Annotated in this window: 105 protein-coding genes and 2 tRNA genes (2 of these 107 running past the window's edge); 40 read left to right on the top strand and 67 right to left on the bottom strand. The window is 71.0% G+C overall.

What is annotated here, in order from left to right; all coding sequences use genetic code 11:
• The 4 genes from LCN96_RS42850 to LCN96_RS42865 form a co-directional block, all read left to right on the top strand.
• Positions 1-321 carry the 3' portion of a hypothetical protein gene (locus tag LCN96_RS42850; protein WP_225268131.1) on the top strand. It extends 345 nt beyond the left edge of the window, so the window shows 321 of its 666 coding nt (coding positions 346-666); its start codon lies beyond the left edge, outside the window; it ends in the stop codon at positions 319-321.
• Between the two features lie 429 nt (positions 322-750).
• A complete protein-coding gene (gene lexA, locus LCN96_RS42855; RefSeq protein WP_080046266.1) occupies positions 751-1,458 on the top strand; it encodes a transcriptional repressor LexA in 708 nt (235 codons plus the stop codon).
• Between the two features lie 447 nt (positions 1,459-1,905).
• Entirely contained in the window at positions 1,906-2,880 is a 975-nt protein-coding gene (locus LCN96_RS42860) for a GlxA family transcriptional regulator (RefSeq protein ID WP_225268132.1), read from the top strand.
• Between the two features lie 166 nt (positions 2,881-3,046).
• Positions 3,047-3,649 carry a cysteine hydrolase family protein gene (locus LCN96_RS42865; protein ID WP_225268133.1) on the top strand — a complete coding sequence of 201 codons (603 nt, stop codon included), beginning with the start codon at positions 3,047-3,049 and terminating at the stop codon, positions 3,647-3,649.
• Between the two features lie 183 nt (positions 3,650-3,832).
• On the opposite strand, the gene LCN96_RS42870 is transcribed toward LCN96_RS42865, so the two are convergent.
• The 3 genes from LCN96_RS42870 to LCN96_RS42880 form a co-directional block, all read right to left on the bottom strand.
• Positions 3,833-5,281 carry a family 43 glycosylhydrolase gene (locus LCN96_RS42870; protein ID WP_225268134.1) on the bottom strand — a complete coding sequence of 483 codons (1,449 nt, stop codon included), beginning with the start codon at positions 5,279-5,281 and terminating at the stop codon, positions 3,833-3,835.
• A gap of 11 nt (positions 5,282-5,292) precedes the next feature.
• A complete protein-coding gene (locus LCN96_RS42875) occupies positions 5,293-6,636 on the bottom strand; it encodes a glycoside hydrolase family 43 protein (protein ID WP_225268135.1) in 1,344 nt (447 codons plus the stop codon).
• 224 nt (positions 6,637-6,860) lie between these two features.
• Positions 6,861-7,703, bottom strand: a complete 843-nt coding sequence (locus tag LCN96_RS42880) for a nucleotidyltransferase domain-containing protein (RefSeq protein ID WP_225268136.1) — start codon at positions 7,701-7,703, stop codon at positions 6,861-6,863.
• 140 nt (positions 7,704-7,843) lie between these two features.
• Between LCN96_RS42880 and LCN96_RS42885 the strand changes: the two genes are divergently transcribed.
• Positions 7,844-8,872, top strand: a complete 1,029-nt coding sequence (locus LCN96_RS42885) for a MalY/PatB family protein (RefSeq protein WP_225268137.1) — start codon at positions 7,844-7,846, stop codon at positions 8,870-8,872.
• Here LCN96_RS42885 and LCN96_RS42890 read toward each other — a convergent pair.
• Positions 8,853-12,011 carry a S41 family peptidase gene (locus LCN96_RS42890; protein WP_225268138.1) on the bottom strand — a complete coding sequence of 1,053 codons (3,159 nt, stop codon included), beginning with the start codon at positions 12,009-12,011 and terminating at the stop codon, positions 8,853-8,855. The two genes, LCN96_RS42885 and LCN96_RS42890, sit on opposite strands and share 20 nt — an antisense overlap.
• A 112-nt stretch (positions 12,012-12,123) precedes the next feature.
• Between LCN96_RS42890 and LCN96_RS42895 the strand changes: the two genes are divergently transcribed.
• Positions 12,124-12,552 carry a hypothetical protein gene (locus tag LCN96_RS42895; protein WP_225268139.1) on the top strand — a complete coding sequence of 143 codons (429 nt, stop codon included), beginning with the start codon at positions 12,124-12,126 and terminating at the stop codon, positions 12,550-12,552.
• A 49-nt stretch (positions 12,553-12,601) separates the two neighbouring features.
• Entirely contained in the window at positions 12,602-13,570 is a 969-nt protein-coding gene (locus LCN96_RS42900) for a TIGR03557 family F420-dependent LLM class oxidoreductase (protein ID WP_263657394.1), read from the top strand.
• On the opposite strand, the gene leuS is transcribed toward LCN96_RS42900, so the two are convergent.
• Entirely contained in the window at positions 13,571-16,051 is a 2,481-nt protein-coding gene (leuS, locus tag LCN96_RS42905) for a leucine--tRNA ligase (protein WP_225268141.1), read from the bottom strand.
• A gap of 438 nt (positions 16,052-16,489) precedes the next feature.
• On the opposite strand from leuS, the gene LCN96_RS42910 reads away from it, so the two are divergent.
• Positions 16,490-18,367 carry a hypothetical protein gene (locus LCN96_RS42910; RefSeq protein ID WP_225268142.1) on the top strand — a complete coding sequence of 626 codons (1,878 nt, stop codon included), beginning with the start codon at positions 16,490-16,492 and terminating at the stop codon, positions 18,365-18,367.
• Between the two features lie 43 nt (positions 18,368-18,410).
• On the opposite strand, the gene LCN96_RS42915 is transcribed toward LCN96_RS42910, so the two are convergent.
• Positions 18,411-19,652 carry a cytochrome P450 gene (locus LCN96_RS42915; protein ID WP_225268143.1) on the bottom strand — a complete coding sequence of 414 codons (1,242 nt, stop codon included), beginning with the start codon at positions 19,650-19,652 and terminating at the stop codon, positions 18,411-18,413.
• 228 nt (positions 19,653-19,880) lie between these two features.
• On the opposite strand from LCN96_RS42915, the gene LCN96_RS42920 reads away from it, so the two are divergent.
• Positions 19,881-20,999, top strand: a complete 1,119-nt coding sequence (locus tag LCN96_RS42920) for an RNA methyltransferase (RefSeq protein ID WP_225268144.1) — start codon at positions 19,881-19,883, stop codon at positions 20,997-20,999.
• Here LCN96_RS42920 and LCN96_RS42925 read toward each other — a convergent pair.
• From LCN96_RS42925 to LCN96_RS42935, 3 genes are read right to left on the bottom strand one after another with little or no spacing between them, the layout of a single operon-like run.
• Entirely contained in the window at positions 20,965-21,807 is an 843-nt protein-coding gene (locus LCN96_RS42925; RefSeq protein ID WP_225268145.1) for an alpha/beta fold hydrolase, read from the bottom strand. The two genes, LCN96_RS42920 and LCN96_RS42925, sit on opposite strands and share 35 nt — an antisense overlap.
• Before the next feature lie 43 nt (positions 21,808-21,850).
• Complete coding sequence (locus LCN96_RS42930; RefSeq protein ID WP_225268146.1) at positions 21,851-23,104, bottom strand: cytochrome P450; 1,254 nt, start codon at positions 23,102-23,104, stop codon at positions 21,851-21,853.
• Positions 23,105-23,135: 31 nt separating this feature from the next.
• Positions 23,136-24,683: a GMC family oxidoreductase gene (locus tag LCN96_RS42935; RefSeq protein ID WP_225268147.1), complete on the bottom strand. Its 1,548-nt coding sequence runs from the start codon at positions 24,681-24,683 to the stop codon at positions 23,136-23,138.
• Between the two features lie 151 nt (positions 24,684-24,834).
• Here LCN96_RS42935 and LCN96_RS42940 point away from each other — a divergent pair, with 151 nt between their 5' ends.
• The 5 genes from LCN96_RS42940 (at position 24,835) to LCN96_RS42960 (ending at position 29,757) form a co-directional block, all read left to right on the top strand.
• Positions 24,835-26,370 carry a long-chain-fatty-acid--CoA ligase gene (locus LCN96_RS42940; protein WP_225268148.1) on the top strand — a complete coding sequence of 512 codons (1,536 nt, stop codon included), beginning with the start codon at positions 24,835-24,837 and terminating at the stop codon, positions 26,368-26,370.
• A 61-nt stretch (positions 26,371-26,431) separates the two neighbouring features.
• The gene (locus tag LCN96_RS42945) at positions 26,432-27,109 is read left to right on the top strand and encodes an HAD family hydrolase (RefSeq protein WP_225268149.1); all 678 of its coding nucleotides are present in this window, start codon (positions 26,432-26,434) and stop codon (positions 27,107-27,109) included.
• Positions 27,110-27,119: 10 nt separating this feature from the next.
• Entirely contained in the window at positions 27,120-28,064 is a 945-nt protein-coding gene (locus LCN96_RS42950; RefSeq protein WP_225268150.1) for a phosphotransferase, read from the top strand.
• Positions 28,065-28,213: 149 nt separating this feature from the next.
• Complete coding sequence (locus LCN96_RS42955) at positions 28,214-29,500, top strand: extracellular catalytic domain type 1 short-chain-length polyhydroxyalkanoate depolymerase (RefSeq protein WP_225268151.1); 1,287 nt, start codon at positions 28,214-28,216, stop codon at positions 29,498-29,500.
• Positions 29,501-29,604: 104 nt separating this feature from the next.
• Positions 29,605-29,757: a hypothetical protein gene (locus LCN96_RS42960; protein WP_225268152.1), complete on the top strand. Its 153-nt coding sequence runs from the start codon at positions 29,605-29,607 to the stop codon at positions 29,755-29,757.
• Positions 29,758-29,813: 56 nt separating this feature from the next.
• Here the strand turns inward: LCN96_RS42960 and LCN96_RS42965 are convergent, their stop codons facing one another.
• The 3 genes from LCN96_RS42965 to LCN96_RS42975 form a co-directional block, all read right to left on the bottom strand.
• Positions 29,814-31,073 carry a class I SAM-dependent methyltransferase gene (locus tag LCN96_RS42965; RefSeq protein ID WP_225268153.1) on the bottom strand — a complete coding sequence of 420 codons (1,260 nt, stop codon included), beginning with the start codon at positions 31,071-31,073 and terminating at the stop codon, positions 29,814-29,816.
• Between the two features lie 8 nt (positions 31,074-31,081).
• Positions 31,082-32,431: an FAD-binding oxidoreductase gene (locus tag LCN96_RS42970; protein ID WP_225276182.1), complete on the bottom strand. Its 1,350-nt coding sequence runs from the start codon at positions 32,429-32,431 to the stop codon at positions 31,082-31,084.
• A gap of 242 nt (positions 32,432-32,673) precedes the next feature.
• Positions 32,674-34,215 carry a serine/threonine-protein kinase gene (locus LCN96_RS42975; RefSeq protein ID WP_225268154.1) on the bottom strand — a complete coding sequence of 514 codons (1,542 nt, stop codon included), beginning with the start codon at positions 34,213-34,215 and terminating at the stop codon, positions 32,674-32,676.
• A gap of 139 nt (positions 34,216-34,354) precedes the next feature.
• Between LCN96_RS42975 and LCN96_RS42980 the strand changes: the two genes are divergently transcribed.
• Both LCN96_RS42980 and LCN96_RS42985 read left to right on the top strand, forming a co-directional pair.
• Positions 34,355-35,476 (top strand): CaiB/BaiF CoA transferase family protein, encoded by a 1,122-nt coding sequence (locus tag LCN96_RS42980; RefSeq protein ID WP_225268155.1) that lies wholly within the window; start codon positions 34,355-34,357, stop codon positions 35,474-35,476.
• Positions 35,473-36,624, top strand: a complete 1,152-nt coding sequence (locus tag LCN96_RS42985; RefSeq protein WP_225268156.1) for a cytochrome P450 — start codon at positions 35,473-35,475, stop codon at positions 36,622-36,624. Before LCN96_RS42980 ends, LCN96_RS42985 begins: the two co-directional genes overlap by 4 nt.
• On the opposite strand, the gene LCN96_RS42990 is transcribed toward LCN96_RS42985, so the two are convergent.
• The gene (locus LCN96_RS42990) at positions 36,581-37,801 is read right to left on the bottom strand and encodes an FAD-dependent monooxygenase (protein ID WP_225268157.1); all 1,221 of its coding nucleotides are present in this window, start codon (positions 37,799-37,801) and stop codon (positions 36,581-36,583) included. The two genes, LCN96_RS42985 and LCN96_RS42990, sit on opposite strands and share 44 nt — an antisense overlap.
• A gap of 80 nt (positions 37,802-37,881) precedes the next feature.
• Between LCN96_RS42990 and LCN96_RS42995 the strand changes: the two genes are divergently transcribed.
• On the top strand, positions 37,882-38,403 hold the full coding sequence (locus tag LCN96_RS42995; protein WP_225268158.1) for a TetR/AcrR family transcriptional regulator: 522 nt from the start codon (positions 37,882-37,884) through the stop codon (positions 38,401-38,403).
• 106 nt (positions 38,404-38,509) lie between these two features.
• Here LCN96_RS42995 and LCN96_RS43000 read toward each other — a convergent pair whose 3' ends face one another.
• A complete protein-coding gene (locus LCN96_RS43000; RefSeq protein ID WP_225268159.1) occupies positions 38,510-38,962 on the bottom strand; it encodes a GyrI-like domain-containing protein in 453 nt (150 codons plus the stop codon).
• 96 nt (positions 38,963-39,058) lie between these two features.
• Between LCN96_RS43000 and LCN96_RS43005 the strand changes: the two genes are divergently transcribed.
• On the top strand, positions 39,059-40,498 hold the full coding sequence (locus LCN96_RS43005) for a GuaB1 family IMP dehydrogenase-related protein (RefSeq protein WP_225268160.1): 1,440 nt from the start codon (positions 39,059-39,061) through the stop codon (positions 40,496-40,498).
• Between the two features lie 36 nt (positions 40,499-40,534).
• Here the strand turns inward: LCN96_RS43005 and LCN96_RS43010 are convergent, their stop codons facing one another.
• Complete coding sequence (locus LCN96_RS43010; RefSeq protein WP_225268161.1) at positions 40,535-41,290, bottom strand: SDR family NAD(P)-dependent oxidoreductase; 756 nt, start codon at positions 41,288-41,290, stop codon at positions 40,535-40,537.
• A gap of 78 nt (positions 41,291-41,368) precedes the next feature.
• Between LCN96_RS43010 and LCN96_RS43015 the strand changes: the two genes are divergently transcribed.
• Both LCN96_RS43015 and LCN96_RS43020 read left to right on the top strand, forming a co-directional pair.
• Positions 41,369-41,743, top strand: a complete 375-nt coding sequence (locus tag LCN96_RS43015) for an FKBP-type peptidyl-prolyl cis-trans isomerase (protein ID WP_225268162.1) — start codon at positions 41,369-41,371, stop codon at positions 41,741-41,743.
• Positions 41,744-41,861: 118 nt separating this feature from the next.
• A complete protein-coding gene (locus LCN96_RS43020; RefSeq protein ID WP_225268163.1) occupies positions 41,862-43,385 on the top strand; it encodes an ATP-dependent DNA ligase in 1,524 nt (507 codons plus the stop codon).
• A gap of 316 nt (positions 43,386-43,701) precedes the next feature.
• Here LCN96_RS43020 and LCN96_RS43025 read toward each other — a convergent pair whose 3' ends face one another.
• Positions 43,702-44,826 carry an IS5 family transposase gene (locus LCN96_RS43025; protein ID WP_225268164.1) on the bottom strand — a complete coding sequence of 375 codons (1,125 nt, stop codon included), beginning with the start codon at positions 44,824-44,826 and terminating at the stop codon, positions 43,702-43,704.
• Positions 44,827-45,497: 671 nt separating this feature from the next.
• On the opposite strand from LCN96_RS43025, the gene LCN96_RS43030 reads away from it, so the two are divergent.
• Positions 45,498-45,788, top strand: a complete 291-nt coding sequence (locus tag LCN96_RS43030; RefSeq protein WP_225276183.1) for a septal ring lytic transglycosylase RlpA family protein — start codon at positions 45,498-45,500, stop codon at positions 45,786-45,788.
• 48 nt (positions 45,789-45,836) lie between these two features.
• Here the strand turns inward: LCN96_RS43030 and LCN96_RS43035 are convergent, their stop codons facing one another.
• Positions 45,837-46,430, bottom strand: coding sequence for a DUF1707 and DUF4870 domain-containing protein (locus tag LCN96_RS43035; protein WP_225268165.1), 594 nt, complete (start codon positions 46,428-46,430; stop codon positions 45,837-45,839).
• 133 nt (positions 46,431-46,563) lie between these two features.
• Between LCN96_RS43035 and LCN96_RS43040 the strand changes: the two genes are divergently transcribed.
• On the top strand, positions 46,564-46,908 hold the full coding sequence (locus tag LCN96_RS43040; RefSeq protein WP_185102309.1) for a hypothetical protein: 345 nt from the start codon (positions 46,564-46,566) through the stop codon (positions 46,906-46,908).
• Here LCN96_RS43040 and LCN96_RS57545 read toward each other — a convergent pair.
• From LCN96_RS57545 to LCN96_RS43095, 11 genes are all read right to left on the bottom strand, one after another.
• A complete protein-coding gene (locus LCN96_RS57545) occupies positions 46,836-47,366 on the bottom strand; it encodes a LuxR C-terminal-related transcriptional regulator (protein ID WP_311132074.1) in 531 nt (176 codons plus the stop codon). The genes LCN96_RS43040 and LCN96_RS57545 overlap by 73 nt on opposite strands.
• Positions 47,367-47,668: 302 nt before the next feature.
• The gene (locus LCN96_RS43050; RefSeq protein WP_225268167.1) at positions 47,669-48,058 is read right to left on the bottom strand and encodes a nuclear transport factor 2 family protein; all 390 of its coding nucleotides are present in this window, start codon (positions 48,056-48,058) and stop codon (positions 47,669-47,671) included.
• 504 nt (positions 48,059-48,562) lie between these two features.
• Positions 48,563-49,798, bottom strand: coding sequence for an epoxide hydrolase family protein (locus LCN96_RS43055; RefSeq protein WP_225268168.1), 1,236 nt, complete (start codon positions 49,796-49,798; stop codon positions 48,563-48,565).
• A 54-nt stretch (positions 49,799-49,852) separates the two neighbouring features.
• Positions 49,853-50,311 (bottom strand): nuclear transport factor 2 family protein, encoded by a 459-nt coding sequence (locus LCN96_RS43060; RefSeq protein ID WP_225268169.1) that lies wholly within the window; start codon positions 50,309-50,311, stop codon positions 49,853-49,855.
• 606 nt (positions 50,312-50,917) lie between these two features.
• On the bottom strand, positions 50,918-52,321 hold the full coding sequence (locus tag LCN96_RS43065; RefSeq protein WP_225268170.1) for a DUF4192 domain-containing protein: 1,404 nt from the start codon (positions 52,319-52,321) through the stop codon (positions 50,918-50,920).
• A gap of 391 nt (positions 52,322-52,712) precedes the next feature.
• The gene (locus tag LCN96_RS43070) at positions 52,713-53,480 is read right to left on the bottom strand and encodes an SDR family oxidoreductase (RefSeq protein ID WP_225268171.1); all 768 of its coding nucleotides are present in this window, start codon (positions 53,478-53,480) and stop codon (positions 52,713-52,715) included.
• Between the two features lie 192 nt (positions 53,481-53,672).
• Entirely contained in the window at positions 53,673-54,443 is a 771-nt protein-coding gene (locus tag LCN96_RS43075) for an EI24 domain-containing protein (protein WP_225268172.1), read from the bottom strand.
• A gap of 10 nt (positions 54,444-54,453) precedes the next feature.
• Positions 54,454-55,035: a Maf family protein gene (locus LCN96_RS43080; RefSeq protein WP_225268173.1), complete on the bottom strand. Its 582-nt coding sequence runs from the start codon at positions 55,033-55,035 to the stop codon at positions 54,454-54,456.
• A 16-nt stretch (positions 55,036-55,051) separates the two neighbouring features.
• Complete coding sequence (locus LCN96_RS43085; protein WP_225268174.1) at positions 55,052-55,663, bottom strand: DUF937 domain-containing protein; 612 nt, start codon at positions 55,661-55,663, stop codon at positions 55,052-55,054.
• 70 nt (positions 55,664-55,733) lie between these two features.
• Positions 55,734-57,686 (bottom strand): ATP-dependent zinc metalloprotease FtsH, encoded by a 1,953-nt coding sequence (ftsH, locus tag LCN96_RS43090; protein ID WP_225268175.1) that lies wholly within the window; start codon positions 57,684-57,686, stop codon positions 55,734-55,736.
• Positions 57,687-57,723: 37 nt separating this feature from the next.
• The gene (locus LCN96_RS43095) at positions 57,724-58,665 is read right to left on the bottom strand and encodes a hypothetical protein (protein WP_225268176.1); all 942 of its coding nucleotides are present in this window, start codon (positions 58,663-58,665) and stop codon (positions 57,724-57,726) included.
• 65 nt (positions 58,666-58,730) lie between these two features.
• Here LCN96_RS43095 and LCN96_RS43100 point away from each other — a divergent pair, with 65 nt between their 5' ends.
• Positions 58,731-59,699 (top strand): DUF3616 domain-containing protein, encoded by a 969-nt coding sequence (locus LCN96_RS43100; RefSeq protein ID WP_225268177.1) that lies wholly within the window; start codon positions 58,731-58,733, stop codon positions 59,697-59,699.
• A gap of 94 nt (positions 59,700-59,793) precedes the next feature.
• On the opposite strand, the gene LCN96_RS43105 is transcribed toward LCN96_RS43100, so the two are convergent.
• Entirely contained in the window at positions 59,794-60,453 is a 660-nt protein-coding gene (locus tag LCN96_RS43105) for a peptidyl-tRNA hydrolase (protein ID WP_225268178.1), read from the bottom strand.
• Positions 60,450-61,715: an MFS transporter gene (locus LCN96_RS43110; RefSeq protein WP_225268179.1), complete on the bottom strand. Its 1,266-nt coding sequence runs from the start codon at positions 61,713-61,715 to the stop codon at positions 60,450-60,452. The genes LCN96_RS43105 and LCN96_RS43110 overlap by 4 nt, the downstream gene beginning before the upstream one ends.
• A 71-nt stretch (positions 61,716-61,786) precedes the next feature.
• Between LCN96_RS43110 and LCN96_RS43115 the strand changes: the two genes are divergently transcribed.
• Positions 61,787-62,743: a GlxA family transcriptional regulator gene (locus LCN96_RS43115; RefSeq protein WP_225268180.1), complete on the top strand. Its 957-nt coding sequence runs from the start codon at positions 61,787-61,789 to the stop codon at positions 62,741-62,743.
• A gap of 34 nt (positions 62,744-62,777) precedes the next feature.
• On the opposite strand, the gene LCN96_RS43120 is transcribed toward LCN96_RS43115, so the two are convergent.
• Together LCN96_RS43120 and LCN96_RS43125 are read right to left on the bottom strand one after the other, a co-directional pair.
• Complete coding sequence (locus tag LCN96_RS43120) at positions 62,778-64,226, bottom strand: FAD-dependent monooxygenase (protein WP_225268181.1); 1,449 nt, start codon at positions 64,224-64,226, stop codon at positions 62,778-62,780.
• A 10-nt stretch (positions 64,227-64,236) separates the two neighbouring features.
• Complete coding sequence (locus LCN96_RS43125; protein ID WP_225268182.1) at positions 64,237-64,848, bottom strand: TetR/AcrR family transcriptional regulator; 612 nt, start codon at positions 64,846-64,848, stop codon at positions 64,237-64,239.
• A 100-nt stretch (positions 64,849-64,948) separates the two neighbouring features.
• Here LCN96_RS43125 and LCN96_RS43130 point away from each other — a divergent pair, with 100 nt between their 5' ends.
• The 5 genes from LCN96_RS43130 (at position 64,949) to LCN96_RS43150 (ending at position 68,667) form a co-directional block, all read left to right on the top strand.
• Positions 64,949-65,515 (top strand): CGNR zinc finger domain-containing protein, encoded by a 567-nt coding sequence (locus LCN96_RS43130; protein WP_225268183.1) that lies wholly within the window; start codon positions 64,949-64,951, stop codon positions 65,513-65,515.
• An 85-nt stretch (positions 65,516-65,600) separates the two neighbouring features.
• Positions 65,601-66,044: a VOC family protein gene (locus LCN96_RS43135; protein ID WP_225268184.1), complete on the top strand. Its 444-nt coding sequence runs from the start codon at positions 65,601-65,603 to the stop codon at positions 66,042-66,044.
• The gene (locus LCN96_RS43140; RefSeq protein WP_225268185.1) at positions 66,044-66,904 is read left to right on the top strand and encodes a pyridoxamine 5'-phosphate oxidase family protein; all 861 of its coding nucleotides are present in this window, start codon (positions 66,044-66,046) and stop codon (positions 66,902-66,904) included. Before LCN96_RS43135 ends, LCN96_RS43140 begins: the two co-directional genes overlap by 1 nt.
• Before the next feature lie 55 nt (positions 66,905-66,959).
• Positions 66,960-67,454, top strand: coding sequence for a SigE family RNA polymerase sigma factor (locus LCN96_RS43145; RefSeq protein WP_225268186.1), 495 nt, complete (start codon positions 66,960-66,962; stop codon positions 67,452-67,454).
• On the top strand, positions 67,447-68,667 hold the full coding sequence (locus LCN96_RS43150; protein WP_225268187.1) for a hypothetical protein: 1,221 nt from the start codon (positions 67,447-67,449) through the stop codon (positions 68,665-68,667). Before LCN96_RS43145 ends, LCN96_RS43150 begins: the two co-directional genes overlap by 8 nt.
• A 5-nt stretch (positions 68,668-68,672) precedes the next feature.
• On the opposite strand, the gene LCN96_RS43155 is transcribed toward LCN96_RS43150, so the two are convergent.
• From LCN96_RS43155 to LCN96_RS43170, 4 genes are all read right to left on the bottom strand, one after another.
• Entirely contained in the window at positions 68,673-69,563 is an 891-nt protein-coding gene (locus LCN96_RS43155; RefSeq protein WP_225268188.1) for a MarR family winged helix-turn-helix transcriptional regulator, read from the bottom strand.
• Positions 69,564-69,587: 24 nt separating this feature from the next.
• Positions 69,588-69,851 carry a hypothetical protein gene (locus LCN96_RS43160; RefSeq protein ID WP_225268189.1) on the bottom strand — a complete coding sequence of 88 codons (264 nt, stop codon included), beginning with the start codon at positions 69,849-69,851 and terminating at the stop codon, positions 69,588-69,590.
• Positions 69,852-69,938: 87 nt separating this feature from the next.
• Positions 69,939-70,011, bottom strand: a tRNA-Ala gene (locus LCN96_RS43165).
• A gap of 69 nt (positions 70,012-70,080) precedes the next feature.
• Positions 70,081-71,577 (bottom strand): vWA domain-containing protein, encoded by a 1,497-nt coding sequence (locus tag LCN96_RS43170; protein WP_225276184.1) that lies wholly within the window; start codon positions 71,575-71,577, stop codon positions 70,081-70,083.
• 241 nt (positions 71,578-71,818) lie between these two features.
• On the opposite strand from LCN96_RS43170, the gene LCN96_RS43175 reads away from it, so the two are divergent.
• Positions 71,819-73,516, top strand: coding sequence for an asparagine synthase-related protein (locus tag LCN96_RS43175; RefSeq protein ID WP_225268190.1), 1,698 nt, complete (start codon positions 71,819-71,821; stop codon positions 73,514-73,516).
• On the opposite strand, the gene LCN96_RS43180 is transcribed toward LCN96_RS43175, so the two are convergent.
• From LCN96_RS43180 to LCN96_RS43190, 3 genes are read right to left on the bottom strand one after another with little or no spacing between them, the layout of a single operon-like run.
• Positions 73,485-74,033: a TIGR03086 family metal-binding protein gene (locus LCN96_RS43180; RefSeq protein WP_225268191.1), complete on the bottom strand. Its 549-nt coding sequence runs from the start codon at positions 74,031-74,033 to the stop codon at positions 73,485-73,487. The two genes, LCN96_RS43175 and LCN96_RS43180, sit on opposite strands and share 32 nt — an antisense overlap.
• A gap of 5 nt (positions 74,034-74,038) precedes the next feature.
• On the bottom strand, positions 74,039-74,542 hold the full coding sequence (locus LCN96_RS43185; RefSeq protein ID WP_225268192.1) for an isoprenylcysteine carboxyl methyltransferase family protein: 504 nt from the start codon (positions 74,540-74,542) through the stop codon (positions 74,039-74,041).
• A complete protein-coding gene (locus LCN96_RS43190) occupies positions 74,539-75,543 on the bottom strand; it encodes a type III polyketide synthase (RefSeq protein ID WP_263657395.1) in 1,005 nt (334 codons plus the stop codon). Before LCN96_RS43190 ends, LCN96_RS43185 begins: the two co-directional genes overlap by 4 nt.
• 57 nt (positions 75,544-75,600) lie before the next feature.
• Between LCN96_RS43190 and LCN96_RS43195 the strand changes: the two genes are divergently transcribed.
• The gene (locus LCN96_RS43195) at positions 75,601-76,572 is read left to right on the top strand and encodes a helix-turn-helix domain-containing protein (RefSeq protein WP_225268194.1); all 972 of its coding nucleotides are present in this window, start codon (positions 75,601-75,603) and stop codon (positions 76,570-76,572) included.
• A 157-nt stretch (positions 76,573-76,729) separates the two neighbouring features.
• Here the strand turns inward: LCN96_RS43195 and LCN96_RS43200 are convergent, their stop codons facing one another.
• Both LCN96_RS43200 and LCN96_RS43205 read right to left on the bottom strand, forming a co-directional pair.
• On the bottom strand, positions 76,730-77,815 hold the full coding sequence (locus LCN96_RS43200) for a methyltransferase (protein ID WP_225268195.1): 1,086 nt from the start codon (positions 77,813-77,815) through the stop codon (positions 76,730-76,732).
• Positions 77,816-77,878: 63 nt separating this feature from the next.
• Positions 77,879-78,529, bottom strand: coding sequence for a TetR/AcrR family transcriptional regulator (locus LCN96_RS43205; RefSeq protein WP_225268196.1), 651 nt, complete (start codon positions 78,527-78,529; stop codon positions 77,879-77,881).
• A gap of 22 nt (positions 78,530-78,551) precedes the next feature.
• Between LCN96_RS43205 and LCN96_RS43210 the strand changes: the two genes are divergently transcribed.
• Together LCN96_RS43210 and LCN96_RS43215 are read left to right on the top strand one after the other, a co-directional pair.
• Positions 78,552-78,956, top strand: a complete 405-nt coding sequence (locus LCN96_RS43210) for an MFS transporter (protein ID WP_225268197.1) — start codon at positions 78,552-78,554, stop codon at positions 78,954-78,956.
• Between the two features lie 15 nt (positions 78,957-78,971).
• Positions 78,972-79,187: a hypothetical protein gene (locus LCN96_RS43215; protein WP_225268198.1), complete on the top strand. Its 216-nt coding sequence runs from the start codon at positions 78,972-78,974 to the stop codon at positions 79,185-79,187.
• Here LCN96_RS43215 and LCN96_RS43220 read toward each other — a convergent pair.
• From LCN96_RS43220 to LCN96_RS43235, 4 genes are all read right to left on the bottom strand, one after another.
• Entirely contained in the window at positions 79,154-79,333 is a 180-nt protein-coding gene (locus LCN96_RS43220) for a hypothetical protein (protein WP_225268199.1), read from the bottom strand. The genes LCN96_RS43215 and LCN96_RS43220 overlap by 34 nt on opposite strands.
• A gap of 58 nt (positions 79,334-79,391) precedes the next feature.
• Positions 79,392-79,784: a DUF3224 domain-containing protein gene (locus tag LCN96_RS43225; protein WP_225268200.1), complete on the bottom strand. Its 393-nt coding sequence runs from the start codon at positions 79,782-79,784 to the stop codon at positions 79,392-79,394.
• Between the two features lie 36 nt (positions 79,785-79,820).
• The gene (locus tag LCN96_RS43230; protein WP_225268201.1) at positions 79,821-80,603 is read right to left on the bottom strand and encodes an LLM class flavin-dependent oxidoreductase; all 783 of its coding nucleotides are present in this window, start codon (positions 80,601-80,603) and stop codon (positions 79,821-79,823) included.
• 92 nt (positions 80,604-80,695) lie between these two features.
• On the bottom strand, positions 80,696-81,904 hold the full coding sequence (locus LCN96_RS43235; protein WP_225268202.1) for an FAD-binding protein: 1,209 nt from the start codon (positions 81,902-81,904) through the stop codon (positions 80,696-80,698).
• A gap of 80 nt (positions 81,905-81,984) precedes the next feature.
• On the opposite strand from LCN96_RS43235, the gene LCN96_RS43240 reads away from it, so the two are divergent.
• Positions 81,985-82,338 (top strand): PLD nuclease N-terminal domain-containing protein, encoded by a 354-nt coding sequence (locus tag LCN96_RS43240; protein ID WP_225268203.1) that lies wholly within the window; start codon positions 81,985-81,987, stop codon positions 82,336-82,338.
• Here the strand turns inward: LCN96_RS43240 and araA are convergent.
• The 12 genes from araA to LCN96_RS43300 form a co-directional block, all read right to left on the bottom strand.
• Positions 82,335-83,789 (bottom strand): L-arabinose isomerase, encoded by a 1,455-nt coding sequence (araA, locus tag LCN96_RS43245; RefSeq protein WP_225268204.1) that lies wholly within the window; start codon positions 83,787-83,789, stop codon positions 82,335-82,337. The two genes, LCN96_RS43240 and araA, sit on opposite strands and share 4 nt — an antisense overlap.
• Positions 83,786-84,433, bottom strand: coding sequence for an L-ribulose-5-phosphate 4-epimerase (locus tag LCN96_RS43250; RefSeq protein ID WP_225268205.1), 648 nt, complete (start codon positions 84,431-84,433; stop codon positions 83,786-83,788). The genes araA and LCN96_RS43250 overlap by 4 nt, the downstream gene beginning before the upstream one ends.
• Positions 84,434-84,438: 5 nt before the next feature.
• The gene (gene araB, locus LCN96_RS43255; RefSeq protein ID WP_225268206.1) at positions 84,439-86,076 is read right to left on the bottom strand and encodes a ribulokinase; all 1,638 of its coding nucleotides are present in this window, start codon (positions 86,074-86,076) and stop codon (positions 84,439-84,441) included.
• A gap of 37 nt (positions 86,077-86,113) precedes the next feature.
• Positions 86,114-87,127 (bottom strand): LacI family DNA-binding transcriptional regulator, encoded by a 1,014-nt coding sequence (locus LCN96_RS43260; RefSeq protein WP_225268207.1) that lies wholly within the window; start codon positions 87,125-87,127, stop codon positions 86,114-86,116.
• A 34-nt stretch (positions 87,128-87,161) separates the two neighbouring features.
• Positions 87,162-88,424: a multiple monosaccharide ABC transporter permease gene (mmsB, locus tag LCN96_RS43265; RefSeq protein WP_225268208.1), complete on the bottom strand. Its 1,263-nt coding sequence runs from the start codon at positions 88,422-88,424 to the stop codon at positions 87,162-87,164.
• 5 nt (positions 88,425-88,429) lie between these two features.
• The gene (gene mmsA, locus LCN96_RS43270) at positions 88,430-89,959 is read right to left on the bottom strand and encodes a multiple monosaccharide ABC transporter ATP-binding protein (protein ID WP_225268209.1); all 1,530 of its coding nucleotides are present in this window, start codon (positions 89,957-89,959) and stop codon (positions 88,430-88,432) included.
• 51 nt (positions 89,960-90,010) lie between these two features.
• Positions 90,011-91,120 carry a multiple monosaccharide ABC transporter substrate-binding protein gene (gene chvE, locus LCN96_RS43275; protein ID WP_311132076.1) on the bottom strand — a complete coding sequence of 370 codons (1,110 nt, stop codon included), beginning with the start codon at positions 91,118-91,120 and terminating at the stop codon, positions 90,011-90,013.
• Positions 91,121-91,312: 192 nt separating this feature from the next.
• The gene (gene yjfF / locus LCN96_RS43280) at positions 91,313-92,296 is read right to left on the bottom strand and encodes a galactofuranose ABC transporter, permease protein YjfF (protein ID WP_225268210.1); all 984 of its coding nucleotides are present in this window, start codon (positions 92,294-92,296) and stop codon (positions 91,313-91,315) included.
• Positions 92,293-93,306, bottom strand: a complete 1,014-nt coding sequence (locus LCN96_RS43285) for an ABC transporter permease (protein ID WP_225268211.1) — start codon at positions 93,304-93,306, stop codon at positions 92,293-92,295. The genes yjfF and LCN96_RS43285 overlap by 4 nt, the downstream gene beginning before the upstream one ends.
• Entirely contained in the window at positions 93,303-94,757 is a 1,455-nt protein-coding gene (locus LCN96_RS43290; RefSeq protein ID WP_225268212.1) for a sugar ABC transporter ATP-binding protein, read from the bottom strand. Before LCN96_RS43290 ends, LCN96_RS43285 begins: the two co-directional genes overlap by 4 nt.
• 145 nt (positions 94,758-94,902) lie before the next feature.
• Entirely contained in the window at positions 94,903-95,889 is a 987-nt protein-coding gene (locus tag LCN96_RS43295) for an ABC transporter substrate-binding protein (RefSeq protein WP_225268213.1), read from the bottom strand.
• 70 nt (positions 95,890-95,959) lie between these two features.
• Positions 95,960-96,940: a LacI family DNA-binding transcriptional regulator gene (locus LCN96_RS43300; RefSeq protein ID WP_225276186.1), complete on the bottom strand. Its 981-nt coding sequence runs from the start codon at positions 96,938-96,940 to the stop codon at positions 95,960-95,962.
• A 229-nt stretch (positions 96,941-97,169) separates the two neighbouring features.
• On the opposite strand from LCN96_RS43300, the gene LCN96_RS43305 reads away from it, so the two are divergent.
• Positions 97,170-100,550 (top strand): alpha-L-arabinofuranosidase C-terminal domain-containing protein, encoded by a 3,381-nt coding sequence (locus LCN96_RS43305; RefSeq protein ID WP_225268214.1) that lies wholly within the window; start codon positions 97,170-97,172, stop codon positions 100,548-100,550.
• 15 nt (positions 100,551-100,565) lie between these two features.
• Here LCN96_RS43305 and LCN96_RS43310 read toward each other — a convergent pair whose 3' ends face one another.
• Entirely contained in the window at positions 100,566-101,315 is a 750-nt protein-coding gene (locus LCN96_RS43310; RefSeq protein ID WP_225268215.1) for a metallophosphoesterase, read from the bottom strand.
• Positions 101,316-101,392: 77 nt separating this feature from the next.
• Between LCN96_RS43310 and pdxR the strand changes: the two genes are divergently transcribed.
• The 3 genes from pdxR to LCN96_RS43325 all read left to right on the top strand — a co-directional run bounded on the left by pdxR (position 101,393) and on the right by LCN96_RS43325 (position 104,689).
• The gene (pdxR, locus tag LCN96_RS43315; protein ID WP_225268216.1) at positions 101,393-102,889 is read left to right on the top strand and encodes a MocR-like pyridoxine biosynthesis transcription factor PdxR; all 1,497 of its coding nucleotides are present in this window, start codon (positions 101,393-101,395) and stop codon (positions 102,887-102,889) included.
• 23 nt (positions 102,890-102,912) lie between these two features.
• The gene (locus LCN96_RS43320; RefSeq protein ID WP_225268217.1) at positions 102,913-103,119 is read left to right on the top strand and encodes a DUF4236 domain-containing protein; all 207 of its coding nucleotides are present in this window, start codon (positions 102,913-102,915) and stop codon (positions 103,117-103,119) included.
• A 115-nt stretch (positions 103,120-103,234) separates the two neighbouring features.
• A complete protein-coding gene (locus tag LCN96_RS43325; protein WP_225268218.1) occupies positions 103,235-104,689 on the top strand; it encodes a pyridoxal-dependent decarboxylase in 1,455 nt (484 codons plus the stop codon).
• Positions 104,690-104,726: 37 nt separating this feature from the next.
• Here LCN96_RS43325 and LCN96_RS43330 read toward each other — a convergent pair whose 3' ends face one another.
• The 3 genes from LCN96_RS43330 to LCN96_RS43340 form a co-directional block, all read right to left on the bottom strand.
• Positions 104,727-105,671 carry a helix-turn-helix transcriptional regulator gene (locus LCN96_RS43330; protein ID WP_225268219.1) on the bottom strand — a complete coding sequence of 315 codons (945 nt, stop codon included), beginning with the start codon at positions 105,669-105,671 and terminating at the stop codon, positions 104,727-104,729.
• A 158-nt stretch (positions 105,672-105,829) separates the two neighbouring features.
• Complete coding sequence (locus LCN96_RS43335; RefSeq protein WP_225268220.1) at positions 105,830-106,270, bottom strand: GNAT family N-acetyltransferase; 441 nt, start codon at positions 106,268-106,270, stop codon at positions 105,830-105,832.
• 15 nt (positions 106,271-106,285) lie between these two features.
• Positions 106,286-106,358, bottom strand: a tRNA-Ala gene (locus tag LCN96_RS43340).
• Positions 106,359-106,433: 75 nt separating this feature from the next.
• On the opposite strand from LCN96_RS43340, the gene LCN96_RS43345 reads away from it, so the two are divergent.
• Entirely contained in the window at positions 106,434-107,324 is an 891-nt protein-coding gene (locus tag LCN96_RS43345) for an RNA polymerase sigma-70 factor (protein ID WP_225268221.1), read from the top strand.
• 54 nt (positions 107,325-107,378) lie between these two features.
• On the opposite strand, the gene LCN96_RS43350 is transcribed toward LCN96_RS43345, so the two are convergent.
• From LCN96_RS43350 to LCN96_RS43375, 6 genes are all read right to left on the bottom strand, one after another.
• Positions 107,379-108,200 (bottom strand): alanyl-tRNA editing protein, encoded by an 822-nt coding sequence (locus tag LCN96_RS43350; protein WP_225268222.1) that lies wholly within the window; start codon positions 108,198-108,200, stop codon positions 107,379-107,381.
• Positions 108,197-109,408 carry a CynX/NimT family MFS transporter gene (locus LCN96_RS43355; protein WP_225268223.1) on the bottom strand — a complete coding sequence of 404 codons (1,212 nt, stop codon included), beginning with the start codon at positions 109,406-109,408 and terminating at the stop codon, positions 108,197-108,199. Before LCN96_RS43355 ends, LCN96_RS43350 begins: the two co-directional genes overlap by 4 nt.
• A 136-nt stretch (positions 109,409-109,544) precedes the next feature.
• Positions 109,545-110,186 (bottom strand): SRPBCC family protein, encoded by a 642-nt coding sequence (locus LCN96_RS43360; protein ID WP_225268224.1) that lies wholly within the window; start codon positions 110,184-110,186, stop codon positions 109,545-109,547.
• Positions 110,187-110,217: 31 nt separating this feature from the next.
• Positions 110,218-110,595, bottom strand: a complete 378-nt coding sequence (locus tag LCN96_RS43365; protein ID WP_225268225.1) for a hypothetical protein — start codon at positions 110,593-110,595, stop codon at positions 110,218-110,220.
• On the bottom strand, positions 110,592-110,954 hold the full coding sequence (locus tag LCN96_RS43370) for a hypothetical protein (protein WP_225268226.1): 363 nt from the start codon (positions 110,952-110,954) through the stop codon (positions 110,592-110,594). Before LCN96_RS43370 ends, LCN96_RS43365 begins: the two co-directional genes overlap by 4 nt.
• A gap of 44 nt (positions 110,955-110,998) precedes the next feature.
• Positions 110,999-111,688, bottom strand: coding sequence for a TetR/AcrR family transcriptional regulator C-terminal domain-containing protein (locus LCN96_RS43375; protein ID WP_225268227.1), 690 nt, complete (start codon positions 111,686-111,688; stop codon positions 110,999-111,001).
• 44 nt (positions 111,689-111,732) lie between these two features.
• Between LCN96_RS43375 and LCN96_RS43380 the strand changes: the two genes are divergently transcribed.
• Positions 111,733-112,397, top strand: the 5' end (the start) of a protein-coding gene (locus LCN96_RS43380; RefSeq protein ID WP_225268228.1) for a DHA2 family efflux MFS transporter permease subunit. Its footprint extends 694 nt past the window's final position; only the first 665 of its 1,359 coding nucleotides appear in the window; it begins with the start codon at positions 111,733-111,735; its stop codon lies beyond the right edge, outside the window.

Consider the following 112,397-nt stretch of genomic DNA (forward strand, 5'->3'; position numbering starts at 1 on the left):
GCTGCTTCCCTCTTCCCCCCGACCGCGCCACTCCCCAGCGGAGGCAGCACGCTTCCCGGCGGAGGCTCCACCCCGCTGCCGAGCCGTCAGATCCCCCCGCTGCCCCGCAGAATCGCCGTGGCCCGGCCGGGCACCGGCTCCCCGCGCCCTCTCTCGCCCCCCTGCGCCCTTCCCCCCTCCACTTCGCGTCCCTCGTGCCTCACCCTTCTCACCGGACCTGCGACCCGCCGCGGCGTCGCCCCCCTCACCCTGCCGCCGCTGACCCCTCCCCAGGGGCGGCGAGACAGGGGGATCCGGGGTGTCCTCGCCCGTGCGCGGTGACGGGACGAGCCGCAAATGGGATCTTCCACCACCACTCGAACGGGGCCCCAGCCTCTTGCCCGAATTCCCGCGAACAGCGGACCCCGCCCGCGTATTGTCGGCGCGTCGATCCTCACTCTGCGTGGCATCGGCGATCAGGGTGAGCTGGTTGACGTCTTCGCTGGTCGTGTCCGGATTTGTGGGCGTTCGCATGGATGACCTCCTGCCGTGTGGCCTGAGGAAAAGGCCAAATAAAGATCAGCAAATCGAACACGATGTCGATCGAACTCCCGTACGATGTTGTACACCACGCTGGCGACAATTTCGAGGAAGACTCGAACAATTGTTTGAAGATGATCTTCAACAGCGATACGGTCGCTGTGTGCGACATCAGGACCACGGACCGGGAGGTGCGCCGGTGAGGCGGGCCTCCAGGCGAGGAGGAAGAGCATGACCGAGCGGGATGACGCAAACGGGGTCAGCGACCTCGCGGTGCGCCGGCGAGACTCCCTGGGCTTGACTCCCAGGCAGCGCAAGATCCTCGAAGTGATCCGCGACTCGGTGCAGCAGCGCGGATATCCACCGTCCATGCGTGAGATCGGCGAGGCGGTGCAGCTGACCAGCACGTCCAGCGTGTCACACCAGCTCACCGCGCTCCAGCGCAAGGGCTACCTGCGGCGCGACCCGCACCGGCCGCGCGCGCTCGAGGTCCGCCTCCCCGGCGAGCCCGTGCTCTGGGTCGACCCCGACGCCACCGACGAGGAGCCCACGGTCAACCGCCCGACGGCCGCCTACGTCCCCCTCGTGGGCCGCATCGCCGCCGGTGGGCCGATCCTGGCCGAGGAGAGCGTCGAGGACGTCTTCGCCCTGCCCAAGCAGCTCGTCGGTGAGGGCACGCTGTTCCTCCTGCAGGTCGCCGGTGACTCGATGATCGAGGCCGCCATCGCCGACGGCGACTGGGTGGTCGTGCGCCAGCAGCCCGTCGCGGAGAGCGGCGACATCGTGGCCGCCATGATCGAGGGCGAGGCCACCGTCAAGACCTTCAAGCGCAAGGACGGCCACGTCTGGCTCGTCCCGCACAACCCCAACTACGAGCCCATCCCCGGCGACGAGGCCAGCGTCCTGGGCAAGGTCGTAGCGGTCCTGCGCCGCCTCTGACGGAGGCGGGCCAGGGCCCGGGCGCGCGTCCGACCGCTCGCGCCGCGAACCGGCGCGCGCCGAAAAAACACGCCCTGCGGGTACGCCGTCGCACGGCTACGGCCCTGGGGCGCTGCGTGCTGAGTGGGCTTCCTGTTGACGGCGGAGCCCGGCGTGCTTTTGGACCGTTCCGATCTACGGAGTTTTTGGATCGTTCTCGGCGCGACGATGTGGTGGTGCAGGCCCTTGAGCGTACGGTGGCGGGCAGCGGGCGCGATCTCACGTACCGTCCCGGACCGCGCAGCATGAACCCACCCGTCGCGGGCGGTGCGCGGGACCTGAGAGTACGGGCGCAAGAGCGAGGTGCGACACCAGGTGTAAGCGCAGGCGGCGCGCGGCCGGGCGATGTCCGGATGTGGCAGAACCGCGTCATGGCGGTCATGAAGGCATATTGGCGACAATAGGTGCATGCCCGCTTCACACCGTGTCGTAGTCGCCGTGTTCCCCGACGTCGATCTGCTCGACGTCACCGGCCCCGCAGAGGTGTTCGCGGTCGCGAATCGGGAGATGTCCGGCCGGACGCCCTACCAGGTGCTGCTCGCCGGGCCGGACGGCGGCCAGGTACGCACGAGCGCCGGGGTGCGCCTCGCCACCGACCTGACCTTCGACCAGGTGGGTGACCGGGTCGACACGCTGGTGGTGCCCGGAGCGGTCGATCGGGACGGTGTTCCGGTGATCGATCCGCAGCTGGTGGACTGGATCGCCGACACCGCCCGCCACGCCGAGCGGGTCGCCTCCGTGTGCGTCGGCGCTCACCTGCTGGCCGCCGCGGGCCTGCTCTCGGGCCGGACGGCCACCACGCACTGGGCCACCGCCGAGCGGCTGGCCACCGACCATCCCGACGTCACCGTGGACCCCGACCCGATCTACATCCGGTCGGGCAAGGTGTGGACGGGCGCGGGCATCAGCTCCTGCATGGACCTCGCGCTCGCGCTGGTCGCCGAGGACCACGGCGAACGGCTCGCGCTGGCCGTCGCCCGGCAGCTCGTGATGTACCTCAAGCGGCAGGGCGGGCAGAGCCAGTTCAGCGTTCCGCTCTGGCAGGCGCCTACCGAGCGGCGCGACATCGACGAGCTGCGCGTGTGGATCACGGCGAACCTCACCGCGGATCTGTCGGCGGCGGCGCTCGCCGAGCGCGTCTGCCTGAGTGAGCGGCATTTCGCCAGGGTTTTCCGTAAGGAGACCGGCTCCACCCCGGCCGGGTACGTCGAGGCGGCGCGGGTGGAGGCGGCGCGGCGGTTTCTGGAGGGGACGGATGAGCCGCTCGATCGGGTCGCCACCGCATGCGGGCTGGGGTCGCCGGAGACGCTGCACCGGGCCTTCCGGCGGCGGCTCGGCACCACTCCGGCCGCTTATCGCCGTCGTTTCCGTACCGCTGCCTGACATGCCGCCGGTGGTGATCGGGCTGACAGCTTCCGCGCTCCGACGGCTCGGTCTTCAGCCCCTTTCCATGCCAAGCCCCCGGCCCGGCCACTAGCCGCTTCTCATCCCAAGCTTCCGGCTCGCCAGGCCGGTGATTCACCCTGCCCTACAACCGAAGGAGGAGACCATGACCGTCTCGACGACCCTGCGTGATGTGATCGGCCTCGACAATGCGCTGCCGGCTCTGTCCGCCAGCACGCTGATCCTGATCGACCTGCAGAACACCTACCGCACCGGCGTCATGGCCCTGCCCGATGCCGAGCGCGCGCTGGACTCGGCGGCTCGACTGCTGGAGCGGGCCCGGGCTGCCGGGACCTCGGTGATCCACGTCATCAATGACGGGGGTGAAGGGACTCCTTACGACATCCGCGCGGAGATCGGGCAGATCGCTCCTCAAGTGGCGCCTCAGGATGGCGAGCCGGTCGTTGTGAAGGGGTTCCCGAATTCCTTCCACGAGACCAGCCTTCTGGAGACGCTGCGTGGGCTGGAGGCTGGGCCTGATCTGGTGCTGGCGGGGTTCATGACGCACATGTGCGTGCAGTTCACCGCTCAGGGGGCGTTCAATCTCGGTTACCGTCCTACCGTGGTGGCGGAGGCGTGTGCGACGCGGTCGTTGCCGGGTGTGGAGGGTACGACGATCGCGGCCGAGGCTCTGCACGCTGCCGCCTTGACCACGATCGGCGATCTGTTCGGCCCCGTCGCCGCGAATGTGGCCGACCTGCCCGCCTGACCGTGCCTGGCCGATCTGCCCCTCGCCTTGCCGCGCCCGTGCCCGGGCCAGAGCCAGGGGCAGAGCCAGGGGCAGGGGCAGGGGCGGGGGCAGGGCTTCGCATCGGGCAGGCGGTCTGGTAGCGCAGCGCGGGACGAAGGCGCCGGGTCGGATGGCGTGCGGCCGGGTCACTCCCCTGCCCGATCACTCCAGAACAAAGCTCGCACTCCCCCGGAACACCGCAGCCCCATCATCCCGCTCCACCCAGACCTGCCCCGCCCGATGCCGCACGTAATACCCAGGAAAGTTCACGGACTCGAACGAAACAGTCCCACTCCCCACCAACCCACCCCGCCGCACGAAACTGGCATCAGAGGAGAACAACGCGGATCCGTCCCGCCGCTCCACCCACGCCTCATGGTTGCGATGCCGCAGGTAGTACCCGGGATAGTTGGCAGACTCCAACGACACGGTCCCGCCACCCGCCAACCCACCCACGATCCGGAACTGCGAATCAGCCAACGGCGTCACATCGGCCTCGATCCGCGCCCGGAAGTTCCAGTGCCGCACCGCCGACCCCGGCGTGTCGTACGCCATCAGGCGCACCGGCGTCACCCCGTCCGCGACCGGGATGCCGAAGTCGGGGGTGCCGTCCGCGCGCCAGTACACCTTCTGCACCCGCGTACGGCGGTTCGGGTCGTTCAGGGGGTCGCCGGAGATGTCGCGGTAGTTGCGGTCGTGGTAGACGAGCAGGTCGCTCTGCCCGTCCTCGGAGGTGGTGAAGGAATTGTGGCCGGGGCCGTACTGGCTGGTGGCGGCGTTGCTGGCGAAGACGGGGCTCTGGCTCTTGGTCCAGGAGGAGGCCAGGAGGGGATCGGCGGAGGAGGAGGCGGTCAGCAGGCCGACGCAGTAGTTGGCGTCGGTGGCGCTGGCCGAGTAGGTCAGGAAGAGGCGGCCGTTGCGCTGCAGGACCGCGGGGCCTTCCGCGACCTTGTAGCCGCGCGTCTCCCAGGCCAGGGTGGGGATGGTCAGGCGGGTGGTGGGACCGGTGATCGTCCAGGGGTTGGCGCCCATGCGGGCCAGGTAGAGGTTGGAGTTGGTGGCGATGCCGGGCTCCTGCTGGGCCCAGAGGAGGTAGCGCACGCCGCCGGTGACGAACGTGGTGGCGTCCAGGGAGAAGGTGTCCCAGGGGGTGGTGATGCGGCCGCGTTCGGTCCAGGTGCCGGTCAGGGGGTTGGCGGCGGCGTTCTCCAGGACGTACATGCGGATGCGCCAGACGTCGTCGGCGCGGCCGGCGGCGAAGTAGACGTACCACCTCCCGTTGATGAAGTGGATCTCCGGGGCCCAGATGTGCGCGCCCATCTCGCCGGTGGTGTGCCTGCGCCAGATGACGCTCTCGGGCGCGGTGGCCAGGCCCTGGACGGTGGTGGCACGGCGCAGCACGATGCGGTCGTACTCCGGGACGGTGGCGGTGAAGTAGTAGTAGCCGTCGGTGTGGCGGAAGATGTGCGGGTCGGCGCGCTGGGCGGCCAGCGGGTTGGTGTACTGCACCGCCGGCGAGGCGTGCGCGGCGCCGGGCGACAGGAGGTTGGCGGTCACGGTGAGCAGCGTAGCCAGGACGAGGAGCACGGCTTTCCCGCGAGAGGGGCGCATGGGAGTGTCCTTCAGGAGAGGGGGGAGGTGACCGTGTACGAGGCGTCGCCGGCGAACACCGAGCCGGACGCCCGCAGGTCGAGCCGCAGCTCGTAGTTGTAGTGCCGCAGGTAGCGCCCCGGCAGGTTGTAGGACTCGAACGACGTCGTGCCGCCGCCCGCGAGCCCCGCCCGCCCGCAGAAGGTGGCGTCGCCCTTGAACAGGGCCGAGCCGTCGTCGCGTTGCAGGGTGAGCCGCAGGTTGTGGTGCCGCAGGTAGTAGCCGGGCTGCGTGGCCGACTGGAAGGAGTAGCAGCCGGAGTGGGCCAGCCCCGCCGCGACGGTGAACGTGGCGGACTGCCGATCGGCGAGCGCGCTGGAGGACGACAGCGGGTCGAGGTGGGCCAGGCCACCACGGTGGCGTACATACCGATCCGGGAAGTTGGCCGAGCGCAGCGAGCGGTTGCCGGTGGGCACGGCGGTGCTGTCGCCGACGTCCTCGCGCAGCACGGTGAAGTGCCTGGCGGTCCCGGACAGACCGGTCAGCTCGACCCTGGCCCCGAACGTCGACAGGTCGGAGCTGTCGGCGTAGTAGTAGCGCCCGCCGGTGTAGTTGTCGAAGTAGATCCGCCACCTGCCGTCCGGCAGCCGTGTCAGCGCCGGGCCCTCCAGCCCCGGCCCCCAGCCGGCCCAGTTCCCCGTGCCGGTGAACGTCCACGGCCCGGTGAGCGAGGTGGCGGTGGCGTGCTCGATGTACTTGGTCGTTTCGTTCTTGAGGAAGTTGTGGTAGGTCGAGCCGGACTTGACCACGAAGCTGTCGATGTAGTTGGCCGGGATGCCCAGCGGGACCGGGGCGCTCCAGGCGGACAGCGCGCTGTTGGTGGCGGTGATCCGGTACGGCCTGAACTGCCCGGCGGTGCCGGTCGTGGAGGCGGAGTAGATGACGTGCACACTGCCGTCGGAGTCCTTGAACCACTCGGGCGCCCAGGTGCTGCCGGTGGCGCCGTTCAGGCCGACGGTCACGTTGCGCAGGAACGTCCAGGTCACGGTGTCGGCGCTGCGGGCGAAGCCGATGGTGTCGCCGGTCCAGTTGGTGGTGTGGACGAGGTAGTAGTAGCCGTCGGTGTGGCGCATCACGCTGGGGTCGCGGATCAGGCCGGACGGCGGGGTGTAGGCGTTGGCCCTGATGAGGTTGTAGGTGCCGGCGTTGAAGGAGTCGTAGACGTACAGGTTGGACTCGCTGGCGTTGGTGAAGGCCGTCATGAGGTAGTGCGGGGCCGGGCCGGCGGCGTGCGCGGCCGTGGGCGGTGTCAGGACGGTGGCCAGGGCGGTGGCCAGGGCGACGACCATGAGCACCAGGCATGAGCGGGTACGCATCCAGCGGCCCTCCATGATGTTAGCGTTAACATCTCACCACACCGAGCGAGGCGGTGGTGAGCGCATTCGTACCCCGGCGGAGGAGAGCCGTCAATATCAGCACGCCCGGTAGAGGGGTGTGCGCCTGCTCAGCGCACGGGGTGCAGCGTTGTGCGCCTGGTCAGCGTGCCCGACACAGCGGCGTGCGCCTGGTCAGCGTGCCCGACACAGCGGCGTGCGCCTGCTCAGCGCGCTTGATACAGCGCGTGCGCCGCCGTGATCGCCTGGTCCGCGAAGCCCAGCACGTCCCGCCGGCGCTCGAACGGCGAGCCGTACAACGACCGCCGAGGCGTGCCGAAGTGATCACCGAGCCCAGCGATCACGCTCGCCACGGACGGCAGCGCCGCGTCCTCCTCGCGCAGCCGCAGCACCTCGTCCACTACGCGGTGCCAGCGCTCGGGAAAGGCCTCCCGCGCGTACCGCCCCGCCCCCGACTTGGAGGTGATCTCCCCGGTGGCGAGCGTGTAGTGCAGCCGGGCGACGCCGGTGACGACCCACACGGTGCCGTACCCGCCGAGGCAGGTCAGCCCCCACGGCGTGAACGGCCGCGACGCGCGGATCACCAGGCGCCGCCAGTAGAGGTCCAGGTTGCGATCGGTCCAGGCGGCCAGGGTGTCGGGATCGTTCCAGATCTTCAGCTCGTCCGGCTCGGGCCCCCGGCAGGTCAGCCCGTGGCGGGCCAGCGTGTGCCAGGTGACGGGGTTGACCGAGCCCCGCCGGTTGAGCCGGCCGGCGTGCGCCTGGGGGCGCTCCCCCAGCTCGGCGGGGTTGTGGCCGAGGTCGTCCCAGGTGAGGTAGACGCCGTCGAAGGGGTGGGCGCCGAGCCTGGTGTGGATGCGCTCCAGCACCCCGGCCGGCGGCGGCTGTGACGTCACCGCGACGAAGTCGACGTCGCTGGCACCCGGCCGGTAGTCGCCGAGCGCCGCGGAGCCCTCCAGATACAGCCCCTCCACCAGCCCGGGTGCCTCCGCGTCGGCCAAGGTCAGGTACGTCTCGACGATCGCGTCGATCTTCGGGTGGGGCGTCATGGCCGCCCAGCCTGCCATACTCCGCGCCACCGCCTCATCACATTCAAGAATCCTAGAATGGCCGAGTGAATGACGCATATACCCCTTTAAACCTTAAATCCACTCATGATGGTCTCAAGTGGGCGGCGGTGGAGCCGGGGGTGATCCCTGCCTGGGTCGCCGACATGGACCTGCCGACCGCGCCCGCCGTCGCAGAGGTCCTGCGCCGCCGCGCCGACGGAGACCTGGGCTACCCGGTCTGGCTGCTGGATCAGAGCGCCGGGCCGCTGGCCGAGGCGTTCGCCGAGCGCATGGCGGACAGGTTCGGCTGGGAGGCCGACCCGGGGCTGGTGCGTCCGTTCAACGATCTCAACCAGGCACTCCAGGTCCTCCTCCAGCTCTGGACGAAGCCGGGCGACGGGGTGGCCGTGCACGTCCCGGCCTACCACCCGTTCCTGGACACCCTCGACGTCATGGACCGCCCGCTGTGCCCCATCCAGATGGAGCCGGACGGCGAGACGTGGCGCTTCGAGGTGCCCGACCTGTCGGGCTGCCGGGTGCTGCTGCTGGTCAACCCGCACAACCCGACCGGCCGCGCGTTCACCGAGCGGGAGCTGACCGAGCTGGCCGAGCACGCCGAGCGGCACGACCTGCTGGTCATCGCGGACGAGATCCACGCCGACCTGGTGTACGAGCCGCACCGGCACATCCCGTTCGCCACGATCGCGCCCGAGCGCACGGTCACGCTGACGTCGGCGACGAAGGCGTTCAACCTGGGCGGCATCCGCTGCTCGGTGGCGCACTTCGGGCACGAGGGCGTCCGCAAGGCGCTGGAGGCGCAGCCCCCGTTCGTGTACGGCTCGCCCAGCGTGTTCGGCGTCGAGGCGACCGTGGCGGCCTGGCGGCACGGTGACGCCTGGCTGGCGCAGACCGTGGCGCTGCTCGACCGCAACCGGCGGACGATCGCCGAACGCCTGCCCGCCACGTTCCGCTACCGCGTCCCTGAGGCGACGTACCTCGCCTGGCTGGACGTGGGCAGGCCGGGCATGGCGGAGGTGTTCGAGCGGGAGGCGAAGGTGCGGCTGAACGACGGCGCGGCCTTCGGCCCCGGTGGTGAGAGCTGTGTACGGCTCAACTTCGCCACCACCGAGGCCATCCTGGCGGAGATCCTCAGCCGGCTGGCCGGCTGAGCGGCGGCAGCTCGGGAGGCGTGGCGGCCGGCTGCTCGTCCAGCGCGGCCAGCGCGAGCTCGATGGCCTTGTCGAGCTGCGGGTCCCGCCCCGCCACCCGATCCTGCGGGGTGATCACCACCTCGTGGTCCGGATCGACGCCGTGGTTCTCCACCCCCCAGCCGGGCCCGTCGAGCCAGAAGGAGTAGCGGGGCTGCGTGACGCGGGTGCCGTCCACGAGCGAGTAACGCGAGTCGATCCCGATCACCCCGCCCCACGTCCGCGTGCCCACCAGCGGCCCGATCCCGCGCGCCTTGATGCCCGCGCTCACGATGTCGCCGTCGGAGCCCGCGAACTCGTCGGCGACCGTCACCACCGGCCCGCGCGGCGAGTCGTCGGGATAGCGCGTCGGCTGGTACCAGCGCGCCCGCGCCCACCCCGTCACCTTGCGGGACAGCTTCTCCAGGATGAGCTCCGACAGGTGCCCGCCGCTGTTCTCCCGCACGTCCACGACCAGCCCGTCGTGGTCCATCTCGGTACGCAGGTCGCGGTGGAACTGCGCCCACCCGGAGGCCACCATGTCGGGCACGTGCAGGTAGCCCAGCCGTCCCCCTGACGCCTGCCTGACGTAGGCCCGGCGGTCCTCCACCCAGTCGTGGTAGCGCAGCTGCGTCTCGTCGGCGATCGGGCTGACCACGACCCGGCGCACGTCGCCGCCCGAGCCGTGCCGCACGGTCAGCTCGACGGGCTGGTTCGCGGTGCCGGCCAGCAGCGGGAGCGGCCCGCGTACCGGATCGACGGGGCGTCCGCCGACGGCCAGGATCGCGTCGCCGGCGCGGACCGCGACGCCGGGGGCGAGCAGCGGCGAGCGGGCGGCGTGGTCGGACGACTCGCCGGGCAGGATGCGCTCGACCCGCCAGACCCCGTCGTCGTCCCTGGCCAGGTCGGCGCCGAGCAGGCCCTGGCGGCGCCGGGGATCGACGCCGGAGCCGTTGGGCACGGCGTAGGCGTGGGAGGTGCCCAGCTCGCCCTGCGTCTCCCAGAGCAGGTCGATCAACTCGGAGTGGGCGCCGATCCGGGAGACCAGCGGCTCGTAGCGGTCGAGCACACCCTGCCAGTCGACGCCGTTCATGTCCTCGCGCCAGAAGTGGTCGCGCATGAGGCGGCCGGCCTCGCGGAAGCCCTGCCGCCACTCGGCGACCGGGTCGATCTGGACGGTGATCCGGTCGAGCTCGATGGTGACGACCTCGTCGCCCTCGCTCGCGGCGCGGGTCTGCAGGCCGTTCTTGCCGTTGGTGACGAGCCTGGAGCCATCGCCGCTGACCTCGAACGCGCGGATCTCCCTGGCCAGCTCGGCTTTGGCGCGCTTCTTGAGGTCGTAGCGTTCGAGCACAGTCTCGGAGCTCTGCTCGCTGCCGTCGCCGAGCACGCCGCTGAGCGGGTAACGCAGCCACAGCAGCGCGTCCTTGGCCGTACGCAGGTTGCCGTAGCTCCCGGCGGGCACCGGCACGGGCACCACGCGGGCGGCCAGCCCGTCGGGGTCCACCTCGGTACGCGGCGGCGCGTCGTCCTTCTTGTCGTCCTTGGACGGCTTGTCGTCCTCGCCGTTGAACCCGCGCCCCTGCAGCGAGGGGTCGAACGGCGACGGCGTGGCGGCCTTCAGCGGCACGATGTACGGCTTGCACCCGTGCGGGAACGACAGGTCGAAGACGTGCGCGTCGTAGACGGGGTCGAACGTGCGCACCGACAGGAACGCCAGGTGCTTGCCGTCCTTGGTGAAGGCGGGGTCGTAGTCCACGAACCGCGGCGGCGTCACCTCGATCACCGAGGTGCCGTCGAGCCGGCCCATCCTGATCTGCGTCAGCCGCCTGTGGTGCGGGTGCTCCCAGGCCAGCCAGGTGGAGTCGGGCGAGAACGCCAGCCCGCTCACGTCGCCCTGGTCGGTGCTGTCCAGCTCCCGCACGCTCTCGGACTCCAGGTCGATGACCAGCAGCCGCCCGTCGTGGGTGGCCACGGCCACGTGCTTGCCGTCGGGCGCGGCGGCCATCTCCAGCACCCGGCCGAGCTGCCCGGTGGCCAGGGTCCGCACCTCGCCGCCGGGGGTGCCGATCTCCAGCCCGTCCTCGCCGCCGGCGTCGGAGACCCACACGGCCTTGCCGTCGGCGTCGAGCACCTGCGGCAGGCGGACGCGCACGCCCGGCTCGGCCCGCAGCACGCCGGCGGGCCCGTCGCGGTGCGTCACCCAGTGCGCGGTGCCCCTGATCTCGACGGCGCTGGCCCGCCCGGTGGCATCGGGCGAGAACGCGCCCGCCCGCAGCGGCGCCGGCCGCCTGGACCGGCCGGGGCGCGGCCCGCCCAGCCGCACGTCCAGCCGGTACGGCTCGGCGTCCAGGCTCTCCATCAGCCACAGGTCCCCGGCATGGCTGTAGATCACCCGCTGCCCGTCGCTGGTGGCGTGGCGGGCGTAGAACTCCTCGTGCGCGCTGTGCCTGCGCAGGTCGGAGCCGTCGGGCAGGGCGGAGTAGACGTTCCCGACGCCGTCCTCGTCGGACAGGAACACGATCCGGTCGCCGACCCAGCTCACCGACCAGTGCTGCGCGGTGCTGTCGGCGAACAGCCTGGCGAACTCGCCGTCGCCCGCGGCGTCCACCCAGATCTTGGCCGCCGTGCCGCCCCGGTAGCGCTTCCACTGGGACGGCTCGCGCCACACCACCGACACGGTGGCGACCTTCGTCCCGCTGACGGCCGCCTCGCCGACCCAGCCGTAGGGCAGGCGCGTGGCCGGCCCGCCGTCGAGCGGCACCGCGTACGCCCAGCGCCGGTTGTCGCTGCTCTGCCCGGCGGAGGTGACGGCGAGCACGTCGCCGCCGGGGGTCCACCCGCGGACGGAGGTGACGTGCTCGCCCCAGTAGGTCAGCCGTTCGCCTTCCGGCCCGTCGAGCTCGGCCGTGAACGCCTCGGGAGCGCCCTCCTTCGTGCTGGTCCACGCGATCCGGCCGCCGTCGGGCGAGAACCGCGGATTCGACACGGCCACCCGGTCGGCGGTGAACCGCCAGGCTCTGCCGCCGCTCAGCGGAGCGAGCCAGACGTCGTCGTCGGCGACGAAGGTGACCAGGTCACCGTGCAGGTGCGGGTATCTCAGGTATGCGCCATATGCCACCCCTGCACACTAAACCGCGGCATCAAGAGCGGCTCAAGAATTCTTCTACCAGTGGACGGCCCGCTTTGTGGGGGAAGGGGGCTGGAAGCCCGTTTCTAGCCTGTGAGGAAGCATGAAGATCTGCGCTCGCGCCCACCAGCTCCCGCCCCGCCTGGCCGCCGCCGCCGTCATCCTGAACTCGGGCGTGGACCTGGTCGACGCCGACGAGCAGCGGGCCGCGACCACGCACGGCATGGCGGCCAGCGCCTACCCGTTCCTGCGCCGCCTGGACCCTGAGCTGTTCACCCGGCTGCTGGCGCGCAGCGAGGTCGCGCTCGGCGCGGCCCTGCTGGTGCCGTTCGTGCCGTCGCTGCTGGCCGGGGCCGCGCTGACGGGCTTCGCGGCGGGGCTCATCGGGCTGTACCTGCGCACGCCCGCCATGCACCACGAGGGCAGCGTGCGGCCGACGCAGCAGGGCATCGGCGTGGTGAAGGACGTCTGGCTGCTGGGCATCGGGCTCGGCCTGGTGGTCGAGGAGCTGCGTGCCCGCCGCCAACATTGATCTCCGGTCCTTGGCCGCTAATGTGGGCAAAGTCGGGTAGCCGGGGCGCATGGTACAAATCGGCTACACCTTGATGTCCGAACAGACCCCGGCCCGCGAGCTGGTCGACTACGCCGCCGCAGCCGAGCGGATCGGCTTCGACTACGCCGTCATCTCCGACCACTACTTCCCCTGGGTGGAGGAGATGGGGCACTCGCCCTACTGCTGGTCGGTGCTCGGCGCCGCGGCCCAGGTCACCGAGCGGCTGCCGCTGATGACGTACGTGACCTGCCCCATCATGCGCTACCACCCGGCGGTCGTGGCGCAGAAGGCGGCCACGATGGGCGTGCTCAGCCAGGGCAGGTTCACGCTGGGCCTGGGTGCCGGCGAGAACCTCAACGAGCACGTCATCGGCGAGGGCTGGCCGCCCGTGGACACCAGGCACCGCATGTTCGCCGAGGCCGTCCAGATCATCAGGAAGCTCTTCAGCGGCGAGTACGTCACCCACCAGGGCGAGTTCTTCGACGTGGACTCCGCCAAGCTGTACGACCTGCCGGAGCAGCCCGTCCCCATCGGCATCGCGGCCTCCGGCGGGCAGTCGGCCGAGCTGGCCGCCGAGTACGGCGACGTGCTGGTCATCAACGAGCCGATGCCCGAGGTGGTCCAGCAGTTCAACGCCGCGGGCGGCGACGGCAAGCCGGTCTACGGCCAGCTCGCCCTGGCCTACGACACCGACGCCGAGGCCGCCAAGCAGCGCGCGCACGAGCTGTGGCGCTGGTCCAGCGTCGGCGGCTGGAAAGTGATGGCCGAGCTGCCGGGCCCGGTGAACTTCGCCGCCGCGGCCGGCACGGTGCGCCCCGAGGACGTGGCGCAGAGCGTGCCGTGCGGCAACGACGTGGAGGCCGTCGTGGAAGGCGTCAAGAAGTACGTCGACGCCGGGTACACGCACGTGGCTCTCGTGCAGATCGGGCACGACCAGCAGCAGCCGTTCTTCGAGTGGGCGGAGAAGGAGCTGCTGCCGGCCCTGCGCAACCTGTGACTAGGGGACGATGTTGACCAGCTTCGGCGCCCGGACGATCACCTTGCGGGGCATGCCCTGCACGTAGGGGGCGATCTTCTCCGAGGCCAGCGCCAGCGCGCGCAGCTCGTCCTCGCTGATGTCGGGCGAGACCTCCAGGCGGTCACGCACCTTGCCCGCCACCTGCACCACGCAGGTGACCGACTCCTGCACCAGCAGCGCGGGGTCGGCCACCGGCCAGCCGGCGAACGCGACGGACCCGGTGCGGCCCAGCCGCTCCCAGCCCTCCTCGGCGGTGTACGGGGCCACCAGCGACAGCAGCACGGCCAGCGTCTCCGCGGCCTCGCGCACCGCCGGGTCGCCGGCACCCGGGCCCGAGTCGATGGCCTTGCGGGTGGCGGAGGTCAGCTCCATCATGCGCGCCACCGCCACGTTGAAGCGCTGCGAGTCGATCAGCTTGGTGGCCTCGTCGACGGTGTGGTGCGTTACCTTGCGCAGCTCGACGTCGCCGCCCTCGAACGGCACGCCCGGCTCGCTGGTCACCTCCGACATCACCCGCAGCGCGCGGGCCAGGAACTTCTGCGACGCGGCCGGCGAGACGTCGGCCCAGTCGATGTCGTCCTCGGGCGGCCCGGCGAACACCATGGTCAGCCGTACGGCGTCCACTCCGAAGTCGTCGATCTGCCGGCCCAGGTCCACGCCGTTGCCCAGGGACTTCGACATGGCCTTGCCACCGTTGATCACCTGCCCCTGGTTCAGCATGCGCAGGAACGGCTCGGTGAAGTCCACCATGCCCATGTCGTGCAGGACCTTGGTGAAGAAGCGCGAGTACAGCAGGTGCAGCACCGCGTGCTCGATGCCGCCGACGTACTGGTCGATCGGGCCCCACTTGCGCACCTGCTCGGGGTCGAACGGGCCGTCGTTGTAGCCCGGCGAGCAGTAACGCAGGAAGTACCACGAGGAGTCGACGAAGGTGTCCATCGTGTCGGTGTCGCGCTGGGCGGGGCCGGCGCACTTCGGGCACTCGACGTTGACCCACTCGGTGGCGCTGGCCAGCGGCGACACGCCCTTGGGCGCCAGCGCCTCGCCGCGCAGGTCGGGCAGCGTGACGGGCAGCTGCTCGTCGGGGACGGGCACCTCGCCGCAGTCGGGGCAGTGGATGATCGGGATCGGCGTGCCCCAGTAGCGCTGGCGCGACAGCAGCCAGTCGCGCAGCCGGAAGTTGACCGCGCCCGTGCCCCTGCCCTGCGTCTCCAGGATCTCGATGATCTTGGCGATGCCCTCGGCCTTGGTCAGGCCGTCCAGCGGGCCGGAGTTGACCAGCGTGCCCTCGCCGGGCGTGGCCTCGCCGGTCTCGCCCGGGTCGGCCAGGCCGGTGTGCACGACGACCTTCACCGGCAGGTCGAACTTGCGGGCGAAGTCCAGGTCGCGCTGGTCGTGCGCGGGCACGGCCATGATCGCGCCGTGGCCGTAGTCGGACAGCACGTAGTCGGCCGCCCAGATCGGGATGCGCTCGCCGTTGACCGGGTTGATCGCGTGGCGGCCCAGGAAGACGCCGGTCTTCTCCTTGTCGGTGGCCAGCCGCTCGATGTCGCTCAGCTTGGCGACCTCAGCGCGGTAGGCCTCGAACGCCGGGCGCTGCTCGTCGGTGACGATCTCCTCGGCCAGCGCGGCGTCGGCCGCCACGACGAAGAACGTGGCGCCGTACAGCGTGTCGGGGCGCGTGGTGTAGACGTGGACCGGCTCCTCGCGGCCCTCGATCTCGAACAGCACGTCGGCGCCCTCGGAGCGGCCGATCCAGTTGCGCTGCATGGTCAGCAGCCGCTCGGGCCAGCCGGTCAGCTGCTCCATGTCGTCCAGCAGGCGCTGCGCATAGTCAGTGATCTTGAAGTACCACTGCGTCAGCTCGCGGCGGACGACGTCGGCGCCACAGCGCTCGCACTTGCCCGCCACGACCTGCTCGTTGGCCAGCACCGTCTGGTCGTTGGGGCACCAGTTGACCAGGCCGCCCTTGCGGTAGGCCAGGCCGCGCTCGAAGAAGCGGTTGAACAGCCACTGGTTCCAGCGGAAGTAGTCGGGGTCGCTGGTGTGCAGGCGGCGCGACCAGTCGAAGGAGATGCCGTAGCGCCGGAACGAGTTGGCCTGCGTCTCGATGTTGGCGTACGTCCACTCGGCGGGGTGGGCGTTGCGCTTGATCGCGGCGTTCTCCGCGGGCAGGCCGAAGGAGTCCCAGCCGATCGGGTGCAGGACGTTGTAACCCTTCTGCATCCAGTAGCGCGCGACGACGTCGCCCAGGGCGAACACCTCGCCGTGGCCCATGTGCAGGTCGCCGGAAGGGTAGGGGAACATGTCGAGCATGTAGCGGCGCTCGCGCGGGTCTGCCGGGTCCTCGCTGGCCCGGTAGGTCTCCTGCTCCTCCCATCGCTGCTGCCACTTGGCCTGCAGCGCCTGCGGATCGTACTCACTCACGGCTACTGTCCTTCTGGCTTGATTCGGACCCATAAGAAAACCCCTCGTGCACACAACGAGGGGTGGAGCCGCGACGGCGAAGATCTTCTAGGGCCGTCGCGGCCCGCTAAGAAGCAGGGTCGCGGAACGCATGTGTCAAGCCTAGCGCACCTCTTCGGCTGAATGCAGGCTATGGATCGAGGTCCGCAGGCACAATGGATCCTTCAGGTCCGGCGAGACCTGATGGTGATGTATCCGTTGTGACCTCATTCGTCCCAGAAGAATAGCCTTGTCGCCGTGGTATACCCAGCTGAGCCTGATCGACCGGAGGGTGACCTGCCGTTGCAGGATCCGCCCACCGATCCTCATGGCTTCCCCCGTTTCGCTGCGGAACCACCTGCATCTCCTGGAAAATCCCATGAGATCATGCGTGAGACGTCAAATCCGGATATAACGGGACATCCGGACACAACCTCGGGAGGGCCGGCAGCAATGGCAACGGAGAATTCCGGACCTCATCTGCCATCCTCCTGGCCGGAGCCGCCACGCCGCGACGCGTCGCCCGCCTGGTCCGACTCCGCCGCCGAGGTGCCCACCTCCTGGCCCAGCGCGCCCGCCGCCGACGTGCCCACCGCCTGGCCGGAGGCGTCGCGGCCGGGCCACCCCGAGCCGTCCTGGCCGGAGCCGCCGCGCAAGGACCCGTCCTGGCCCGAACCGCCCGGCGCCGTCCGCCCCGGCGCGGGCCGCCAGGCTCCCACCGGCGCGCCGCAGGGCGCGTCCTGGCCGGAGCCGCCGCGGCAGGAGCCGGGCCGGCCCGATCCCGGCGTGCCCACCGCGTGGCCGGAGAGCGCCTCCTCCCCCAACGTGCGCAGCCCGTGGCCGGACAACGCCTCCTCACCCGACGTCCGCAACCCCTGGCCGGACAACGCCTCCTCACCCGACGTTCGCGCCGCGTGGCCGGAGAACGCCTCCTCGCCCGACGTGCGCGCCGCGTGGCAGGACGCTCCGCCGCCGCCGCAGAGCGCCGCGGGCCCCGCCGGATGGCCGGAGGTGTCGTCCAAGGGCAACCCGCCCCCCTCGGGCCCGCCGCTGGGGCAGCCCGCCGATCCGGTCCCCGCCTGGGCGCAGCCGCCCGCGCCGGCCGCCGGCGCCTGGTCGAACCTGTCCAGCCCGGCCCCGTGGCCGCCGGCCGACCGCGCCGCGCCCGCGCCGCCCGCCGAGCCGGGGGCCGAGCGCACCGCCGTGTACAACAACGCCGGCCCACCGGCGCCCGCGCCGCACCCGGCCGACGAGCGTACGGTCACCTACAACCAGCACACCCAGAACCTCCTGAACGAACGCGCGGTGCCCTCCAGCCCCATGGATACTGCCCAGCCCCACACCGACACGCCCCAGGGCGTGCCCCCCACGACTCCTCCCGGTCCCCCAGGTCCCCCCGGCCCGCCGCCCGGCGACGACCACCCCGGCAGGCCCGGCTCCAACCTGAGCCGCGACCCCTCCGACCCGCAGAACAGGTTCGTCACGGCCGGCCAGATCAGCGGCTCGCGCACCCCGCCGCCCGAGCGCCAGCAGGAGCTCTGGAACACCGTCTTCGGCGACGACTACCAGTCCATGGGTGACCAGGACGCGCTGGACGACGAGGAGCAGGGCAAGCCGATCTGGATCTACGCCCTGGGCGGCTCCGTGGCGGTCGCGCTGGTCGCCGCGCTGCTGTGGGCGTTCCTGTGGGGCCCGCTGGCGGGCGAGGAGCCGTCGTCGTCCAGCGCCGCCCTGGCCGCCGAGCAGTCGGCGGCGGCCAAGCCCAAGCCGAGCGCCACCAAGTCGTCCACCACGATCGGCCCGCTGCCCCGCTACACCGGCAAGGCCTCGCCCGTGATCGGCCGGGTGCCCGACGCCGGCGCCGGGATCTCCGTCCCGCGCCTGGGCGGCACCTGGCAGCTCGACCAGCGGGCCACCGTCAAGGGCACGTACGGCTTCGACACCCGCCAGTACGTGCAGGTGGCGCCGGAGAAGTACGCCACGGTCATGTCGGGCCCGCTGGCCCCGCGGCTGTCGTCGTACTACGAGCCGGACAACCTGGAGCCGGTGATCAAGCAGGTCGTGCTGAGCGCCCGGCGCACCTTCTTCCCCGACGGCAACAAGGTCCGCAAGATCGCCCAGCAGCCGATCAAGGTGGGCGACCAGACGGGGCGCCTGATCGCCTACGAGCTGACCGCCGACACCGAGAAGGCCACGATCGCCACGATGGCCATCAACACCGGCGGCCAGGTCCCGGCCATCGTCTACATCTCGATCCCGTCGGAGAGCAAGCAACTGCTGCCCGACATCCGCACGGTGATGAACCAGATCCGCCTCACCGGCCAGTCCTGAGCTTCGGCGCGGGGAGGGGCACGAGCGCCCCTCCCCGCCCGGCTCAGAAGGTGCACTCCATGTGCTTGATCCCGTTGATGAAGCTGGAGTGCAGCCGGTCCGGCTTGCCTGCCTCGATCCGCGGGACGCGCCGCAGCAGCTCGCGGAACATCACCGTGATCTCCCTGCGCGCCAGGTGGGCGCCCAGGCAGAAGTGCGGGCCTGGGCCGCCGTAGCCGACGTGCGGGTTGGGGTGGCGGGTGATGTCGAAGCGCCGTGGGTTCTCGAACACGGCCGCGTCCCTGTTGGCGGCCCAATAGAACAGGACGACCTTCTGCCCAGCGCGGTAGAGGTGCCCGTTCATCTCGAAGTCCCTGGTGGCCTTGCGGCGCATGAAGTTCACCGGCGAGGCCAGCCGGACGATCTCCTCGACGGCTCCGGGGGCGTGGCCGTCGATGTCCTCCAGCCACAGCGCGCGCTGGCCGGGGTTCTTGGTGAGCAGGCGCATGCCGTACGAGATGGCGTTGCGGGTGGTCTCGTTGCCCGCCACGACCAGCAGGATGAAGAACGAGCCCAGCTCCTGCATGGTCAGCCGCTCGCCGTCGATGTTGGCGTTGACCAGCGAGGAGGTGAGGTCGCCCGTGGGGTGGTCGGCGCGGTGGGCGGCCAGGTCCTGGACGAGCTGCTGCAGCTCCATGCCCGCGTTGAGCAGCCGCTCGGCGAGCTGGTTGAGGTCGTCGCCGGTGTACTCGGGGTCGAAGCCGCCGAGGATGACGTTCGAGCGGTCGAAGACGAACTGGTAGTCGCGCTCCGGGATGCCCATCATGTCGCAGATGATCTTCAGGGGCAGCCGCGCCGCCACCTCGGTCACGAAGTCGCAGCCCGGCCCCTTGGCCAGCAGGTCGTCCACGATGCCGGCCGCTGCGGCCTCCACGTCCGACTCGAACTGTTTGATCATCTTGGGGGTGAAGGCCCGCGAGACGATCCTGCGCAGCCGGGCGTGGCGCGGGTCGTCCATGTTGATCATCGAGCCGAAGTATTCGGCGAACTCCGCGGGCATGTCCGGGATGTTCGTCGCACCGCCGTCGCCCGAGCAGAAGACCTCGGGGTTGCGGCTGGCCTCCAGGATGTCGGCATGCTTGACCAGCGCGTAGTAGCCCGGCCCCTTGGGCATGTAGGTCATCTCCGATTCCTCGAAGAAGGCCGGGGTGTCGAGCGAGCGCAGCCGCTCGAACGCCTCCTCGCGCTCACTCATGGGCTTGGCCCAGAAGTCGCGGTCCGACAGGTCGAAGTCCAGGACGCTCATGAGGCCATCATTGGAAAAGCGGCCACTTACGTCAATGGGTTGGACGTACACCGTACGTACGTGGCGCGCGAAAATCCGTGGCTCCTGGCAGGTCACCGGCTCTAGGGTGACTGGCATGTTCTTCTTCCGACGTTAGCGATCCGCCGGCGGGTCGCGGACGACCCACCGCCGGCGATGCGGGGCGGCCGAGCGAGCGCCGTCCCGGGTCGCGACGTGGGAGAGACACAGTTGCATACCTTTGCCGTGGCCAGGGCCGTGCGTGGCATCGAGCCCCTGGTGGCCATGGAGATCCGGCGTTCCAGGGCCGGCGTCGTGCGCGGGGTGCGCCATCGTGAGGTGTGGTTCGAGGCCACGCCGGGGGCCGACCTGCTCGGCCTGCGTACGGCCGACGACGTGCTGCTGGCCGTGGCCGTCGTGGACGGCATCGGCCCGGGCCGCGCCGCGCTGCCCCGGCTGGCACGGGCGGCGCGCGGGGTGGACCCCCGGCTGATGGGCGCCGCCGGGAGCGGGCTGGAGGTGTCGGCGTCGTTCGTCGGGCGGCGTAACTACACCAGGTTCGAGATCGAGGACGCGGTGGGGGCCGAGCTGGCCCGGCCGTTGCGGGTGCCGTACCACTCCCGGCGGGACGGGCGGCGGCCACCGCCCGGCGCGACGTCGTGGCGGGTCACGATCGAGGGTGACCAGGCGGTCATCGCGGTCCGGGTGGCCGGGCGGCCGTTGCACCGGCGGGCATACAAGACGGCCTCGATCCGGGGCACGCTGCACCCGCCGGTGGCCGCCGCCATGGCGCAGCTCGCCCGGCTGGGCGGGGCCCGTACGGTGGTCGATCCCTGCTGCGGCGCGGGCACCACGCTGATCGAGGCGGCCGCCTGTGCTCCGGGCACGCGACTGCTGGGCTTCGACCACGACCCCGCCGCCGTGTCGGCCGCCACCGCCAACGCCAGGGCCGCCGAAGAACGGGCCGCCGGAGAACGGGCCGCCGGAGAACGGGCCGCCGGAGAACGGGCCGCCGAAGAACAGGCCGCCGGAGAACGGGCGGCCCGCCTGTCGTGGGCGGTGGCCGACGGCGGGCGGATCCCGGTGGGTGACGGTCAGGCCGACCGGGTGCTGGTGAACCCGCCGTGGGGGCGCCAGGTGCCGCCGGCGGGCCTGCTCGCCGGCGGCCTGGACCCGCTGTGGCGGGAGGTGCGGCGGGTGCTGGCGCCGGACGGGCTGGCCGTGGCGCTGGTCCACGACGGCGTGCCGCGCGGGTTCGCCGTGGCGGAGGTGGTCGAGGTGAGCCTGTCAGGCCGGCATCCGCTGATCGCGGTGCTCAGGAGGAGGCCGGGCCGAGCCAGTCCAGGATGAGCCGGTTGACCTCGGCGGGCCGTTCCAGGTGCAGGAAGTGCCCGGCGCCCGCCACCTGCTCGGCCTGCGAGCCCTCCGGCAGGTGGTCCAGCGCCCCCTTGACCAGGTCCGCGCTCAGGCATCCGTCCTGCGCGCCGTGCAGGTAGAGCACGGGCCCGGTGACCGGCCGCTCGACGGCGGGGTGGCGGCCGGAGGGCGGGGTGGTGCCGAGCATCGCCCGGTAGTAGCCGATGGCGGCGCGCAGGTTGGCGGGGTCGCGCAGGCTGCGATGGACGAACTCCAGGTCCTCGCTCGCGTCGTAGCCGGGCGACCAGTCGCGCCAGAGGTTGTCGATGAAGCCCGGCGTGGCGGCGGCCGACTCGGCCAGCGCGGTCTGGAAGAGGAAGATGTAGAACGAGCGCTTGAGCTGCTCGTAGTCGAGGAAGAGACCGGCCAGCGAGCCCGGCGGCGGCACGGCGAGCGTGACGGCCCGGCGGAAGCGCTCGGCGGTGGCGTAGGCGGGGAAGGCGCCCCAGTCGTGCCCGATGACGACGGCGTCGTCCCCGCCTCCCAGCTCCTCGTGCAGGGCTCGCACGTCGGCGGCCAGCGCGCCCCCTTCGTAGGCGCCGTCGGCCGGGACCTCGGTGGGCGCGTAGCCGCGCATGAAGGGCGCGACCGCGCGGTAGCCGCGCTCGGCCAGCGCGGGCATCAGGTGCCGCCAGGTGTGCGCGGTGTCGGGGAAGCCGTGCAGGAGCAACGCCAGCGGCCCCTCCCCCAACGATAGATACGCGAACTCCACCCCATTGGCGTGGATAGTCCTGATCTCCATGACTGGGAAACCTAGCACGCCGGATCTTTCGCCACCGGACATCTCAGAACGCCCACCTCAGATGCTTGACGCCGTTGATGAAGTTGGACAGCAGGAAGTCGGGCTCGCCCGCCGCCCTGACGTCCGGCAGCCGGGTGAACAGCTCGCGGAACATCACGGTCATCTCCCTGCGCGCCAGGTGCGCGCCCAGGCAGTAGTGCGGCCCCGGCCCGCCGAAGCCGACGTGCGGGTTGGGATCGCGGGTGATGTCGAAGGCATCGGGGTCGCGGAAGACCGACTCGTCGCGGTTGGCCGAGTTGTAGAAGAGCAGCACCTTGTCGCCCTGCTTGTACGCCGTGCCGTTCAGCTCGTGGTCGCGCGTCAGCGTGCGGCGGAACTGGATCACCGGCGTGGCGTAGCGGACGATCTCGTCACAGGCCCCCACGATCCGCCCGTCGAAGTCCGCCAGCAGCAGCTCCCGCTGCTCGGGGTGGTCGGTGAAGAGCTTGAGCCCGTACGCGATGGCGTTGCGCGTGGTCTCGCTGCCCGCCACCACCAGCAGGATGAAGAACGAGCCGAGCTCCTGCGAGGTGAGCCGCTCCTCCCCGTTGACCAGCAGGCTGACCAGGTCGCCCGTGGGCCGCCTGCGCCGCTCGTCGCCGAGGCGGGCGGCCAGCCGGTTCAGCGAGTATCCGGCGTGCAGCAGCCTGACCAGGCCGCGGGCGACGTTGACGCGGCTGAAGCCGGGCGAGATGCCGGTGTACTCGGGGTCGGCGTTGCCGAGGATGACGTTCGTCCGCCGCAACACCATGTCATGAAATTTCGCGGGGATGCCCATCATGTCGCAGATGACCCGTACGGGGAGCCTGGCGGCCACCTGGGTGACGAAGTCGCCCGGCCCCTCCTCGATCGCCCGGTCCACGATCTCGGCGGCGGCCCGCGCCAGGTCCTCCTCCATCTTCGACAGGATGCGCGGCGTGAACGCCCGCGACACGATGCGCCGCAACCGCGCGTGCCGCGGGTCGTCCATGTTGATCATCGAGCCGAAGTACACGCTCAGCCAGCGCGGCATGTCGGGGATGCTGTTGGAACACGGCTCGCTGCTGAAGACGGCCGCGTTCCTGCTGGCCGCGGTGACGTCGGCGTGGCGCACCAGGGCGTAGTAGCCGGGGCCGCCGCCGATGAACGGCACGGCCTGCTCCGGCACGAACACCGGGCGCTCCAGCTGGCGCAGCTTGCGGAAGCACTCCATGCGCTCGGCCTGCGGCTGCCCCCAGAACGGGATCTGCGACAGGTCGAGGTCCGCCGGCAGGGTCATACCGACGAGACTACGCAAGTGACCACTTACGTCAAGCCTTGCTCGCCCTGATCAGGTCGGCCCCCTTCTCGCCGATCATGATGGCGGGCGCGTGCGTGTGGCCGCGGTTGAGCGTCGGCATGACCGACACGTCGGCCACCCTGAGCCCCTCGACGCCGCGCACGCGCAGCTCGGGGTCCACGACCGAGGTCTCGTCGGTGCCCATGCGGCAGCTCCCGACGGGGTGGTAGAGGGTCTCGCCGCGCTCGCGTACCCACTGGGCCAGCTCCTCGTCGCTCTCCGGCCCCCAGTACGGCGCCATCGGCCCGCCCGCGTACGGCTTCATCGCGGTCGTGGCGAACACGTGCTTGGCCGCCTTCAGCCCCTCGACCAGGCGCTTGACGTCGGCCTCCGCGGTCAGGTAGCCGGGGTCGATCAGCACGTCCCTGCCGCTCAGCCCGATCCTGCCGCGGCTCTCCGGCTGCAGCAGCACGACGCCGACGGTCAGCCCGTGACCGGTGGGCGGGGTGAAGCCGTGGTCCACGAACGGCACCGGCGCGAAGATCAGCTCGATGTCGGGCGCGGGCTCCTCGGGCGAGGTCCTGATGAAGGCGACAGCCTCGCCGACGTTGGTGGTGAGCATGCCGGAGCGCAGCACGATGTAGCGCAGCACGTTCACCAGCGACTCGGCCTTGGTCAGGGTGACCGGCTGTTTGCACTCGACGTACACGCCGGTGGACAGGTGGTCCTGGAGGTTCTTGCCGACCTCGGGCAGCTCGTGCACGATCGGCACGCCGGCGTCGCGCAGCTCGTCGGGCTCGCCCACGCCGGAGCGCATCAGCAGGTACGGCGAGCCGATCGCGCCGGCCGCCAGGATGACCTCCAGCCGGGCCTTGATCGGGGCGCCGCCGCTGTGCTCGATGCCCGTCGCGCGCCTGCCGTCGAACGTCACCCGGTCCACGGAGGTGTTCGTGATCACGTGCAGGTTGGGGCGGGAGAGCGCCGGGCGCAGGTAGGCGTCGGCGGAGCTCCACCGCCTGCCGCGGTTCTGGGTGACGGGGGTGGGGCTGTAACCCTCGTTGCTGCGGCCGTTCAGCTCGGGCAGGCGGGTGTAGCCGAGCTCCTCGCAGGCCTTGAGGAAGACGCCGGTGGTGACGTTCGGGCTGCGCAGCTCGGAGATGTAGAGCGGGCCGCCGGTGCCGTAGACGCCGCCCTGGTTGCTGCCGACGCGGCGCTCGGCCCTGGTGAAGTAGGGCAGGACGTCGTCGTAGGCCCAGCCGGGGATGCCCCACTGGTCGTAGTCCTGCTGGCAGCCGCGTACCCACATCTGGGCGTTGAGCGAGGACGAGCCGCCCAGCACCCGGCCGCGCGGCCAGTACAGCTCGCGGCCGGACATCTCGCTCTGCTTGGCCGTCTGGTAGGCCCAGTCGTACTCGGTCTTGAACAGCTTGGCGAAACCGGCGGGCATGCGGATCTCGAGCTTGTCGTCCTTCCCGCCCGCCTCCACCAGCGCCACCGATATGCCTGGATCCTCCGACAACCTGCTGGCCAGCACGCATCCGGCCGAGCCCGCCCCGACGATCACATAGTCGAACTCCATGACACCCCTCCATGGGGTAAGTAACTTCCTACTTGCTTACTTCACGCGGGGTGGGCGCGTCCATATGCACTTGTGACCTGAGTTACCTACCAGTCGGTATGCCGGTCCTGCGAAGATGGCGCCGAAGCCGTTCTAGAGGGAGGAAGGCGTCATGCTCAACCTGTCGATCGTCCTGGAGGACAGCGCCAGGAACACCCCGGATGGCACCGCGATCGTCTTCGGCGACATGCGGCTGCCGTTCTCCATGATCGACACCGTAGCGAACCAGGTCGCGAACCTGTTGGTGACACGCGGCATCGGCAAGGGTGACAAGGTCGCGCTGGCCTGCCCGAACCTGCCGTATTTCCCGTTCGTCTACTACGGCATCCTGAAGGCCGGGGCGACGGTGGTGCCGCTCAACGTCCTCCTCCAGTCGCGTGAGATCGCCTACCACCTCGACGACAGCGACGCCAAGGCGCTGTTCTGCTTCGAGGGCTCACCGGAGCTGCCGCTGGGCGAGCGCGGCAAGGCCGGTTTCGAGGCCGCCGAGGGCTGCGAGCACTTCTTCGTGCTGCCCGCCACGCCGCTGGCGACCGAGTCGGAGTACGGCGAGTCGATCTGGGCGGCGCTCGGCGGGATGCCGGGCGAGTTCGAGACCGTGCAGACCGCGCCCGACGACACGGCGGTGATCCTCTACACCTCGGGCACCACCGGCCAGCCCAAGGGCGCCGAGCTGACCCACCAGAACATGCTGATGAACGCCATCATCAGCGACCGCATGTTCCCCCGCACCGAGGGCGGCGACACCTACCTGGCGGTGCTGCCGCTGTTCCACTCCTTCGGCCAGACGACCGTCATGAACACCGGCTTCCTGCGGGGCTCCACGGTCGTGCTCATGCCGCGCTTCGAGCCGGGCGAGGCGCTGGCGCTCATGGCCAAGGAGGGCGTGACGTACTTCGCGGGCGTGCCCACCATGTACTGGGCGATGCTCACGAAGATCCACGCCGAGGGCGCCGAGGTGCCGCGCTCGCTGAAGGTGGCCGTCGCCGGCGGCGCGTCCTCGCCGGTCGAGGTGCTCAAGGACTTCGAGCAGACGTTCGGCGTCGGCATCCTGGAGGGGTACGGGCTCTCCGAGACCTCCCCGGTGGCCAGCTTCAACCAGATCGGCAAGCCCGCCAAGCCCGGCACGATCGGCACCCCGATCTGGGGCGTGGAGATGAAGCTGGTCGACGGCGACTGGAAGACGATCGAGGGCGAGGGCCCCGGCGAGATCGCCATCCGCGGCCACAACGTGATGAAGGGCTACTACGGCCGGCCGGAGGCGACGGCCGAGGTGATGAAGGACGGCTGGTTCCGCACCGGCGACATCGCCACGCGCGACGCCGACGGCTACTACGCCATCATCGACCGGGCCAAGGACATGGTCATCAGGGGCGGGTTCAACGTCTACCCGCGCGAGGTCGAAGAGGTCCTCATGACGCACGAGGCCGTGTCGCTGGCCGCCGTCGTCGGCGTCCCGCACGACTCGCACGGCGAGGAGGTCAAGGCGTACGTGATCCGCACGCCCGGCGCCACGATCACCGAGGACGAGCTGGTCGCCTGGGCCAAGGAGAACCTGGCGGCCTACAAGTACCCGAGGATCGTCGAGTTCCGCGACGCCCTGCCGATGACGGCCACCGGCAAGATCCTCAAGCGCGAGCTGCGGTAACCTGACCGTCCCCGAGGCGCGGGCGGCTCGCTCGCGCCTCCGCCATGCTCAGGGAGGCCCGGTGCTCGCCCTCTTCGACCTGGACAACACGCTGATCGACCGGCTGGCCGCGTTCCGGCGCTGGGCCGCCGAGTTCGCCGCCGAGCGGGAGCTGGGCGCACGGGCCGTGCCGTGGCTGGTGGCGGCCGACGCGGACGGCTCGGTGCCGATGGAGGCGTTCTTCGGCCGCGTACGCGAGCACTTCGGGCTGCCCGAGCCGGCCGGGGAGCTGTGGCGCGCCTACCGGGCCCGGCTGCCGCACCTGGTCCGGTGCCGGCCGGAGGTGCTGGCCGGGCTGGATCGGCTGCGGGCGGCCGGCTGGAGGGTCGGCATCGTGACGAACGGGGCGGCCGACAACCAGACCGGCAAGATCCGGCACAGCGGGCTGGCCACGCGGGTGCACGGCTGGGCGATCTCGGAGGCGGAGGGCGTGCGCAAGCCGGACACCCGGCTGTTCGAGATCGGTGCCGCGCGGTGCGGGGCGCCGCTGTCCGGCGGCGGCTGGATGGTGGGCGACGACGCCGTGAAGGACATCGCGGGCGGCCGGGCGGCCGGCCTGCGCACGGTCTGGATCGACCGGCGCGGCGAGCAACCCCTGCAGGAGCCCGCCACGGACGCCGACCGGACGGTGCGTGACGTCACCGCCGCCATCGACTTCCTCGCCGGGTCCGGAGCTGCGCGGCGCGGCGCGGACCGGTAACTTGCCGATCATGCGTGATCGACCGGACGACTTCGACGAAGAGCTGCTGCGCCCCGCGCTCCGCGACTGGGGCATCGAGGCGGCCACCCTGGACTACGCGCCGGTCGGTTTCGGCGACTTCCACTGGATCGCGGGCGGGCACGGCGGGCGGCGCTGGTTCGTGACCGTGGCCGACGTTCGGCGGCAGACCTACGACGGGCTCCGGCTGGCCATGGAGACGGCGGCGGTGCTGCGCGAGGAGGCGGGCCTGGAGTTCGTGCTCGCCCCGCTGCGCGCCGCCGACGGCACCCCGCTGCGCCGCCTCGACGGCCACCGGTACGCCATGAGCGTGTTCCCGTACGAGGAGGCCACGGGCGGCGACTTCGGCGACGAGCTGTCACCCGACGAGCGCGGCCACGTCATCGACCTGCTGGCCGAGCTGCACGCCACCCCGCCGCCGCCGTCCACCCCCGACCGACCGGTCGCGCTGACGGGCAGGGCGGGGCTGGAGCAGGCGCTCGGCGACACCACCCTGCCCTGGCTCGGCGGCCCCTACTCGGAGCCCGCCCAGGACCTGATCGTCCAGCACGCCGGCACGCTGCGGAGCAGGCTGGCGGAGTTCGACCGCCTGGCGCGCGAGCCCGGCGATCCGGTGCTCACGCACGGGGAGCCGCATCCGGGCAACCTCCTGCGAGCCGGGGAGCGCCGTCTGCTGATCGACTGGGACACGGTCGGAACGGCCGTCCCGGAGCGGGACCTGTGGCTGGTCGCCAGGGACGAGGAGGACTTCGCCCGCTACACGAAGGCGACCGGACGCGCGGTGGACCGCGACCGGCTGGCGCTGTACCGGCTGCGGTGGGCGCTGGACGACGTGGCGGAGTACGTGCAGTGGTTCCGCTCGCCGCACGGGCGCACGGCGGACGCCGAGCTGTCGTGGGACAGCCTCACCGGCACGCTCGAAGAGCTGGCCCGCTAGCCCCGAAACTTTCATCGCTCTCCCCCCTCCCCCCGCGCCCAAGCCCAGCTCATCAAGCGCCCAGCGGCCGACCTGTACCTGCCATGTTGCGATGCCGAAATTTTCTGTGGACACTCGCAATATTTCGGCTGCAGAGCGAGAGGAACTCGATGAAGCTGAAAGCTCGTATAGCCGGTGCCGTCATCGCCGCCGCGGCACTCGTGACGGCCGGCCTCGTCGCCGCACCCCCGGCCGCGTCCGCCCAGCTCACCGAGGTGACCGGCTTCGGCACCAACCCCACGAACCTGCGCATGCACCTCTACGTCCCCGACGGCGTCGGCACCAGGCCCGCCGTGCTGGTGGCCGTGCACTACTGCACCGGCTCAGGGCCGGCGTTCCACTCGGGCACCGAGTTCGCCTCGCTGGCCGACCGGCACAAGTTCATCGTCGTCTACCCGTCGGCGACCAGGAGCGGGGCCTGCTTCGACGTCTCCTCGCCGCAGTCGCTGACGCACAACGGCGGCAGCGACCCCGTGGGCATCGTCTCCATGGTCAGGTACGTGCAGCAGCGCTACAACGCCGACCCCGAGCGCACCTACGTGACCGGGGCCTCCTCCGGCGGCATGATGACGAACGTGCTGATCGGCGCCTATCCGGACGTCTTCAAGGCGGGCGCGTCGTTCAGTGGCGTGCCGTTCGGCTGCTTCGCCACCACCGACGGGTCGAGCTGGAACAGCACCTGCGCCAACGGCCAGCTCATCAAGACCGCGCAGCAGTGGGGCGACCAGGTACGCGCGGCCTACCCGGGCTACAGCGGCCCGCGCCCGCGCATGCAGATCTGGCACGGCACCGAGGACGCCACGCTGCGCTACCCGAACTTCCAGGAGCAGATCAAGCAGTGGACCAACGTCCACGGTCTGAGCCAGACACCCAGTCTCACCGACCAGCCCCGATCCGGCTGGACCAGGACCCGCTACGGCGGCACGGGCACGAAGGCGCCGGTGGAGGCGATCAGCCTGCAAGGGGTGGGCCACAACCTGCCGCAGGGCGGGATGGCGGCCATGGCGATCGACTTCTTCGGCCTGTCGGAGGGCGGCACCGAGCCGACCCCCACGATCACCCCCACGGTGACGCCGCCGGTCGGCGCCTGCCGGATCACCTACACGATGAACACCTGGAACACCGGCTTCACGGCCGCGGTCACGGTCGCCAACACCAGCACGACCCAGCTCTCCTCGTGGAGCCTGGCCTTCACCCTGCCCGCCGGCCAGACCGTCACCTCCGCCTGGAACGCCTCCGTCTCCCCCAGCAGCGGCCAGGTGACCGCCCGCAACGTCTCCTACAACGCCACCATCGCGCCGGGCGCCTCGGCCTCGTTCGGCTTCCAGGCCACGCACGGCGGCGACACCGGCAAGCCGCCCGCCTTCACCCTGAACGGCACGGCCTGCACCTCCTGAGCCTCCCGGAAAGAGCTTCACCTTTACCGCCCAGCCGCTTGCCCCCGCGCCGACTGTAGCCATACGGTCACTTTAAGCAGTCGTCGAGGGGAAGGAGAGCACCCGTGGGCAGGCACGCGAAGCCCCACAACCCCAAGGAGCAGGAGCCGCAGGAGGATCGCGGCCCCGACGAGCAGGGCCCGAGCACGGGCCGGCACGCCAAGGACCGTCAGTGCCGCCCGTCAGGGGAGCCGTCGGAGTCCTGGTCCGCCGCTTAGAAACGGAGCTTGCGCAGGCGCAAGCTCCGTTTCACCTTTTCCGATCAGGCCGCCGATCAGGGCCAGTCGAGCGACGGGCGGAGCGGGACCCCCGAGCGGCCGTCCGCGTCCAGCTTGACCCCCAGCACCTGGTGCAGCTGCACCTTGTTGCGCTCGAAGCCCACGATGCAGCCCGCCATGTACAGGGCCCACACCCGGGCCGTGCCCATGCCGACCTCCTGCACCGCGTCCTCCCAGTTGGCGTCGAGGTTGTCGCACCAGTGACGCAGGGTCTTGGCGTAGTGCTCGCGCAGGTTCTCCTCGTGGCGGATCTCGAAGCCGAGGTCCTCCATCTGCCTGATCAGCCAGCCCACCGACTCCAGCTCGCCGTCGGGGAAGACGTAGCGGTTGATGAAGCCGCCCTTGTTGAACGTCTTCTCCTTGCCGGTCGGCCGGGTGATGCAGTGGTTGAGGATGCGGCCGCCCGGCTTGAGCTTGCTGTACAGGAACGCGAAGTAGGCCGGCACGTTCGCCTTGCCGATGTGCTCGGTCAGGCCGATGGAGCTCACCGCGTCGAAGCCCGACTCGGTGACGTCCCGGTAGTCCATGAAGCGGACCTCGGCCAGATCCTGCAGCCCGGCGTCGGCGATGGCCTTCTGCGCGTACTCGGCCTGCTGGCGGCTGAGAGTGACGCCGAGGGCCTTGACGCCGTACTCCTTGGCGGCGTGCATGACCATGCCGCCCCAGCCGCAGCCGACGTCGAGCAGCCGCATGCCGGGCTTGAGCCCGAGCTTGCGCGCCACCAGGTCGAACTTGGCGTACTGGGCCTCCTCCAGCGTCGAGTCCTCCGTCGGGAAGCAGGCGCACGTGTAGGCCATGGACGGGCCCAGCACCCACTCGTAGAACCGGTTGGAGACGTCGTAGTGGTGGTGGATGGCCTCGGCGTCGCGCTGCTTGGCGTGGCGGGAGCCGAGCTTGGCCAGCGCGCTCTGACGCATCTCCTGCGGGGGCGGCGGCACGCGCATGAGCAGCGGCTTGACGCCCAGGGCCCGCACGGCGTCGATCTTCTCGGACGTGGTCAGGTCGTTGGTGGTGATGTTCCACATCCGGTCCAGCAGCGTGTACATGTCGCCGTGGACGTCGATGTGACCGGAGATGTACGCCCTGGCCAGGCCCAGCTCGCCCGGTGCCTGAGCCAGGTAGGCCACCGCGATGGGGGACTTGACCTCGATGGCCAGGTCGGCCCCGTCCGGCCCGGCCTTGCTGCCGTCGTAGGCCATGAACGAGATGTTCGCGTTCGAGCCGACGATCTTCTCAAAGATGGATGCGAGAGCCATCTGCTTGCTCACCTTCCCCGTACACACTTTTCGTACAGGTCCAGCAGGCGCCCATTCGGGTCGTATTCCCGCTTGACCGGCCAGTAGGCATCGCCGTTGTACAGCTGCCAGAACTGCTCACGGGCGTAGAAGGAGGTCGAGTAGAGCGACTTGTGCCCGTCGAGATCGTGCACCGCACGCTCGATGAGCCGGTTGTAGTAACCGTCGAACTGCCCCCGCGGCAGCGGCACCATTCCCCAGAAACCGAAGTTGACGTAGAGCTTGCCCGGCTCGAGCGGGTAGATCGGCCAGCGGGAGCCGGCCCTCAGCGGGCACATCCACACCGGCGTCATGCCCACCTTCTCGTGGAAGAACTCCAGGAACTCGGCTCCGCGCTCGACCGGCGTCTCGACGTCCTGGATGACGGACTCGCTCACGGGCTGGTCGCGCCACCTGTCGACGCGGGCGGTCAGGCCGTACTTGCGGTCGAGCGCCACCAGGCGCCGGTAGACGTCGGAGCGCATCCAGCGGCGCGGCATGAGCGAGCGGACGACCGGCTGCTGCACGCCGAAGGCGCGCGAGCACCAGAACCAGTCGGTGTCCCAGCGCCACAGGTAGTCGCGGACCGTCAGCCAGTCGCGGCTGCGCTGCCTGATCGACTGATAGTAGATCCGCATGCCCGTGTAGTCGGAGATGTAGGGGGCCCGCTCGGCGAAGCGGCCCAGCGTGAGGTACATCTCCCCCGGCTCGAAGAACACGCCGTCCACGAAGTCGACGCGCTCGCCGTCGTAGACCATGCTGTCGCAGATCTCCTGCATGGCCAGCATGCACTTGCCCGCGTCGGTGAACTTGACGTGGGTCAGGTGCACGTACGGCTGCACCTTGCGCAGCTTGATCCTGATGCGCAACGCGTAGCCGAGCGTCCCGTAGGAGTTGGGGAACGCGCGGAACAGGTCGCGGTACTCGTTGTCGTCGCGGGCCACCACCACGCGCCCGTCGCCGGTGAGGATCTCCAGTTCCTCGACCGACTCGTGCGGCAGCCCGTCCCTGAAGCTGGTGGACTCGATGCCGAGCCCGGTCACGGCGCCGCCCAGCGTGATGGTCTTGAGCTGCGGCACCACGTACGGCATGAGCCCGTGCGGCAACGTGGCGTCGACCAGGTGCTCGTACGTGGTCATGCCCTGGACCTCGGCGGTCATGGTGTCGGGATCGACGCTGATGACCTCGTCGAGGTCTCGGGCCGAGAGCTTGGCCGTCCTGCCGCCGTCACGGAACCGGAAGAGGTTGGACGTGGCCTTGGCCAGCCTGGGCGCGGCGTCACCGGGGATCTCGGCGTACGACTGCCGGATCTGCTCTACTGCCCGCCGGTGTGTCGACATCGTCGTCGTCACGAAAGCACCCCCTTGAGCTGGTAGAGATCGTCCGTAAGACCGTATCTCCCAAGGGCCACCTCGAACAGACCGGGGTCGTTAAAGACGCGAAAACTGTTCATCGTGCCAGGTAAATGGCCTATGTGGTAGGTGATTGGGTAAACTTCCCGGAGATCTTGGGCGATTCGCCACTACCACACCCCGGGGCGCCCCGCTCGGGCGGGGCACCCCTCGGGCCGGTTTCCGGAGGCTCAGCCGCCCACGGTGAAACTGTTGATGACCTGCCGCATCAGCGGCCTGTTGCGCTGCCACTGCTCCTCGGTGACGGTCCACGACAGCACGTACGCGGTGTCGCCGATCGTCAGGGCGCGGCGGATCTCGTGGTAGCGGGTGCCCGGCCGTACCCAGCGGGCGTCGTTGACCTCGCCGGCCGTCCAGGTGAACTCCCACTGCACGGCCTTGACGCCCTGGTGGCTGACGGTCCTGCGGCCGCGGTTGACCACGCTCTGCGCGTTCTGCCTGAGCGCCTCCTGGCCGTCGCGGATGAGCTGGCTGGGGTCGAGGCTGGAGTACACGGCCTCGACGCCGAGGTGGGCGTTGCCGTCGCGGCGGGTCCACTCGGTGTACGCCTCGCCGAGCGCGCCCCGCCAGCCGGTGGGCCGCAGGATCGACCAGCCCTCGCGCGACTTCCACACCCGCACGGCGGGCACGGCCCTGGTCGCGCTGGGCGAGGGCGTGGCGGAGGGCGAGGCGCTCGGCGTCGGCGCCGCGCTGGGCGTGATGGGCTGGGTGGCGGCGGCCGGCTGGGTCGTGGCGCGCGGCGCGCCCTCGGCCGGCGAGGCGGTCCTGAAGTACACGACCGCGCCGCCCGCGAGCACCAGCACCACCGTGGCGGCGGCCGCGAGCAGCGCCCGCCCCGGGCCCTGCCCCTTGCTCTTCTTCTCCGGGACGTCGAGGTCCTGGGCCGGGGGCTTGGCGGCGATGATGGCCGTCAGCAGCCGGTCGGCCTCCTCGGCGTCCACGCGGTTCTGGGGCTCCTTCTGGAGCAGGCCCTTGAGGATCGGGTGCATGATCGGCGGGATCCTGCGGTAGTCCGGCTCCTCGGTGAGCAGCGCGTTGAGCGTGGCCATGGGGTCGCCGCGCTCGAACGGCGAGCGGCCCACCATGCACGCGTACAGCGTGGCGCCCAGCGACCACAGGTCCGAGGCCGGTCCCGCGGCCTCGGCGCGGACCCGTTCGGGCGCCAGGAAGCTCGGCGAGCCGGTCACCATGCCGGTCCTGGTCAACGAGACGTCGCCCTCGACGGTGGCGATGCCGAAGTCCATGAGCACCGCCCGGCCGTCCTCCGACAGCAGGATGTTGCTCGGTTTCACGTCACGGTGCAGCACGCCCGCCGCGTGCGCCGTGCGCAGCGCCGACAGCACCTGCTTGCCCAGGTCCGCCGCCTCCCGCACGGGCAGCGCGCCCGTGGTCAGCACGACCTGCTCGACCGTCGGATGGCTGACCAGCTCCATCACGATCCACGGCCGGCCGTCCTCCTCGATGACGTCGTACACGGCGACGACCGAGGGATGGTTGAGCTTGGCCGCGGTGCGGGCCTCGCGCGCGGTCCTCAGGAGCTGGCGCTCCTTGTCGCCGGGCGACAGCGAGTCCGGCAGCAGCACCTCCTTGATGGCCACCTGCCGGTTCAGCAAGGTGTCGTGGCCTTCCCAGACCACTCCCATCCCCCCACGGCCCAGTTCGCGCAGTAACTGGTAGCGCTCCGCAATGAGCCGGTTGCTTTCCGAAACCATTTCCTACCCCTGTTGACCACCCGACAGTGGGCAAGTTTCCCATACCTCCCAGTTGTTCGCCGGAAGGTCGGAAAGGCCGCTTGCACCAGATCACCGAATGTTGTTCTACTGGGGCAGGGTCCACAGCAAGGAGAGGCCGATGACTGAGGTTCGCCGGGGTCCACTGTCCGGAGTGCGGGTGCTGGAGCTCGCCGGGCTCGCCCCTGGGCCGTTCGCGGGGATGATGCTAGCCGATCACGGCGCGGAAGTCCTGCGGATCGACCGTGTCAAGGCGGTCTCCGACCGCCCGCGCGCCGACGTCATGGATCGCGGCAAGCACACGATCGGGCTGGACCTCAAGGCGCCGGAGGGCGTGGCCGCGTTCAAGGAGCTGGTCAGGCACGCCGACGTGGTGATCGAGGTGTTCCGCCCCGGCGTGGCCGAGCGGCTCGGCATCGGCCCGGAGGACCTGCACGCGATCAACGAGCGCCTCGTCTACGGCCGGATGACCGGCTGGGGGCAGGAGGGGCCGCTGGCTCCGACGGCCGGGCACGACATCGACTACATCGCCGTCTCCGGCGTGCTGTCGATGCTGGGCCGCGAGGGCGACAAGCCGACGCCGCCGATCAACATCCTCGGCGACTTCGCCGGCGGCGGGCTCATGCTCGCGTACGGGGTGCTGCTGGCCCTGTACGAGCGCGAGCGCACCGGCCTGGGCCGGGTGATCGACGCGGCCATGGTGGACGGGGCGGCGATCCTGTTCTCGATGTTCTACCAGGCGGTGCAGAGCGGGCACTGGGGACCCCACGGCACGAACCTGCTCGACACCGGCGCCCCGCAGTACGACACCTACGAGACGGCCGACGGCAGATTCGTGGCCGTGGGCTCGCTGGAGCCGCAGTTCTGGGAGGCCATGGTCACTTTGATGGGCCTGACCGACCTGCCCGACAGGAACGACAGGGCCCAGTGGCCCGCGCTCAAGGCGCGCCTGGCCGAGGAGTTCAGGAAGAAGACCCGCGCCGAGTGGGAGGCGCTCTTCGAGGGGTCCGACGCGTGCGTCTCGCCCGTGCTGTCGATGGCCGAGGCCCCCTCCCACCCGCACAACGCCGCCCGTGGCTCGTTCGTCCAGGTCGGGGGCGTCACCCATCCCGCACCCGCGCCGCGCCTGCTCGGCGCGCCCGCGCAGGACCTCTCCCCCGCCACCCGCCTGGCCGACCTGTCCGGCTGGGGTCTGAACCAGGAGGAGGCGGACAAGCTACGTAGCCAAGGGATACTCGCATGATCGACTTACTCGACGGCGACCTGTACGCCGGTGATCCCTCCCCCGTCTACGCCTGGCTCCGCGAGCACGCCCCCGTCTACCGCGACGAGCCCAACGGCCTGTGGGGCATCTCGCGCCACGCCGACATCTCCGCCATCGAGCGCGACCCCCGCCTGTGGACCAGCACCGTCGGTTACCGCCCCCAGCTCCCCTCGGAGCCGTCCATGATCGGCCTGGACGACCCCGAGCACGCCGAGCGCCGCCGCCTCGTCTACCGCCGCTTCACCCCCCGCCACGTGCACGACCGCTACGCCGCCCGGGTCCGCGAGGTCGTGGTGGAGCTGATCACGAGCGCGCTGGAGCGGGGCACGGTGGACGCCGTGAGCGAGCTGGCCGCGCCGCTGCCGGCCCGCATGATCGGCTGGCTGCTCGGCTTCCCCGACGAGGACTGGCCGCGGCTCAAGCACTGGTCAGAGACCACGATCGTGGCCGGCGGCGGCCTGCGCTACGTCACCCACGAGGCCGCGGTGGCCGCCGGCGAGTACGGCCAGGCCGTGCTGGAGCTGGCCGCCGAGCGGCGGGCCAGCCCGCGCGACGACCTGCTGTCCCTGTGGTGCGCCACCCCCGGCTACGACGACGAGTGCCTGGCCAACGACGCGCTGCTGCTGCTCGACGGCGGCGCCGAGACCACCAGGACGGTCATCGCCACCGCCATCGACGCGCTCATCCGCCACCCGGACCAGTGGCGCCTGCTGCGCGCGGACCGGGGGCTGATGGAGGGCGCGGTCGAGGAGTTCATCCGCTGGACCACGCCGATCCTGAACATGTGCCGGGCCGCCACCCGCGACACCACGTTGCACGGCCAGGAGATCCGCGCGGGGCAGCAGGTGCTGCTCATGTACGGGTCGGCGAACCGGGACCCCGAGATGTTCACCGAGCCGGACGTCTTCGACGTGACCAGGAAGCCCGGCGGGCACATCGCGTTCGGCCTGGGCACGCACTTCTGCCTGGGCGCGGCGCTGGCCCGGCTGGAGCTGCGGATCTTCTTCGAGGAGTGGCTGGACCGGGTGGGATCGGCGCGCTGGGCCGACGCCGACGGGCCGCGCATCCTGCCCAACGCCTTCGTCAGGGGTGTGACGTCGTTTCCCGTGGTGCTGAGTAGCTCTTGAGCGCGATCGCGTCGTGCAGGCGCGCCCCGTTGCCGCCGAGCTTGAGCGCGGCCCTGGTCAGCGCGACGGGCAGCCGGCTGACCAGGCGCACGCCCTGGGTCAGCGCCCACAGGTCGAACCGGCTGCCCGGCACGATCCGCTTGGCCGCGCTGATCGCGAACGTGCGGCTGCGGCGCACGTAGTCGCCGAGCTCGGCCTCGTAGGCGGGGTAGGCCCGCGTGTGGTCGCCCCCGTACGCGGCCAGCTCGCCCGCCAGCACGTACGCCCCCACGACCGCGAGGCTCGTGCTGCCCCCGACGGCGGGCCCCGGGCAGTACCCCGCGTCGCCCACCAGCGTCACCCGGCCGCGTGACCAGGTGTCGAGGCGCAGCTGGGTGATCGAGTCGAAGTAGAACGCGGGCGCGTGCTCCAGCTCCGCCAGGATCCGTGGCACCTGCCAGCCCACGCCCGCGAAGCTCTCGCGCAGCAGCTCCTTCTGCCTGGCCACGTCCCTGTAGTGGTAGTCGAGCGGTTGCGGCGTCCTGAAGAAGAACCCGGCGCGCGCCTCGCCCAGGTGGGAGGCCCCGTACATGGCGGCCATCCGGCCGATCCCGGCGATGCCCTCCATGCGGTCCTCGAGCCCCAGGAAGTTGGGCAGCGAGACGACAGCGAGGTAGGCGCCGACCCAGTGCGTGAACCGTGACTCGGGCCCGAAGACCAGGCGGCGCACGGTGGAGTGCAGGCCGTCGGCGCCGATCACCAGGTCGAACCTGGCCGGCTCGCCACGCTCGAAGGTGACCTCGCCGTCGTCGGAGATCGAGGTGATCGAGTCGTCGAAGACGTACTCGACGTCGTGGCGGGTGGCCTCGTAGAGGATCTCGCTCAGGTCGTCGCGCATGATCTCGACGTGCCGGTCGGAGATGGCGCCGACGATCCGCCGCAGCTCCAGCTCGACGCGCGCGCCGTCCTCGGTGTGCATGGTGAGCCGCTCGGTGCCGGTCTTCCTGGCCCCCACGCGCTCCAGCACGCCCATCCGCTCGGCGATGTCCATCGCGGGCTTGAACAGGTCGACCGCGTGGCCGCCCGCCTTGCGCAGCGCCGGGGCCCGCTCGACGACCGTCACCGTGAAGCCGTACCTGGTCAGCCAGTACGCCAGCACCGGCCCCGCGATGCTCGCGCCCGAGATGAGAACCCGCATGACCCCTCCTTACCTATCGTTAAGTAAGTACGCTAGCACGCGATCTGACTTAACGGTAGGTAAGGGCTATTCTGGGGATCATGCCCAGTGACACCAAGGCCCGCATCCTGGCGGTGGCGCGCGAGCTGTTCGTGCGGCAAGGGGTGCAGGCCACCAGCCTGCGCCAGATCTCAGAACGGCTGGGCATCACCAAGCCCGCGCTCTACTACCACTTCTCCTCGCGCGACGACCTGGTGCGCAGCATCGTCGAGCCGCTGGTCGAGGACATCGAGGGGTTCCTGCGCGAGCGGATGCCAGGGGGTGACGCGCGCTCGCTGCTGGAGGACTACTTCGACATGATCTGGCGGCACCGCGACGTGATCGTGATGATGGTGCGCGACCTGTCCACGCTGGGCCATCTCGACCTGGGCACGCGCATGTTCGAATGGCGCAGGGAGCTGATGGACCGGCTGCTCGGGCCGGAGCTCACGATGGCGCAGCGGATCCGCGCGACGGTGGCGCTGGGCGGCATGTCGGACTGCGCGGTCGAGTACGCGCACCTGCCGCTGGAGGAGGTCAAGCCGACGGCCGTCGAGGCGGCGGCCGTCGTGCTCGGACTGTAGTTCGGACTGTCGTTCGGACTGTGGTCACGCCGTGCGCTGTGGTCGCGCTCCGGCTGTGTGGTCACGCCGGGGCTCCGGCTATGGTCACGCCGGGCTCCGGCTGTGGTCACACGGCGATGTAGAGATCCACGCCGTCCGGGTGGTGCACCTCGAGATCCGTCGTGAAGGCACGCGGTGGCGTGCCGCCCGACTCGGTGTGCTTCCACACCGTCTGCCACGCGTCGACCAGCGCCTGCGGCAACGGCCCCCGGGCCTCCAGCCGCAGCGCCTGACCGGCGGGCACGCGCACGGCGACCATGCCCTCGGGCAGCCGCGGCACCGTGCGTACGCCGGTGCCGACGATCTGCGTGTAGGCCCCGTGATGGTCGCTCTCGTAATCGGTGAGGACCGCGTACAGGTTCTCGTCGACGCGGCCGGGCACGTGCGCGAAGGCTCCGGGCGCACCCGCCCGCTGCCACAACGCGGGCAGTTTGGCCCGCGCCGGATCCATTTCGTCGGCGTTGGTGGTGCGTACGGCGAAACCCACCACTACCAGTTCGGCCCGTTCGGTGACGTTCACAGACCCTCCCTCCCCCAAAAGTGTCCCGGCCGATCATAAGGCCCCGCGAAACGGGGAAATGCCTTCTTGACCTGTCAGCACATAAGATGGATGAACGTGAGATTTCTCAACGACCTCGAGCCACATTACGACCTGACCTATAGCGACGTGTTCATGGTTCCGTCGCGTTCCGCGGTCGGCTCCCGGCTCGCCGTCGATCTTTCGACGAATGACGGCACGGGCACCACCATCCCGATCGTCGTGGCCAACATGACCGCCGTCGCCGGGAAGCGCATGGCCGAGACCGTCGCGCGGCGCGGCGGCATCACCGTGATCCCGCAGGACATTCCGCTCGATGTCGTGACGAACGTCGTCGACTGGGTCAAGAACCGCGACCTCGTCCACGACACGCCGCTCACGCTGACCTCGCACGACACCGTCGGCGAGGCCATGCAGCTGCTGCCCAAGCGGGCGCACGGCGCGGTCATCGTGGTCGACTGGGACAACCGCCCCGTCGGCGTCGTGACCGAGGCCGACTGCCGCGACGTCGACCTGTTCACCCAGCTCTCCCAGGTCATGTCGAGCGAGCTGCTCACGCTGCCCGCCGGGCTCGACCCGCGCACCGCCTTCGACCGGCTGCACGAGGGCCGGCACCGGCTGGCGCCCATCGTCGACGGCGAGGGCAGGCTGGTCGGCATCCTCACCCGTACGGGAGCCCTGCGCGCCACCCTCTACCAGCCGGCCGTGGACGCCGAGGGCAGGCTGCGCATCGCCGCCGCCGTGGGCGTCAACGGCGACGTGGCCGCCAAGGCCAAGGAGCTGCTGGAGGCCGGGATCGACTGCCTGGTCGTGGACACCGCGCACGGCCACCAGGAGAAGATGATCTCCGCCCTGCGCGCCGTCAGGGCCCTCGACCCCGGCGTGCCCGTCGCGGCGGGCAACGTGGTCACCGCCGACGGCGTACGCGACCTCGTGGCCGCCGGGGCCGACATCCTCAAGGTCGGCGTCGGGCCCGGCGCCATGTGCACCACCCGGATGATGACCGGCGTGGGGCGGCCGCAGTTCTCCGCCGTGCTGGAGTGCGCCGCCGAGGCCCGCCGCCTCGGGCGGCACGTGTGGGCCGACGGGGGCGTGCGCCATCCGCGTGACGTGGCGCTGGCCCTGGCCGCCGGGGCGTCGAACGTGATGATCGGGTCGTGGTTCGCGGGCACGTACGAGTCGCCCGGCGACACCCACACCGACGCGAACGGGCGGGCCTACAAGGAGAACTACGGCATGGCCTCGGCGCGGGCCGTGCGGCTGCGGACGGCCGAGGACTCCGCGTTCGAGCGGGCCAGGAAGGCGTTGTTCGAGGAGGGCATCTCGACGTCCAGGATGTACCTCGATCCGAAGCGGCCCAGCGTGGAGGACCAGATCGACGCGATCGTGGCCGGGCTGCGGTCCTCCTGCACCTACGCGGGGGCCGCGACCCTGGAGGAGTTCCACGCCAAGGCCGTCGTGGGGATCCAGAGCACGTCCGGGTACGCCGAGGGCATGCCGCTGCACCAGAGCTGGTGACGCCGCACGTCCGGGTGGCTGCGCGCTGAACACGCCTCACGTCCTGCGCCAGCCGCCTGCCGCGTCGATGCCGCCGTCCACGTGCAGCGTCGTGCCGGTCACGAACCTGGCCAGATCGCCGGCCAGGAACACCGCCGCGGCGGCGGCGTCGCACGGCTCGCCCAGGTGGCCGAGCGGCGGCACGCGTACCGGCTCGTAGGGCAGCGGGCGGGCCAGCATGCGCTCGCGCACGCCCGCCTCGCCCTCGGTCGGGATCGCGTCGGGGGCGATGGCGTTCACCCTGATGCCCCTGGGCGCCAGCTCCAGCGCCAGCGACTTCGTCAGGCTCGCCACGGCCGCCTTCATGGCCGCGTACACGGCGAACCCCGGCGCGGCCTGATGGGCCTCGCTCGACGTCACGTTGATGATCGACGCGCCCGCGGGCATCATCGGGAGCAGCGCTCTGATCATGCCGGTGACCTGGGTGAAGTTCTCCTCGATGAGGATCTGCTCACCGCGTGGCGAGGTGTCGGCGAAGCCGGCGTGGAAGGTGCCGCCCGCGTTGTTGACCAGCACGTCCACGCGGCCCCACCGCTCGCGTACGGCCTGGGCGAACACCTCGACCGCCACGTGGTCGCGCACGTCGAGCGTCATCGCCAGCTCGCCCTCGGGCTTGTCGCGGTCGCAGACCGCGACGTGCGCGCCGAACGCGGCGAACGCCTCGGCGACGGCCAGGCCGAGACCTCTGGCCGCTCCCGTGACGACGGCCACGCGGCCGGTGAGCAGGATCGCGTCGGGAGAAAGGGCGGCCATGAACGTTGACGATATCCCGACCGCATAGAGTCGTCGGGTCCATTCTCTTCGAGAACAACCGTCAACAGGAGCACTTTCGTGGCACTCCAGAAGCCCGAGATCGATTTTCCGGGCGGCGAACCGCCCAAGGACCTCGAGATCGAGGACCTGACCGTCGGCGACGGCCCCGAGGCCAAGCCCGGCCAGAACGTCAAGGTCCACTACGTGGGCGTGTCCTTCTCGACCGGGGAGGAGTTCGACGCGTCGTGGAACCGCGGCCAGGCGTTCGAGTTCCCGCTGGGCGCCGGGCGCGTCATCGGGGGCTGGGACCAGGGCGTCGCGGGCATGAAGGTCGGCGGCCGGCGCAAGCTGGTCATCCCGCCGCACCTCGGCTACGGCACCCGTGGTGCCCCGCCGCGCATCAAGCCGAACGAGACGCTCATCTTCGTGGTGGACCTGCTCGGTGTGAGCTGACGCCCCTCAGGGCGTACGGCGCCGGCGCCCTCGGGGGTGCCGGCGCCTTGATCGACACTCTGCGCGATATGCGGATTTGGAGTGGGGAAATGTCGGCGCCGTGAGGCACGATAGGCGTGTGCTTCTGATCGACGTGGTCCGGGTGTCCGAGGCGGTGACGCGCACGTCCGCGAGGCTCGGCAAGGTGGGTCACCTGGCGGAGCTGCTGGGCCGGGTCGGGCCCGGCGAGGCGGAGATCGCGATCTCCTACCTGTCGGGCGAGCTGCCGCAGCGGCAGGTCGGCGTGGGCTGGCGCACGCTGGAGGAGATCCCGCAGCCCAAGCTCGCCGCCACCGCCACGCTGACCGACGTCGATCTGCTGCTGAGCCGGATCAAGGCCGTGTCCGGCCCCGGCTCCCAGGCGGCGCGCAAGGCGCTGGTGGGCGAGCTGTTCGCCGGGCTGACCAGCCAGGAGCAGCAGTTCATGCGGCGGCTGCTGCACGGCGAGCTGCGCCAGGGCGCGCTCGACGGCGTCATGATCGAGGCCGTCGCCAAGGCTTCCGGCGCGCCGTCCGCCGACGTGCGCCGCGCGCTGACGCTGCGCGGCTGGCTGCCGGCCGTGGGCGCCGCCGCGCTGAGCGGCGGGGTGCCCGCGCTGCACGCGTTCCGGCTGGAGGTCGGGCGGGCCGTCGCGCCCATGCTGGCGGGCAGCGCGCCGAACGTGGCGGCCGCGCTGGAGAAGGCCGGCGTCCCGGCGGCGCTGGAGTGGAAGCTCGACGGCGTACGCGTCCAGGCGCACCGCTCCGGCCCCGAGGTCCGGGTCTTCACCCGTACGCTCGACGACATCACGCCGCAGGTGCCCGAGCTGGTCGAGGCGGTGCTGGAGATGCCGTCCGGCGATCTCGTCCTCGACGGCGAGGTGATCGCGCTGCGGCCCGACGGCCGGCCGCACCCGTTCCAGGTGACGGCGAGCCGCGTCTCCAGCAAGACCAACGTGGCCGCGCTGCGCGCGCAGACGCCGCTGAGCGTGTTCTTCTTCGACGCCCTGCGCGTGGACGGCGCCGACCTGCTCGACCTGCCCTACGCCGAGCGCCAGGAGGCCCTGGCCCGCACGGTCCCGCAGGGCCTGCTGACGCCCCGGCTGGTGACCTCGGAGCTTGCCGAGGCGGAGCAGTTCTTCACCGACGTGGTCAAGGCCGGGCACGAGGGCCTGGTGGTCAAGTCCCTCGCCTCCCCCTACGCGGCCGGGCGGCGCGGGGCGGGCTGGATCAAGGTCAAGCCGCGGCACACGCTCGACCTGGTGGTCCTGGCGGCCGAGTGGGGGCACGGCCGGCGCGAGGGCAAGCTGTCCAACCTGCACCTGGGGGCGCGCGACCCGGAGGGCGGGTTCGTGATGCTCGGTAAGACGTTCAAGGGGCTGACGGACGAGCTGCTGGCCTGGCAGACCCAGCGCTTCCTGGAGCTGGCCGAGGGGCCGACCGACGAGTGGACGGTGCGGCTGCGGCCCGAGCTGGTAGTGGAGATCGCCTTCGACGGGGTGCAGCGGTCGCCTCGGTATCCCGGGGGGATGGCGTTGCGGTTCGCGCGGGTGCTGCGGTATCGGCCGGACAAGCGCGTTGAGGACGCTGACACGGTGGAGACCGTACGGTCCTTGATGCTCTGATCCTTTGTGGGTTCCACGGAAACCTGGAGATCGTCGGCGTACGCTCGGGTTCTGGTGGGGGCAGTGAGATATTTCACTGGATGTCCCATTAAGTTGCCTTTACCCGCTCTTTGTCGCATATGTTCGTGCCCATCGCGCGGGATCCCCCGTCCCGCCGCCAGGATCGGCCGCCTTTGCCCCCATCCGTCGTCGGCGCGGCCTTTTCCCGATCTGTCCCCTATCTAGGACCGTGGTTTACCTTGGGCCAGCACAGTCGTACGCCGTCTCCGCAGGATCGCAGGCCGTCCGCTGCCTCTGAGAGCCTGTTGGCAGAGGCTTAAGCCGCTGTCGGCACTGGCCCGTAGAGGGCTGGTCCGATCTTGTTGATGTGGCCCTGGTGGGACCATTGGGACAGTTGGACGCGGAAGCTGTTGACGTTGTCGATGGCGAGGATGGCGGCCAGTTCGGTGCCTTTCCAGGCGCGCCAGGGCTGGGCTGCCAGGAGCTCCAGGACCTTGCCTCGCCTGTCGGGGCTGGTCAAGCACGGGAGCGGTGGCGGGCCGCCCCAACGGCGATTGGGCGGTTGACCTGCGAGTTCTCGGGTGAGGCGGCGGGTCATCTGATGAACGGCCGCCCACCAGATCATCGCTTCGTGATGGGCGGGCCGCCGTTCGTAGCACCGCACCAGGCGGCGGTGCCGCATCAGCCAGGCCAGACTCCGCTCGACGACCCATCTGCGGGGCAGGACGACGAAGCCTTTCATGTCGTCGGTGCGCCTGACGACGGCCACGGTGATCTTCAGGGCCTTGGCTGCCCAGGTCACGAGTCGTCCGGCATAGCCGCCGTCGGCCCACACCAGCGTGATGGTGGAGAACTTCCCCCGCAGGAGGGCCAGGAGCGGGTGAGCGCCATCGCGGTCCTGGACCGAGGCGGCAGTCACCAGCACGGTCAGCAGTAGCCCGAGCGTGTCGACCGCGACGTGCCGCTTCTGCCCCTTGATCTTTTTCCCGCCATCGAAACCGCTGTCGGCGGCACCGATGGTCTCGCTCGCTTTCACACTCTGCGCGTCGATGATCGCGGCCGTCGGTGTCTCCTTCCGTCCCGCGGCGACGCGGATCCGACCGCGGAGCCGATCGGCCAGCCGTGCCGGCAGTCCCCGCTCCGACCAGCGCTCGAAGAACGCATAGACCGCCGTCCAGGGCGGGAAGTCCACCGGCAGCGCCCGCCATTCGATCCCGTACCTGGTCACATAGCCGATCGCATCCACCACCGCCCGAAGATCATGTTTCATCGGGCCGCCTGGACCCTTGCGCAGCTCGGCCATGACAGCCTCGGCCTCGGGCAGCAACACCTCCCACTGCGCATCAGACAGATCAGACGGATAGGGACACGAACGGCTCCAGCAGCCACAACCGGGCACGGCGCAACTGGCGGAGCCCGGCGGAAACCGGTAGACAGTCATCCAAGGGCTTCTGATGGGCGAGAGACGTAGACACTCCCTCAACTATCAGAAGCCCTCTTCCGTCCCCGAAATCGCCACGCATCACACCAAACCCTCTGCTAACAGGCTCTGAGCGCAAGCCGTCCGCCTCGAAGCACAAGTCGGTCGCCTCGGAGCACACGCCGCCGGTCTCGGAGCGCAAGCCGCGCGCCTCGGAGCACAAACCGGCCGGGCATCGGGCTGCCAAGCGCCGTTGGACCACCGTCGCCGTCGGTGCGGCCGTCCTCGCCGCCGCCTCCACCACCGCGTGGGCCGCCATCGGCAACGACTCCCCCAGCCGGACGTCGGCCCTCACCCCGTCGTCCTCCCCGAAGTCCTCCTCATCCCCGGCCCCCGGATCGTCCGCCCCGGGATCGCCCACCCCGGGATCTCCGGCCTCCGACGTCCGGGCCGCGGCGGCGGCGCAGCCGAAGACCGCCCAGTCCCCCGCGCCTGCCTCTCCCCCCGAACGGCCTGCCAAGCCCTCGGCCCCCTCCCCCAGCACCACCCCCGCCACCACCGCGCCTCCCCAGCGCGCGGAGTCAAAGGTCAAGACAGAAGCAGAGCCGGAAACGAAGGCGGAAACGAAGGCGGAAACGAAGGCGGAGGCGGAGGCGGACAGGACGGTCACCACGAAGCCCAAGTTCCGCGTCCTGTCCTCCGGTAGCTGCGGCGCCTCCTACTACGGCGAGCCGCAGCAGACCGCCAGCGGCGAACGCTTCAACCCCGCCGCCATGACCGCCGCCCACAAGACCCTCCCCCTGGGCAGCAAGGTCCGCGTCACCAACCCCGACAACGGCGAGTCCGTCACGGTCCGCATCAACGACCGCGGCCCCTACATCGGCGGACGCTGCCTCGATCTGTCCAAGGCCGCCTTCGCCGCCATCGGGAACATCAACGCCGGGGTGATGCGGGTGAAGTACGAGGTGCTCGGCCGCCGGTAGCGGGAAAGCACAGGCAGCCCCCGGCGTAATATGTCTCGGGCCCTCCGGTCACTTCACCAGGCGAATCGTCATGGGGTAACGGAAATTGCTCTCCGACAACGCCGAGACGCCCCCGACGATGGCCAGGATCAGTGCAGCGACCCAGATGAACGGCACCAGCACGATCCCGACAAAGGTCAGCGGCAGCAATACCGAAGCGCCGACGACCGTGATCTGGAAGTTCAGCGCCTCCAGCGCGTGCCGGCGAATGTAGGGCGAGGTCTTTCCGCCGGTGAGCAGCAGGAGCAGCGGGCCGAGGATCGGGAAACCGACGATCGGCAGCGCGTGCGCGAGAGCCGCCCCGAGACGCTCGCTGCTCTCCGCCGTGCCCACCGGGGGCGCCGGATCAGGCAGCGGGGCGATCCTGGGGACGGCCTGCCGGCCGTACAGCTCGTTCATGATGGGCACGAGGTCGCCGTGCGTGCGCGCGGTCATGGCGCGCTCCAGGCGGTCGTCGAATTCGAGCTTGTCGAAACGACCTTCCGCGTATGCGGCTTTGACGTGCTCGACCACGTTCTCTCGGTCCTGGTTGGTGACGCGCAGTTGAGCTGGCGGCACCTGTCCCGGCCCAGGGGTTTTCGGTACCCCAGCCATAATCGCCATGCCTCTCCTCGGTGAATCGAACGGTCATCTCCCATACTGCGCCGTGCGTTCCCCGGGTGCCATCAGGAGAATCCCGGATTCGTCCCCTAGATCATCCCCGACGCGGCGGCTCCAGACGGTATAAAAAGGATTCATGAGATGGCGAGACCGCTACGGCATTCGTCGACTGCGCGGCCGCAAGATCGCGAAGTTCGACCGTGAGGCGACAGACGCCGACATCGAGGCGCTCATCGCCTTCGCCCGTTCGCGGCGCGGTGTCGAGTTCTACGTCGAGCCGGAGACGTTCGCCACCGACACGACCGCCGTGGCGGTGGCCGATGATGGCGAGTGGACCAGGCGAAGGGTCGGCTCACCGGCCGTGATCCACAAGGTCGCCCGTGACCTGGCCTTGCCCGTGTACGACGTTCAGCTCACCGGGTACCCGCCGCGGATGCGGGCGTACAACGAGCGCCGCAGGAAGGAAGAAGGCAGCCTCTGACAGAGCATCCCCCGACGATCCCCACTGACCCTCTCCACCTCCCGGAGGCAGCCACGCGCCTGGTGACGTTCGCCGGCCTGGTGGCGTTCGGCGGCCTCATGGCGTTCGGCAGGCTCGTAGCGTCCGGTAGCCTCGTGCGTCCGGCAGGCTCGTAGGTCCGGCAGCCTCGTAGATCCGGCGGCCTCATGGCGTTCCGGCGGCCTCGTCCTTATGCAGGCCGATTCGGCTGTGCGGCCGGTTGCGTGCAGCGCGCCGGCCAGCTTTCGGCGCGAGCTCACGCCGACCTTGATGAACACCTTGCACAGGTACCACTCGACGGTCTCGGGGCTGAGGAACAGCTGGGCGCCACCGATCTCAGGGTTGCTGCGCCCGGCGACGGTGAGCTGCACGGTCTCCGCCTCCTGGGCGGTCACCTCGTCGAAGGCCCCGCCCCCGCGCCGCCGCACCCCCTCCCCCACGGCGGCCGGCTCCCGGCGCGCGCTCGCTCGGCGTACGCGTCCATGAGCAGCTCACCGAACTGCTCCACATGCCGCAGGTGACTCCCAGGTGGCCACGCGGCGGTTGGCGCGCCGCAGCCACTCGCCGAAGAGCAGGTGCGCACGGGCCGGTTCCGTGCGCACCCGCGCCGGCGACAACCTTTCGATCGCCTCCCGATACAGGCGGGTCGGCTTCCCCTCTCGCGCTCAGCAGCGCGCGCAGGCCGCGCGCCCGGCCAGGGTATCGATCGCCTTTCTCAAGATTCACTGCCTGGCCGGGAGCCTCACATCAGCGTGCGGGCGTACTCGGAGTTGGTGTAGTCGCGCCACTCGACGATCCGGCCGTCCCGCAGCCGGTAGATCGCCATGTTCCTGATCGGGGCCAGCGGGCGGCCGGGGAGCGCGAGCCCGTGGAGCTGTTCCGCGATCACGGTGTCGCCGTTGACCGCCTGGTGGAGGGTGGTGAACTCGACCCGTTCCATGGCCGAGAACACCCCTGCCCACAGTGCGACCACGGCCTCGCGGCCCTTGATCTCGGGGCTGCCGTAGTTCTCGAAGGTGATGTCCTGGTCGAAGTAGGGAGCGAGCTTGGTGGCGTCCTTGAGGGCGAAGAGGTCGAAGAACTCCTTGATGAGGGTGTCGTTGTCGAGGGTTGTCTGGGTGTCGTCGTTCATGGGTTCGGCTCCTGTCCGGTGAAGTGATCGAGGTGCGCCCGCGTCCTGAATGGGCCGGCGCTCGGCGGGTAGGTCTTTCGGGCCGGAAGCAGCGCACCGGACCGGCGACCGTCTCGGCGCGCCCGCCGCACGCATCCGGCGCACGCATCCGGCGCACGCATCCGGCGCACGCACCCGCACGCACCCGCACGCGCATCCGGCACATGCGGCCCGCGTCCAGCACCGCAGCCTGGGCGGCCAACACCGCAGCCTGGCGCCCAGCACCGCACCCCAAACGTCCAGCACCGCACCCCCAGACGTCTAGCGCCACATCCAGCCGTTGGCACCACGGCCCAGACGTCCAGCACCACGGCCCAGACGTCCAGCACCACGGTCCAGACGTCCAGCACCAACGGCCCGGACGGCCAGCACCACCACAGCCCGGCGTTCAACAGCCGCGCCCGGTATGGAACGTCCGCTGCGGGCGCTCCGGATCCGGCGGCGACGAGACCATCGCCCGCCCGGTCAGCGCAGCTTGCGGAAGGTCTCACGCAGGTCGTTCGTGAAGGCCTCCGGGTTCTCGTAGTGGACGAAGTGGCCACCCTTCATGTGGGCGTTCACGTTGATCACGTTGAAGGAGTCGCGGGTGGGCCCGTTCTCGAAGGCCGCGATGCGCTCCTCGACGGTGTTCACGCCGGGCGGGTAGGCGTCCCCGAGGAGAAAGGTGAAGCCGGCCGGCGCCTCGACGACGGGACGGCGGTCGTGGGAGGGGACCCACGGGTAGCGCACCGCGTTGCGGTACATGCGGATGGAGGAGCCGATGGCCTGGTTCACCCAGAACGTGGTGGCTTCGGTGAGGATGAAGTCGCGGGGGAAGTTCGCCGCGAAGTCGCCCCGCTTGTCGCTCCACTTCTTCCATCGCCGCAGGAGCCAGGCGAGCATGCCGATGGGCGAGTCGTTCAGGCCGTGGGTGAGGGTCGAGGCGTCGAGCATGTGCACCGCGACGTGGGAGGCGTAGGTGTTGACGAAGTTCTCGAGGCCCGCCCGCAGCTCCGGTGTGGCGTCCTCGGGGATCTTGGCGCCGTCGGTCAGGTCCCAGTAGCGCTCGTTGGCGAACATGCCGGGCGGCAGATCCTGACCGTAGTGCAGGCCGATGATGCTGTCGGCGTACTTGTGGCCGAGCGCGCTGGTGACGAGCGCGCCGTAGTCGGTGCCCGCCGCGGCGTACTTCTCGTAGCCGAGCACTTCGGTCATGAGCTTGTGCATGATGTCGGCGATCTTCCAGTAGTTCAGATCTCCCCTGCCGACCGGGGTGGACCAGCCGAAGCCCGGCAGGTCGGGGATGATGACGTCGAAGGAGTCCGCCGGGTCACCGCCGTGGGCCGCGGGATCGGTCAGCGGGCCGATGAGGGGCAGGCTGAACCCGCTGGACCAGGGCCAGCCGGAGTGCACGGCGAGCGGGACCGGGTTCGGGCCCTTGCCGCGCACGTAGTAGAAGTGCACGGGCGTGCCGTCGATCTCGACCTTGTACTGGTCGTAGGTGTTCAGCCGCTGTTCCTGCGCCCGCCAGTCGAAGCCGTCCGCCCAGTACTCCACGAGTGGTTTGAGGTAATCGGTGCTGATTCCGTAGTACTCCTCCTCGTTGTCCAGGTCGTCGAAGTAGCGGGTCCTCTTCAGCCGGTCCTTGAGGTCGTCCAGGGCCTGCTGAGGGACGTCGATCTTGTACGGTTCCGCCGCGCCGGGCTTGTTGTCGCTGTTCATGACAAGTCTTCCTTCTAGCGAGTTTCAGGTGGGTATGAGGGACCGCTGGTGGCTTCAGGTGGTGAAGTCGAGGCGGAGGCGGGTCTGCTTGAGCTCGGCGATGTGCCAGGTGCCGTTCGTCTTGACGAACCGTGCGTGGTAGTGCCCGAAGCCGTGCATGCCCCTGAAGGGGATGTCCTCGGACACGGCGGCGTCCGCCGGCCGGGTGACGATGTCCTCCATCGCCCAGACGCCGTGAGCGTCGGTCTCGGAGTCGACGTCGATCTCGTCGGAGAACAGGTGGTGCACCAGGGTCACGCCGGGGCCGCCGCTGGCGCCGACAGTGGCCGCGATCCCCTCGCGGCCCTCCATGTGCAGCCAGACTGATCCGTCCGGCTTGTGCGGGGTGAACGTGCCGTCCGGGGTGAACAGGTTCGCCAGATCCTGCCAGCGTTGGTGGTCCGCGTACCGGACATAGCGAGCCATCAGACGGCGCAGCTCTTCAACAGTGCTCAGACGCTCCAGGGCGTCCATGGTCGATCATCCCCTTGTTGGTGATGTGTTCGGAGGTCCTGCCGCCGCCGCTGCTGATGCGCCGCAGCAGGCAGGAATCGCCGAACGAACTACTCCGCGCGCCCTCGCTTCTGGACTGCGTGGTCCACTCATCATGCGACCCGAAAAATGGACCTGCAAGTCCAAAAAAGCGACGACTCCCGTTCGGACCGACATCGACCCTCCTCGGCGGAACCGACTCGGGAAAGGCCAGGGTGGGTCACCTGCCGAGTCGCGGGCGTGCGGCACGGGAAGAGGTGCAGGCCCACCCCACCGGCTCACCACCACCGGAGCATTGCCGGATCCTGCGGCCAATCAGACTCAAGCCCCACCACCGGACTTGCGGCGGACCACAGCCAGACGCGCCGCCAGACGCGCCGGCCGACCACAGCCATACCCAGCGCCAGACGTGCAGCCGACCACAGACAAACCCACCACCAGACCTGGAGCGCAGCACGACCACACCCAGCTCCGGTAACCGGCTCGCACGCGGGACCCGCGTGCGCTACGCCCAGAGCCGTGCGGAGGCACGGCGGCTTGGATTCGTCAACGCTCTATCCGCGGACGGGCGGCTCGGCGTGCGTCGCGTCATTCGAGGGCGGGGGGCGGGTCCTCCTCGTCCAGGAGGTTGATCAAGGGGAGCAGCCAGGCGGCACGGGGCGGGCCCATGGTCTCGTCCAGCTCGGCCGGGGTCGGGAGACGGTCGCGGAGGATGGCTGGGGAGAGCAGGTTCTGTAGGGCGTGCATGAGGAGGTTGGCCATCGAGTAGCTCGGGTCGGCGGTCAGGGCGCGTTCGAGGGCGATGGTGGCCTGGACGCTGTTTCCCGACCGCCAGGCCGCCATCGCCAGCAGCGACGCGACCGGGGGTGTGAAGCGAGGCTCCAGCCTGCGGGTCAGGTCCTTCCAGAGCAGGGAGTGGGAGTCGTCCATCAAGGTCCAGGCCTCGTCGCGGACTCTCATGATCACCAGATCCAGGCCGAGTCTGGCCGCTTCCGCATCGTTCAGGCGGCCGCCGCCGGCATGGGTTTCCAGGGCGGATCGGACCCTGACCAGGGCGTCGGAGACGAACTGCTCGGCGAACGTGTTCAGGTCTGTGGCGGTCATGATCTGGGCCCGGAAGTCGGCGATCGCCGCAGCCGTGGCTCGGCGCATCGCCATCCGTACGGGGCCTGTGACGGGGGCCAGCGTGCGTTCGAGTGCCTCTCGGTTGGGGAGGGCGACCAGGCCGCGGACCGTGGCCTCGGCTGCTATCTGGCTGCTGGACAGGTCGTAGGGGGTGCCGTCCGCTGGGCAGCAGGTTGCCAGGTCGCAGACGTACGACCAGTAGCGGCCCTCGTGAGCCCGCAGCGCCTCGCCCACGTGCACCCCGTCGTTGCGCGCCAGTCGTCTGGCCTCGTCGACTGCCGGGGTTACCAGGTGGCCCGGGCCGTAGCCGACGATGACGATCTCGGTGATGCCCTCGCGGCCGAACAGGGGGGACATCGGGTCGAGTGTGCCCGTCGGGAAGGGCAGGCCCCATCTGGCCACCATCGTCGCTTGGCCTCGGGACAGGCCGATGACGATGAGGCTGGCGGTGGGGTGGAAGCCGACGAGGTAGGGCACGGCGGCCAGGACGTCGGTGGGGCTGCTCAGGGTGAGGTGGGGTTCCGGGGTGAAGGGGGAGGTGGAGGTGGAGGCGAGGTCGAGGTCAGGGTCGCCGTCGGGGTGGGGGTCGGTGTCAGGGTCGGGGTCGGGATGGGGGCCAAGGTGCGGATGGGGATGAGGGTCGCGGTCGGGGTTGCGGTCGGGGTTGGGGTGGCGGTCGGGGTCGCGGTCGCGGTCGGGGTCGCGGTCGCGGTCGCGGTCGGGGTTGGGGTTGGGGTGGTGGTCGGGGTGGAGGCTGGGCGAGGAGAAGGGTGGTGACGTGGCAGGTGGAGGGGGGAGACGGGTGTTGGCGGTCTGGTTCTGCGTTGGTGGGGACGTGGTTGCGGAGTCTTGCCAGGGCAGCTGCATGGGTGTCGGTGTGGATGCCGAAGCTGCGGCGGAGGCACGGGGAGAGGGCGGGCTGGGATCTGCGGTGGCGGTAGGGGTGGTGGGCGGGTTGAGGGAAGCGGGAGTGGGGCGGTTGGTCGTCATGGCTCCACAGGGTGCCGGGTTTCGAGGGGACGAAATGGCGTTGGGAGCGGTTCTGTGGATAAGGGGTGAGTGAGGATCGCGCGGCTGTGGATAAGGCGGCTCGTCCGAAGTGAGGGCATGGCAGCGCGGGCGTGAGACTCCCCCGACGATGTGGCCGTTGAGGCATGAAGCTTGGCCTGCGGCCATTCCCGCCCAAGAAGGGACGGAGTGCGCGTGGCCGCAGGCCGTGGATGCCCCCGTCTGAGAACGGGTTAGCGAGCCTGTACCCCTACCAGGGCACCGGCCCCTGGGCGTTGAAGAAGCCGGCGGTAGGTCCGTCGGCGGCGAGGGTGGCCAGGTGCACCAGTGTCGTGGCGCCCTGTGCCGGGGTCAGGAAGCCGTTGTGGGCGTTGATGTCGGTGGCCACGTAGCCGGGGTCGGCGGCGTTGACCAGGATGCCCTCCTTGCGGAGCTCGTTGGCGTACTGGACCGTCAGGGCGTTCAGTGCGGTCTTGGAGGGTGAGTACGCGGCTGACGACGGCAAGGCCGTGAGGGGGCCGTTCGGGTCTGCGGCGATGGTGAGGGAGCCGGCGCCGCTGCTGACGTTGACGATGCGGGGTGCCGGGGAGCGGCGCAGCAGGGGGATCATGGCGTTGGTGAGGGCGATCACGCCGAAGACGTTGGTCTCGAAGACCGTTCGGACCATGTCCAGGTTCACGGTGCTGGGGAGTTGGTCGGTGGCGTCCTGGGGTGAGATCTGGCCGGAGCCGGTGATGCCGGCGTTGTTGATCAAGACGTCGAGGTGGCGGAAGCGCTGCTCGATCCAGCTCGCGGCCTGGTCGATGGTGGCCTGGTCGGTGACGTCCAGGGTGAGCGCGTGGGCGTCGCCGCCTGCCGCGCGGATCGCCGTGGCCGCTTCCTCGCCGCGCTGCGGGTTCCTGGCGCCGATCAGGACCGTCATGCCCAAGGTGGCGAGCTGGTCGGCGGTCGCGCGGCCGATTCCCTTGTTCGCGCCGGTGATCAGTGCCACCTTCTGGTGGGTGCTGTGGTCGTTCATGATCAAGCTCCTGTCACAGGGGATTCCGTCCTCCCCGGGACGAGATGGCTGCGGCGTTCTGTGACATGGAGGGTGCGGCTCACCGTCTCGTAGCTGAAGTGGACAGCCTGAGGTGGCAGCGGAGCCCGAGATGGCCAGCAGGCAGGAAGCAGCGGCCACCAAGCACGGCGGGCGCGTAAGGAGGACGAGCCCTCAGCGCGCCCCGGCCGGCCGAACATCCGGACCCGCCCCACCATCAGAAGCCAGCCGGTCCCGAGCGAGCAACGCAGCCCCCGCCACAGCAGCAGGCATGGCGATGACAGCCACAAAAGGCACCAGGAAGAGCAGAAAAACCGCCACCCCGAACCCCAGGGCACTGGCCTTGTTGGCGCGCAGGAGCGCGAAGCGTTGCTTGCGGGCCATGCCCCGCCGTTCGAGGGCGAGCGTAGTGAGCTCCACTGTCAGGAAAAATCCGGACACTAGGGCACCCAGCACCGGCACCACCGTCTGCCCGACCACCGGCACGAAGCCCAGGATGAACAGCGGAATCGTGAACAGCAACACGTAGAACAACGTCACCAGACTGTCACGGATGGAGCGCGGCAACGTCCGCCACCACGGCTGCTCGTGCTCGCTCTCCAGCACATCCACCGCCGCCGACAGCTTCTCGTAGAACGGCTCCCCGATGGCCAGCGTCAGCGCCGCGAAGGTCAGCACGGCCAGCACCACGCCGCCCATGACCAACGCGATGCCGACCAACGTCCTGAACAGCTCCCGCCAGCTCCACGAATCGGCGAACGGCGTCAGGAACTCGGCCAGGGCGGTCGCGTTCGTCCCCAGATAGATCAGCACCCCGGCGTACAGCGCGAACGCGATCAACGCCGGGATCAGCCCGAACAGCCACCACCGGGGGTGCTTGGCGACCCACCCGAACCCTTGGAGGAAGAAGCCGACACCCGAGGTGAAGTCGCGCACTGATCGCATGCCCGGCAGGCTAGCGCCAGAACGCCGTGACCGCGTAGCCCAGCTCGGCGAGCAGGTCGCGCACCAGCGGCAGCGAGATGCCGAGCACGTTGCCGTGGTCGCCCTCGATGCCCTCGACGAACCAGCCGCCGCGCCCCTCGATGCTGAACGCCCCGGCCAGGCTGAGCGGCTCGTCCGTGGCGACGTAGGCGGCGATCTCCTCCTCGGAGGGCTGGCCGAAGCGCACGACGGTGGTGGCGACCTCCGCCACCTGGCGGCCGGCCGCCACGTCGATCAGGCAGTGGCCGGTGACGAGGCGGCCCGTGCGGCCCCGCATGAGGCGCCAGCGCTCGATCGCCTCCTCGCGGGTGGCGGGCTTGCCGTACGGGCGCCCGTCGAGCTCGAGGATCGAGTCGCAGCCGATGACCAGCCCCTCTTCGAGCCCGCCCGCGACCGCCTCCGCCTTGGCCGTGGCCAGCACCTTGCTCAGCGCGGCCGGGGAGTGGGCGGAGTAGGCGTCCTCGTCGACGCCGCTGACGATCACCTTCGGGTCGAGACCCGCACTGCGCAGGAGGGCGAGGCGGGCGGGGGAAGCAGAGGCCAAGACGATCACTGGCCTAGCCTACCGGTCACCAGTCGGGGTTCGACCTGCCCGGGGCCACCTCCCGCTCGCTGCGCAGCGGATCGTGGTACGGGTCGTACGGCCCCGCCTGTTTCGGCACGGCGGCGCCGCCGAAGATGCTGCCCAGCAGGCTGCCGAGCAGCTCCCCGAGCCCGGCGGGGATCGCGGACTCCTCACGGCTGAGGTCGTCGGCCACGGCGTCGGCGTCCATGTCGTGGCTGGCGGCCCGGTTCGCCAGCAGGGACATGATCATGGGTGCGATCAGCGGCAGCAGCTTCATGAGGGTGGCGGAGTTCACGCCGGCCAGTTGCGAGAGCCGCACCGCTGCCTGCTCGGTGCCCTGCCCGCCGAGCACGTGGCCGAGGATGCTGTGCCCGTCGCGGGTCAGCGAGGCCACGTCGCCGTTGAACGGATCGGCGTCCATGTGGTCGTCCAGGGCGCCGCGCAGGGCGTCGGCGCCGTCCGGATGGGTGGCGTTGCGGGCCATGCCACCGACGATGGTGCCCGACACCGCCTCGATGACCTTGCGGGCGGTGAGCGTGTCCGTGCCGAGCATGCCGGCGATCTGCTCCACTCCTTGGTCTCCGAGTCCGGCGAGAAGCTCGTCATTAAGTGTCACGACGGTCCCCCGATCAGTCTGTCACGGGAGAACCTGCCCTCGCCGGGCCCGGACCAACGTCCGATTTGTCCTAATTCTCGGAAAAGTGAGCAGGGACAGGGGCTGCCGCGGCCGCGCGGCCCTCCGCGGGCGTGGGGAGCCCCGCGGCGGCGTACGCGCCCGCCTCGTCGAGCGTCTCGTGCTCCAGCAGGGCCGTCACGATGGCATCCAGCTTGTCGCGGTTCGCGGTGAGGATCCGGACCGCGCGCTCGTAGCACTCGTCCACGATCCGCCGCGCCTCCTCGTCCACCATGGCGAGCGTGACGGGCGAGGCCTGCGGCTGCTGGCCGTCGTTGGGCAGGATGGTCAGCGGGCCGACCTTCTCCGACATGCCCCACCGGCCGACCATGCCGCGTGCGATCATGGTGACCTGCTCCAGGTCGTTCTCGGCGCCGGTGGTGATGACGCCGTAGACGACCTGCTCGGCCGCCATGCCGCCGAGCGCGCCGGTGATGCGTCCGCGCAGGTACTGCTCGTCGTAGGCGTAGCGGTCGGTGTCGGGAGTGGAGAGCGTGACACCCAGCGCCCGGCCGCGCGGGATGATCGAGATCTTGCGGACGGGGTCCGCGCCCGGCTGGAGCATGCCGAGCAGCGCGTGACCGGCCTCGTGGAAGGCGGTCCTGGTGCGCTCCTCCTCCGGCATGACGATGCTGCGCGCCGCGCCGAGCTGCAGCTTCTCCAGTGCGTCGGCGAAGTCGGCCATCGTGACCTTCTCCTTGCCGCGCTTGGCGGCGAGCAGGGCGGCCTCGTTGACCAGGTTCGCCAGGTCGGCGCCGGTCATGCCGGGCGTGGTCTTGGCGAGCTGGTCGACGCTGACCCCGCCGTCGAGCGGCACGCCGCGCGTGTGCACGCCCAGGATCGCCGCGCGCCCGGCCGCGTCGGGCAGGCCCACCTGCACCGTACGGTCGAAGCGCCCAGGACGCAGCAGCGCCGGGTCGAGGATCTCGGGCCGGTTCGTGGCCCCGATGACGATCACGCCCTCGGCCCCGGAGAAGCCGTCCATCTCGGTGAGGATCTGGTTCAGCGTCTGCTCGCGCTCGTCGTGGCCGCCGATGCCGCCGGCGCCGCCCCTGGCGCGGCCGATGGCGTCGATCTCGTCGATGAACACGATGGACGGCGCCACCTTGCGCGCCTCCTCGAACAGGTCGCGCACCCGCGAGGCGCCCACACCGACGATCATCTCGATGAACTCGGAGGCGCTGGCCGAGAAGTACGGCACCTTCGCCTCACCGGCGACCGCCCTGGCCAGCAGCGTCTTGCCGGTGCCGGGAGGCCCCGCCAGCAGCACGCCCTTGGGCAGCTTGGCGCCCAGCTTGCGGTACTTGCCGGGGTCCTTGAGGTAGTCGACGATCTCGACGAGCTCGTTCTCGACCTCGTCGATGCCCGCGACGTCCTCGAACGTGACGCGCACCTTCCCGGCCTCGACCGGCTTGGCCGCCTTGGACTTGCCGAGCCCGCCCAGGCCGCCGCCCATCATGCTGGCGCCGCGCCGCATGATCCAGATCCACAGCCCGGCCAGCAGCAGCACCGGAAGCAGCGACAGCAGCAGGTTGGAGAAGAAGCCCCGGGTGATGGGCTGCGAGGTGATCTCGACCTGGCCGCTGGCGAGCTGCTGGTCGAGCTGGTCGGTGTTGGCGAACGCCGGGATCTCGGTGGCGAACTTGGTGTACTGCTCGCCGCTCTCCGGGTTCTTGGCCGCCGCCCTCAGGTCGCCCTCGACCGACAGGCCCTGGGCGTAGATGTCCTTGACGTTCTTGGAGTTCACCTGCTTGGTGAACTCGGTGTACGAGATCGTCTCGACCGAGCCGCTGTCGACGAAGGACGACACGACGAAGAAGCCGGCGTAGACGACGAGCAGGGTGACGACGAACCGCCACCAGTTGATCTTGGGCTTGCCTCCGGGCGTGCCCGGCAGGCCCTCCGAGCGCCAGGGCGGCTTGCCCTTGCCCTTGTTCGAGGCCTGCGGCGGTCCAGAGCGTTCCACGGCGTCACTCCCCAATATCGCCGCATTGATGATCTTTCTAGCCTAGAACACGCACCCCTGAGGCCACGCGGCCGATATCACGCCACTGCTTGCGCTGCGAGTCAGGCACTGTTACGAACGCAAGACCCGGTTTGCTTGTTCCCCCATCCATGATCACGACAGCGGCCCGTGACGTGCGCTTGCCGTACGTCACGCGGTAGAGGAGCAGCCAGCCGCGCTTGACCGGCTGCGAGGCCAGCCAGGTGATCCGCGAGCCCTTGGGATGGTGGTTGAGCGTCCAGCGGGCGGCCAGCAGCGCCGTGTCGCGGGGCGAGTCCTGCTCCATGATCGGCAGCGGGCAGGTCACGAACATGCCGCGCACGCTGGTGCCGCGCTGCTTGGGCAGCACCTGCTTGGTGGTGAACGGCGCCGCCCCGTACGACTTCCACGGCCGCGGCAGCTTCGGCACCGCCAGGCCGGACCGCGTGTCCTTGACGAAGCGCTTGCCCGGGGAGCGCAGCGCGATGCGCTTGACCCCGCGGGTGAGCCGGGGGACTCGCGGGTCGGCGTACAGGGCCTCCATGGCCGTGTAGCCGGGCGCCAGGGAGCTGCCCGGGCTCGGCGTCCCCTGGGGAGCGGAGGACGACGCAGCGGCGGGCGTGCCGGTGGCGAGCGTGCCTGCGGCGGGCGCGCCGGTGGACGGCGTGCCAGAAGTTCCGCCGGTGGGTCCGCCGGTGGACGGTGCGGAGCCGGACGAGGGTGGCGCGGTCGGCGGCGCGGTTGCCGGCCCCGCCACGACCCCGTCCGGCTCTCCCGGGAGCACCACGACCACCACCGCGGCGACAACCGCACCGACGGCGGCGGCCACGGCCAGCCCCCGGTACACCACCCGCATGCGCAGATCGCCGATGCGGGAGCGTTTGGGCGGAGAAGTCGGAATCCCACGCCTTTCGGCCGTTCTCACTCGGGAATCCTTGATCTCTTCTTCCCCATGGAGCACGACGGGAGCGTACGACAAAACACGCCATTGCGCCCCGGAAGCTACCGAAGTGCAATCATGGCGTCGTGGAACAGGTTGAGCTGCGATTCGACCACGCCTCGCGAGCGGCCCAGACGCACACGAATCTCTCGGCGATCCGGCAGAGCTCCACCGGCCTGTGGGTGGCCGGCGACGAGACCGCCTCCTTCGAGCACCTCACGTGGACCGGCGACCACTACGGCGACCAGCGCACGTTCATGCTGGCCGACTACATCGCCCTGCCCGCCGGCCCCGAGGACGAGGCCGACATCGAGGGCCTGGCCCGGGCGAACGGCTACCTCTGGCTGGTCGGCTCGCACAGCCTGAAGCGCAGAAAGGTCAGGGCCAAGGACCCGGAGCGCGGCCCCGACCGGCTGGCCACCCTGATCAGGGAGGAGAACCGGTTCATCCTGGCCCGGCTGCCCCTCGACCCGCGCACCGAGCTGCCGCAGCGGGGCGCGGTCCTGTCGGGCTCCGGCAGCCTCACCGCGCACCTGCGCAACGATCCGCACCTCGCGCCGTTCCTGGCCCTGCCGGGCAAGGACAACGGGTTCGACGTCGAGGGCATCGTGGTCACGCCCGACCGCCTCTACGTGGGCCTGCGCGGCCCCGTCCTGCGGGGCTGGGCGGTGGTGCTGGAGCTACGCCTGGAGGACGCGGGCAAGGGGCGGCTGCGGCTGAGCGAGCCGTACCGCAAGCACTTCCTCAACCTGAGCGGGCTCGGGGTGCGCGACATGTGCCCGGACGGGAACTCGGTGCTGATCCTGGCGGGGCCGACCATGGACCTCGACGGCCCGGTGCGGGTGGTGCGCTGGCGGCCGCGCAACAAGCGGCAGGGCGTCGTCCCGGCCGACGAGCTGGAGACCGTGCTGGAGCTGCCGTACGGGGTGGGCTGCGACCATCCGGAGGGGCTGGCGCGGCTGTCGGACGGCCGGCTCATGGTGGTCTACGACAGCCCGTCGCCCGTCAGGATCACCCCGGCGGGCGGCGTGCTCGCGGACGTGTTCAAGGTCTAGCGAGCCGGACCACGTTCGCAGGCCGGGCGACGCGGGCCGCGCTCAGGGGCGAGTGACGCGGGCCGCGCTCAAGGGCGAGTGACGCGGCCCGTTCTCAAGGGCGAGTGACGCGGCCCGCCAGCCACGGCGCGTCGGCCACGAACGTGCACGAGCCCGGCTCGATCTCGGTGAACCCGGCGTCCCGCACGACGGGCAACCCGGCCGCCACCATGGCGTCGAAGTCGTCCTGTCGGGCGGCCGTGCGCACCGACACCGTGAGGCCGCGCTCGCGCCAGGCCGCCCGCTCCCCCGCGTCGCTGGCCCACCAGGCGAGCTGGGCGGCGTGCCCCGCCTGCGCCATGGCCTTGCCCGCGGACATCTCCAGCGCCGGGTTCGCCCACAGCACGGGCGGCTCGGCGGGCCCCGGCGCGGCGGTGTCGGTCAGCTCGGTGCCCGACACCTGCAGCCGCGCCAGGTCGCGCGGCCAGTCGTCGAGGGGGACGGGCGGGTGCACGCGCACCTCGGCCGTGCGGTGCTCGATCGTGCGGCCGGGCAGCGCGACGGCCCGGCGCCACTCGGCGCCCCTGGCCCGGCGCACGACCTTGCGGATCTTGCCGGTGGACTGCCAGGCGTGCAGTTCGTCGGCGAACTCGCCCGGGTCGTCCAGCAGGGTCAGCACGGCCATGGCGGCCGCCTCCAGGGCGTCGGTGCGCTCGGGAGGCGTGGCCCGCTCGATCCGCACGACCAGGGGCAGGACATAAAGCTCGGCGTTCATCGCCCTCTAGCATGCCCGATGGCCAGGGACATGCCGGCGGCGAGGAGGCACAGGGCGCCGGCGGCGTACCAGGCGAGGTCGTAGGCGCCCAGGTGGTCGCGGGTGAGCCCGGCGCCGACGGCGGCGATGGCGGCGCCGACCTGGTGCGAGCCGAACACCCAGCCGAACACCACGGCCCCGTCGGCCCCGTAGATGCGCCGGCACAGCGCGACCGTGGGCGGCACGGTCGCGACCCAGTCCAGGCCGTAGAAGATGATGAAGATCAGCATGCTGGGCTCGGTCGTGGCCGCGAACAGGCCAGGCAGCACCATCAGCGACAGCCCGCGCAGCCCGTAGTAGACGCCGAGCAGCATCTTGGGGTCGACCTTGTCGCTGAGCCAGCCGGAGGCGACGGTGCCCGCGATGTCGAAGATGCCGATGATCGCCAGCAGGCCCGCGGCGACGGGCTCGGCCATGCCGTGGTCGTGCGCGGCGGGGATGAAGTGGGTGCCGACCAGGCCGTTCGTGCTGGCCCCGCAGATCGCGAAGCCGCCCGCGAGCAGCCAGAACGGCCGCGTCCTGGCCGCCGAGACGAGCACGGTGACGGCCCTGAGCGCCGCGTTGGTCCTGGCGGGCTCCGTACGCACCGCTCGGGGCGGCGCGCCGAGCGCCGTCGTGCCCACGTCCTCGGGACGGTCGCGCAGCAGCCACCACACGAACGGCACCACGGCCAGCGCAGCCACGGCCACCGTCAGCGAGGCGAAGCGCCACCCGGGCCCCTGCGCGAGCTGGGCGAGCACCGGCAGGAACACGAGCTGCCCGGTCGCGCCGGCGGCGGTGAGCACGCCGGTCACCAGCCCGCGGTGGCGCACGAACCAGCGGTCCACCACCGTCGCCGCGAACACCAGCGCCATCGACCCCGTGCCGAGCCCGACCAGCACGCCCCAGCAGAGCAGGAGCTGCCAGCTCGCCGTCATCAGCACGGTGAGCCCGCTGCCCGCCGCGATCAGCAGCAGCGCGACGGCGACCACGCGGCGCATGCCGAAGCGGTCCATGAGGGCCGCGGCGAAGGGCGCGGTCAGCCCGTAGAGCACCAGGTTGACGGAGACGGCCAGCGAGATCGTGCCGGCCGACCAGCCGAACTCCTCCTGCAGCGGGGTGATCAGCACGCCGGGGGTGGCCCGGAAGCCCGCCGATCCCAGGATCGCCACGAACGCGACCGCCGCGACGTACCAGGCGCGGTGCAGCCCGCGGCGGGTGGGCGAGTTGGTGCTCACTGTCATGCGCCAATACTGATTTATCCCCTTACGCGGTCACGAGTGGCCGGAAAGCCAATATGTGCAAGAATCCGGCCATGGAACGTCACCGTGTCGCCGTCGTGGTGCTCGACCACTTCGCCCCGCTCGACCTCGGCGTGCCCGGCCAGGTGTTCTGGGCGGCGGAGACACCGTCGGGCGAGAAGCTGTACGAGGTCGTGACCTGCTCGCCGGGCCGCATGCCCGTGCGGTGCAGCGCGGGCTACAGCGTGCTGCCCGACCACGACCTCGACGTTCTCGACACCGCCGACACCGTCGTGGTGCCCGGCATCCACGCGGGCCGGGCGATGAAGGACGGCACGATCAAGGACCCGCTGCGGGAGGCCCTGCAGGGGCGGCCGCGGACGATGTCGATCTGCACCGGCTCGTTCGTGCTGGCGGCGGCCGGCCTGCTCGACGGCCGCCCCGCCACCACCCACTGGCGCGAGGCCGCCCGTTTCGCCCGGCTCTTCCCCCAGGTCAAGCTGGACCCGGACGTCCTGTTCGTGGACGACGGCGACGTGCTGACCTCGGCGGGCGTGGCCGCCGGCATGGACCTGTGCCTGCACGTGATCAGGCGCGACCACGGCAGTGAAGTGGCCAACCGCACGGCCAGGCGCTGCGTCATGCCACCGTGGCGCGACGGCGGCCAGGCCCAGTACATCGATCGCCCCCTCCCGTACGGCGGCACCGGCGGCACGGCGGCCACCCGCGACTGGATGCTCGCCCACCTCGACACCCCGCTCGACCTGAACGCGCTGGCCGAGCACGCCAGGATGAGCGTGCGCACGTTCACCAGGCGCTTCCGCGAGGAGACCGGCCAGAGCCCGGCCAGATGGCTGAACGGGCAGCGCGTGCAGCACGCCAGGCACCTGCTGGAGACGACGGACCTCGGCGTGGAGGAGGTGGCCAGGCGGGCGGGGTTCGGCACGGCGGTCTCGCTGCGCCAGCACCTGCACGCCGCCGTCGGCGTCGCACCGCTCACCTACCGGCACACCTTCCGCCGCGCACGCTAGAACCCACCGCGCACGCTGGAACCCACCGCGCACGCTATGTCCCGGCGGGCTCCAGGGCTTCACGGAACCAGGTCTCCAGGGCCTGCTCCAGCGTCTCGTCCGGGGTGCCCGCCCACGCCACGTAGCCGTCAGGCCGCACCAGCACCGCCTCGGGTCCCTGGCCGGGCAGCACGTCCACGCGCCCATGCCGGACGCGCAGCCCGCCCGGCGCGTCGAGCAGCACGGGCCGCGCCCGGGCGCCGGCGCCGGCGGGCAGGTCGGGCAGGAACCGGCCCACCAGCGGATGCGGCGGCGCGGGCATCGGGTAGACCACGTCGGCCCCGGCCAGCAGGGCGGCGATGCGCCGCAGCGCGTCCTGGTCGCCCAGCAGCTCGCCGAACACCTCCCGCAGCGCCGTCACCTCGGGCCCCGGCGCGGTCAGCGCGAGCTGGGCCTGGGTGTGCAGGGCGACCCGCTCGGCGGCCGGGCGGCGCTCGGCGTCGTAGGTGTCGAGCAGGCCGGGCGGCGCCCAGCCGCGCACCTCGGCGGCGAGCTTCCAGGCCAGGTTGGCGGCGTCCTGGAGGCCCAGGTTCAGGCCGGGAGCGCCCATCGCCGAGTGCACGTGCGCGGCGTCGCCCGCCACGAACACCCTGCCCTCGCGATAGCGGTCGGCCACCCGGGTGTTGCGGCCGTTGAGCCGCCGCAGCAGGTGCGGCCCCGGGCCGGCGGGCTCGGCCAGCGGCAGGTCGGCGCCGAGCACGCGGGCCAGGCTCGCGCGCAGCTCGGCGACGGTCATCGGCACGTCGTCGCCGGGCGGGTGCGGGTCCCACTCCATGGCGGCGACCGTGAACACGCCGGGCCCGGCCGGCAGGATCGCGTACGCTCCCCGCTCGGTCCTGTGCCAGGTGTAGAGCACGAAGGTGCCCGCCTCCGGCACGTCCAGCTCGACCTGCCTGCTCACCGCGCCCGGGATGGTGACGTGCGCGGTGCGGCTGACGACGTCGGCCGCGTGCACGCCGGGGAAGGAGATCCCGCTCAGCTTCCTGACGGTGCTGTGCGCGCCGTCGCACCCGGCGAGGTAGCGGGTGCGCAGCCGGTACGGGCCGCCGGGCCCGGCCAGCTCCAGCGTCACCCCGCCGGCGTCCTGCGTGAACCCGGTCAGCTCGTGCCCGCGCCTGATCTCCACGCCCAGCTCGGCCGCCCGCCGCTCCAGCAGCTCCTCCAGCTCGGGCTGCCTGATGCCCATGCCGTGCAGCGGATTGTCGTCGAGCGCCGCCAGGTGCAGCGGCATCGCGCCGAACACGAACGCGGGCATGGCGGCCTCCTGGTCGGCCAGGCCGCGCCGGCGCAGCAGCCGGACCACCTGGCCGACGATCCCGTTGGCCTTGGGCTGGTCGCTGCGCCGGGGCAGGCGCTCGACCACGACGGGCGTGACTCCGGCGAGGGCCAGCTCGCAGGCCAGCATCAGCCCGTTGGGGCCGGCGCCGGCGATGACGACGTCCATGAGATTCTCCTCACTCGGAAGGGGAGGGCAGCCCGGCGGCGAGAGCGCGCAGGCAGTCGCGCAGCACCGGCACCAGCGGGACGGGCGGGTCGGCACGCAGCCAGTGCGCGACGCCGGCCTGCACGGCGGCGGTGACGGTGACCGCGACCAGGGAGGGATACAGGTCACGGGCCGGGTCGGCGCCGACGCGCTCGGCGATGGCCGCCGCCAGCTCGCCGTCGGCGGCGAAGGCCACCCGCAGCGACTCCGCCCGCAGCGCGGGCTCGTCGTTGAGCATGCGGATGGCCACGAGCAGCTCGGGCGGCGGCGCCGCGTCGGAGGTGCCCGCGTGCTCCGCCCACGGCCGCACCATGGCCTCGGTGAGCGCCTCCCACAAGGGCTCGTCCGGCGGGCGGGCACGCAGCGCCGCCACGGACGCGCGCACGCGGTCGGTGTGCCGGGCGGTGATCGCCTCGTACTTGCTGGAGAAGTAGTTGTTGTACGTCCTGGGCGAGACGCCCGCCTCAGCCGCGATGTCCTCGACCCGGACGTTCTCCAGCCCGCGCGTCAGAGCGAGCCGGAGCGCGGCCGTCATCAGCGCCTCGCGCGTGGCCTGCTTCTTCCGCTCTCTCAGTCCGCTCACGCCACCGACTCTACGCCAATAATTGCGTGGTCAGCAAATTTTCGTATCACGCAAACTTTGCCTAACGGGCTCATCTCCGAGCAGGCGTTAGATTGGGAGGATGTCCTTCCTGAGCCTGGATTTCGTCAGCACCGTCAGGGCCACCCGCTCCGGCCCCGTCGACACCCTGTCGGACGCCGAGGGGATGACGGCGTGGGCTCGCGAGCACGCGCCCGAGCTCGGTTTGAAGCCGGGCTTCACGGCGTCGGAGGAGCTGCGCCAGGAGACCGTGCGGCTGCGCCAGGCCGTCCGCGCCCTGTTCGCCAGGGCCGTGGCCCCCGAGCCGCCGAGCCGGGCGGACGCGTCGGACCTGCCGGCCTTCGAGGAGGCGCTGGCACTGGTCAACGCCACGGCACTGGCGGCACCCACGGCCCCGCAGCTCTTGTGGGACGGTGAGCCCGCCGTCACCACGGTCTCCACCGCCGGCCCGTCCGCACGCCTGCGCGGGCGGCTCGCCGCGGCGGCCGTCGAGTTCCTCGCGAGCCCCGAGCGGACCCTGCTGCGCACCTGCCAGGCCCCGCGCTGCGTGCTCTATTTCGTCAAGGAGCACCCCCGCCAGGAGTGGTGCTCGACCGCCTGCGGTAACCGCGCCCGAGCGGCCAGGCACTACCGGGAGCACAAGAAATAATCCCCATCTAACGCCAAAGCGACCGAATTGCCGTTATATTGCTTCTAACGGCTATCCAGTCGTGCATCCGTTAGAGGAGTGTGCAATGACCTTTCAGACCGGGCACATCGGGCTCAACGTCACCGACCTCGACACCTCCAGGGAGTTCTACCGGCGGGTCTTCGGGTTCACGGTGGCGGTCGAGTCGCAGGAGGACGGGCGGCGCTACGTGTTCCTGGCCCAGGACGGCACGCTGGTGCTGACGCTGTGGCAGCAGAGCGAGGGCCGCTTCGGCCCCGGGCTGCCCGGCCTGCACCACCTGTCGTTCCAGGTGGCGGACCTCGACGCGGTGCGGCGCGCCGAGCAGACCATCAGAGAGCTGGGCGCGACCCTGCACCACGACGGCATCGTGCCGCACCGCGAGGGCGCCGCCTCCGGCGGGGTGTTCTTCGAGGACCCCGACGGCATCCGGCTGGAGATCTACGCCCCGGACGCCGCCGGCGACAGGACCGCGCCCACGGCAGGCGCTCCCACCTGCGGGTTCTTCTAATGGCACGCCATCCGGGCGAGGTCGCCGTGCAGCGTCGCGCCGGGGTGCGGCTGGAGGAGCACGGCAGCTCCCGCACGCGGCCCGAGCTCCCGGCCGTGGCGGCGGCGTTCCTGCGTGACCAGCGCATGATCGTGGCCGGGGCCGCCGACGACCTCGGGCGGCTGTGGGCGAGCGTGCTCACGGGGCCCGCCGGGTTCGCCGACGTGGTGGACGACCGCACGATGGTGCTGCACGCGCTGCCCGCCGAGGGCGATCCGCTGCACGGGCTGTTCGCGGCGGAGCGGGACCTCGGGCTGCTGGCCATCGAGCCGCACACGCGGCGCAGGATGCGGGTGAACGGCACCGCCGTACAGGCCGGGCAGTCCCTCGTGGTCTGGACGGAGCAGGTCTACAGCAACTGCCCCAAGTACATCCAGACCCGCGAGCCCGCCACGGCCCCCGGCAGCCCGGCCCTGCTGGGCGGCGGCACGTCCCTGGCGGAGCGGCAGCAGGGCTGGATCGCGGCGGCGGACACGTTCTTCATCGCCACGCGGGCCGCGGGCTTCGGGGCGGACGTGTCGCACCGGGGCGGCAACCCCGGCTTCGTCCGCGTCACCGGGCCGCGCTCGCTGGAGTTCCCCGACTACCCGGGCAACGGCATGTTCATGACGCTCGGCAACCTGGAGCTGGACCCGGCGGCCGGGCTGCTCTTCCCCGACTGGGAGCGGGGCGAGACGCTGCAGCTCACCGGCAGGGCGCGGGTGGAGTGGGGCGAGCGTCCCGTGGTGCGGTTCGAGCTGGACGCGTACGCTCACCTGGCAGGTCTCCTGCCCGCCGGCTGGTCGGCGCCCGGCTACCACCGGTTCAACCCGCCCGTGTAGCCGCGGCACTCAACCCTGCGGCCCTCTCAGGTGTCCTTGGGGGGCGGAGGTGCGAGTGGACGATCCAACGTTCGAGACATTTGTGGCGCAGCGCCTGCCTGCGCTCTATCGCTACGCGATGGTCCTGACCCAGAACCGGCACGACGCCGAGGACCTGGTGCAGGAGGCGCTCACCCGCACCGGCCTGCGCTGGTCCGCCGTCAGGCGGAAGGACTCCCCCGAGGGGTACGTCCGCACGGCCATGATCCGCATCATGGCCAACCGCTGGCGGCGGCCCAGGCGTGAGGTCAGCGTGGCGGCGCCGCCCGAGCCCGCGGCCGAGGACCTCGGCCTGGAACGCCTGCTGGACGACGCGGGGGTGCGCTCCCGGGTCGCCGAGCTGCCACCCCGTACGCGCGCCGTCCTGGTGCTGCGTTACGTCGAGGAGCGCAGCGACGAGGAGATCGCCCGGCTGCTGGGCTGCAGCCGGAGCAGCGTCAAGAGCCAGGCCTCGCGGGGACTCGCCCGCCTGCGCGAGGCCGTCGAACGCGCGGAGGTGGACCATGGATGACCTGGAGAACCGGCTGGCCACGCTGCTGGGCGAGCCCGGCACGGCGGACCCGCCGCCGGACCTGGCGAGCCGGATCCACCGGTCCGTGGCCACCAGGCGCAGGAACCGCCGCGCGGCCTGGCTGTCCGCGCTGACCTGCGCGACCGCGGTGCTGGTCGCGGTGCCGCTGACCCTGCGCGGCGGGGACGGCGAGATGGCCGCCGCGGTCGATCCCGAGCCCTCGCCCACCGTCACCCTGACCGTCATCGGGTCCGCGCCGCCCACGGACCGGCCCGTGCCCACCAGGACGATCACGATCTCTCCCGGCGGGGCCGAACCCCGGACGTTCGAGGAGCGGCTGCGCCGCCTGGCGACCGTGACGAGCGTCGCGGAGGTGGCGGCCCGTACGGCGACCGGCGAACGCTTCACGCCCCAGGCCATCGGCTCCGACGGCACCGTGCTCGGGCTCACCCCCGGCGGCAGGGTTGCGCGGGCGCCTGCGGACGGCGGCGCGCCCGCCGACGCCGGCTTCGCCGCGAAGTCGGGGCTGGGGGCGGCCGAGGGGCTGCTCACCTGGACGGAGAACGGCGAGCAGCGCTGCCGCACGGCCGACGGGCGGACGCGCACGATCAGCCCTCAGGGCACCGATCCGCGAGCGCCCGTCTGGGTGGACGGCGACGCGATCGTGGGCAGCGACGTCATGCGGCAGCCCTGGGTGGCCACCGGCTGCGCGGAGCCCGGCAGGACGGTCACCGACGGCCGGCCCGCCACGGGGACGGCGGTGGCGTTCTCCTACCCCTACCTGTTCACGGTCGAGCCGGCCAACGACAAGAAGCTCAGGACGGTGGACGTGCGGACGCTGAAGGTCGTGGCCGAGCAACCGCTGCCGGAAGGGGTGCGGCCGCAGCCGATGGGCCGGGCACCGCAGCAGTGGTACGCCGCCGCCACCGACACGGCGTTCGTCTGGGTGGCCGGGGGCGAGCTGCGCTCGGGGTCGGCCGCCGACTGGCGGAAGTCGACGAGGACGTTCGGCGCGGTGCCGAAGCAGCTCAAGGGGGATCAGCCGCGCATGACGGCCGGGGACCGGCTGGCCGTGTACACGACGGGCAGCTTCTCACTGGTGCACGATCCCCTGACGGGGGCCACGCTGAAGCAACCCGGCCCGGTGCTGGCGGCCGGCCCGTGGTTGTTGTGGCAGCACGGCGACGCCTACCGGCTGGCCCGCGTGCGGTGAGCCGCTCAGGAGGGCAGGTGCTTCTCGAACCAGTGGTGCGCGTAGCGCTCGTCGTTGAACGCCGGCACCTCGGCGTACCCTGACGAGCGGTAGAGGGCGACGGCCTCGGTGAGGGCCCGGTTGGTCTCCAGGCGCAGCGTGCGTACGCCCTGCCGGGCGGCGTGCGCCTCCGCCTCGGCGAGCAGCCGGCGCCCCAGCCCGAGCCCGCGAGTGGCCGGATCGACCCACATGCGCTTGATCTCGGCCGTCGCCGGCTCGGGGTGCGGCTTCAGCGCCACGCAGCCCACCGGCTCGGCGTGCAGCGTGGCGACCAGCAGCAGCCCGGCGGGCGGGCGCAGCTCGCCGGCGGTGGCAGGAAGGCTGCGCGCCGGGTCGAACCCGCTCTCGAAGCGGCGGCCCAGCTCGGCGACGTAGGCCGCCAGGCAGTGGCGGGCGGCGGGATGCCCCGGGTCGAACGCGCCGATCTCCACCATGGAGGCGACGAGCAGCCGCTCGACCTCGGCCATCGCGGTCACCAGCCGCTCGCGCTGCCCGTCGGACAGCGGCGCGAGCATCGCCGCCGCCGACTCGTCGGAGCGGCGGTCGAGCTCGGCCCGCTCGGCGGCCCCCGCCGGGGTGAGCCTGGCCGTGCGGACCCGCCCGTCGGGCCCGCCGGCCTCGACCACGACCAGGCCGTCGGCCTCCAGGGCGCGCAGCAGCCTGCTCAGGTATCCGGAGTCGAGCTCCAGCCGGGCCCGCAGCGCGCGCACCTCGCTGCCGCCCGCGCCGATCTCCCAGAGCAGCCGGGCCTGCCCGAGCGGCCGGCCGCGGCCCATGAACCCGTCGTCCAAAGCCCCGATGCGCTGCGTCACGGTGCGCTGGAAGCGGCGCACCCGCGCGATCGCCGTAGCGTCCATTCCCTGACCGTAGTCAGACAAGCCTCAGAACGCCATGGGGTCGGCGATCGGGACCGTGCTGTAGTCCTCGCCGGTGACCGGGCGGATCTCCTCCCAGTGCACCCAGCGAGCGTTTCCCTCGTGGCGCACGCCCTCGTGCGCCTCCAGGGTGCGCGGCGGCCACAACAGGTAGCCCCACCGCGCCCCCTGGGCGTCGTCGCTCCAGGCCAGCAGGTAACGCGCCGCACCGTCGGGGACCGCCTCCACGAGGGGCGGGCGCCAGATCTCAGGCAGTTCCGCAGGGTTCATCACTCCATGATACGAACTCCAGTTCGATAAAGCCATTGATCGGCACGCAAAAAGCCCGCCCGATCGTAGCGATCGGACGGGCTGCTGTGGAGCTATGGGGATTCGAACCCCAGACCTCCTCCATGCCATGGAGGCGCGCTACCAACTGCGCCATAGCCCCTCGTTGCGTGTAAAAGTGTATCCGACTCCTGGACCACCTGAGCACGCGTCGCCGAGGGGCCTGTGGCGGTCAGCCGATCGCGCCGGCCCTGTCGATGAGCGTGGCCAGCTCGGAGACCATCGGATCCTCCGAGGTGCCGGCCAGCCGCTCGGCGTGCTCGCCGAGCGTGCCCAGGTCCATGCCGAACGCCTCCCGGTCCCGCAGGTACACCGCGAACGCCGCGACCACGACGTCCACCTGCAGCCGGACGGACGCCTGCGACCAGATGGAGGCAGCGAGGTCGCCGGAGCCCAGCGTCGCGCCGGTCTCGGAGGCGGCTCTGGTGTCAGGGTCCTGCCAGCGCACGGTGGCCTGGGCGAGCTGGCCCTCGGCGCCGGGCTTGAGCTTGAGCGCGTACAGGGCGGTCACGGAGTGGCCCGGGCCGATCTCGCCGCCGTCCCGGCTGTCGTCGCGGAACTCCTCGGTGGTCAGCGCGCGGTTCTCGTACCCGATGAGCCGGTAGCTCTCCACGACCGAGGGGTTGAAGACGACCTGGGCCTTGGCGTCGCGGGCCCGCAGGTCGAGGGTGGCGGGCAGCTGGGTGGTGAAGAGCTTGGTGGCCTCCTCCTCGCTGCTGACGTACACGGCCATGCCGTCGCCGGTGTCGGCCAGGCGCTCCATCAGCTCGTCGCCGTAGTCGCGGCCGACGCCGACCGTCAGCAGCGTGAGCTGCTTGGCGGCCTGCTCCTTGACCCGGTCCGAGATGGCCTGCCACTGGGTGGCGCCCTGGTTGGCCAGGCCGTCGGAGAGCAGGATGACCCGGTTGGTGGCAGCGGGGCGGAACGCCTTGGACGCCTCCTGGTAGCCGGTGAGCACCCCCGCCTCCAGGTTCGTGCCGCCGGAGATGGACAGCCTCTCCACGGCCGCGCGCAGCTCCTGCCTGGCGGTCAGCGGGGTCATGGAGGCCAGCACCTCGGCGTCGTCGCTGAAGGAGACGATCGAGACCTGGTCGCCGGGGGCGAGCTGGTCGAGCAGCTTCAGCAGGGCTGCTTTGACCAGGTCCAGCCGGCCGGCCTCGGCCATCGAGCCGGAGACGTCCACCACGAACGTCAGGTTCGCGGGCCGCCGCTCGGCGGAGTCGGAGGCGCGCGTCTGCAAGCCGACCCGCAGGACGGCCTCGTCGCGCTGGGGCAGCTTCGCGCCGTCCACGTGCACGGCGAACCCGTCACCCGACGGCTGCGCGTAGTCCTGCCGGAAGGCGTTCACCCACTCCTCGGGCCTGATCTCCCCCGGCGCGGGCCAGCGGCCCTCCTGGAGGGTACGGCGGGCGTAGCCGTACGAGGCGGTGTCCACGTCCAGGGCGAACGTGGAGATCTGCGCGGTCGTCGTGTCCTTCTCGCTGTCCTGCCCGGCCGACGCGGACGCCTCGGCCCTGGCGGCCTCGCCGGATCCGGCGTCCTCCTGCTGAGGCGCGGCGGGTTGTCGCGGCGCGGCCGTCGCCATGGGGGCTCGCGCGCTGCTGGTGGATTCGCCGCTGCCGCCGCAGGCCGCCAGACCCAGCAGCGCGACCAGGCCCACGCCAACCACCAAAGGTCGAAATCTCATCTCAACCACCTCCGAGTCGTACGACGGAAAGTGCTCCCGCGACGGCCGGGCGGTGACGCAAGCGAGCGCAAACCGCGATCAATACGTGATCAGTTGTGACAAATGAGGTGAATGAGGTAAGTCTGATGCGGTGCGCGTCTATTTAGGCATAGCCACAAAGCAGCGGGACATTTCCCCGGCGGTTCTGAATAGAGCCCGTTCCGTTATCGAATGGGCCTTCCCCGTGCCTCCCGACGTCATCAGGGGCGCGGAATGGCACGGCAGGGGCGTCTCGCTGCTCGCCTGGACCAACGAGCCCGACGACTCCCGGCAGCCGCCGCTGATCACCGAGCAGCCCGGCGGCCGGATCGTCGGGCTCAACGGCCATCTGGCCGACCCGGCCGACATGGCGGCGCTGCCGGACGACTCCGTGGGCGGCTGCTTCTCGGCCTGGTTCGCCCGGGACGGCGAGCTGGGCGCGAGCACCGCGATCAACCGGGTCTGCCCCGTCTTCCACGCCGAGACGCCGGAGCTGCACGTCGTCGGCAGCCGCGCGCTGCTGGTGTACCTGGTGGCGGCGAACAGGACCGACGAGCGGATCGACTACGACGTGCTCGCCCTGCAGTCGATGGTCAGGCAGGGCTTCTTCCTGTCGGACGAGACGCCGTATCAGGGGGTGTCGGCGCTGCGGCCCAGCTCGCGCCTCATGGTGCGGGACGGCGTGCGGATCATCACCGAGACCCCGCTGCCGCAGGCGGCCCCCGCGCCCACGTCCGCGCGGCGCAAGCGGGCGGCGATCGGCGAGCTGGCCGACGCGCTGCTGGCCACCGTGGCGCCGCTGCGCGACCTGGACGAGCCGGTGAACCTGGCGCTGACCGGCGGCCGTGACACCCGCATCCTGGCGGCGCTGCTGCACGCGGCCCGGGTGCCCTTCAGGGCGACGACGAACGGGCTCGACACGCACCCGGACGTGATCATCGCGCGCACGATCGCGGACCGGCTCGGGGTCGAGCACACGGTCATCGCGCCGCCGCAGACCGCCGCCAAGGACGCGGTGCTGGTGGAGCATCCGCGCGTCCGCGCCTGGGAGACGCTGCGCACCTGCGAGGGCATGACCTCGGCGTACGAGTCGATCGTGAGCTACCTGCCGTACTCCGGCAAGCCCACCATGTCGGGCCAGAGCGGCGAGACACTGCGCGCGGGCAGCCTGAACCTGCTCCAGAGCGACCTCGCCGACCAGGCCCTGCGACGGCGCATCGAGACCACGTTCCGCAAGGACGCCAAACTGTTCACCGCCGAGGCCGACGAGCACGCCCGCGCGCTGGCCGCGCCGTGGCTGGCGCGGCCCGACCGGCTGGAGGCGCTGGACCACCTCTACATCTGGTACAAGGTGGGGCGCTGGCAGGCCAGCGCCCGCGCGGGCTCGCTGCGGCGCGGCGATCCCGTGCGCCCTTTTCTGGACAATCGCGTGGTACGGGCGGCGCTGAGCCTCGATCAGAGCTGGCGGCTGTCCGAAGAGGTCATTTACACGCTGATATTGCGTCTGGCGCCGGAATTGCGGGAGGTGCCGATCGAGGGAAAGCCGTGGCGTTTCACGGAGAACGCCGCCCCGCGACGCCGCCTCCCCTGGCCGCCCCGCCTGCCCGCCCCTCCCCCGCACCTGCCCACCACCAGGACCGGCGGCGGCTGGAGCTGGCGCACCAGCCCCGGCCCCGCACTCACGGACGTGCTGCGCGAGCAGGTGCTCGGCAGCCTCGACGCCCTCGCCCCGATCGTCGAGCCGGACGAGGTGCGGGCTATCTTCGCCGACCCGGTCGTCCGCAAACCGGCCCTGGCCTGGCACCTCTACACCGTCAGCACCCTGCTGACCGGCCTGTATCCCGGCAAGGCGCCCGAGGACCTGCCGCAGATCACGGTTTCCAGGCCGGATCCCGGCCGATGAGCCCGAGGAAGCGGTCGAGCGCCGGCGCGTCGGCGGGCACCGGCACCTCGGCCCCGAACGCCCCGCGCTCGCGGCCCGTCGGCGCCATCCGCTCGGCGAAGGCCAGCAGCGCGGCGGCCGTCTCCTCGTCCACCTCGTAGCCGAGGCCCGTCGCCCTCGACAGGTCCCAGCCGTGCGCGACGAGATCGGTCAGCGCCATGTCGGCCAGCACCGGCCTGGGCAGGCCGCCCATGGCCTCGCTGACGCCCTCCCACGCCTCGGGGCGCTCGTAGACGGCCAGCATGCGCTCCACGCGCTCGGGGAAGTCGCCGGTGTACTCCGGCTTCGGCGGCACGAAGGGGCCGCCCACCGCCACCGACTCGAACAGGGTGACGCTCCACTCCATGTGGTTGAGCAAGGCCTTGACGTCGTACTCCGAGCAGGGCGTGGGCAGGCCGAGCCGGTCGTCGCCGAGCGCGCGGACCAGCTCGGTGGTGCGCCCCGCCGCCTCCTTCATCGCGGGCAGGATCTCGTTCATGCGTTCTAGTGTGCCAGCGCCGCGTTCTCCACCCGCACCCGAACGGTGAGGAGTATCGCATTCGTGATCGTGAACGCCAGCGCGGTGACCCAGGCCGTGTGCACCAGGGGCAGCGCGATGCCCTCCGCGACCACGGCGACGTAGTTCGGATGCCGCAGCCACCGGTACGGCCCCCGATGCACCAGCGGCAGCCCCGGCACCACCACGACGCGCGTGTTCCACTGGTGGCCCAGCGTGCGGATGCACCACCAGCGCAGGCCCTGCGCCACGACGACGACGGCCAGCATGGGCCAGCCCAGCGCCGGCACGAACGGCCTGCCGAGCAGCCACACCTCGGCCGGCGCCGCCGCCAGGAGCCCCACGTGGGCCAGCACGATCCAGGGGTAGTGCCCCCTGCCGCGCTCGATGCCGCCCCTGGCCCTGGCCCAGGCCAGGTTGCGCCTGGCCACGACGAGCTCGGCCAGCCGCTCCGCCACGACCAGGCCGATGAGCAACGCGTACGCGATCACCAGTGCAGCAGCAACAGCTCGGCGGAGAACCCCGGCCCCAGCGCCATGAGCACGGCCGGAGCGCCCGGCCTGCCACGGGTCTCCTGGAGCACGTGCAGCACCGAGACCGACGACAGGTTCCCGTGCTCGCGCAGGGAGTTCCACGTCACGTCCAGCGCCTTGGCCGGCAGGCCGAGCGTCTCCACGATCTTCTCGATCACCTTCGGGCCGCCGGGATGGCAGACCCAGGTGGCGACCTGCTCGGGGGTCAGGCCGTAGTCGGCCAGGAACGCCTTGATGTCGGCGGCGAGCACCTGCTCCACGAACGCCGTCAGGTCGGCGTCCAGCACGATGCGGAAGCCGTGCTCGCCCACCTCCCAGCCCATCAGGTGCTCGGTGTCGGGGTAGAGCCGGCTGCGGGTGGCGACGACCTCGGGGCCGGGGCCGCGCCCGGTGGCGACGACGGCCGCCGCGCCGTCCCCGAACAGGCCGCTGGCCACGAGGTTGGCGATCGAGGTGTCGTCGCGCTGGATGGTCAGCGAGCACAGCTCCACGCACACCAGCACCGCCACGTGGTCGGGCCAGCCGCGCAGGTAGTCGTGCAACCGGGACAGCCCGGCCGCGCCGGCCGCGCAGCCCAGGCCGAACACCGGCACCCGCTTCACGTCCGGCCGCAGCCCCATCCGCTGGGCCAGCTTGGCGTCCAGCGAGGGCGTGGCCACGCCCGTGGTGGAGCAGAACAGCAGGTGGTCGACCTTCTCGGGGCGCACGTCCGCCTTGCGCAGGGCGCCCGCCAGGGCCCGTTCGCCGAGCTCCAGCGCCAGCTCGACGTAGGCGTCGTTGGCACGCGCGAAGGAGTCGAGCTTGGCGTAGTCGGCCAGCGGCAGCGCCAGGTTGCGGCCGCGGACCCCGGTGGCCTCGTGGAATCGCCTCAGCAGCTCCTCATCGCATTCGGTCAGCCGGGAGAACGCCTCGGTGATCTCCGCCTGCTCGTAGCGATGATCGGGCAAAACGGTCTGCACTCCCGAAATATGCATATATCTCTCCTGCCGCGGAGAGGCTCCGGCTAACATGCGGGCATGCTGCTGCCCCCTCCCGCCAGGCTCCATCGGGTCGCTGTACTGGCCTTCGACGGGATGGCGCCCTTCGAGCTGGGCTGCGTCGTCGAGCTGTTCGGTCTGCCCAGGCCCGAGCTGGAGGTCCCCTGGTACGAGCTGACGGTCTGCGCGGAGACGCTCGAACCGCTGCGCGTGGTCGGCGGGTTCACCATGACCGCCGGGCACGGGCTGGAGGCGCTGGAGCGGGCCGACACCGTGATCGTGCCCGGCGTGGCCGACGTCCGCGGGCCCGTCTCCGGGCCGCTCATCGGCGCCTTGCGGGCGGCGTACGAGCGGGGCGCGCGCATGGTGTCCGTCTGCTCGGGAGCGTTCGCGCTGGCGGCGGCCGGCCTGCTCGACGGGCGCCCGGCCACCACCCACTGGCGCTACGCCGACCTGCTCCAGGAGCGGTTCCCCGCCGTCCTGGTCAACCCCTCGGTCCTGTACGTGGACGACGGCGACGTGCTGACCAGCGCGGGCAGCGCCGCGGGGCTCGACCTGCTGATCCACCTCGTGCGCCGCGACCACGGGCCGGGCGTGGCCAACACCGTGGCCCGCCGCCTCGTCGTACCGCCGCACCGGGAGGGTGGCCAGGCCCAGTTCATCCAGGCCGCGGTCACTTCCGTCGGGGACGACGACGCCGTGGGCCGGGCGATGGCGTACGCCATGGAGCATCTGGCCGAGCCTCTCACCGTGGCCGACTTGGCCGGGGTGGCGCACATGTCGGAGCGGACGTTCATCAGGCGGTTCAAGCTGCGGACCGGGACGAGCCCGCTGCGGTGGGTCATCTCGCAGCGGGTGGCGGCCAGCCTGCCTCTACTGGAGTCCACGGGGGCGCCGGTGGAGGAGATCGGGGCGGCGGTGGGCTTCGAGAGCCCGGTGACCTTCCGGCATCACTTCACGCGCGCCATGCGCACCTCGCCTTCGGCCTACCGCAAGGCGTTCAGCGCCTGACCCCTCACCTTGCCCGCCCGCCGCCGCACCTCGCTCCACACGCCCGCGAACGCACTCCCGCCGCCGCAGCCCGCTCCACACACCCGCGAACGCCCGCCCGCCGCCGCATGCCCGCGACAGCGCGTCCTCGACCTGGCGCCTCCGGCCCAGGGGCCCGTCAGCGGGCGAGCCGCCAGAGGGAGGTCACCTCGGCGGCGCGGGCCGCGTGCAGCGGGTCGTCCGCGTCGGCGGCCCGCCGGTGCCGTGGGGTGACGTCCAGCCGCCCCGCCACCCGCAGCCCCGCCTGCTCGAACTCCCCCAGCAACTCCCCCCTGCTCCGCAACCCCAGGTGCTCGGCCAGGTCCGACAGGATGAGCCACCCCTCCCCGTCCGGCTCCAGATGCTCGGCCAGCCCGCCCAGGAACCCGCGCAACATCCGCCCGTCCGGATCATAAACGGCGTGGTCGAGCGGCGAGAGCGGCTTGGCGGGCAACCACGGCGGGTTGCAGACGACCAGCGGCGCGCGCCCCGGCGGGAACAGGTCGGCCCGCACCACCTCCACCCGGTCGTCCAGCCCCAGCCGGGCCAGGTTGTCGCCGGCGCACTCGACGGCCCGCCGGTCGAGGTCGGTGGCCACGACGTGGCGGACGCCGCGTCTGGCGAGCACGGCCGCCAGCACCCCGGTGCCGGTGCCGACGTCGAAGGCCAGCCGGTCGCCCGGCAACGGCGCCTCGGCGACCAGATCGACGTACTCGCCCCTGATCGGGGAGAACACGCCGTGGTGCGGATGCACGCGGGCGCCGAGCGCCGGCACGTGCACCCCCTTCCTGCGCCACTCGTGCGCGCCGATCAGGCCGAGCAGCTCGCGCAGCGGCCCGACGGCGGGCGGGGCGCCCGGGCCGAACACCTCGGCGCAGGCCTCCCGTACGTCGGGTGCCCTGCGCAGCGGCACCACATGGCCCTCGGCGTAGGGGATGAGCAGCATGCCGAGCGTGCGGGCGCGCTGGGACTGCGCCTGCCGGTGCCGGTGGAAGCCGCTGCCGGGCGCGGCGGGCTTGCAGCGCCGACCCATGGCGGCCAGGAGCTGCCTGGCGCCCTGGAAGTCGCCGCGCCACAGCAGCGCGGTGCCCTCGCAGGCCAGGCGGTAGGCGGTGGCGGCGGTCATGCGGTCATCGGCGACGACGACCTGACTGGGTGGCGGCGCGCCGAGCGCGGAGCGCCAGGCCGCCGAACGCTCCTGCCCCGCCTCGGTCCATCGGATCATCGTCCCCTGACCGTTTCACGGACCCCATCCCCGCGGCCACCGCTTTTCCGGCACCAGGACCGTTCAGGGGCCGCCTCGCGGAAGCAGCCCGTCGGCCAGCGCGCGCACCCCCTTGACGTAGGTGTCGCGGGTGGTCAGCTCGCCCCACCGCGCCCCCACCTCGCTCAGCCGGGGAAACTCGGCGGCATCCAGCCCGGCGAACACCCGCTCCCGATAGGTCGTCCCGCCCTCCTCGTGCCGCGCGCGGGCCGCCGCCCTGGCGGAGATCTCACCGGCCGTGTAGTGCCAGACGATCCGGTACGCGTCCACGGCCTCCGCCATCGTCAGCCCGGCCCGCACGGCGGCGTCGACGATCTGCTCCGGATACCACAGCGCCCCCACGGAGAGCAGGTCGTCGGCCCTGAGCACGTCCACGGCCCACGGCCGCCCGGACAGCGCCTCGTGCATGGCGACGGCGGCGGCCACCAGCCGTTCGCGCGGCTCCTCGGGCAGCTCCGGTCTCGGCAGGGAGGCGGCGTAGGCGTCGAGCAGCAGCAGGAGCAGCTCGTCCTTGTCACGCACGTGGTGGTAGAGCGCCATGGCCGTGCTGCCGACCTCCTTGGCCAGCCGCCGCATGGTCAGCCCGGCCACGCCGTCCTGCTCGATCACCCGGTTGGCGGCGGTCACGATCTCGGCCCGGGAGATCTTCGGCGGTCGTCCTGTACGCGTCGGCATCCTGCCATGCTACTTTCTATACATGTATAAAAACTCGTGGGCCGTCGCGGTGCTCGCTTTCGGAGTGGCCGTGGGGACCCTGCAGATGACCGTGGTGGTGCCGCTGCTCCCAGGGCTGGAACGCCTGCTGGGCGTCACGCCGACCACCGCCTCCTGGGCACTGACCGCCGGCCTGCTGTCGGGCGCGGTGTCGATCCCGCTGCTGTCGCGCCTCGGCGACATGTACGGCCGGCGCCCGGTGTCGCTGGTCGCCCTCGGCCTGCTCGTCGCCGGCCCGCTGATGCGCCGCTTCACCGCCTCCTCGCTGGTGGCGGCCGGCTCGTTGCTGGTGGCGGTCGCCGCGCTCTGGCTGGCCGTGTCCAGGTCTTCTGGAGCCGACCTGTACGGCGCCGCCACCGTGCTGGGCCTGGGCGTCGGCCTCGGGTAAGCGGCGCTCGGCACCATGGCGGTCGAGCACGTGGAGCCCGCCAAGACGGCGGCGGCCGGCGGGATCAACGCCCTGGTCAGGGTCGTCGGCAGCAGCGTGGCCGGCGCGGTGGGCGCGGCGGTCCTGTCGGGCGGCGGCGCCGGCTGGAGCTTCGGCGTGGCGGCGGCCGGCCTGCTGGCCGCGCTCTTCTCAGCGTTCTACGGGACGTTCTCACGAAAGGCGCGGGCATGACGGCGACCGGAGCCGCCGGACGGCCAGGCGCTCTTCGGCAGGTACGCCGACACCTTCCTGGTCAGCTCGAACGCCTCGCGCTCCGACGCCGCCACCTGGTCCCAGCCGGGGTTGTGGGGCACGTACGTGCGCCCGTGGTCCTCCAACTGCTTGAGACGACGCGATCCTCCCGCTGACGTACCGGCTGGTCGATACGTCAGCTGATCAGAGCGTGTAGTCGAAGGTGTAGGAGTGACCTCCGTCGGGGCCGATGACGATGTCCATCTCGCCCCTGAGCCCGCGCAGCTCGCCCGTCCCCGAGTCGGCCACGACCCTGATGCGCAGCGTCTGCTCCCCGTCGTCGCTGGTGGCGTCGTGCTGGACGACGAAGCTGCCCGGACGCCCGTCCAGGGTGCCCTCGATGCGCTCCAGCGCCACGTACGAGCGCGACTCCGTCACCGGCGTGGTGGCGATCAGCATGGTGACGAGGCTGGTGCCGGTGAGGTCGCCGGAGAAGGTCTTGGTCAGCGTCACCACGCCCTGAGTGATGCCGTCGCGGTCGTCGTAGGACGGCTGCGGCGTCCAGTTCGCGGTTTCGAAGGTGCCCTTTGCGGTCATGGCACTCATCCTGCCGGGCGTACCTGTCAGATCCCGTCAGGTACCGGCGAGCCGTTCCACGACGGGCGCGAGAGCGTCCATGAACTGCGCGTTCACCGACACGTAGGAGATCCCGAGATGGTCGCGGCGGCGCAGCAGCGTGTCGGTCATCTCCGCGACCGTGCCGGTGAGGATGCCGGTGCCGGTGCGGCCGAAGCGCTGCAGCGCCCAGCCGGGCGGCTCGGCCCCGGCGCAGGCCAGGTTCATGGCCAGCTCCAGGTGGTGGAAGCGGTCGCCTGCCAGCTCGTACAGCTCGTCGAGCTTGGCCGCGACCTGCTCCTCGGTGTAGTGCGGCGGCACGCCCAGCGCGACCGTGTCGGCCTTGGCAGCGGCCAGCCGCAGCAGCTTCGTCCCCGAGGCGGCGACCAGGATCCGCACGTCCTGGACGGCGTCGATGGTCCGCGAGAGCCGCTCGATGCGCTGGCTGGGCGTGCCGAACCGCACACCCAGCGCCGCCGCGTCGCCCTCGGCGTCGGGCCGTCCGGCGCCCAGGCCCAGCTCGAACCGGCCGCCGGTGAGCTTGTGCAGGGTGGCGCTCTCCCACGCGACGGCCTGCGGCGTGCGGTTGGGGACGCTGAGCACGTACGTGCCGACGCGCAGCGTCGTGGTGGCCGTGGCCGCCGCCGCGGCGGCCGAGAACGGCGAGAGCGTGCCGAGCGTGTCGGGCACCAGCAGGGTCGAGTAGCCCAGGCCCTCCGCCCGGCGGGCCAGGCCGGTCCACGCGCCGGCGTCGGGGGCCTGCCCGGCTACCGCGCCGAATCTGAACGGGTGATCGGTCATGGCCCATACGATGGCCGACAGGCCGGGTGCGTGACATCGTCCCCCGGACCGGTGACCCGCTACATCCGGGGGCGCATGCCCTCCTCGGGGTGCTACTCCCCCAGCAGTACCCGGGTGAAGTCGTTGGCGAACTTGCCCGCCGGGTCGAGCCGGTCGACCAGCGAGCGGAAGGAGCCGGGGCACTCCGGCCAGCGGGTGAACAGCTTGCCCCAGTGCGGGATCGGCCCGAACGGCGCCAGCGTCTCCTCCACCAGCTTCAGCACCGGCATCACCGCGGCCACGTCCTTGACCCAGGTGAAGTGGATGCCGACGCTGTCGCGCCCGTTGAAGGGGCTCAGCCACAGGTCGTCGGCGGCGATCGAGCGCACCTCGGAGATCTGCAGCACCGGCCGGATGCGGTCGCCGATCGCGAACAGCTCGCGCAGCGCCTTGACCGCGTGCTGCCTGGGCAGCAGCAGCTCCGACTGCAGCTCGTCGCCGGCGCCGCTGGGCGGGTAGTCGGCGCGGAAGTGCGGCAGCCGCTCATACCAGGGGCCGGGCACGCCGAGCTGGCCCGTGCAGCTGTCGGCCGGCATGGCCGGCAGGGGGTGGCGGGGGCCGTCGGCGGGGGTGGTGCCGTACCAGTCGGGGGTGGTCAGCTCCTCCTCGCGCTTGAGCCAGACGCGGGTGTCGCGGTAGTCGGTGAAGAGGCTGACGCTGTAGCCGCTGGACATGATCTCGTCGAAGTGCGCGAGCGCGTCGGGGCTCAGCCCCTCGCGCACGTATTGGCGCAGCTCGAAGGCGGGTACGAGGTCCAGCGTGAGCGAGGTGACGACGCCGAGGGCACCCACCGACACCACGGCGCCGGGGAAGTCGGCGTCGCCGCGCGAGAGCGACAGCAGCGAGCCGTCGGCCGTGACCAGCTCGATGCCCGACACGGCGGCGGCCAGGCCGCGCACGGCGTCGCCCGAGCCGTGCGTGCCGGTCGCGACCGAGCCGGCGACGGAGATGTGCGGCAGCGAGGCCAGGTTCGCCAGCGCGAAGCCGGCCTGGTGCAGCAGCGGCGCCAGCGTCGCGTACGTCATGCGCGCGCCGACCCGCACCGTGGCCGCCGCGCTGTCGATCTCCACCAGCTCCGGCATCCGGTCCAGCACCACGAGGTCGCCGGTGGTGTCGGCGACGCCGTTGAAGGAGTGCCCGCTGCCCAGGGCCCGCACGCGGGCGCTGGCCGCGACGAGCCGCCGCAGCTCGTCGAGCGAGGTCGGATGGTGTACGTCTTTCGCGCGGAATGTGGTGTTTCCAGCCCAATTGCTCAGCGTCACGGCCTTACCTTCCCACAGCTCCACCTTGTCAGCCCGTCCGGGTGCCGCTAGTTTCAGGTGCCGCCGACCGGAGGTTCGCCGTGCTTCTACTGTCCCAGGCCGTCGGCCTGGTCACGCTCGTGCTCTGGCTCTACTGCGTCTTCGACGTGATCACCACGCCCGAGGCCGTGTGCCGCAACCTGCCGAAGATCGGGTGGATCCTGATCGTGCTGCTGTTCCCGCTCATCGGGTCCGTCGCCTGGCTGGTGGCGGGCCGCCCCGAGCGGGCCCAGGCCGCGCGGTCGCGGCCGAGCGCCTTCCCCGAGTACGACCGCCCCGGCCGCTTCGCCGCCACCAACCCCGATGACGACGAGGAGTTCCTGCGCCGCTGCCGCGAACGCGCCGAGGAGCAGCGCAGGAACGCCCCCAAGAAGTCTGCCGAAGGGGAGGCCTAGAAGCCCTGGGCCAGGCGGTAGTACGCCTGGTTCCAGCGCAGCTCCTTGGCGAACTGCTCGGTGGTGGTGCCGGCGTCGATGACGACCAGCTCCACGCCCAGCATCTCGGCCAGGTCCACCAGCTCCTCGCGGCCGACCGCCTTGGACAGCACGGTGTGGTGCGGGGCGCCGGCGGTCAGCCACGACTCGGTGGAGGTGCGCAGGTTCGGGCGCGGCTGCCACACGGCGCGGGCCACCGGCAGCTTGGGCAGCGGCTGCGGCGGGGTCACCACGTCGATCTCGTTGGCCACCAGGCGGAACCGGTCACCCATGTCGGCCAGGCCGATCACGATGCCGGGGCCGGGCTCGGCGTCGAACACGAGCCGCACCGGGTCCTCCCGGTTGCCGATGCCGAGCGGGTGGATCTCGCACGACGGCGTGCCGGCGGCGATGGACGGGCAGACCTCCAGCATGTGGGCGCCGAGGATCAGCTCGTTGCCCGGCGTGAGGTCGTAGGTGTAGTCCTCCATGAACGACGTGCCGCCCGGCGTCATGGCCTTGAGGGTGCGCAGCAGCACCGAGGTCTTCCAGTCGCCCTCGCCGCCGAAGCCGTACCCGTCGGCCATCAGCCGCTGCACGGCCAGGCCGGGGAGCTGGCGCAGGCCGCCGAGGTCCTCGAAGTTGGTGGTGAACGCCTTGAAGCCGCCCGACTCCAGGAAGGCCCGCAGGCCCAGCTCGATTCTGGCGGCGTAACGCAGCGACTCGTTGCGCTCGCCCAGCAGCTCGGGCGCCACGACGTACTGCTCGGCGTACTCCTTGACCAGCGCCGTCACGTCGGCGTCGGAGGCCGCGTCCACGGCCTCGACCAGGTCGTTGACGCCGTAGGTGTTGACCGAGACGCCGAAGCGGAGCTGCGCCTCGACCTTGTCGCCCTCGGTGACCGCCACGTCGCGCATGTTGTCGCCGAAGCGGGCCAGCTTGAGCGTGCGCACCTCGGCCAGGCCCTTGGCGGCGCGCAGCCACGACAGGATGCGCTCGCCCACGGCCGGGTCGCTGACGTGCCCGGCCACGGTCTTGCGCGGCACGCCGAGCCGGGTCTGGATGTGCCCGAACTCGCGGTCGCCGTGCGCGGCCTGGTTCAGGTTCATGAAGTCCATGTCGATGGTGGCCCACGGCAGCTCGACGTTGGCCTGCGTGTGCAGGTGCAGCAGCGGCTTGCGCAGCGCGTCGAGCCCGGCGATCCACATCTTGGCCGGGGAGAACGTGTGCATCCACGCGATCACGCCGGCGCACGAGTCGTCGGCGTTGGCCTCCAGCATGATCCGCCGGATGGCCGCCGCGTCGGTCAGGACGGGCTTCCACTCCACCGGCATGGGGAGCTGCTCGGCGATCCGCTGGGACTGCTCGGCCACCTGCTGCAGCGTGTCCTCGCCGTAGAGTCCCTGACTGCCGGTCAGAAACCAGATGTTCAACGCGGGCTCCTCTGTCCGTAGACGTTCTGATAGCGGTCGTACAGGCGGTCGATGTCGGCCTGCGCGATGGGCAGCGGGTCGCCGAGCTGGCGGGCCACGTGCACCGTACGGGCCACGTCCTCGCACATCACGGCGGCCTTCACCGCGGCCTTGGCGTCCTTGCCGATGCTGAACACCCCGTGGTTCCGCATCAGGACGGCCTTGGAGCGGTGACCCTTGAGCGTCTCGACGATGCCCTGGCCGATCGAGTCGTCACCGATCAGCGCGAACGGGCCGATCGGGATCTCGCCGCCGAACTCGTCCGCCATCGCGGTCAGCACGCACGGGATGGCCTCGCCGCGGGCGGCCCAGGCGGAGGCGTAGGTGGAATGGGTGTGCACGACGCCGCCCACCTCCGGCATGTTGCGGTAGACGTAGGCGTGCGCGGCGGTGTCGCTGGACGGCGAGTGCTCGCCCTCCACCAGGTTGCCGTCGAGGTCGCACACCACCATGTTCTCCGGCGTCAGCTCGTCGTAGGAGACCCCGGAGGGCTTGATGACGAACAGGTCCTCGCCGGGGACCCTGCCGGAGACGTTGCCGGCCGTCCAGACCACCAGGTTGTAGCGGACCAGCTCGGCGTGCAGATCGGCGACGATCTTCCTCATGTCCATCAAGCCTGTGCCTCGTTCCTGATCGCGCGCAGCGCGTGCAACATCTGTCCGTCTCCGAAGAAGTCGTGGAGCCTGCGGTACTCGGCGTAGAGCCGGTCGTAGGCGTCGGCGCGGGCCTCGTCCGGCACGTACGCGTTCTCGGTGCGCTTGCCCATGGCCGCGGCGGCCTCCTCGATGGAGGCGTACTCGCCGGCGGCGACGGCCGCGTGGATGGCCGAGCCGAGCGCGGGGCCCTGGTCCGAGGCGATGATCGACAGCGGGCGGCGCAGCACGTCGGAGTAGACCTGCATGAGGAAGCGGTTCTTCAGCAGGCCGCCGGCGACGATGAACTCCTCGACCGGCACGCCCGACTTCTCGAACGTCTCGACGATCATGCGGGCGCCGAACGCGGTGGACTCGATGAGCGCGCGGTAGACGTCCTCGGGCTTGGTGGCCAGGGTCTGGCCGATGATCACGCCGGAGAGGTTGTGGTCCACCAGCACCGAGCGGTTGCCGCCGAACCAGTCGAGGGCGACCAGCCCGTGCTGGCCCACGGCCTGCTTCTCGGCCAGCTCGGTCAGGCGCTCGTGCCCGTCGGGGCCGAAGTTGTCGACGAACCAGGCGAAGATGTCGCCCACCGCGGACTGGCCGGCCTCGTAGCCCCACAGGCCCGGCACGATGCCGTCCTGGACGACGCCGCACATGCCCGGCACCTCGGCGAGCTGGTCGCTGGGCATGATGTGGCAGGTGGAGGTGCCCATGATGGCCACCATCTGGCCGGGCCGCACCGCGTCGGCGGCGGCGGCCGTGACGTGCGCGTCCACGTTGCCGACGGCCACGGCGGCGCCCTCGGGGATGCCGGTCCACTCGGCCGCCCGCGCGGTCAGGCGCCCGGCCAGGCCGCCCAGCGGGGCCAGCGTGACCTCACCCACCTTCTCGCCGACCGCGCCGGTGGCGAGCTTGCCGACGAAGCCGGCGAAGCCCAGGTTCAGCTCGGCCAGGTACTCCTCCGACGGGTAGCCGCCGTCCTGGAAGACGCCCTTGTAACCGACCGTGCAGATGTTGCGGCTCTCGACGCCGGTGAGCTGCCAGATGATCCAGTCGGCCGCCTCGATCCAGCGCTCGGCCCTGGCGTAGACCTCGGGGGCCTCCTCCAGCACCTGCAGCGCCTTGGCGAACTCCCACTCCGAGGAGATCTTGCCGCCGTAGCGCGGCAGCCAGCTCTCGCCCCGGCGCGCGGCCAGCTCGTTGATCCGGTCGGCGTGCGGCTGGGCGGCGTGGTGCTTCCACAGCTTGGGCCAGGCGTGCGGCTCGGCCGGCGTCTCGAAGCACAGCGGCGTGCCGTCGGCCGTGGTCGGCAGGACCGTGCAGGCCGTGAAGTCGGTGCCGATGCCGATGATCTCCTCGGCCGGCACCCCGGCGGCGGCGATCGCCTGGGGGACGGCGATCCGGATCACGTCGATCCAGTCCTGCGGCGACTGCAGCGCCCAGTCCGGCCCCAGGCGCACCTCGGTGCCCGGCAGGGTGTGCTCGATGACGCGGTGCTCGTACTCGTGGACAGCGCTGCCCAGCTCCGCGCCGTCACTCACCCGTACGACGACGGCACGCCCTGAGAGCGTGCCGAAGTCCACTCCTACGACGTATTTGTTAGCGCTCACATTGAACTCCAGGGATTGTCGGGGGCATGCTCATCATCTACCGGATGAGCGCCGTACTCGACCTGACGACGAAGCTGGGACGCACGACCAGCCGCTCGTACGCGGCATGGCCGAGGTCGATCTGCCGCAGCAGCACCTCGATGCAGTGCCGGCCCACCACGTCGAAGTCCTGCCTGACCGTGGTGAGCGGCGGCGAGAAGAACTCCGACTCGGGGATGTCGTCGAAGCCCACCACGCTGATCTGCTGGGGCACCCGCACCCCCTTCTCCGACAGGGCGCGCAGCACACCCAGGGCCATCTGGTCGTTGGCGGCGAACACCGCCGTGACGCCGTCCATCGCGGCCAGGCTCTTGCCCGCCTCGTAGCCGGCGCGCGGGCTCCAGTCGCCTGCCAGCGGCTCGGGCACCGGCCGGCCCGCCTCCTCCAGCGCGGCGCGCCAGCCTTCGAGCCGCCCCTCGGTCTCCAGCCAGTCGTGCGGGCCGCTGACGTGGTAGACCGTCTCGTGGCCCTGGTCGAGCAGGTGCCGCGTGGCCAGCTTGGCACCTTCCATCTGGTCGATGCACACCACCGACACGTCGGCCCGGTGCGTGCCCTCGACCGCCACCGCCGGCAGGCCGGACGGCAGGCTCTCCAGGGCACGCCCGGCCGAGCGCTGCGGGGCGACCACCACCACGCCGTCCACGCCCTGCTCGGCCAGGTAGTCGATGGCGTCGCGCACGGTGTCGGCGTCGATCGACTTCAGGCTGACGATGCTGACGAAGTAACCCGCGGTCCTGGCCGCCTGCTCGATGCCGTAGATGGTGCTGGCGGGGCCGTACAGCGTGGTGTCGAAACTGACCACGCCGAGGGTCCTCGAGCGCTTGGTGACCAGGGCGCGGGCCACGAGGTTGCGCCGGTAGCCCAGCCGGGTGATCGCCGCCTCCACCCGGGCGCGGGTGTCGGCCCGGACGTTGGGATGGTCGTTGAGCACCCGGGAGACCGTCTGATGCGACACGCCCGCCTCCTTGGCCACGTCGGCCATGACCGGCAGTCGGCGCTTGGGTGTCGTCACGGTCTCTCCTTTCCGCTGAGCTCCGGGGATCTTACTAGCGAGCGGCCCCTGCCCGGCGCTTCGTCCACACGTCGAACGCGACCGCCGCCAGGAGCACGATGCCCTTGACGAGCATGACCCGCTCGCTGGGCGAGCCGATCAGGGACATGCCGTTGTTGATCACCGCCATGATCAGGCCGCCGGTGATGGCGCCCACGACCTTGCCGACGCCGCCCTGGACGGCCGCGCCGCCGATGAAGGCCGCCGCGATGGCGTCCAGCTCGAAGCTGTTGCCCGCCGTGGGGCCCGCCTGGTTGAGGCGGCCGGCGAAGATGATGCCGGCGATGGCCGACAGCACGCCCATGTTCACGAAGATCCAGAACACGACCGACTTGACCTTCACGCCGGACATGACCGCCGCCTGCAGGTTGCCGCCGATCGCGTAGATCTGGCGGCCGAAGACCGTGCGGTTGGCCATCATCGAGTAGCCGAGCACGAGCACCGCCAGCAGGACCAGCACCCACGGGAGGTTCTTGAACCGGGCGAGCTGCACGACCAGGAAGAGGATGATCGCCGCGCCCGCCGCCAGCTTCAGCCAGAACAGCGCCATCGGCTCGACCGACTGGCCGTAACCCTTGCGGGCGTTCCTGGTGCGCAGCTGGGCGCTGACCATGCCGGCGATCGCGACGACGCCGATCAGCAGGCTGAACAGGTCGGCGCCGCCGAGCGGGCCGAGGCCGATGTTGCCGAGATAGCCGTCGGTGAAGCCGTTGGCCAGCGTGCGGACCTGGTCGGGGAACGGGCCGATGCCCTGGTTGCCCAGGACGGTCATCGTCAGCGCCCGGAACAGCAGCATGCCGGCCAGGGTCACGATGAAGGCCGGGATGCCGAAGTAGGCGATCCAGTAGCCCTGCCAGGCTCCGATGAGCGCGCCGGCCAGCAGCGTGGCCCCCAGGGCCAGCGGCCACGGCCAGCCCATGTTCACCATGAGCACCGCCGCCAGCGCTCCCGTGACCGCCACCACCGAGCCGACCGACAGGTCGATGTGCCCGGCGATGATGATCAGGATCATCCCGATCGCGAGGATCAGGACGTAGGAGTTCTGGACGATGATGTTCGAGATGTTCTGCGGGGTGAGCAGCGCGCCGTCGGTCAGGATCGAGAACAGCACGATGATCGCCGCGAAGGCGATGTAGATGCCGCTGGATCGCAGGTTGAGTGACATTCCGCCGAACGACACCCGGCCAGGCTGCCGCGGCCCTCCCCCGTCGCCGCCCGTGGTGCCGACCTTCACATCGGCGGGCGTGATGCTGCTCATCAGAGCTACTCCTGTCCCTTGGTCATGAGGTGCATGAGGCTTTCCTGGGTGGCCTCCTGGCGGGGAACCTCGCCGGTGATGCGTCCTTCGGAGAGTGTGTAGATGCGGTCGCACAGGCCGAGCAGCTCAGGCAGCTCGGAGGAGATCACCAGCACGGCCTTGCCCTCGTCGGCCAGGCGGTTGATGATCGTGTAGATCTCGTACTTGGCGCCGACGTCGATGCCGCGCGTGGGCTCGTCGAGGATGAGCACGTCCGGCTCGGTCATGATCCACTTGGACAGCACGACCTTCTGCTGGTTGCCGCCGCTGAGCTGGCCCACGACGCTGTTGACGCTGGGCGCCTTGATGTTCATGCTCTTGTGGAACTCCTCGGCGACCCGGTATTCCTCGTTCTCGTTCACCCAGCCGCGCTTGGCCAGGCTCTGCAGCCCCGCCGCGCTGATGTTGGTCTTGATGTCCTGGATGAGGTTGAGCCCGTACCGCTTGCGGTCCTCGGAGGCGTAGGCGATGCCGTGGTGGATCGCGTCCTGGACGTTGCGGATCTCGATCGGCTTGCCGTCCTTGAAGACCTTGCCGGAGATGCGCACCCCGTACGTGCGGCCGAACAGGCTCATCGCCAGCTCGGTGCGCCCGGCGCCCATCAGCCCCGCCAGGCCGACGATCTCGCCCCGGCGCAGCGTGAGCGCGGCCCCGTCGACGACCTTGCGGTCCGGCTGGCTGGGGCTGTAGACCGTCCAGTCCTCGATGCGCAGCGCCTCCTCGCCGATCGTCGGCTCGTGCGGCGGGTAGCGGTTGTCGAGGGCGCGGCCGACCATGCCGGCGATGATGCGGTCCTCGGTGACGTGGTCGGTGGCCATGTCCAGCGTCTCGATCGTGCGGCCGTCACGGATGATCGTGACGGCGTCGGCGATCGCGGTCACCTCGTTGAGCTTGTGCGAGATGATCACGCAGGTGATGCCCTCGTCGCGCAGCCCGCGCAGCAGGTCCAGCAGGTGAGCGGAGTCGTCGTCGTTGAGCGCCGCGGTGGGCTCGTCGAGGATGAGCAGCTTCACCTCCTTGGACAGGGCCTTGGCGATCTCGACGAGCTGCTGCTTGCCCACACCGATGTCGGAGATGGGCGTCGTCGGGTTCTCCCGCAGGCCGACGCGCTTCATCAGCTCGGCGGCCTCGTAGTTGGTGCGGTTCCAGTCGATGATCCCGCGCTTGGCGCGTTCGTTGCCGAGGAAGATGTTCTCCGCGATCGACAGCTGAGGGCTCAGCGCCAGCTCCTGGTGGATGATCACGATGCCGGCGTGCTCGCTGTCGCGGATGCCGCCGAACTCGCAGCGCTTGCCCTCGAAGAAGATCTCGCCCTCGTAGTCGCCGTGCGGGTAGACCCCGGACAGCACCTTCATCAGCGTCGACTTGCCGGCGCCGTTCTCGCCGCAGATGGCGTGGATCTCGCCGCGGCTCACCGAAAGGTTGACGTCCTGCAGCGCCTTGACGCCGGGGAACGTCTTGGTGATCCCGCTCATCCGCAAGATGTGCTCGGTCATATCCCCTCGCTCAGGAAAGGCCCCGGGGACCTGGTCCCCGGGGCCGACCCCCTACTTGAGCTGGTCCTCGGTGTAGTAGTTGCCGCCGATGATGACGTCCTTGTAGTTGGACTTGTCGACGATCACCGGGTCGAGCAGGTACGAGGGCACGACCTTGTTGCCGTTGTCGTAGTCCTTGGTGTTGTTCACCTCGGGCTGGCCGCCCTTGAGCACGGCGTCGGCCATCTTCACCGTCTGCTCGGCGAGCTTGCGGGTGTCCTTGAAGATGGTGGAGTACTGCTCGTCGGCGACGATCGACTTGACCGACTGCAGCTCGGCGTCCTGACCGGTCACGATGGGGTACGGCTTGCTGTAGCCGGAGCTCTTCAGCGCCGACAGGATGCCGATGGACAGGCCGTCGTAGGGCGACAGCACACCGTCGACCTTGGTGCTACCGGTGTAGGTCTTGGTGATGATGTCCTCCATGCGCTTCTGCGCCGTGGCGGGGTCCCACCGGAGGATGGCGGCCTGCTTGAAGTCGGTCTGGCCGCTGGCGATCTTCAGGGTGCCGTCGTCGATCTTCGGCTGGAGCACCGACATGGCGCCGTTCCAGAAGAACGTGGCGTTGTTGTCGTCGGGCGAGCCGCCGAACAGCTCGACGTTGAACGGGCCCTTCTTGCCGTCCTCGACGCCCAGGCCCTTCAGCAGCGAGGTCGCCTGCTGCACGCCGACCTTGAAGTTGTCGAAGGTGGCGTAGTAGTCGACGTTCGGGCTGTTGCGGATCAGCCGGTCGTAGGCGATGACCGGGATCTTCGCGTCGGCGGCCTGCTGGAGCTGCGAGGTGATCGCGGTGCCGTCGATCGAGGCGATGATCAGGAGCTTGGCGCCCTTGGTGATCTGGTTCTCGATCTGGTTGGCCTGGGTGGGGATGTCGTTCTCGGCGTACTGGAGGTCGACCTTGTAGCCGAGCTGCTCGAGCTGCTTCTTGACGTTGTCGCCGTCGTGGATCCAGCGCTCGGAGGACTTGGTGGGCATGGTGACGCCGATCAGGGCGCCCGCGTTGCCGGCGGCCGCGGAGGCGGAGGCCTCCTGGTCAACGGTCTTCGTGCTCGAGCCACAGGCCGTCATGGTCGCGGCGAGCGCGATGGCGGACACCACGCCCCCGATTCGTCCCAACCTCATATGCATCCCTTTCGAGGTCGCGGCAGGCGCAGGACGCGGCGGCTGCCGGATGATAAGTGGGGGATTCGATCACCGAACGTGACGAATCAGAACAAAGTTCGCACTCGTTTCCGCTGATTGTTATCGCTAACAAAGTCTATGTCAACGCTCGGACATAACCTCACAGAAACTTTCAGGTAACTTTCGCGCAGGTCAGCGGCGTGAGCGGGCCGAGAACAGGCGCTGCAGCAGGATGAAGACGAAGAGCAACATTCCGATGAAGATCTTGGTCCACCACGACGACAGCGTCCCTTCGAAACTGATGATCGTTTGAATCAGGCCCAGCACGAGCACCCCGAGCACGGTCCCGAGCACGAAGCCGCTGCCACCGGTCAGCAGGGTCCCGCCGATGACCACCGCGGCGATCGCGTCCAGCTCCATGCCCACGGCGTGCAGGCCGTAACCGGAGAGCATGTAGAACGACAGCAGCACGCCTCCCAGCGCCGAGCAGAAGCCGCTGATCGTGTAGACGGTGATCTTCGTCCGCCCCACGGGCAGCCCCATGAGCAGCGCCGACTGCTCGTTGCCGCCCGTCGCGTAGACCGAGCGGCCGAAGCGCGTGTAGTGCAGCACGTACACCGCCACCAGCACGACCAGCACCGCGACGAGCACGCTCGGCGAGATCCACAGGTCCGCGAACAGGTCGATCCTGGTCTGCGCGAACGCCGTGAACGTGGCGTCCTCGATCGGGATCGAGTCCGTGGCGATCGTGTAGCACAGCCCCCGCGCCAGGAACATCCCGGCCAGCGTCACGATGAACGGCTGGATGTCGAAGGCGTGCACGATGTAGCCCATCACCAGCCCCAGCCCCGACCCGATGAGCAGCACCAGCGGCACCACCAGGTACGGCGGCCACCCCGGGCCCGCCATCAGGCTGGCCGAGATCATGGTGGACAGCGCCACCACCGACCCCACCGACAGGTCGATGCCCCCGGTGAGGATCACGAACGTCATCCCGATCGCGACCACCAGCAGGAAGGCGTTGTCGATGAAGACGTTCAGCAGCACCTGCCCGCTGGCGAAGCCCTCGTACCGGATCCCGCCGACCACGAACATGGCCGCCAGCAGGCACGCTGTCACCAGCACGGGCAGGTACTTGGCCGGGATCGAGGCCCTGCCCACCGTCAGCGCCGTCACGCGGACACCCTCACCTTCTCCTCAGGGGCAGGGCTGGCGGGAGTCGCCCGCCCGCGCCTGCCGAACACCTTCGCGCGGAAGGACGGCGACTGGATGAGGCAGACCGCGGTCACGACCAGCGCCTTGAACAGCAGCGTCGTCTCCGGCGGCACCCCGATGGAGTAGATCGTGGTGGTCAGCGTCTGGATGATCAACGCGCCCAGCACGGTGCCGCTCAGCGAGAACCGGCCGCCGGCCAGCGACGTGCCGCCGATCACCACGGCCAGGATCGCGTCCAGCTCGATCCACAGGCCCGCGTTGTTGCCGTCGGCGCTGGACACGTTCGAGCTGATCATCAGTCCGGCCACGCCCGCGCACAGGGCGGCGAACGCGTAGACCATGATGAGGATCCCGCGGGACCTGATCCCCGCCAGCCTGCTGGCCTCGGCGTTGCTGCCGACCGACTCGATCAGCATGCCCAGCGCCAGCCGCCTGGTCAGGAACGCGCTGATCGCCAGCACCCCGATCACGATGAGGATGCCGAACGGCACGGTCAGCCAGTAACCGCCGCCGATCACCTTGTACGCCGGGCTGTTGACGGTGATGATCTGCCCGTCGGTGATGAGCTGGGCCAGCCCGCGCCCCGCCACCATGAGGATGAGCGTGGCGATGATCGGCTGGATGCCGACGACCGCGACCAGGAACCCGTTCCACAGCCCCAGCGCCAGGCAGAGCGCCAGCGCCAGCACCACGGCGGTGAACACGCTCGCGTCCTGGCTGATCTGCAGGCAGGCCAGCGCGCCCGCGATCGCCACCACCGAGCCGACCGACAGGTCGATGCCGCCGGTCGCGATGACCAGCGTCATGCCCAGCGAGACCAGGATCAGCGGGGCGCCGAAGCGCAGGATGTCGATCAGGCTGCCGTACAGGTGGCCGTCCTTGACCTCGATCGAGAAGAAGCTGGGCGTGAAGAACACGTTCAGCACCAGCAGCAGGACCAGCACCACGGCCGGCCACAACAGGCGTCTCACGATGCCCGCCCTCCGCTCGCGATGGTCTCCATCAGCACGTCACTGGTGAGCGCCGCGTCGTTGGGCAGCTCGGCCACCAGCCGGCGGTCCCGCAGCACCTGCACCTTGTGGCTGAGCCGCAGCACCTCCTCCAGCTCGGCGGAGATGAACAGCACCGCCATCCCGCCGTCCGACAGCTCGGCCACCAGGCGCTGGATCTCCGTCTTCGCGCCGACGTCGATGCCGCGGGTGGGCTCGTCCAGGATGAGCAGCCGGGGCTCCAGGATCAGCCACCTGGCCAGCACCACCTTCTGCTGGTTGCCGCCGCTGAGGTCGCGCACCAGGTGCTCCGGGTTGGGCGGGCTGATCTTCAGGGCCTTGATGTACCTGTCGACCAGCTCGTCCTGCTGGTCCCGGGGCACCGGCCTGGTCCAGCCTCTGGTGGCCTGCAGGGCCAGGATGATGTTCTCGCGCACGGTGAGGTCGGGGATGAGCCCGTCGGCCTTGCGGTTCTCCGAGCAGAACGCGATCTTCTGCGTCATGGCCGCGCGTGGCGTGCGCAACGACTGCGGCGTCCCGCCGACCGCGATCTCGCCGGTGCTCGCGTGGTCGGCCCCGAACAGCAGCCGGGCGATCTCCGTACGGCCGGAGCCGAGCAGCCCCGCCAGGCCCACGACCTCGCCCTCGTGGATGGTCATGCTGAACGGCTCGATCGCCCCGGTACGCCCCAGCCCGCGCGCCTCGACCAGCGGCCGGTCGAACACCTTGGCCTCGCCGTGCAGCCGCTCCAGCACCGCCAGCTCCTGGCCGATCATCTTGGCGACCAGCTCGACCTGCGGCAGCTCCCGCGTCAGGTACTCCCCGACGAGCCGCCCGTTGCGCAGGATCGTCATCCGGTCGGAGATCTCGTAGATCTGGTCGAGGAAGTGCGAGACGAACAGGATGGCGATGCCCTCCTCCTTCAGCCGTCTCATCACCCTGAAGAGCTGCTGCACCTCGTCGGCGTCGAGGCTGGACGTCGGCTCGTCCAGGATCAGCACCCTGGCCTCGATGTCGATCGCCCGCGCGATGGCCACCATCTGCTGGATGGCCAGCGAGTACGACGACAGCGGCGCCGAGACGTCCAGGCTCAGCTCCAGCCGCGACAGCAGCTCACCGGCCCTGGCCCGCATCCGCTTCCAGGCGATGCGGCCTGGCTTGCGGGGCTCGCGGCCGAGCAGGATGTTCTCGGCCACCGACAGGTTCGTGCAGAGGTTGACCTCCTGGTAGACCGTGCTGATCCCGGCCTGCTGGGCCTCCAGGGGGCTGCCGAAGGCGACCTTCGCCTGGTTGAGCTCGATGGTGCCCGCGTCGGCGGGATAGACGCCGGTGAGCACCTTGATCAAGGTGGACTTGCCCGCGCCGTTCTCTCCCATCAGCGCGTGCACCTCGCCGGGCAGCAGCCGCAGGTCCACTCCGTCCAGGGCTCTCACCCCCGGAAACTGTTTGCCGATCCCGCTCATCGTCAGAACCGGCGCGGATACCGCCATCCGCCTTCCCTTCCGTGATGGCGGCCCGGTGTCCCGGGCCGCCTCACCTCGTCCCTACGCCCGCACCGGCTCCGCGTCCAGCGCCGGCTCAGTATTGGCGGGTGGACAGGACCTGCTTGGCCTGCTCCTGGGTGAACGTGGTCTCCTCGGTCACCACCCGGGCGGGCACCTGCTCGCCCTTGACGACCTTCTTGGCCAGGTCCATCAGCTGCGGGCCGAGCAGCGGGGAGCACTCGACGATGAAGTTGATCTTCCCGTCGGCCAGCGCCTGCATGCCGTCCTTCACCGCGTCCACAGTGATGATCTTGATGTCCTTGCCCGGCACCTTGCCCGCGCCCTCGATGGCCTCGATCGCGCCCAGGCCCATGTCGTCGTTGTGCGCGTAGAGCACGTCGATGTCCGGCTGGGACTTCAGGAAGGCCTCCATGACCTCCTTGCCCTTGGCCCGGGTGAAGTCACCGGTCTGCGAGGCGACGATCTGGAACTTCGCCTCGGCCCCGATGACCTCGGCGAAGCCCGCCTTGCGGTCGTTGGCCGGGGCCGAGCCGGTCGTGCCCTGCAGCTCGACGATGTTCACCTTGTCGGTGGTGTCCTTGTACTCCTCCACCAGCCACTGGCCGGCCTTCTTGCCCTCCTCGACGAAGTCGGAGCCGAGGAAGGTCTTGTACAGGGAGGTGTCCTTGGAGTCCACGGCCCGGTCGGTCAGGATGACCGGGATCTTCGCGTTCTGCGCCTCCTTCAGCACCGTGTCCCAGCCCGACTCCACCACCGGCGAGAAGGCGATGACGTCCACCTTCTGCTGGATGTAGGAGCGGATGGCCTTGATCTGGTTCTCCTGCTTCTGCTGGGCGTCGGAGAACTTGAGCGTGATGCCCGCGTTCTTCGCCGAGTCCTGCACGGACTTGGTGTTCGCGGTCCGCCAGCCGCTCTCCGCGCCGACCTGGGAGAAGCCCATGGTGATCGACTCGTCACCGCCGCCTGTGCCCGCGGTGGTGGTGCCGCCACCGCTGCCGCACGAAGCCACCGACATCGCGGTGAGACCGGCGAGCAATATCGCCGAGATCCTCTTGAACACGTGGGGGGTTCCCTTCTCATGTGAACGCTAACAACCCGAGTCGGGCGCCAGCGCGTCCTGCCTTCCGGCGCTAGGGCCGGGCCGTGCTGACCCTCGGTACGAAGGTGGGCGGCACCACGAGCCGCTCCCGCGCCTGCGGGCCGCCTTCGAGCTGCCGTACGAGCACCTCGATGCTGTGCCTGCCCACCGCGTCGAAGTCCTGCCTGATGGTCGTGAGCGGCGGCGAGAAGAACTCCGACTCGGGGATGTCGTCGAAGCCGACCACGCTCACCCGCTCGGGCACTCTCACCCCCTGCTCGGTGAACGCCCGCAGCACACCCAGCGCCATCTGGTCGTTGGCGACGAAGACCGCGGTCACGTTCCTCATGCTCGCCAGGCTGCGCCCCGCCTCGTATCCCGAGCGCGGGCTCCAGTCACCGGCCAGCGGTCGCGGGGCCTCGCGGCCCGCCTGCTCCAGCGCGGCCCGCCACCCGGCCACGCGCCCTTCGGCCTCCAGCCAGTCGGAGGGCCCGCTGACGTGCCAGACCGTCTCGTGCCCCAGCGACAGCAGGTGCTCGGTGGCGAGCCTGCCGCCCGCGACCTGGTCGACGCAGACCACGGACACGTCGCCCGCCTCGCCGCCCTCGACGGCGACGGTGGGCACGCCGAGCGGCAGGTCGGCCAGGGCCTGGGCGGCCGAGCGCTGCGGCGCGACCACCACGATGCCGTCCACGGCCTGGTCGGCCAGGTAGTCGAGGGCATCGCGCACGCCGGCCCTGTCGATGGACTTGAGGCTGACGATGCTGACGAAGTAGCCGGCGGCCCTGGCCGCCTGCTCGATGCCGTAGACCGTGCTGGCCGGGCCGTACAGCGTGGTGTCGAAGCTGACCACTCCGAGCGTTCTGGAGTGCTTGGTGACCAGGGCACGAGCGACGAGGTTGCGGCGGTAGCCGAGCTTGTCGATCGCCTCGAGCACCCGCGTACGGGTCTCGCTGCGCACGTTCGGATGGTCGTTGAGCACGCGGGAGACCGTCTGATGCGACACGCCGGCCTCCTTGGCCACGTCGGCCATGACCGGCAGGCGGCGCCCCAGGGTGGATCCCACTGCCGTGCTCCTTTCCTGGCTTGGCCCCGACTGTGAACGCTAACAACCCGTGTCGTCAATAGGCCGCCGCATTACGGTCGGGTTACACGGATGGGTCTTGACTCCCGGGCTGAGCACTCCTTACGTTGTCGCCGATCGCCGTTGTTAACGCTCACTTGGTTGTTAACGCTAACAACACTTGAGGAGCCCCCCGCTCATGTTGCGCATCGCCTTATCCGCCCTGCTCCTGGCCGGTCTGCTGAGCGCGCCACCGGCCATCGCGGCGGCTGATCCCCTCCCGGACGGCGCCGTCGTGGACCAGTTCGACGGCACCACGCTCGGCGAGGACTGGACCGTGCTGTCGCCCGACGACTCCCGCTGGAGTCTGTCCGGCGGCGCCCTGCACCTCGACACCCTGACCGGCGACACCCACCAGGGCACCAACAACGCCAGGAACCTCTTCCTGGTGGACGTGCCCGACGGGGACTTCGAGGTGGTCACCGAGCTGAGCGCCCCGGTCTCCCTCGACTACCAGAGCGCGGGCCTGCTGGCCTGGCAGGACTGGGACAACTACGTCCGCGCCGGGCTGGCCCACGTCGGGTTCGCGGGCGGGCCGGTGATCGAGACGGCCACCGAGGTCGGCGCCGCCTTCACCTCGGCCTTCGCGGCCAGGCCCGGCTCCACGGCCGAGACGCTCAAGCTGGCCAGGACCGGCGACGAGTTCACCTCCTCCTACTGGGACGGCACGGCCTGGGTGCAGGCGTCCAAGCTGACCGCCAAGCTCAAGATCGGGCAGGTCGGGCTCTTCGGGCTGTCGGCGCAGAACGGCACCTCCATGCGGGCCGGCTTCGACTACCTCGCGATCAAGGCGGCCGAGGGGGCGGCCGTGGTCCCGGACGGGCCGTTCACCCTGCGCGCGGGGGCGGCGCCGTACCTGACGGCCGACCGCTCCGGCGTCGTACGGGTCTCCGCGAAGGCGCCCATGACAGGGCTGGTCCTGAAAGCCGAGGCCGGCGCGCTCAAGGACGTCGAGAGCGGCAGGTACCTGCAAGCCACCACCCCGGTCCGGCTGGGCACGCAGGCCGTGCCCTTCCAGCTCAAGGACGCGGGCGGCGGCAAGGTCACGCTCTCCTCCGGCGGGCAGGGCGTCGCGGTCACCGACGGCAGGCTCGTCCTGGGCGCCGGCGCCACGAAGTTCCGCGTCGAGGGCTACACCACGGGCGAGCTGAGCGTCGACACCCGGGCCAGGGGCACCGAGGTCAGCCCCAACCTGTACGGCGTCTTCTACGAGGACATCAACCACGCCGCCGACGGCGGGCTCTACGCCGAGCTGGTGCAGAACCGCTCGTTCGAGTTCAACTCCGTCGACGAGCCCTCCTACACGGGCCTGACCGCGTGGAGCGAGGCGGAGCGCGGCGCGACCGTCACGCCCGTCGTCACGGGCGAGCAGCCGCTGAACACCAACAACCGCAACTACCTGCGGCTCGACGTGACCGGCGCGGGCACGGCGGGCGTCGTCAACGCCGGCTTCAACCGCGGCCTGCCGCTGGCCGCGGGCGAGCGTTACGACTTCTCCGTGTGGGCCAGGCGCGCCGAGGCCGGGCCGCTGACGGTCACCGTCGAGGACGGCACCACCGTGCTGGGCAAGGTCACCATCCGGGTCAGGGCGGGCGGCTGGGCGAAGTACCGGGCCTCCTTCACCGCCTCGGCCACCACCGACGCCGGGCGCCTGGTCGTGCAGGCCCCCGCCGGGCGGACCGACCTGGACATGGTCTCGCTGTTCCCCCGCGACACCTTCAAGGGGCACGGCATGCGGACCGACCTGGCCGAGCTGATCGCGGGCCTGAAGCCGCGGTTCCTGCGCTTCCCCGGCGGCTGCGTCACCAACGTCGGCACCTACGAGCCGTACGCGGAGACCGGCGACCGGCGCCGCATCTACCAGTGGAAGGAGACGATCGGCCCGGTCGAGGAGCGGCCGACGAACTTCAACTTCTGGGGCTACAACCAGAGCTACGGCATCGGCTACTACGAGTACTTCCAGTTCGCCGAGGACCTCGGGGCCGAGGCGCTGCCCGTGCTGTCGGTGGGCGTGAACGGCTGCGGCGAGAACCGGCCGCTGACCGATGAAACCAAGCTGGCGCGCTGGGTGCAGGACACCCTCGACCTGATCGAGTTCGCCAACGGGCCGGTCACCTCGCCCTGGGGCAGGAAGCGGGCCGAGCTGGGGCATCCGAAGCCGTTCGGGCTGGAGTACATCGGGCTCGGCAACGAGGAGATCTATCCGGAGTTCTTCACCAACTATCCGAAGTTCGCCGACGCGATCCGGGCCGAATATCCCGACATAAAGATCATCAGTAACTCGGGGCAGACGTCGCAGGGCGCCTGGTTCGACCGCATGTGGCAGTTCGCCCGCGATCAGCGGGCCGACCTGGTCGACGAGCACTACTACAACAACCCCGACTGGTTCCTGGCCAGCAACCACCGCTACGACACCTACGACCGCGAGGGGCCGAAGGTGTTCGTGGGCGAGTACGCCTCCAGGGGCAACACGTTCTTCAACGCGCTGGCCGAGGCGTCGTACATGACCGGGCTCGAACGCAACTCCGACGTGGTGGAGCTGGCCTCGTACGCGCCGCTGCTGGCCAACGTGGACTACGTGGACTGGACGCCGGACCTGATCTGGTTCGACAACGACCAGGCGTACGGGTCGCCGAGCTACCACGTCCAGCGCCTGTTCTCCACGAACGTGGGCGAGCGCGTGGTGCCCAGCACGTTCGAGGGCCAGGAGCAGCCCGTCGAGGACATCAAGGGCGCGATCGGCCTCGGCGCCTGGAACACCGCGGTCCGCTACGACGACGTCAAGGTCACCGCGGCCGACGGCACCGTGCTGCTGGCGGACGACTTCTCCGCTGGCGCCGGCGCGTGGACGCCGGGCCCGGGCACCTGGGCGGTGCAGGACGGCGCCTACGCGCAGACGGCGCAGGTGGAGGACGCCAGATCCACGGCCGGCTCCGCCGACTGGTCGAACTACACGATCGAGGTCACCGCACGCAAGACCGCGGGCGCGGAGGGCTTCCTGGTGATGTTCGGCGTGCGCGACACCGGCAACTTCTACTGGTGGAACGTCGGCGGCTGGAACAACACCCAGTCGGCCATCGAGAAGGCCGTCGACGGCGGCAAGTCCTCGATCGCCACCTCCGCCACCACGGTCGAGACCGGCCGCGACCACCGGCTGAAGGTGCAGGTCAGCGGGCGCCGGATCACGACCTGGCTGGACGGGCAGCAGATCAACGACTTCGTGGACAGCTCCCGCGTCGAGCCGCTCTACCAGGTGGTCTCCAGGGACGGGAAGTCGGTGACGCTGAAGGTCGTCAACGCCCAGGACACGGCCGTGCGCAGCACCGTGGACCTGGGCGCCGCGCGGTTCAGGCCGACGGCCACGGTCACCTCGCTGACCGGCGCCCCGTCGGACACGAACTCGATCGCCGACCCGGACCGGGTGGCGCCGGTGCGGCGGCAGGTGAGCGGCTTCTCCCACGCCTTCACCTACGACTTCCCCGCGTACTCGGTGACGTTCATCGAGCTCACCGAGCGGTAGCGGCGAGGGCGGCCCTTACGGGATGACGGCGCGGTAGTGCGTCGTCATCCTGCCCTCGTCGTCGAGGACGTGGAAGGCGATCAGCGGCGGCAGGCCGAAGTCGACGCAGTTGCCGAAGCTCGTGCCGCCCTCCCACGGCAACGTCAGCGTGGACACCACCCCGCCGCCCACCAGCAGCGGCCTGCCCGCGAAGCCGGTGGCGGCGGCCGTGTGCGCGTGCCCCACGAGCACGGCGGGCACGTTCGTACGGCCGGCGAGCAGCGCCTCCAGCCGTGCCGTCTCGTGCATCCTGATCCCGTCGCACGGCGGGCCGTGCAGCTTCACCGGCGGATGGTGGAACGCCACGAACACCGGCAGCTCCGTGCCGTCCAGCACCTCCTTCAGCCAGGCGATCGTCTCGTCGTCCAGGTGCCCCTCGTTCCGGCCGGGGGTGGAGGAGTCGCACATCGCGTAGACGGCGCGCTCGGTGCGCAGGACCTGGTTGACCGGGCCGTCCGCCGGCTCCTCGCCCAGCAGCGACCGGCGGAACTCCCGCCTGACGTCGTGGTTGCCCGGCCCGACCAGGACGGGGTGGCGCGAGGACAGCAGCTTGGCCGCGGTCTCGTACTCCTCCCGCGCGCCGTGGTCGGCGATGTCGCCGGTGACGAGCACCGCGTCGAGGTCGCCGGGGATGGTGTCCAGGTACCGCATGACGGCGGTGGTGCGGGCGACGCTCTCGGGGGTGGCGCCGAGATGGATGTCGCTCAGGTGAGCGATCACGATCATGAGGCTCGGTCCTTCCTAGTTCCGGCTGCTCACCCACCGTAAACCCGGGCACCGGACCAGAGGTAAGGTCCGGTTCCGTGCGCAGAACTCGGGCCGGTTCGGGGGTGGATCTGCATCTGGAGCTCGCCGCCTCGGGCGGGCGGCGGCGGGCGCTGGAGGAGGCGCTGCGGCAGGCGGTCCGGGACGGGCGCCTGCCGCCCGGCACCCGGCTGCCTTCCAGCCGCGCGCTGGCGGGCGAGCTGCGGTTGTCGCGGGGTACGGTGAGCGCCGCCTACGACCAGCTCGTGGCGGAGGGTTACCTGACGACGCGCCCGGGCTCGGGCACGCAGGTCGCGGCCACCGCGCCCACCCGCCCGGCCACGCGGCACCCCGCCACCGCGCCTGGCCCCTTTCGCATCCCTGTGGCACCGGAGCCTGAGGCCACACCCCTGCACGACCTGCGCCCGGGCCAGCCCGACGTGTCCGCCTTCCCCGCCCGCGCCTGGCTGCGCGCCACCCGCCACGTGCTCGCCACCGCGCCCGCCGCCGTCCTCGGTCCCTGCGACCCGCGCGGCCGGATCGAGCTGCGCACCGCGCTCGCCACCTACCTCGCCAGGACCCGCGGCGTGCTCACCACCCCTGACCTGATCATCGTCACCACGGGCTTCGTGCAATCGCTCAACCTGCTCGCCGACGTCACCGGCGGCCCCTTCGCCATGGAGGACCCGGGTCACGACTTCTACCGCGAGGTGGTCCGCAGGGCGGGACGCGAGATCGTCCCGCTGCCGGTGGACGAGGTGGGCGCGCGAACCGGCGCCCTCACCCCCGCCGTGGCCGCCGCGGTCCTCACGCCCGCCCACCAGTACCCCATGGGCGTCCCGCTGCACCCGTCCCGCCGCCTGGCGCTGCGCGAGTGGGGCGGGCTGGTCGTGGAGGACGACTACGACGGCGAGTTCCGCTACGACCGCCAGCCCGTCGGCGCGTTCCAGGGCACGGCCCCGGAGCAGGTCGTCTACTGCGGCACCACCTCGGAGTCCCTCGCCCCCGCCCTGCGCCTGGGCTGGATGGCGGTGCCGCCCGCGCTGATCGGCCCCGTCACCGAGGCCAAGCTGCATGCCGACTCCCACACCGAGGTGCTCGGCCAGCTCGTGCTGGCCAGGCTGATCGAAACCCACGACTACGACCGGCACATCCGCGCCGCCCGCCTGCGTTACCGCCGGCGCCGCGAGCTGCTGCGCGCCCGCCTGCCCGCCGCCCTGCCGGGCGCGACCCTGCCGGGCGTCGCGGCCGGCCTGCGCACCCTCCTCCTGTTCCCCCCGGACGGCCCCTCGGACCGCCCCTCACCCGGCCCCTCGCACGCTCCTTCGGACGCCCCCGCGCACGGCCTTTCCGAGGCCGGGGTCATGGCCGCGTGCGAGCGCGCCGGCATCGCCCTGCGCCCCGCCTCCCCTCTCTGGCACGGCGCCGGACGGCAGGGCCTCCTCATCGGCTACGCCGCCCCCTCGGAACGGGCCTACCCCCACGCACTCGAAGCCCTGGCGGCCGTCCTGGCGGGCCGGGAACCGCGCCCCCTTCCCGGACGTTCTTCTCATTGAGCGCACGATGGCGGAGGAGGGACATGGGCTGGCACTACAGCAAGTCAATCAAAGTGGGGCCGTTCCGGATCAACCTGTCACGGCACGGGGTGGGCCACAGCTTCGGCAATCGGCGCTTCCACGTCTCGACCACCCCGGACGGCCGCCGTTACGTGTCCGTGCACCTGCCGGGCGGCATCCACCTCAGCAAGTCCCTCGGTGGCAGGCGTCACCGGCACTACCCCTACTGACCCTCGGCGGTCGCGAGACCGCTTGAGATAGAACGGGCCGGAGGCGCAAGCCTCCGGCCCGTCCCCTTTGCGAACCCCCGCCACCACGGGCCAGAGTGGTCGGATGAGCCCTCACATGACACCTGAGGAGTTCCGCCGCCACGGCAAGCAGGTCATCGACTGGATCGCGGACTACCTCGCCGGCATCGAGTCCAACCCGGTGATGTCGCAGGTCAAGCCGGGCGAGATCCGGCGCGCCCTGCCGGCGTCCGCGCCCGAGCACGGGGAGCCGTTCGAGAGCGTGCTGTCGGATCTGGGGCGGATCCTGCTGCCCGGCATCACGCACTGGCAACATCCCGCCTTCTTCGCCTACTTCCCCTCCAACGCCAGTGGCCCGGCCATCCTGGGCGACCTGCTGTCGAGCGGGCTGGGCGTGCAGGGCATGTTGTGGGTCACCAGCCCGGCGTGCACGGAGCTGGAGACCGTGGTGGTCGACTGGCTGGCCGAGCTGATCGGGCTGCCGGAGCGCTTCCGCACCGACGCGGCGGGCGGCGGCGTCATCCAGGACTCCGCGTCGAGCGCCTGCCTGGTCGCGCTGCTCGCGGCGCTGCACCGGGCGAGCGGCGGACGGGTCGCCGCCGAGGGCGTCGACCGGCGCTACACGCTGTACGTGACGTCGCAGACGCACTCCTCCCTGGAGAAGGCGGCGCGCATCGCCGGCCTGGGCGCGGCCGGTGTCCGGCTGGTGGACGTGGACCCGCGCACGCTGGCCATGGACCCGGCCCACCTGCGCGAGCTGCTGGCCGCCGACGAGGCGGCGGGCGCCGTCCCCGCGATGGTCTGCGCCACGGTCGGCACCACCTCCACCACCGCCGTCGACCCGGTGCCCGCCATCGGCGCGGTGTGCCGGGAGCGCGGCGTGTGGCTGCATGTGGACGCCGCCTACGCCGGGGTCGCGGCGATCTGCCCGGAGTTCCGGTGGCTGAACGACGGGGTGGCCGAGTACGCGGACTCGTACGCGACGAACCCGCACAAGTGGCTGCTGACCAACTTCGACTGCGGCGTGCTCTGGACGGCCGACCGCGACCCGCTGCTGGGCGCGCTGTCGATCCTGCCCGAGTACCTCAGGAACACCGCCACCTCGACCGGCTCCGTCGTGGACTACCGCGACTGGCAGGTGCCGCTGGGCCGCCGCTTCAGGGCGCTCAAGCTGTGGTCGGTGATCCGCTGGTACGGGGCCGAGGGGCTGCGGGCGCACCTGCGCAAGGGGGTCGCGCTGGCGGCCGAGCTGGCGGGCTGGATCGGCGCGGACCCGGCGTTCGAGCTGCACGAGCCGCACCCGCTCGGGCTGGTGTGCTTCCGCCCGCTGTGGCGCGGCCTGGCCGACGAGGCGGCGCAGGATCGGGCCACGCTGCGGTTGATGGAGCTGCTCAACACGAGCGGCTCGATGTACCTGACGCACACGAGGATCGCCGGTCGGGTGGTGCTGCGGCTGGCCGTCGGAGCCGCGGCGACGGAGCGGCGGCACGTGGAGCAGGCGTGGGAGCAGATCCGATGGGAGCACTCGGCCCTGTCCTCGACCCTGCCGTGATCAGCCGTAGCGCCCGACCAGCTCGGCGCCGCTCTGACTAACCGTAGCGCCCGACCAGCTCGGCGCCGATCCTGGCCAGCTCGGCCCTGACCTCCTCCGGCTCCTCGACCTCCACCCGCGCGCCCCACCCGGCGAGCTGCTCGGCGATCGTCAACGCCATCGGCGCGGCCACCCGCGCCCGCACCCGGCCGTCGCCCGTCTCGCCCAGGCTCTCGCAGTGCCGCCCGAAGTGGTCACGCAGGATGGGCAGGAGCCTGGCGGGGATGAGCACGGTCGCGGAGACCGTGGAGCGCCGCCGCTCCATCTCCGCCACGACTCCCGCCCAGGCCCGCGACAGCTCGAAGTCGTCCGGGCGCTCGAACCCCTCCTCCGTGACCTCCGCCGCGGTGATCCGGTCCACGCGGAACGTGCGCTGCCCGCGCTCGGTCCCGGCCAGCAGGTACCAGACGTCGTCCTTGTCCACCAGCCCCCAGGGATCGACCAGCCGCCGGGTGCGTTCGCCGCCCCGGCGTCCGGCGTACTCGATGCTGACCCGGCGCCGCCGCACGGTGGCGCGTTGCAGGACGCGTACCAGCTCGGGCCGCTCCTTGTCCGGCTCGCCCCAGCGGGCGGGATCGACGACCACGGCGCCGGCGGCGGCCTCGGCCTCGTCCCTGAAGGTCTGGGGCAGCGCCCGCAGCAGCTTGCGCAGCGCGGACCTCAGCTCGGGCGCGTCCGGCGCGGCCGGCCCGGCGAGCAGGAACAGCGCCTGCGCCTCGGGCGCGGTGAGCCCGCTCAGGTCGGTGCGGGCGCCGCCCAGCAGCGACCAGCCGCCGCCCCGGCCCGGCTGCGGGTAGACGGGGATGCCGGCGGCGGACAGCGCCTCCAGGTCGCGCCGCGCCGTGGCGACCGACACCTCCAGCTGCTCGGCCAGCTCGGCGGCGGTCACCCGGCCGCGCGCCTGCATGAGCAGCAGGGCGGACACCAGTCGATCGGCTCGCATGCCCCCATTGTCCGCCCTGAAGTGCTCACCGGATGAGCACTTATCGGAGGCGCGGGTGCGTTCTGTCATCCTGGTCCGGGGTCCAGGCCGCGCATCCTGCTCACCGCTCAGCGACCAGCTCCCCGAGACCCTCAGCCGCCTGCTCGTCCGCTCACGGGTCAGTCGTTCTCGCCCACCACGCGCCGCCCGAACGCCGACAGCCCCTGCTCGTGGTGCTCGACGAGCCCCATCCGCCGGTAGAAGGCGTGGTTGGCGGGCCCGTCGGGGGTGGACTCGTGGTCGGTGGTCAGTACGAAGTAGCGGCAGTGCGCGTAGCGCTCCATGAGCCGCTCCAGCAGCCGCCGCCCGATGCCCTGCCCCTGGAACTCCTGGTGGACCAGCAACTCCTGGACGTAGCAGACCATCTCGTCGTCGGACACCGTGCGGGCCAGGCCGAGCAGCCGCCCGTCGGCGCTCCTGGCGGTGAGGACGAGGTGCGAGTTGGCCAGGCCGCGGCAGACCTTGGCGATGTCGCGGGTCCACACGTTCCAGCCGACGGAGTCGTAGAGCTTGAAGATCTCGGCCTCGTCGAACGAGGTCTCCTCAGCGATGATCGTCATTTGTAGAACTCTAGGTGGAGCTATGGGGATTCGAACCCCAGACCTCCTCCATGCCATGGAGGCGCGCTACCAACTGCGCTATAGCCCCTTACGATCAACAAGTGTAACGGAGATCTGAACCCCTCGTGTCACGCCGGAGCCCCTGTGATACGTCTTTGGGCTTATGTCGACATTTGAGGATCATCGGAGCCTGCTGGTCGCCGTCGCCTACCGGATCCTGGGCAGCGTCGCCGATGCTGAGGACGTCGTCCAGGAGGCGTGGCTGCGCTGGTCCGGGGTCGATGAGGCGAGCGTGGAGGATCCCAAGGCGTACCTCGTCACGGTGACCTCGCGGCTGGCGATCGACCGGTTGCGGTGGGCCAAGTCGCGGCGGGAGTCGTACGTGGGGCCGTGGCTGCCCGAGCCGATCAGCACCACGCCCGACGCGGCGGAGCAGGCCGAGCTGGCCGACTCGGTGGAGATGGCCATGCTGGTGGTGCTGGAGACGCTGTCGCCGCTGGAGCGGGCGGTGTTCGTGTTGCGGGAGGCGTTCGACCTGCCCTTCGCGGAGATCGCGGAGATCATCGGCCGGGCCGAGCCGGCCACCAGGCAGCTCGCCAGGCGGGCCAGGGAGCACGTGCGGGACAAGCGGCCGCGCTTCGACGTGGACAGGGACGAGCGGCGGCGGATCACCGAGCGGTTCATGGGCGCCTCCGCCGGCGGCGACATGGACGCGCTGATCGAGCTGTTCGCCGACCAGGTGACGATGGTCAGCGACGGCGGCGGCAAGGCCAGGGCGGCCCTGCGGGTCATCACCGGCGCCGAGAACGTCACCCGCTACCTGCTGTCGATCAACACGCCGGCGAACATGGCCAAGTTCCTGGTCTCGATCGGCATGTCGGACCTGCCCGACATGGAGTTCGCGCTGGCGACGCTGAACAACGCGCCCGCCATCGTCATCTCCGCCGCCGGGCGGGTGATCAGCGTCATCTCGCTGCTGATCGCGGACGGCAAGATCGAGACGATCTACGTGCTGGCCAACCCGGACAAGATGGGCCATCTCCAGCCCTCCTGAGCGATCAGCCGGGATCAGCCGGGATCAGCAGGGGTCAGCCGGGATCAGCAGGGATCAGCCGGTGCTGGTGCGCATGGTCAGCGTGGCGTCGTCGAGCGACAGCGCCACCTCGACCGTACCCAGCTCTCCCGTGCGGCGCACGTGGGTGCCGCCGCACGGGATGGCCGCCTCGCCCTCCGGCAGCGAGCAGTGCCACGTGCGGCGGGCCGTCAGCCCGGGGCCCGGCACCGCCACCCGGACCGGCGCGTCGGCGGCCACCCAGGCGGCGAGCCGCTCGTTGACCTGGCGGGCGACCTTCTCCGGGTCCAGGTCCTCGGCGGAGAAGCCCTTCTTGCGCAGCGACTTGCCCAGACGGTAGACGTCCACGCTGCCGCGCGGGTCGATGCGCGAGGAGGTGATGGCCGCCTGGTCGAAGTCGGGACGGCCGAGCGAGTCGGGCCGGGTCTCCTTGCGCCACCGGTCGGCCAGAGCGGCGTTGAGCGCGAGCGCGGCCAGGTGGCAGGCGGTGTGCCCGGCGCTGAGCGCCGCGCGGAACTCCGCGTCCACCTCCAGGTCCACCTCCGTGCCCACGGGCAGCGGCGCGTCGGTGACGTGCACGACCAGCCAGTGCCAGCCCTCGGCGCCGCGGCGGGCCGGGATGTCGGCGCCGAGGAGGATCTCGCCGGTGCCGGACCTGGCGCCCGTCACGCAGTCGAGGACCGGCAGGCCGCCGATCGTGCCGCGGTCGGCGGGCTGGTCGGGCCAGGTGTGGTCGAGGGGGTGGAACGGGGTCTCGGAGACGACGAGGCCGTGCCGCTCCCCCACCGGCACGGCCTCGACGATCGTGGAGCGGCCACGGGTCAGGCCGCCGGGGAAGGTGACGAGGGTGGAGTTCACCCCGCCATTCTCTCGTCCTCCAGGTAGCGGTCGCGGCCGGCGTACAGGCCGGTCAGGAGCTGGGCGGCGAGCACCACGAAGATCAGCGTGTACGGCACCGCCCACCCCCCGGTGGCCTCGCGCAGCACGCCGACCAGCAGCGGGCCCGCGCCCGAGATGAGATAGCCGGCGCTCTGCCCGAAGGCGGACAGCGCGGCGGTGGTCTCCGGCGTACGGGTGCGCAGCGCCAGCATCATCAGCGCCAGCGGGAACGACCCCATCCCCACGGCGATGAACACGACCCAGACCATCGCGGTGGACGGCGGCGCGAACCACAGCCCGAGGAAGCCGATCACGTAGAACACGACGAGCCCGACCACGGTGGGCCGCTGGTCGCGGAAACGGGAGGCGATCATGGGCACCGCGATCGAGACGGGGATGTTCAGCGCGGTGAACACGCCGAGGATCAGCCCGGCCTCCGAGGTGCTGAAGCCGCCGTCGGTGAGGATGGTGGCGAGCCAGCCGAACATGATGTAGGCGATCATCGACTGGGTGCCGAAGTAGATCGCGATCATCCAGGCCAGCTTGCTCTTCAGCAGCCCACGCAGGCCCGCGTCCCGGCTGCCGGTGTCCCGCTCCGGCTCACTGCGCAGCAGCGCAAGCCACGGAATGGCGGCGACAGCGGCCAGCGCCGCCCACACGCCGAGCGCGATGTGCCAGTCGCCCGAGGCGCGCTCGATCGGCACGGTCGCGGCGGCGGCCAGCATGGTGCCCGCGGCCAGCGCCGTGGTGTAGACGGTGGTCATGAGCCCGGTGCGGGCCGGGAAGTGGCGCTTGATCAGCGTCGGGATGAGCACGTTGCCGACGGCGCCGCCGGACAGCGCGACCGCGCTGCTCAGCAGGAACACCGGGGCGGAGCCGACCAGCGACCTGATGAGCAGCCCGGCGCCGAGCGTGATGAGGGCGAGCAGCAGCAGCCGGTGCTCGCCGATCCGCCTGGCCAGCGTCGGGGTGATCGCGCCGACGGTGGCGAAGGCCAGCACGGGCAGGGTGGTCAGCAGGCCGGTGCCGACGCTCGTCATGCCGAGACCGGCGGCGAGCTGGTCGAGCAGGGGGCCGACGCTGGTGACGCCGGTACGCAGGTTCAGTGCGGCGAGGACGATTCCCAGCACGAGGAGCCAGGCCAGCGGGGTGGTTCTGCCTCGGGACTCTTGGGCGAGCACGCTCATGGCGGGAACGGTCCTCCACTCATCAAATCATGGGACGAATGACACCTTAACAGGACCGAAATATGCATTTATTCCTGGCGGCGCGCCCGGACATGGAGAAACCCCCGGAACGATCTCCGGGGGTTCCGCGGGCAGCTCAGAGGACGGGAGGAGGCGGTTGCCCCGGAGACCCCGGCGAGCCGGGAGGAACCGGCCCGGGAGGGGGCAGCGTGCCGCCGGGCGACTGGCCACCGCCGCCGGCGGGCGGGTAGTCGCCGCCGACCGTGCCGGGTGGCACGGTCCCGCCGCCGCCGTAGGTGGAGCCCTGCTCGTGCCCGCGCTGGTGCGGCCCCGGCACGTCACCGCGCCAGGCGCCGGTCTCGCCGCCGCGCGACTCGATGAAGGACTTGAAGCGCTTGACGTCGCCGACCACGCGCATGCGCACGAGCTGCAGCTTGTCGCCCGCGATCTCCAGGAAGCCCTCCGGGTCGTACTCCATCTGGAGCGTGACCCTGGTGGTGTCGTCGTCGAGGCGGTGGAAGGTCACCACCCCGGCCTGGTGCGGCTTGTCGACACTGCGCCAGGCGATGCGCTCGTCGGGGTGCTGCTCGGTGATCTCCGCCTCGAACTCGCGCCTGACGCCGGCGATCTCCGCCATCCAGGCCGTCCGCGTGTCACTGAGCTGCTTGACCGACTCCACGCCTTCCATGAACTCGGGGAAGCTCTCGAACTGGGTCCATTGGTTGTAGGCCACCCGTACGGGGACCCTGACATCTTCGGAATGTTCGATCGTGCTCATGGGGTCTGTCACTGCCCCGTCACGCCGGGCGTTAACGCCTGCGCCGTAGCCAGAACAGGCCCACCAGGGGCAGCACGAGGGGGATGAACAGGTAGCCCCTGCCGTACGCCGACCACACGGTCTCGTCGGGGAAGGCGGCCGGGTCGAGCAGGCTGAGCGTGCCGATGATCAGCACCCCGGCCAGCTCGATGCCGAGCGCCACCAGCGCCAGGCGGCGCGCGCCGCGCCACAGCGCGACCGTGAGCAGGATGTAGACCAGCGCCGCGAACGCCGACAGCGAGTACGCCAGCGGCGCCTCGCCGAACCGGGTGGCGATCTGCACGCCCGCCCGCGCCCCCGCCGCCAGCGAGAACAGCCCGTAGACGGCGATCAGGGCGCGACCGGGCCCCGAGCCGATGGCGGTCGTCACGCCGTGCCCTGCCAGATCTGCAGCAGCCGGCCCGTCATCACCGCGACCGCGAACCCGGCCACGGCCAGGATCGCCGGCCCCCACCTGCTCCGCTCGGCCAGCGCCAGGAACACGCCCGCGGGCGGGATCAGCACCACGCCGCCGACGTAGCCGAACAGCGTGACCTTGTCGGCGGGGCCGCCGCCACCGGCCACGCCCGCGATCACGAACCCCGCCTGAACCAGCACGGCCACCTCCAGCAGGGCGAACCCCACCAGCAGCACCATGCCCATCGGCCGATTGCGGATCGCGACGATCAGGCTCATCAGCATCAGCAGCAGCGAGCCGGAGATGACGATCGTGGAGACGGTGGTGTTCATCGGGGGTAAGGGTATCGCCCGGCTGTGCCGCCCCCGGGAACGGCTCAGCGCCGCGGCAGCTGGGCCTCGATGCCGTCGAGCACCCAGGTGAGCCCGCGCTCGAAGTTGTCGTCGGCCCCCTGCACACCCTGCTCGATCATCGGCGCCAGCCGGGGGAACTCGCCGCCCTCGATCAGCTCCTTGATGTGCGGCTGCGCCAGCGCGGCCCGCTCGGTGTCGTCGATCCCCTGCTGCCTCGGGGCGTGGCGCTCCGTCGCCTGCCTGACCACGAACCCGGTCATGTAGTCGTTGAAGACCGCCAGGATCCGCCAGGCCGTCAGCCGGTCGAGCCCGAGCCCGTCGAGGGCCGACAGCTTCTGCTCCACGTGCCGCAGCCCGTTGGGCCCCACGGCGACCCGGTGCGAGATCAGGTCCACCCGCCACGGATGCCGCCGCACCAGCTCCAGCTCGCGCCTGGCGAGCAACAGCAGCGCCGCGCGCCAGTCGGCGGGCAGCGGCTCCTCGGCCACCGCCTCGGCGGCGATCTCGTCGGCCATCAGGGCGAGCAGGTCCTCCTTGCGCTCGATGTAGGAGTACAGCGTCATCGCGCGGGCGCCCAGCTCGGTGGCCACCCGCCTGATGGAGACGGCGTCGAGCCCCTCCGCGTCGGCCACGGCGATGGCCGCGGCCACGATCGCCTCCCGGCTCAGGACCGGGCGGCGGGGCGGGACGGGTCTCGACCAGATGGACGTCACGCCACCGATTCTAGACAGCGTACGAAAGTGTTACGGTGTACGACATGCGATACGCCGTACGATCCGAACTCGGGGCCACCGGCCTGGTCGTCCTGCTCGGCGTCGTCATGCCGATGCTCGACACCACGATCGTCAACGTCGCCCTGGGCACCCTGGCCCGCGGCTTCCGCACCACGTTCGCCGACGTCCAGTGGGTGGCCACCGCCTACCTGCTGGCCATGTCCCTGACGGTCCCGGTGACCGGCTGGGCCATCGGCCGGTTCGGCGTCCGGAACGTCTGGCTCGTCTCGCTCGTGCTCTTCGTCGCCGGCTCCGCCCTCTGCGCCGCCGCCTGGTCGTTGTGGAGCCTGGTCGTCTTCCGCGCCGTGCAGGGGCTGGGCGGGGGCCTGCTTCAGCCGGCCGGGCAGGTGATGCTGGCCCAGGCGGCGGGCAAGGAGCGGCTGGGCAGGGCGATGAGCCTGATCTCGGTGCCCGCCATGCTGGTGCCCGTGCTCGGGCCGCCGCTCGGCGGGCTGATCGTGCAGGGCCCCGGCTGGCGGTGGCTGTTCCTGGTGAACGTGCCGGTCTGCGCGGTGGCGCTGCTGGCCGCGTTCGTGCTGCTGCCCCGCGAGAGCGGCGCGGGGCGGGGGCGGGGGCAGCGCCTGGACGTGCCCGGCCTGGCCCTGCTCTCCCCTGGGCTGGTCGCCTTCGTCTACGGGCTGTCCGAGGT

The sequence above is a fragment of the Nonomuraea gerenzanensis genome (assembly GCF_020215645.1).
GTDB lineage: Bacteria > Actinomycetota > Actinomycetes > Streptosporangiales > Streptosporangiaceae > Nonomuraea > Nonomuraea gerenzanensis.

Bases quoted from the DNA above. Each gene is read 5' to 3' on its own strand.
- LCN96_RS43215 (WP_225268198.1), top strand. From the start codon at position 78,972: ATGGCGGTCGAGCACGTGGAGCCCGCCAAGACGGCGGCGGCCGGCGGG.
- LCN96_RS42935 (WP_225268147.1), bottom strand. From the start codon at position 24,683: ATGGAGTTCGACTATGTGATCGTCGGGGCGGGCTCGGCCGGATGCGTG.
- LCN96_RS43140 (WP_225268185.1), top strand. From the start codon at position 66,044: ATGGCACGCCATCCGGGCGAGGTCGCCGTGCAGCGTCGCGCCGGGGTG.
- LCN96_RS43320 (WP_225268217.1), top strand. From the start codon at position 102,913: ATGGGCTGGCACTACAGCAAGTCAATCAAAGTGGGGCCGTTCCGGATC.
- LCN96_RS42860 (WP_225268132.1), top strand. From the start codon at position 1,906: ATGCCCGCTTCACACCGTGTCGTAGTCGCCGTGTTCCCCGACGTCGAT.
- LCN96_RS43160 (WP_225268189.1), bottom strand. From the start codon at position 69,851: ATGAACCCTGCGGAACTGCCTGAGATCTGGCGCCCGCCCCTCGTGGAG.
- LCN96_RS43050 (WP_225268167.1), bottom strand. From the start codon at position 48,058: ATGAACGACGACACCCAGACAACCCTCGACAACGACACCCTCATCAAG.
- LCN96_RS43120 (WP_225268181.1), bottom strand. From the start codon at position 64,226: ATGGACGTCGTCATCGCCGGCGCCGGCCCCAACGGGCTGATGCTGGCC.
- mmsA (WP_225268209.1), bottom strand. From the start codon at position 89,959: ATGACCGAGCACATCTTGCGGATGAGCGGGATCACCAAGACGTTCCCC.
- LCN96_RS43210 (WP_225268197.1), top strand. From the start codon at position 78,552: ATGTATAAAAACTCGTGGGCCGTCGCGGTGCTCGCTTTCGGAGTGGCC.
- LCN96_RS42985 (WP_225268156.1), top strand. From the start codon at position 35,473: ATGATCGACTTACTCGACGGCGACCTGTACGCCGGTGATCCCTCCCCC.
- LCN96_RS43035 (WP_225268165.1), bottom strand. From the start codon at position 46,430: ATGGCGATTATGGCTGGGGTACCGAAAACCCCTGGGCCGGGACAGGTG.
- LCN96_RS42950 (WP_225268150.1), top strand. From the start codon at position 27,120: ATGCGTGATCGACCGGACGACTTCGACGAAGAGCTGCTGCGCCCCGCG.
- LCN96_RS43205 (WP_225268196.1), bottom strand. From the start codon at position 78,529: ATGCCGACGCGTACAGGACGACCGCCGAAGATCTCCCGGGCCGAGATC.
- LCN96_RS43330 (WP_225268219.1), bottom strand. From the start codon at position 105,671: ATGCGAGCCGATCGACTGGTGTCCGCCCTGCTGCTCATGCAGGCGCGC.
- mmsB (WP_225268208.1), bottom strand. From the start codon at position 88,424: ATGAGCAGCATCACGCCCGCCGATGTGAAGGTCGGCACCACGGGCGGC.
- LCN96_RS43135 (WP_225268184.1), top strand. From the start codon at position 65,601: ATGACCTTTCAGACCGGGCACATCGGGCTCAACGTCACCGACCTCGAC.
- chvE (WP_311132076.1), bottom strand. From the start codon at position 91,120: ATGAGGTTGGGACGAATCGGGGGCGTGGTGTCCGCCATCGCGCTCGCC.
- LCN96_RS43180 (WP_225268191.1), bottom strand. From the start codon at position 74,033: ATGAACGAGATCCTGCCCGCGATGAAGGAGGCGGCGGGGCGCACCACC.
- LCN96_RS42930 (WP_225268146.1), bottom strand. From the start codon at position 23,104: ATGACCCTGCCGGCGGACCTCGACCTGTCGCAGATCCCGTTCTGGGGG.
- LCN96_RS43025 (WP_225268164.1), bottom strand. From the start codon at position 44,826: ATGACTGTCTACCGGTTTCCGCCGGGCTCCGCCAGTTGCGCCGTGCCC.
- LCN96_RS43200 (WP_225268195.1), bottom strand. From the start codon at position 77,815: ATGATCCGATGGACCGAGGCGGGGCAGGAGCGTTCGGCGGCCTGGCGC.
- LCN96_RS43250 (WP_225268205.1), bottom strand. From the start codon at position 84,433: ATGAGGAAGATCGTCGCCGATCTGCACGCCGAGCTGGTCCGCTACAAC.
- LCN96_RS43300 (WP_225276186.1), bottom strand. From the start codon at position 96,940: ATGGCCGACGTGGCCAAGGAGGCCGGCGTGTCGCATCAGACGGTCTCC.
- LCN96_RS42870 (WP_225268134.1), bottom strand. From the start codon at position 5,281: ATGCGCCCCTCTCGCGGGAAAGCCGTGCTCCTCGTCCTGGCTACGCTG.
- LCN96_RS43360 (WP_225268224.1), bottom strand. From the start codon at position 110,186: ATGAGCACGATCGAACATTCCGAAGATGTCAGGGTCCCCGTACGGGTG.
- LCN96_RS43230 (WP_225268201.1), bottom strand. From the start codon at position 80,603: ATGACCGATCACCCGTTCAGATTCGGCGCGGTAGCCGGGCAGGCCCCC.
- LCN96_RS43345 (WP_225268221.1), top strand. From the start codon at position 106,434: ATGTCGACATTTGAGGATCATCGGAGCCTGCTGGTCGCCGTCGCCTAC.
- LCN96_RS42910 (WP_225268142.1), top strand. From the start codon at position 16,490: ATGGCAACGGAGAATTCCGGACCTCATCTGCCATCCTCCTGGCCGGAG.
- LCN96_RS42915 (WP_225268143.1), bottom strand. From the start codon at position 19,652: ATGAGCGTCCTGGACTTCGACCTGTCGGACCGCGACTTCTGGGCCAAG.
- LCN96_RS43305 (WP_225268214.1), top strand. From the start codon at position 97,170: ATGTTGCGCATCGCCTTATCCGCCCTGCTCCTGGCCGGTCTGCTGAGC.
- LCN96_RS43325 (WP_225268218.1), top strand. From the start codon at position 103,235: ATGACACCTGAGGAGTTCCGCCGCCACGGCAAGCAGGTCATCGACTGG.
- LCN96_RS42865 (WP_225268133.1), top strand. From the start codon at position 3,047: ATGACCGTCTCGACGACCCTGCGTGATGTGATCGGCCTCGACAATGCG.
- LCN96_RS43370 (WP_225268226.1), bottom strand. From the start codon at position 110,954: ATGAACACCACCGTCTCCACGATCGTCATCTCCGGCTCGCTGCTGCTG.
- LCN96_RS42965 (WP_225268153.1), bottom strand. From the start codon at position 31,073: ATGGCTCTCGCATCCATCTTTGAGAAGATCGTCGGCTCGAACGCGAAC.
- LCN96_RS43110 (WP_225268179.1), bottom strand. From the start codon at position 61,715: ATGACAGTGAGCACCAACTCGCCCACCCGCCGCGGGCTGCACCGCGCC.
- LCN96_RS42995 (WP_225268158.1), top strand. From the start codon at position 37,882: ATGCCCAGTGACACCAAGGCCCGCATCCTGGCGGTGGCGCGCGAGCTG.
- LCN96_RS42940 (WP_225268148.1), top strand. From the start codon at position 24,835: ATGCTCAACCTGTCGATCGTCCTGGAGGACAGCGCCAGGAACACCCCG.
- LCN96_RS43310 (WP_225268215.1), bottom strand. From the start codon at position 101,315: ATGATCGTGATCGCTCACCTGAGCGACATCCATCTCGGCGCCACCCCC.
- LCN96_RS43065 (WP_225268170.1), bottom strand. From the start codon at position 52,321: ATGCAGCTGCCCTGGCAAGACTCCGCAACCACGTCCCCACCAACGCAG.
- leuS (WP_225268141.1), bottom strand. From the start codon at position 16,051: ATGGGTCCGAATCAAGCCAGAAGGACAGTAGCCGTGAGTGAGTACGAT.
- LCN96_RS42880 (WP_225268136.1), bottom strand. From the start codon at position 7,703: ATGACGCCCCACCCGAAGATCGACGCGATCGTCGAGACGTACCTGACC.
- LCN96_RS43195 (WP_225268194.1), top strand. From the start codon at position 75,601: ATGCTGCTGCCCCCTCCCGCCAGGCTCCATCGGGTCGCTGTACTGGCC.
- LCN96_RS43060 (WP_225268169.1), bottom strand. From the start codon at position 50,311: ATGGACGCCCTGGAGCGTCTGAGCACTGTTGAAGAGCTGCGCCGTCTG.
- LCN96_RS42980 (WP_225268155.1), top strand. From the start codon at position 34,355: ATGACTGAGGTTCGCCGGGGTCCACTGTCCGGAGTGCGGGTGCTGGAG.
- LCN96_RS42955 (WP_225268151.1), top strand. From the start codon at position 28,214: ATGAAGCTGAAAGCTCGTATAGCCGGTGCCGTCATCGCCGCCGCGGCA.
- LCN96_RS42875 (WP_225268135.1), bottom strand. From the start codon at position 6,636: ATGCGTACCCGCTCATGCCTGGTGCTCATGGTCGTCGCCCTGGCCACC.
- LCN96_RS43335 (WP_225268220.1), bottom strand. From the start codon at position 106,270: ATGACGATCATCGCTGAGGAGACCTCGTTCGACGAGGCCGAGATCTTC.
- LCN96_RS43155 (WP_225268188.1), bottom strand. From the start codon at position 69,563: ATGGACGCTACGGCGATCGCGCGGGTGCGCCGCTTCCAGCGCACCGTG.
- LCN96_RS43105 (WP_225268178.1), bottom strand. From the start codon at position 60,453: ATGAACGCCGAGCTTTATGTCCTGCCCCTGGTCGTGCGGATCGAGCGG.
- LCN96_RS42925 (WP_225268145.1), bottom strand. From the start codon at position 21,807: ATGGAGATCAGGACTATCCACGCCAATGGGGTGGAGTTCGCGTATCTA.
- LCN96_RS42990 (WP_225268157.1), bottom strand. From the start codon at position 37,801: ATGCGGGTTCTCATCTCGGGCGCGAGCATCGCGGGGCCGGTGCTGGCG.
- lexA (WP_080046266.1), top strand. From the start codon at position 751: ATGACCGAGCGGGATGACGCAAACGGGGTCAGCGACCTCGCGGTGCGC.
- LCN96_RS43115 (WP_225268180.1), top strand. From the start codon at position 61,787: ATGGAACGTCACCGTGTCGCCGTCGTGGTGCTCGACCACTTCGCCCCG.
- LCN96_RS43225 (WP_225268200.1), bottom strand. From the start codon at position 79,784: ATGACCGCAAAGGGCACCTTCGAAACCGCGAACTGGACGCCGCAGCCG.
- LCN96_RS42975 (WP_225268154.1), bottom strand. From the start codon at position 34,215: ATGGTTTCGGAAAGCAACCGGCTCATTGCGGAGCGCTACCAGTTACTG.
- LCN96_RS43130 (WP_225268183.1), top strand. From the start codon at position 64,949: ATGTCCTTCCTGAGCCTGGATTTCGTCAGCACCGTCAGGGCCACCCGC.
- LCN96_RS42895 (WP_225268139.1), top strand. From the start codon at position 12,124: ATGAAGATCTGCGCTCGCGCCCACCAGCTCCCGCCCCGCCTGGCCGCC.
- LCN96_RS43355 (WP_225268223.1), bottom strand. From the start codon at position 109,408: ATGAGCGTGCTCGCCCAAGAGTCCCGAGGCAGAACCACCCCGCTGGCC.
- LCN96_RS42970 (WP_225276182.1), bottom strand. From the start codon at position 32,431: ATGTCGACACACCGGCGGGCAGTAGAGCAGATCCGGCAGTCGTACGCC.
- LCN96_RS42900 (WP_263657394.1), top strand. From the start codon at position 12,602: ATGGTACAAATCGGCTACACCTTGATGTCCGAACAGACCCCGGCCCGC.
- LCN96_RS43055 (WP_225268168.1), bottom strand. From the start codon at position 49,798: ATGAACAGCGACAACAAGCCCGGCGCGGCGGAACCGTACAAGATCGAC.
- LCN96_RS43150 (WP_225268187.1), top strand. From the start codon at position 67,447: ATGGATGACCTGGAGAACCGGCTGGCCACGCTGCTGGGCGAGCCCGGC.
- LCN96_RS43010 (WP_225268161.1), bottom strand. From the start codon at position 41,290: ATGGCCGCCCTTTCTCCCGACGCGATCCTGCTCACCGGCCGCGTGGCC.
- LCN96_RS43040 (WP_185102309.1), top strand. From the start codon at position 46,564: ATGAGATGGCGAGACCGCTACGGCATTCGTCGACTGCGCGGCCGCAAG.
- LCN96_RS43075 (WP_225268172.1), bottom strand. From the start codon at position 54,443: ATGCGATCAGTGCGCGACTTCACCTCGGGTGTCGGCTTCTTCCTCCAA.
- LCN96_RS43070 (WP_225268171.1), bottom strand. From the start codon at position 53,480: ATGAACGACCACAGCACCCACCAGAAGGTGGCACTGATCACCGGCGCG.